The sequence below is a fragment of the Bacillus sp. FSL M7-0558 genome, from assembly GCF_038003245.1.
GTDB classification, from domain to species: domain Bacteria; phylum Bacillota; class Bacilli; order Bacillales; family Bacillaceae; genus Bacillus; species Bacillus pumilus.
Genome location: NZ_JBBOOU010000001.1, coordinates 346,029 through 461,371, shown reverse-complemented (window position 1 = coordinate 461,371; position 115,343 = coordinate 346,029). Strand labels below are relative to the sequence as shown.

Below are 115,343 nucleotides of genomic sequence, written 5' to 3'. Positions count from 1 at the left end.
GGTTCGCGGCGGGATGTCAGCGTCCCGTCTGATTGATAGGTCCGATCAGAAAATACTTCATGCGCCACTTGAAGACCCATTCTCTCACCTGCTATCGCAAGTTCACTGCCTGAAAGCCCGTATAATACAAGACTTGGATCGACATGATACACAGCCTTCGCAATCGATTCAGATAATTCAGTATTTTTAGCCGCCATGTTGTACAGGGCGCCGTGTGGCTTGACATGCTGCATCGTGCCGCCTTCTGCTTTGAGAAAGGCTGATAGAGCGCCAATTTGATAGACGACGAGATCATAGGCTTCCTCTGCTGAAATCGCCATTGGACGTCTGCCAAATCCGACTAAATCTTGCAGACCCGGATGCGCGCCAATTCGGACCCCTTTATCCAGTGCCATTCTGACGGTTTTTCTCATGACTGTTGGATCTCCTGCATGAAAACCACAAGCGATGTTGGCTGAGGTGACATATTCTAAAATTTGTTCATCCGAACCGATAGTATATTGACCAAAGCTTTCTCCCAAATCACAGTTGATATCTACTTGATACATAGGATCCCTCCTTGTTGTTCCGAATAACGGAACATAAAGTCCGAATATTCGAATTTATATTGATTATATCAATTTTGGATAGATTGCACATGACATTGTCAGAAAACATAACAATAGAACTAGGACATAAAAAAGCGAGAGGATATCGCCTCTCGCTTTTTCATCATGTTCTTTATTTAGACAGCACCCAATGCTGGATGGCTTTTGCTACACCGTGTTCTGTGTTAGGAGCTGTAATCCAATCAGCGGCTTCTTTTACCACTTCTTGCGCATTTCCCATCGCAATGCCTAATCCGGCTTCTTGGATCATGGCCATATCATTTAGGCTGTCGCCAAGCGACATGACATTGTCCATCGTACAGCCAATGCGTTCTGCTACCTTTGCAAGAGCTGCCGCTTTGTTAATGCCAGCTGCATTGACTTCGATATTGGTTGGACTTGAATTTGTAATCTCTAGATGACCATTTGTTTTCAGTGTATTGAGCACTTCCTCACGAACGTCATCGTCATGAATTTCAAAGCCGAATTTCAGCCATTCGTGGTCATGAATTCGTTCTGGGAATTCACCTCTCCACACCTTCTCCACAGTGGAAGCCCAGTAATCGGTTTCGTACCTATTTTTTAGATCCCACATCATTTGGACATGATCAGGATGCAATAGATCTCGTTCGATCAGCTGGAAGTTTGAATCCCAGATTTCACTTCCGTTTGCTGTCACAAGGTAAGAAGACAGCTTAAGCGGCTCAACCAGCTCTCGGCATGTCATCAGCGTCCGCCCTGTGCTAATCACCACATGGACCCCTTTTGCTTCAGCATCTTTAATGGCTTGTTTATTTTCCTCTGGAATGACATGTTCACTGTTTAACAGCGTGCCATCCATATCAATAGCAATCAATCGGATGTCTTTCTTATCAGTTTGTATGGACAAATTGAGTACCCCACTTTGTATCATTTTTTGTAACTATCTTTATTTTAATATAAAGAGGGAGATGGCACAAAGGGACGAGTTTGATCCCATAGAAAAAAGACCTTGTTACAGGTCTCTTCGCATTGGCTTAGCGTTCACATGCAATCCCGTCTTTATCACGGTCAAGTCGCTTATTTTTTTGGTAAAGTGCTTTTGACACATACGGCTTGTACTTTGTTTTGCCGCCTTTGTTTTTTGTGTTTTTGCTTTTCGCTACGCCGCCTTTATAGACTTTGTTCAGCGCTTTGCAGTTTTTGTAGGACTTGACTGTTTTTGCATCTGCAGTGTGGGTGTCGACTTGTGTAACGCTTAGTAAAAGACCTAAGGACAAGACAGCCACCATGATTTTTTTCAACATGTAGAATCCCCCTATTTTTTCTATTTTTACATTTTTATCATATGTCACCACTTTTTGTTTTTCAAGACTATCGAGCTAAATATATTGATTTTTTTGGAATAAAGCATGCTTTATATCCTATATGGTACACTGAGTGGGAAACCTTTCCGGTTTTGACACGTATATGAAGAGAGGAGTTTTTCACATGAAAATGAAATATACCATTCTATATGTAAACGATGTTGAGGCAAGTATTCATTTTTATCAACATGTACTTGGCTTTCCTATGAAACTTAGGGTTGAATCCTATGTTGAGTTTGACACGGGGGACGTGACATTATCGATTAACTCGCGTCAGGATGTCAAAGATGCACTTGGATTGCCTGTCCCTGAAGCAAATCAATCCTCGCAAACGTTTGAGATTGGATTTGTTGTGGATGATGTGGAACAAACCATTGCATCAATGAAGGAAAAAGGGGTTTCGATCATCAAAGAACCTGCAAAAAAACCATGGGGTCAAACCGTCGCTTATGTCGCTGATCCTGATGGTCATTTCATTGAAATATGTGATGCCGTCTCCTAATCCTGTTTAAAGGAGTGAACCAGTATGAGAAAAAAACATGCCTTTATCGCCGGTGTTTGCTCAATGATTGTGATTTGCAGTGCCGCTATTATTTTGCAGCACCATGAGTGGATAGGATGGGTCAGTGGTGGAATCTCTATTATCGGGATCATGATGTCTGGGCTTCTAATGGGGGCTTGGACAAGCGGAGATGAAACAAGAGCCGCCTATCATTCTGAAACGAAAGAACACCGCATGTGGCGTCTGGATACGGCCTTTCTCATGATGATCTTTGCACTTCCGCACATGGCAGTGTCGATCTTTTATTTTTTAATGTAACACTTGTTAAAAGGAGTTCGTCATATGGCTGTTTTTATTTTATTCGTTGTATTTGGCTTCCCTATTCTTTCTGTGCTGATTGGCATTTTTGGCACAATGCTTTTGAAGAATGTTTGGATGCCGACTTTGATTGTCCTGTTAGCCAGCGTCATTCTCATGTACACATACATTGGCGGGGATGAATCCTTTCTCATTTGGGTCATCATCTACACCGTCTTTACGTTGATCGCTGCATGGATGACAAAGCGGTTTCGGTTCAAGTAAAAAAGAACAGTTTGCACTGTTCTTTTTTTGATCATATATCGGCGCACCATAGCTCAATTTCAATTTTCAGCTCCGGCCATCCTAAAGCTGATACATAAGCAACCGTCATTGATGGGTAAGCTGTTTTGAAGATCGTATCCCACTGAGGATATAGATGATCCCAGTCGATTTCTTCTGTTGCCCATATATTGACCTTGATGACATGCTCTTCATTCAATCCTTCTGATTCAAGGATTTTTTTGATATTTTCAAACGTATTGGTTACCTGGTCGTTTAAACTTGATGGTACCTGTCCATCGATATCTGTTCCGACTTGACCCGATGTAACAAATAATCCCGCGCCCTTTGGTACTCTTGTGATATGACTATAGCTGCCAACGGGCTTCGGCATACTTTCTGGGTTTTTTCTTGTGATTTTTTCCATATGATTTCCCTCACTCACTTTGATTTTTCTGCTAGATTTCTCTTCATGTAGACAGACTTCACCAATTTCTATCTATCCTAAAAGAAAACAGCAGTGGAGTATCCATAGCCACAAGGTAAGAACATCAATATTTTCTTTTTCATGACCGGAACACTCCCTTTTGATTGCGTGAGCAAGGTTTTGATTATCTATATAGTACCTGAAACGAGACGTTCAGTCAAAATGGTTTATAGACGATAGCGCGCAATATCGTGATTCAATCGTATGCTTAGTTCATTGAGCCTTTCTGCTGCTTTTGCCACATTGGATATGGCTGTCACTTGTTCGTCTGTGGATGCGGTGATCTCTTCGATCGCAGCGGCATTTTCCTGAGAAATATGGGCTGCGCCTTGCATGGCTTTTGTGATGAGGTCGTTTTGCTCTAGTAATGCATTCAGCTCTTTTGCCATGGCGTCTGTTTCAACGATGGTTTGTGAAATCGACGTAGAGATGGCATTGAATTCATGTTCTGTTGCATGTACCGCGTCATCTAACTCAGCGAAACGATCCATTGTGTTTGACATCATGTCGGCTGTTGCCGTCGTTTCTTCTTTAATGCCTTGTACCATTTGCTGAATTTGCACAGCTGATTGTTTTGTCTGCTCTGCTAAATTCCGCACTTCACTCGCCACAACCGAGAAGCCCTTGCCGTGCTCTCCTGCGCGTGCTGCTTCTATGCTGGCATTCAGCGCAAGTAAATTCGTCTCATTTGAAATACTTTCAATCGTATCTGTAATTTTAGAGATATCCTGTACTTTTGTACTTAATTGCTCAATGCCTGCTCTAATGCCTTGAGACGCTTGAATGGATTGTTCATTTGATTGTTTTAATTGCTGAACAATTTGCTGGCCCTGCTGCGAAGATTGATTCGATTGGTCAGAGATTCGTTTAATTTGGTCACTTTGTTCTTTGACGTTCTCAATGGATTGATTGAACTGGGTCATTTGTTGATTCGCTACATCAAGGTCCGATGCCTGATGAAGTGTTCCAGTCGATATGTCACCAATCGCTCGGCCAATCTCTTCACTGCTAGCTGAGGTTTCTTCAGATATTGCTGATAAATCTGTCGCTGATTCGACGAGTTGACTGCTCGTCTCCTGTAGACCGCTTACAAGTGTCCGGAGTTCTCCTGACATATGATTAAAGCCTTTTGCCAGCTGTCCAATTTCATCTGTTGTTTCTTTTAAACTTGTGCGTTCAAGATTCCCCGCCGCAATTTCTTTTGAAGCAGCAGTGACTTGTTTGAGCAGTCTGACCTTTCTTCGAGCAGCTAAATAAAAGACGCCAAGACTGAGAAGAGCGACACCTGCTGTAATGAGCATGATATAGAGCTTCATCTGCTCTAATTCTTTATAAAATTCATCCTGAAAGACGGCAATGCCGATACTCCAATTCCAGGGCGTGAACTGGCTCATATAGGCAAGCTTTTGCTTTTCTTCCCCAGTGGCATCGTCCTTATCTAAATAGGTCACATAGTGTGCATCCTCGCCTTCTGATTTGGCTCCAGCGACCATTTTTTCACGATTGGTCGTGTTATCTGGAATGACGCCAATGTCATTGACAGGATGGACTTGAGAGGAATAATCTGCTCCATATGCGACAAGATAGCCTTTATTTTTATAGATAAAATCTGACTTTTGAAATTGGTACCCTTTCCCGTTGTCATTTTTTGGCCCGCTCAAGTAAATGCGGGCTTGTTCCTGTGCCTGATCGAGCGTCAGTTCTTTTTTCTCTACACGATCATTCAACTGTTCAAGTGTAGCCATTGCTCCGCTGACGATGTGCTTTAAATCTGCTTTCCCCGCATCAATTAAGACATGTTTCGCTAATAAATACCCCGTTGTCCCAACAAGTCCGCCGGTTAAGATCGTGATGACGATAATGGCAGACATTAATTGAAAAAAGACACTCCTTGACGCAAACATTTTCCTTTTCATATACAAATTCCCCCTTACTTCATATATCGACAAACGGGGTAAAGTATTAAAAAGTCATCAAAAAATCCCTTTCACTCGTTGGAAAGGGATTTTCTAATTATCGATCTGTTTCTTTAAGAATGGCTTGATAGAGAGCATCTGCTGGCGTGAGGCCACATACTTCTTCCAGCACACCTTCAATGCCTTTTTCTTTTCTTAATGCCTGCAAACGAACCGCTTCTTCGTCTTCGGCAAAGTCATAAGCGAGAGCTGCAGCAATGCCTTTGATTAAGTACACTGGCTGCTTGATCTTTTTCGCCGGACCGATTAAACGGTCATCTGCTCCTAGCTTTCTAAGAGGAGAGCGTGCGACGCGAGTGACTTCGTCGGAGATAAAAACATTTTCGAATCGTTTGATGATTTTTTGAATATACGCATCATGTTCTTCTTTTTCAAAGCCATATGTGTCGATTAAATAACTGCCCGTTTCGTGCAGTGCGCCTTCAACCACCTTGCGAATCTCTGGTGTATCGACGGCTTCTTTAATCGTTTGAACGCCTTGCTGATACCCGACATAAGCCGCTAGTGCATGTCCTGTATTGACAGTAAAGAGCTTGCGCTCAATATACGGCGTCAAATCTTGTACAAAGGTCGCTCCGTCAATTTGAGGAACGTCCCCAATAAAGCCAGTCTCATCAATGACCCATTCGAAAAATGGCTCGACTGATACTTTTAAAATGTCCTCATGGTGCTGAATCGGCACAATGCGGTCCACAGCAGCGTTTGGAAAACCAACTGTTTTTGATAACGCTTCTTGTTCCTCTTCTGTTAGATGAGAGAAAACGGCTTCTTTTAAATGAGAGCTGCCTCCAATCATATTTTCACATGCCACGATGTTGATGATATGGTCAGGCTTTTTCTGTTTCAATCCTTCAGCAATCGATGAAGCAATGATCTTCAAAACGGTTGGTCCAACAGCTGTTGTAATCAAATCGGCTGATGCCACCGCCTCTGTTAATGCCGCTGGGTCTTGTGCAGAATTGATCGCTGTCACTGGACCGACTACTTCTTGCTTCTGACCTGGTGCTGCGAGTTCAACCGTGTATTCTCCTCTTGCATTCAGCTCGTTGATGACCGCTTCATTTACATCAGTGAAGACAAGCTCAAAGCCTGATGTTTTTAACAAAGAACCGATAAACCCTCTGCCAATATTCCCTGCTCCAAAATGAAGTGCCTTCATGTTAGTTCACCTCGTTAAAGATGGCGATCAATTCATCCTGATCCTTTGCATGGATGATGCGTTCTACATTTTCCTCTTCTGAACAGACAATCGCAATTTGAGAAAGAATATCGAGATGTTCGTTGTTTTTACCTGCGATGCCAAAGACGACTTTGGCGATATTTCCTTCGCCGTATTCAACGCCACCTGGAATTTGAATGATGGAAATCCCAGAATGAAGGACAGCTGCTTTCGCATCCTCTGTTCCATGAGGAATCGCAATCCCGTTGCCCATAAATGTAGACGAGATATTTTCTCTTTCAAACATTTTGTCAACATAATCACTTGTGACATAGCCATTTGCCACTAGGACTTCGCCTGCTTTTTTAATGGCTTCTTCTTTCGATCCTGCTTGTTCGTTTAGAAATATATTGTCTTTTGATAGTACTTGTTTCATGAATGATCACACCTTTTTTTAGAATGGAAAATCAAGAAAACAACCAAAACGGGGAGTTCAATGAAGAAAAATTGAACTCAACCCGTTTCGCCATGTTATTTTTTCAATTTCTCAATTAGCTCATCGTATTTCGGGCTGTTTAAGAAATTATCAACTGAGATATGCACAGCGCCTGGCAATTTTGCCTTGGCTCTGTCTGTTAAATCTTTATGAGTGAAGACCACATCAGCATCATTTGGAATGTTGCTGATGGATGTGTTTGTCACATCAATATCAAGCTCTGCCTTTTTGACTTTATTCTTTAAGATGGATGCGCCCATCGCACTTGAGCCCATTCCTGCATCACAGGCAAAGATGATTTTGTTCACATCATCTGGATTGACATCACTTGGAGATGCTGCTTGCTCATTTGCTTCAGCGTCTTCTTTTTGTGCTGTAAGAGCAGAGGCGGCTGCGCTTTTCTTCCCTTTCATGTCCTGCATTTTTTCTGTTGCTGCTGTTAAGTCTTCGTCAACTGCTTTTGAAGCTTTTAAAATCACAGAAGCGACAAGGAATGAGACGACGGTAGCCACGACAACACCTGCTAGAACAGCAAGATGTCCGCCTTTTGGTGACATCAGCATGAGAGCGATAATACTTCCTGGTGACGGCACAGCCTTTAAGCCTGCATTTAACAGGGTAAAGGTCAGAACGCCGCTCGCTCCCCCTGCAATCACCGCCAAAATGAGCTTTGGTTTCATTAAGATGTACGGGAAGTAAATCTCATGAATTCCTCCTAAAAATTGAATGACAATCGCACCCGGTGCAGACTGCTTTGCATTCCCTCTTCCGAAGAACATGTATGCAAGTAGAACACCTAAACCTGGCCCTGGGTTTGTTTCAAGCAAGAACAGAACGGACTGCCCTGTCTTCGCCGCTTGCTCTACTCCTAAAGGACCTAAAATTCCTTGGTTAATCGCATTGTTTAAGAACAAGACTTTCGCTGGTTCAATGAAAATACTTGCCAGCGGAAGCAAATGTGCATTCACAATGATATCTACACCTGCCGCAAGGGCTTTATTTAGACCAAGTACCACTGGTCCGATGGCGTAGAAGGCAATCGCGACAAGAATGGCACCTAAAATCCCTGCCGTAAAGTTATTCACAAGCATTTCAAAGCCCGATTTGATTCGATCTTTGAAGAGCTGATCAATTTTCTTAATCAAGTAACCGCCAAGTGGTCCCATGATCATGGCACCTAAAAACATTGGAATGTCCGAACCGACAATGACCCCAATCGTCGCGGTTGCACCGAGTACCCCGCCTCGATGGTCGTATACGAGTTTACCGCCTGTGTAACCGATTAAGAGCGGCAGTAAGTAGTTGATCATTGGGCCAACAAGTGAAGCTAATTGTTCATTTGGCAAATAGCCACTCGGAATGAATAATGCCGTAATGAGTCCCCAAGCGATAAATGCTCCAATATTCGGCATAATCATGCCGCTTAAATAGCTTCCAAAGCGCTGTACTTTTACGCGGAATCCGCTTTTTTCCTGCATCTATGAAAACTCCTTTCTTCTTTCCCTTTATTTAGGGCTTTATAGGTCAAAAGATATAAGAACAAGTGTCAGTGAAGCCCTTAACCTTATCGTAAAACGCTTTCACTTTCCCTTCAATTGAAACTAAATGTCACTTTGTCACTTAGTGTGTGACAAAATTGAAATATGATGTGAATTCTCTGTCAGAGCATAGGACAAATAGAGTAAAAAAGTTGATGTGCCGTGGTTTTGACGCAAAATTCATTGGAATTTCACAACTTTCAAATCGTCACTTCTTGTTTCCTCTTCTTAAATCGAATAGGCTTATACATGATCAAACCTATTCAATCAAGAAATGTCTGCGCAGACATGACACAGAAAAAGTGAACCATCTTGCTGTTTGTTTCGTTTACCTTTTAGAGTGAGCGGCACAATAGGAGGAGCGGTTTTTTCTGTGACTCACAGTTTACTGCCGCTTTCTTTCTGATACATGAGACATTTTCATAGGTAGAAAGGCGGTTATACACTTGTTGAAACATAGTAAGTGGCTTCTGCTCCTTATCGTTACGTTTGCTTTTTTCATTCCAAAGGAAGCATTTGCCCATGCATACGTCGTCAGCTCGAATCCAGCAGCAAATGAAGAGCTGGAGAAGCAGCCTCCTTCGGTCTCTATCACATTTAGTGAAGGAATTGAAAGTGGATTTCATGCCATTAAGGTGCTAAATGCAAAAGGGGATCGTGTGGATCAAGGTGATACGGTCATCAAAGATCAAAAAATCATGGAAGCTGCTTTAAAAAAGGGTTTACCAAAGGGAATTTACACCATTCAATGGAATGCGGTATCAGCAGACGGGCACTCTGTCTCTGGCATGATCCCGTTTAGTATTGGCAAAGCGGATGGCGGTTTTGACCAATTAGATCAAGGTCAAACGAATGAATCCATCGATGTTGCCTCAACCATTGACAAAGCCTTTCTTTATACGTCGTTTAGCTTATTTCTCGGGACCATTTTGTTTGGACTGTTTTGGTTTAAAGCAGCCATTTCACCTGTATTAGCGAAACGAATGAAATGGCTTTTGACATTGTCACTGGTCATGATGGGCGGTGCACTCGTGTTCCAGCTGCCGATTCAAACAAAATCAGCAGCAGACGTGTCTTTTTGGGGAGCATTTCAGCCAGCGCTTTTACAAGAAACCATTGCATCGACTTCTGGCGGTAGTTTGTGGATGATGCTCATGGTGTCATTTGTGCTTCTAACCATTTGGAGCCTAGTTGCGATGAAAAAAGGGGATTTCACTTCTTTTCGGGTATGGTTGTTTCCACTGCTCCTATTCGCAGTACTTCTCTGGCTGAAGGCACAAATCGGACATCCAGCAGCAACGGATAATAAAATACTGACAACGTCACTTGATTTCATCCATCTCGTTTCTGCATCAATCTGGGTCGGTGGTTTAACAGCCATTGTGCTTTTATTGTTGAAGAAGCTGCCAAATGAAGATCAGCCGCTCATACGGAATACGTTAACAGCATTTCACCCTTGGGCACTGCTCTCTGTTGGACTCATTGTGTTTTCAGGATTTGTAAATGCGATCTTTATTTTGCAATCGTTTGATGCTCTTTTCGAATCAGCATACGGACGAACCTTTTTAATCAAGCTTGGCTTATTTATCTTGATGGGCCTTCTTGGGCTTGTCCATTACTTGATGCTAAGATGGGAAAAGAAACAGAAACAAAACGTTTCGTTACGAGCTGAGTGGATCATCGGAATCGCTATCTTGTTATTAACAGCTGTATTCACCAATATCCCGAGCCCTCCTCCGCCTGCACCTGAGCCGTTCTTCGGCGCAAACCAAGTGGAGCATCGTGACATTGTGTCCATGAGCATTACCCCTAATGCCCCGGGCAAAAACACATTCGAGGTCGCATTTACGAAGAAGGATGGACAAACGATTACTGATATTCAATCTGTGTCAGCCAAGATCCATAAAGTCACCTTATTCGGTGAAGAGAAACCGAGTGAATTTCAGCTGAAACGATTAAAAAATGGTCATTACTCTGCTGAAAACCTCTTGTTAAATGAAAAAGGTACTTGGAAAATTGACATCCATGCGTTAACTGGTTCTTTTGAAAATATTGATACCACATTTATTAGAAGAAACTAAAAGGAGTTCATACCATATGAAAAAATACGTTAAAGCTTTATTACCAATGCTTCTCGCTTCATTTTTATTGGCGATTCCTGTAAGTGCTCACGTCACAGTCAAACCTGATACGTCTGCGACAAATGCGTGGGAAACCTATACGTTAAAAGTTCCTTCTGAGAGTGACAGCCCAACGACTAAGGTTGTCTTGACAATACCTAAAGGCGTCGAATTCCAACAATATGAGCCAGTCTCTGGATGGAAAACGTCAACTGAAGAAAAAGATGGCAAGGTGACAAGAGTGACTTGGGAAGCAACCGGTAAAGGCGTGCTTGCCGGACAGTTCCAGCAATTCGTTTTTGTAGCGAAAAACCCTGAAAAAGCAGGGGAAGCTGCATGGGATGCGTATCAATATTATAAGGATGGAACGGTCGTTGAATGGACTGGCGATCAAGATGCTGATAAGCCGCATTCGATCACAAACATTGTCGCATCTAATACGGTAACGGATTCACATGGTCAAGAAAAACCAAAAGAAGAAAAGGCATCTGAAACAGCCTCCAATTCTTCTTCACCACTTGTGCTAGGGTTGTCCATTGCTGCTCTAGTCGTAGCACTGATTGCGCTTGTGCTTGCTTTTAGAAAGAAATAATTGATTCGTAAGCGATCGTTTTCACGGAAACGATCGCTTTGTTTCTTTCCGCCTTGCATGAACACGAGATGCAAGGCTTTGCCTGCAAGCTTGGACGATCAACCTCCATTTTCCCAACCTATTATTACCAATATAGGATTGAATAGGATGATGACGCATGCCATAATGAGACACATGACCACCTAGGAGGCTATAAGATGAACCATCTAATTATATTTGCTCATCCCCAGCAAAGCTTAAATCAAACCTTATTAGATCTTGTTGTCAGCACTCTTTTGAACAATGGTCATAAAGTGACTGTTCGTGATGTTTATGCTCTTGGTTTTTCACCAGAACTAAGCATCTTGGAAAAGGCTGCGATCAAACGGGGTGATGTCCCAATTGCCATTCAAACAGAGCAGAAGCTGATTCAGCAAGCAGATGTCCTAACGTTTATTTTCCCCATTTGGTGGACAGGCTTACCCGCTATGCTAAAGGGCTATGTAGAACGCGTTTTTTCTGAGGGCTTCGCTTATCAAATCAATGAGCATGGGGCTATTGAAAACCTGCTTCGGCACAAAAAAGGTGTCATTATCAACACGCACGATGCTCCAAGGACCTTTCTTGACTCTAACCGGATCGTTTCCGCTTCCCACCGAATGACATCAGATACAGAAGTCTTCAATTTTATTGGTGTTGAGCCTGTTGAACGACTTTTGTTCAGCAGCATGGAGCAGGCACCAGCAGATTACATCCACGACATTCTGAAAGAAACAAAAGAAACGGTGGAGCAGCTTTTTCCGCCGGCTGTTTAACATAAAAAAGACTGCCGAGATTCCTTATTCGGACAGTCTTTTTCACGTCTATTCGTCTAAACCAATGGATACATATTTGGTTTCTAAATAAGGTTCGATCCCTTCGATGCCGCCTTCACGGCCAATTCCGCTTTCTTTCATTCCTCCGAATGGTGCTTGAACAGCCGATGGGCCGCCATCATTCCAGCCAATAATCCCGTAATCAAGATTCTCTGAGATGTAGAGGCCGTTTCGATAATTTTCTGTAAAGAAATAAGCTGCAAGACCAAAAGGTGTATCGTTCGCTAATTCAATCGCTTCATCTAGCGTTTTGAACGTCGTAATCGGTGCCACTGGTCCAAAGGTTTCTTCATGCATGATGTTCATGGAAGGGTCCACATGTGTGAGAACCGTTGGCTGGACAAAATAATACGACTTGTCATCATCGAAATGCGTATCTCCGCCGACAAGGATTTTCGCCCCTTTATCGACTGCATCTTGAATTTGGCTGACAATTTTATCAAAGCCACGCTTGTTGATAATTGGGCCGATGGATGTGCCCTCTTCAAAGCCATTTCCCACTTTCAGCTTTTCGACCTCTTTGCTGAAGCCTTGAGCAAATGCTTCATGAATGTCTTCATGCACAATTAAGCGGTTGGCACAAACACAGGTTTGTCCTGCATTACGGAATTTAGATGCCGCTGCTTGTTTGACAGCTAGTTCAAGATTGGCATCTTTGTCTACGATGAGCGGGGCATGACCACCAAGCTCCATTGATACGTGCTTGACTGTACTTGCACTGTTTTTGATCAAATGCTTTCCGACTGGCGTTGAGCCTGTGAACGTGATTTTGCGAATCAATGGACTATCTGTGAATATTTCACCGACTTCTTTTCCATCTCCAACCACCCATTGCAGGGCATCCTCTGGAATTCCGGCTTCGTGGCCTAATTTCACAAGTTCAATAGCCGTCAGCGGCGTATCTTCGGCAGGCTTCACAATAAAGGTACAGCCCGCTGCAAGTGCTGGTGCTGCCTTTCTCGTGATCATGGCTGCTGGGAAATTCCACGGTGTAATGGCCGCAACAGGTCCAACTGGCTGCTTTGTGACAAAAAGGCGTTTGTTCGTCGTATGTGACGGAATGGTTCTGCCGTAGATTCGTTTGCCTTCCTCTGCGTACCATTCAATATATCCAGCCGCATAAACGATTTCGCCTAATGCTTCTTGATACGGCTTCCCGTTTTCTTCCGTGATGATTTTTGCGAGCCTTTCTTTATGTTCAATCATGAGATCAAACCACTTGCGAATGATATTGGCACGTTCATGCGCTGACGTTTTTGCCCATACTTTGAATGCTTGATGTGAGCGCGAAATGGCGTCTTCGATCTGTTCTTTTGTATGCTGAGCAACTGAAGCAATTTCTTCTCCTGTTGCAGGATTATACACTTTGAGTTCGTTTGTCATGCTCTACCGTCTCCTTCGTTCTTGGATTCATTACATATAGTATATACCCAATGAGTGCCCAACCTAAAAGCAATATCCATTCAGCTGGCCATGATAAGGAGGCCGGCATCCCTGGAAAATAAAATGAAAGAAAAAGGAGACTTAGCCCGATGGCTAAAACGCCTGTCGTTCGCCAATATTTAATGCGGTACGGACGCTCAAGCTCTGGTTCTACTTTGCGAAGTCTCATAAAAGCAATGGACACAATTAAGTACCCGACGATGATCCCGACACCGCCCGCATTGACAATCCATACGAGAGCAGGGCGCCCTAATAATGGAGCGAAAAAGGCCAAAGCACCAAGAAATAAAATGGCATTTGTCGGCGTTTTATACTTTGGATGAATATACGCAAACCATTTGGAAATCATGCCTCTTTCCGCCATCGCGTATAGAATACGGCTTGCACCGATAATAAAAGCATTCCAGCTCGTCACAATCCCTGCTACACCGCCAATGACAAGCACTGTCCCAAATGCTTGATGACCGAGAAGCTGCACCATGGCATCTGCTGTCGCCAATGAAGAGGCTTCAAGCTGTCCTTTTGATAGCCCCGCAGCTACCCCAAAGACAATAAGTAGGTAAAATACGACCGCACTCACGATGGAGATAATTAAAATTCTCCCAATGATTTTCTTTGGCGCATTAATCTCTGCTGCTACTTGCGGAATCACATCAAAACCAACGAATAAAAAAGGAATCATGACTAACACGGCCATAAGCCCGCCAACCCCGCCTTGAAACATTGGCTCAAGGTTTGCAAAATCTCCATTAAAAGTCGCGCCGCCTAAAAGGAGAAAGCCTGTCAAAATAATCGCTACTGTGAACACAGACTGAAAAATGGCTGCGGGCTTTGCCCCAATGTAATTCAGTGCTGTTAAAAACAGTGCACCGCCAGAACCAATCAATACCCATGTGAAATAAACGTCCCATCCCCCTATATTCCATAGGAAGCCAACATGCTGTGTTGGAATCACATAATCAATAACTGTCGGCAAGGCAACAGCCTCAAACGTAATGACGGACACATAACCAAACAATACGCCCCATGCTGAGACGAACGCTGATTTCATCCCAAATGCCCGCTGGACAAAGACGAGCCCTCCGCCTGTCTCTGGAATCGCAGACGAAAGCTCAGCATACGTCAGTCCAATAAAAATGACGAGAATACCGCCTATAACGAAGGCAATCACACTGCCTAAAAATCCAGCTGTTAAAATCCAATCTCCCGAAAGTACAACCCAGCCCCATCCAAGCATTGCACCAATGGATAAAAACAGTACGTCAGACTGCGACATGGTTTTTGCCATTTGTTGTTTTTGCATACAACCATCCCCCTTTGTTGTTTAGCGTGCTTTGAAGGCGTCCTCGATGATCCCTAGTCCTTCATGAAGCAGCTCATCTGTGATGACAAGTGGTGTTAAAAAGCGAATAATATTCCCATTAATCCCTGCCGTTAATAAGAGTAGTCCGTGCTTGTTTGCATAGACTGCAATCGCTGCGGCTGTTTTCTTATCTGGTGTACGCGTTGTTTGATCTTCCACAATTTCAATCGCCGCCATTGCCCCTAATCGGCGTACTTCCCCAATGAATGGATACGTTGTTCTCCAATCATTTGCTTTCTCCTCAATGACTTGTCCGATGTGCTCAGATCGTTGATTCAATTGTTCCGTTTCAATAATATCAAGAACCGCTAGTGCTGCCACGCAGCCTAATGGACTTCCTGCATATGTTCCCCCTAGCTCCCCTGGATCTGCCGCATCAAGCAGTTCTTTTCTGCCGACGACACCGCTCAGCGGCAGGCCAGCTGCAAGTGATTTTGACACCGTGATTAAGTCAGGCACCACATCAAAGTGCTCAATCGCAAAATATTTCCCTGTTCTCGCAAAGCCTGTTTGGATCTCATCTGCTACAAAGACAATCCCGTGTTGCTGACAGAATGAAGCGACATGCTGAACAAAACGCTTCGATGGTACAATGAATCCGCCCTCCCCTTGGACTGGCTCCATGACCACACACGCAACGGTTTCTGGTGCAACGGCAGCGACGAAGAATTGATTGAATTGATCAATGATGTACTCATCGTAGGCTGCATCGCTTAACCCTTCTGGCTTCTGATAGTAATACGGGTATGGCGCTTGATACACCTCTGACGCAAATGGTCCGAACCCAAATTTATATGGCTTGACCTTACTCGTCATGCTCATCGTCATATTCGTTCTGCCGTGGAAGCCTCTTGTAAACGAGACAACGGCCTGTCTTTTCGTATATTTACGTGCAATTTTCACCGCATTTTCAACGGCTTCTGCGCCTGAATTGAGAAAAATGGCTTTCTTGTCATGATCGCCTGGTGTGAGGCGGCATAGCTTTTCAGCTAATTCAATATACGATTCGTACATCATCACGTTGAATCCTGGGTGAATCAGACTGTCTGCCTGTGCTTTGACGGCTTCCACAACCTTTGGATGTGAATGCCCTACATTTAACGTACCGATAGCACCGGCAAAATCGATAAAACGTTTCCCATCGATATCGAACAGCTCGGCTCCCTTCCCTTTTGCTGCAAGATGACGGTTGCCATTACTCACGCCTCTTGCGACATATTGATCTCTTTTCCCCTGCCATTCCTCTGTTGAAAAACGGTTTGTTGTCGTTTGACTCATTGTCATCCATCCCCTTTATGTCTTTTTTATTATTCTGAATATTTTTTGGTATGATAGAAAGTACCAATATCATTTTTTTCATGGTACCAGAGAGGAAGGAATGACAAGATGCTGACAATTCAACTAGACCAAACAGGGGCAAACGGATTTATTTATCATCAAATTTATACAAAAATTAAAGGTGAAATTTTAAATCGAAACCTTCAGCCGCATGATCAATTACCTTCCAAACGAGAGTTAGCCGATACTTTAAATGTCAGCGTCAATTCAGTGAATGGCGCATATCAGCAGCTGCTTGCCGAGGGATATTTATATTCGGTTGAACGCAAAGGTTTTTTCGTGGAATCACTAGAAACGTTTCATGAATCAGGTCAGCTGAAACCCTCTACACTCCCAGCAGATTTAAAGGAAGAGCCGATTGCACGGGACGATTGGTATTCCTTTTCACATATCTCAGTCGATACCACTCATTTTCCCTTTAAAAGCTGGTTGAAAAGTGAACAAAAGGCGATCAGCCTCCACCAAGAAGCGTTTGGCGAGCTTCCGCATCCACAAGGTGTGTACGAGCTTCGGGAAACGATTGCCCGGTTAATCGGGCTGGCAAGAGGAGTCAAATGCTATCCAGAACAGCTCATTTTAAGTGCAGGCACGCAGTCGCTTATCCATTCGTTATCAAGTATTCTTCCAGCCGATCAAGTATACGGGTTAGAAAACCCTGGCTATCGCCGGCTCTATCAAATGCTAAAAAACAATCATCACCGAATTGAAACGATAGGCATTGATCAAAAAGGAGTGCGGATGAGTGACATTCAGAAGAAAGAGCCGAATGTGTTGATCATTACCCCTTCACATCAATTCCCAACAGGGGTGATTATGCCAATTTCCCGGCGGATTCAGCTCTTAAACTGGGCAGCCGATGAGCATGACCGTTATATCATTGAGGATGATTATGACAGTGAATTCAAGTATGGGACTGACAGCATTCCAGCACTGCAAAGTTTGGATCGATATGACAAAGTGATTTATATGGGAACCTTTTCAAAATCATTGCTGCCAGGCTTAAGGCTAAGTTACATGGTGCTCCCGCAGCATTTATTGAGACGTTATAAAGAAGAACAGCACTTCTTCATTCAAACAGCCAACCTTTTTACACAATACACCCTTCTTCATTTTATAAAGGATGGGGCGTATCAGCGACATATCAAAAAAATGAATGGTTTATATGAGGAAAAGCGGAAGCAACTCATTGAAGAGCTCGACACGGTGTTTGCTGACAACGTGCGGATTATTGGGGAAAATGCTGGACTTCATTTTATCGCAGAGTTCCGTTCAAACCGCACGCAGCATGAGATTTTACAGCGAGCCAAAGAAAGAAAGCTGAAAATGTATGGAATGGACCGTTTTACCCTTGATGAGCAATTACCGGGGCATCAGGAAGGATTTGTTCCGCTCGTCCTCGGCTTCTCTCATATGAGACCAGAGGATATTGAGCCGGCGGTAAAACGTCTGTATGAGGCGATTTATGGGAAATAAAACAGCCAGCTGCTCTTCATAGACAGCTGGCTTACCACCGTTCTTTATCTACAGCTAGAATGCATGATACGAGTCCAGGAAAAGCGGTCTCGATATCTTCTTTTCTTAAAGAATAGTAGCGGTGTTTCCCTTCAATCCTCACTTTCACGACGCCTGCCTCCCTCAGCACTTTGAAGTGATGGGAAAGCGTAGATTTGGCAATGTTCATTTCATATGTGCCGCATGTCCTCTCCCCCGTTTCCGCTAAACAGCGGACAATTTCTAAACGGACAGGATCAGCCAAAGCGTGCAGCACAGAAATCAGTCTCATGTCTTTTTGGGTTGGATGGTTTGGATTCGTCATACGTAAAATTTATCTTATTTTTTTCTCACAAACAATCTCATTTACAAGTAACGATACACATATTGGAACTTCAATTAATAATCTGTTTTTAATATTAATGTAAGGAACTCGAAAAAAATCCCCGAAATATTCTATTTCAACAGTACGGGTATTCATAATCGATAGATATTTGAAATAAAAATACTAAATACCCAAAAAAACACTTGAAATAAATTTTTTCCCTATTATTATAATATATAAGCACTATTTTCCACCCTTAATATTTTCTACAAATCTATAATAAGGAGTTAAATTATGAGAAAATTTATTTCAATATCACTTGCTATATTTTTAATATGCAGTATAGGATTTTCGACCGATGTTAGTGCATATAAAAAAGAAGGTTGGAAACTGCCTACTAGTACACAGAGTTATAAATGGGGAGCTAGCTTAAAGGCTGGAGTACATAAGCAAGGCTGGAGTAATGCCATTGGCAGTTGGAAAAGCGCAACTAAAAATAATGTTAAAATAAACCTCTTTTATCATTCTAGCTCAGTTCATTTTTTAACAAGGTGGACTGAAAAAGATTCAAAACTTTATGGGAAGATGATAATAACTACTAACAAAAAGGGTGTTGTTGTAAAATATCAAGGTTATTTAAACGATTATTCAGTAAAAAATTCAAATGTAGCAAAAAGTACAGCAGTTCACGAACTAGGACATGCTCTAGGGATAGCTCATACCACCGGAACTTCTATAATGAATTCCGAAAGAAATAGAAATAAAATGACCACTCCTCAAAAAGATGATATTAATGGAGTAAAGAATATTTATAAATAAAGAAATGCGAGGAAATTAAATGATTAAGTATAAAAAAATATTATTTATTTTTATCTCACTAATATTATTCGTTACAATTTACATGTATTATCCTATTCACTTACCTAAAGAAAATGAACTGGAATCAGACTCTAAAAAAAATACTATTTTACTTTCAAAAGATTTTAATGTTGCTGATGGTATTGAAGAGATGGTATTACAATCTGATGTTATAGTTGTAGGTCACTATCAGAAATTACTTAAAAGTTGGAACATGTCTGGTTCCTCTGAACCTTCCGAATTTACTGAAGGCCATCTTTATCAATTTAAAGTAGAAGATACCCTAAAAGGTAATAGTGAAAGTATCATCAAAATTAACCATCGCTATTCGGAAACTGTACCAATTGAAGTCACATCAGGAGATGAGATAATTTCCGATGAAGGAATTTTAATTAAGGATGCATCAAAAAAGCAAGTATATACTGTTACAAATAAAGATCCTTTGTATATTAAACCAGAATTAAACCAAAAATACATTGCCTTTTTACAAAAAGGAAACACTGGGAACTATTTCGGATCTCTTGAACCGTATCTTATTAAATTTAATGAAGAAGACATTGCTATTCTACAAAGTAACTTAACTGATCTTCAAAAAGAAAATCTCTCCTTCAATAAAAATTTAGGTGGACAAAATATTACAGTTACTAACGACATTCATCAACAAGTTATAGATAACATTTCAGGGGACAAGTTTGATTCGATAAAAGAAAAAATAATTGAAATAAGCCAAAATTAGAATACAATAATATTAAAAGGAGGTAGAAAATTGATTATCAAGAAAGTATTTACATTATTTATTTTTATTTCAATTATTTCGGTGTTAACTGCCTGTCAAACAGAAGAAAATCACGAAAAAGTAGTGTCAAAAAAGCAGACTGCTGCCGAAGTTTTAGCACTTGAAAAAGATGCTGATATTTTTCAGCTGAATGGAACAGTCTATAAAACTAATATCGATTGGGTAAACAAATTGACGTTAACGAAAAAGAAAAAAGTAGGGACAATTAAGAATACAGCAAATAGCTCTTTTAAAGACGGCACTGCATCTATCCTACAAAAAGGGACTGTGATTTTTTCAGTAAACGAAAGAGATGACATTTTGATAGCTGAAGTGGATGGACAAATAAAAAAATATTATGCTCTTACAGAAGGATGATTCGCTAATCTGAAATAAGAATATTGAACTCCAGAGACTACTCCATCATCGATATAATGATCATGGAAAGTAAGGGTGTTGAAACTCATTCGGGCGATTGATTATTAATTTTAATTGAATTCAGTCATTGTTATAAATTTCACTTGATGATTCATCTTCCAATTAATATAGTGTTTGTCGGAGAATAGTTATAAAACATTTCTAATTTTAAAAATGATCTAGAATATTACATTTAGGCATTATCAGAGAGCATCCTTACGGGACTTGCTCATGATAACGCCTTTTTTTCATTGCTGGACGCTATTATCACATACCTGTACTTATACTATTGTAAGAAAAATAACAATGAATGAAATTGATTTATATTGTATCAAGTGATATTTAAATTTTTCATAGATAACATTCTAGTGACTTCGAACAAAATGCACTGACACTCACTTTGGATATTAGTATTTGATAAGTTGACATCATAGCTGTATCTCCATTTATCTTAAGATATAAAGTGATTTTCTTGTCAAGAGTCATTTCGTTATGTAGGGTTAGCCATTATGCTCATCGGTACATTGCTAGCTACATCGGTACATTTCTTACCGATTTCTTTACAAATGTCAACAATGCTTGTTAGTGTGTTCATTATTTTATTTGGTACAGGTACGGCTTTACCAAACTGTTTAAGCTTAGCGCTCATTGACTTTCAAGACGTCATTGGTTCTGCTGGTGCGATATTTAGCTTAGGTTATTATTTAATCGTCAGCGCTATCATCTATGGGATGAGTGTGTTCCATAACGGAACAGTCTTTGCGATGCCACTATATTTTTTAGTACTAGGCATGGCTATGCTTTTAATAAGCTTGTCCTTACTTGTTCAAAAAGATGGAGGAAGAAAGTGGAGGTCATAGATTTACCAATAGAATTCGAGTTCAATGGGCAAACAAATTGAATTTACCCTAGTTTCATTGTTGAGAACACTTAGACCGTTTTGCCCTTGATGAGCAATTGCCGGAGCATCAGGCAGGTTTTGTTCCACTCGTCCTCGGATATGAAACGGCTGTATGAAGCCGTTTTCGGGAAATAAAACAGCCAGCTGCTCTTCACAGACAGCTGGCTTACCACCGCTCTTTATCTACGGCTAGAATGGATGACATGAGCCCAGGAAAAGCGGTCTCGATGTCTTGTTTTCTTAAAGAATAGTAGCGGTGTTTTCCGTCAATTCTCACTTTCACGATGCCTGCCTCCCTCAGCACTTTGAAGTGATGGGAAAGCGTAGATTTGGCAATGTTCATTTCATATGTGCCGCATGTCCTCTCCCCCGTTTCCGCTAAACAGCGGACAATTTCTAAACGGACAGGATCAGCCAAAGCGTGCAGCACAGAAATCAGTCTCATGTCTTCTTGGGTTGGATAGATTGGATTATTCATACGATAAATGTATCGTATTTTGTGCCAACATACAATTTTCTTACTCGCCTCATAAAGTAACGATACATCCTTCGCAAACGACTATGACCATATACAAGCTTTCTTGAAGGGAAGGACCTCATTTGACACGAAAGATATGGACTTACTTATGTATGATGTTACTCGCCATTTGCTTATGTGGATGCCAATCCGTCCGGTATGCCGAATCTAAACCACCTAGTGCAGAAGAGTTATTAGCTCTCGATGAACAGGCAGATTTATTTCAATGGGAAAAAACTGTCTATGAAGCAAATGTAGATTGGACCCATCAACTAACCGTCACTAAAGATCAGCAATTAGGTGTGATTCAGAAAACAGCTGCCGAACATTTTAATCACGGCACAGCTTCCCAGCTGAAAAAAGGGACAGCGATTTACTCTGTAAAGGAGCGAAAAGACCTTTTGATCGCTGAACTTAACGGACAGATCATCATATATGCCGCACATGCAGAAGGATAAAATACCTGTCATAAGATAGGTGTTTTTTAAGTTTCTTTTCTTGTCATAGGTCATTGGTTTTGTTATCATTGCAAAAGTGACCACTCGGTTTCCATTGTGACCATATGGTTTTGCCGATTCGGAAAGGACTTATGAAGATGAATGAAAAGCAAGAAGAGATTTTGCGGGTTTCGAAGAAATTATTTTCTCAAAAAGGCTATATGAGTGTCTCCATGCAGTCAATTGCCGATGCCTGTAAAATATCAAAAGCGTCTATTTATAAGCTGTTTGATTCAAAGGAAGCTCTTCTATTAGAACTGATTAAATACAATCAGTGCAAAATGAGAGAGATTTCTCAGATCATTCATTCAGAAACGACGCTGTCCAAAAAGGAAAAATTCACAAAGAAGATCAAGCTTGAGCTTGAAGAGTTTAAAGAGAATCATAAATTTTTGAATATGCTGTCCTTTGAAGCTTTTTCACAGCATTCGCCCATTGTGATTAAGCATTTACGTGAGACACGCTCCATTATCATGCAGCGGCACAGAGACATTATTTTAAGCACATATGGGGAATCTGTTGCGCCTTACGTCTGGGATCTTGTCATTGTCCTCAACGGATTAATGAGAGAATTCATTTTAATGCTGGCGATTGAGCGCAAGAACATCCAATTAGAAAATGCCGCCGAAATGATTATCGGCGTGATGGACCGTGTGTCGAAAAAGCCTTGCTCTATTGAGCCTGTGCTAACAGATCAGCTGATGGACTCTTATTTGCTTTCCACACAGGACGAATACGATGAAGAAAAGCTTGTCATCTCGTACTTAACGAAGATTAAACAAGAGCTTCACACACTGGTAAACGGGGAAGAAAAGGACGATTTCCTCTCTGCGTTTGAACTGCTAAGTGAAGAATTATCAAAGGACCAACCGAGAACCTTTTTAATCAGCTCACTACTCGATTATTTAGGCAAAAATAGCATTTTATCACAAAACGTGTCACAGCTGAAAAGCATCATCTTATAGATAAAGAAGGGATAACATGAACCAATCTACAACATCGTATAATCGATCTGTGATTGTGGGGATTTTCCTCGTTGGGGCATTCGTGGCGATTTTAAACCAAACGCTGCTCATACCAGCGATCCCACATATCATGGAGGAATTCAATATTGATGTCAGCAAAGGACAGTGGCTCACCACAGCCTTTATGCTGACAAACGGGATTCTCATTCCGATCACGGCTTTCTTAATCGAGAAATTTTCAAGCCGCTCTTTAGTTTTAACGGCGCTTAGCATCTTTACAGCCGGTACCATTCTTGCGTCATTTGCAACGAATTTCCCTGTATTACTTGCAGCGCGTATTGTGCAAGCAGCCGGCGCAGGGATTTTAATGCCGCTGATGCAAACGATCTTTTTAACCATTTTCCCGAAAGAAAAACGTGGTCAGGCAATGGGTATGGTCGGACTTGTCATTTCGTTTGCACCGGCTCTTGGACCAACACTTGGCGGCTGGATTGTTGATTCCTTCAGCTGGAAGTTCTTGTTCTATATTGTTCTGCCAATCGGTATCATTGATCTCATTCTTGCTTTCTTCTTAATGAAAAATGTCACGCAGCAAAGAGAGACACGAATTGATGTTTTATCAGTCATCTTGTCGTCCTTCGGTTTCGGCGGACTGCTTTACGGATTTTCTAGTGTTGGCACATATGGTTGGACGAGTGCCACTGTTCTCATTTCGTTGATTGTCGGCGCTGTGAGCTTGTTCTTCTTTATTCTGCGCCAGTCGAATTTGACAAGACCGATGCTTGAATTTGGTGTCTTTAAGTTTGCCATCTTTAGCTTAACGACCTTCCTTGGGATGCTTGTCTTTGCCTTATTGATTGGGACAGAGACGATTCTGCCGCTCTATACGCAGAATGTCAGAGGGTTGTCTGCTCTTGATACAGGACTGATCTTATTACCTGGTGCTCTCTTTATGGGGCTCCTCTCACCGATTATTGGACGGATTTTTGATAAAGTCGGCGGAAAAGGGCTGGCTTTAGGCGGGTTTACGATACTTACCGTGACGACCTTGCCATTTATGCTGCTCACCCTTGATTCATCGATCGCCCTCATTACGGTCGCTTACACGCTTCGTTTAATCGGAGTTGGGATGATCATGATGCCGCTGACAACAGCAGGTATCAACTCTTTACCGCCTCATTTGATCCCGCATGGGACAGCGATGAATAACACGATGAGACAAATGGGCGGTTCCATTGGGACGGCTGTGCTTGTCTCCATCATGAGCAGCTCTGCTGCAAATGCAGAATTAGCCAGCCCATTAAAATCAGCCGTTCATGGAATGAATACGTCATTCTTCATTTCTGGTCTGATTGCGGTCATTGGGCTTGTCCTCTCCTTTTTCTTAAAGGAAAAACGCAATAATAAAGTGATGAAGCAGGAGCTATCCTCCTCATCATCTTCTTCATAAGAAAAAGAGCTCGGCATATTGCCGGCTCTTTTTTCATATACTCACGCTATACCGTCCTCTCTGAAAATACATTTGTATTTCTAGTGAAGAAAAACCTTGATAATTTGAAGAAAAGAGTTGATAATAGGAACTATTCAATTTGTGAGAAAATTTTTACTATAGGAGATGTATGCATTGAAGGTCGTTAAATTTGGTGGCAGTTCACTTGCATCTGGCAAGCAGCTGCAAAAGGTATTTGACATTGTAACAGCAGATCCAGCTCGAAAAGCAGTCGTTGTTTCCGCACCAGGAAAACGGCATTCAACGGATACGAAGGTCACCGATCTATTAATTAGCTGTGGTGAGCAATATTTACGTTTAGGCGAAGCACACGATTTACAGGAAGCCGTCATCAAGCGGTATGCCTCGATTGCGGATGAACTCGGGTTAAGTCATAACGTGATTGACACCATCCGGCAAGATCTAGATACCCTCTTACAGGCAGATACGTCTCATCCTGAGCGATATCTTGATGCCATCAAAGCAAGCGGTGAAGACAATAACGCAAAACTCATTGCCGCCTATTTCCGCTATCAAGGTGTCGAAGCTCACTATGTGAATCCAAAGGAAGCTGGTTTATTTGTGAGCGATGAGCCTGGTCAAGCGCAAGTCCTTCCGGAGTCATATGATCATTTGTATAAATTAAGAGAGCGCTCTGGCATCATCATATTCCCTGGCTTTTTTGGCTTTAGTCTATCGGGAGACATTGTCACCTTTTCTCGCAGCGGCTCCGATATTACCGGTTCCATTTTGGCAAACGGTTTGAAGGCAGATGTGTATGAAAACTTTACAGATGTGGATGCTGTCTACGCTGTCAATCCAACGATCGTTCATGAGCCGAAGGAGATTACAGAGCTAACGTACCGGGAAATGCGCGAGCTGTCCTATGCTGGTTTTTCTGTGTTCCATGATGAAGCACTCATTCCGGCCTTCCGTGCAGGCATTCCTGTGCAGATTAAAAACACCAATAATCCCTCGGCAAAAGGCACAAAAATTGTGAACCAGCGGGATCATACAAATGGACCCGTTGTCGGAATCGCTTCAGACAGCGGATTTTGCAGCATTTATATTAGCAAATATTTGATGAACCGAGAAGTCGGATTTGGGCGTAAGGTGCTGCAAACGTTAGAGGAATATGGGCTTACGTATGAGCACGTCCCTTCTGGCATTGATGATATGAACATTATTTTAAGGCAGGATCAGCTGGAGGAGCAGCATATTGAACAAGAGCTACTCGATCGCTTAAAGCTCGTGCTTGATGCAGATGAGGTCGTGTTAGAGCCGAATCTCTCCCTCATTATGATTGTAGGAGAAGCGATGCGTCACAATGTTGGCACCACAGCAAGAGCAGCAAAGGCGCTGTCAAAAGCGAAGGTCAATATTGAAATGATCAATCAAGGATCTTCAGAGGTCAGCATGATGTTTGGCGTCAAAGCGGCTCAAGAAAAAGAAGCCGTTCAAGCGTTGTATGAGGAATTTTTCTCTATGTCTACCGTCCCTGTCTCTCTTTAATCAGCAGGCTGCCAGATCCCAGGATCGGCAGTCTTTTTGTTCTCACTCGATTCACATGGATTCGCGCATTAAAGTATATCTATTTCTCGTTTGATTTTGTATGATAGAGACAAACCAACTATTGTTCCGGCCTATGATCGGAGCTACAAGGAGTCCTAAAACAATGCCTCGTCAACAACTATTAAAACAGTTTCGCAATTTTCATGATGCTTCTACGAGTATTCTAAATATGATGAGTCAATTCACTGATGTGAATACACTGTTTATTGCTAAAAACGATCAAACCACCAATCAGATTGTCAAGGTGCTAAATCATGACGAGCAGCTTCTTGAAGAAGGAGAAGAAATTCCTTACGAGAAGACATTTTGCAAGTTGGCGGTTGATCATCAGGATACGCTTGTGATCCCTGATATATCATTGGATGATCGTTCTAAATACTTAGAAGTTACGAAACGTCTTCAAGGTGGATCATTCATCGGAGTGCCGATTGATTTTACAGATGGTACGAACTACGGAACGATTTGCGGGCTTGATCTAAGACCGCAGCAATTCACAGAAGAACATGTGCATATGTTTGAAACAATGGCTTCTCTATTAAGCTACGTCCTCGAACTAGACCGTGCCAACCGGCAGATTCAGCAATTATCTGTACCGATCGTCCCAGTTGTTGACGGTGTCGCTGTGCTTCCTCTACTTGGTGATATCGAGGAGACACGTGCTCAGCATATATTAGAAACCATTTTACAGGAAAGCTATAGGCTGTCGCTCTCTCATTTGGTCATTGATGTATCGGGAACAAAACGCCTGAATGAACAGAGCATTCAATATCTGGTCAGCTATGCACAAACGCTGAGACTTTTAGGGATTTCGGCTGTTTTAACAGGGATTAAACAAGACCTTGCTTTAAGTGCGATTCAATCGAATATTTCATTTAAAGACATCACCATTCGGAAAGACTTGCCGCAGGCACTTGCTCATATTGGCTTGACGTTTACCAAAATGGATTAAGAAATGATATATACAAAAAGGGCTAAAATGATGTTTATTTTAGCCCTTTTTCTTCTTTTTCAATCATGCCAACAGCTGCAAATAAGAAGAATCGTTTCCGTCTTCAATAACTTGTACAATCTTCTGTGCATGTGAATCGTCAGTGACACTGTTTAATTTTTGCATGATGTCTTCTTTCGATAATGCATGGCCTGGTGCGCCCCGCGGAATATCGACTCGTTCGCTAATGATGGTGCCATCAGATAAGGTAAGCTTCACAATCGTAAAGCGACCTTTTGGGACTGCGTCTGGATGGGGTTCTATCGTTTGATCATATCCTCTGCTCACCCGCTTCATCCATGTGCGCATGTGTGATGGAATGGATTTTTTCGTAAAGTGATCCAGCGTGAGCGTCTGTCCAAACACGGCAAGTGCGATCACGTATTCGGCACTGAATCGTCCTTCTTCTCCAGTCGAAGGTGCACGCTCAATAAGCGCTGCATCTCCGCCAGGCGGGAATAGGACCTCTACTTGTTTCACCTGCTCCGGTAAGAAAGGATGCTCTTTCATTAAGGATTGGATCGCATCGGCTGCATGATGCGCAGCTGAACAGAACGGGTATACTTTGAACCACAGCCCCGGCGAGACAATACGCCACGCTATACCATACCCCTCTAGTAAACGACTTTCCGCACGCTTCTGATCTCCATAGAGAGAAAAGAAACCAAGCGTGCCATCAAGAACCGTTTCATTCCCGCCGAAACCTGAACAAGCTAAATCCATAGACCAGACAGCTGTTTTAGCCGCTAAGCCGGCTTGTAATGGCTTCATATCAGAGCCGAACTGCTTTCGCATTCCGGCCGATTGCGCTCCAGCAAAGCCGATTGCCTTCATCAGCTCTTCCTGCGAGACTTGTTTTAAATACCCAATGGCACATACTGCCGCAATGGCTCCAAGGGTTCCGGTATTATGCCAGCCCCGTTCATAATGCGCCTTGCCGATGGATTCGCCAAGCCTCGCCATCACTTCAACACCGGTGATGTAGGCTGCTAAAAATCGATCGCCAAACCCTTTGCCGTCTGATAGCTGTGATAGCAATGCTGGGATGATCACCGCACTGGGATGCCCTCTCACATCTGAATGCACATCATCATAATCAAGGGCATGGATCAGGTAGCCGTTCAGCATCGCTGCGGATTGACGGCTGACCTTCTTCCCTTGTCCAATGACAGGAATTTGAGCTACTCCGCCTTCTTGTTCCACCAGTGCCATGAGCTTTTGAATTCCTTCATCCTCTTTCGCAGCAAGCGCTGCTGCCGCAGCATCTAACAGACCATTTCGAGCCATTTCTACCGCCCTCTGGTCTTGAAGTGGATGAGCAGACAGTACAACCTCTGCCAGTTGTTTTGTTAGTTCCATGATCGTGACTCCAATGCCCGAACAGCAAGCTCAGCAAAGAAGGCAGCGGCAACAGGAAGTGCGCCTTCATTTAATGTAAAGGCAGGGTGATGCCATTCCTCGGTACCGCTTGTCCCCATCCATACGAAAAAGCCTGGAATGTGTTCTTGATAAAGGGCAAAATCTTCTCCGCCCGGTGACTGCTCTGCCTGAACTACTGTGAGATCCAGTGCACTTGCCGTTTCTTCGACCACCTTTGTCAAACGATCGTCATTCAACACAGAAGGCAAATACGGATGCCATTTCACTTCACCTTTCGCCCCAAATCCCTCGGCAATCCCACTCACGATTTGTTTCATAAGCTCTGGAATCATCGCTCTTACTTCAGGCTCAAACGTCCGAACGGTTCCTTCCATCTCAACACGATCAGGAATCACATTCCATGAAGTACCACCTTGAATGCGTGTGATACTGACAACTGCATGATGCAATGAGCTGATGCGGCGGCTAACGATTTGCTGAAGAGCACTTGTGATCTGCCCGCTGATGGCAATCGGGTCCACCGTATGATTCGGAATACCTGCATGACCACCCGTTCCTTTAATATTTATTTCAAACCGGTCTACACTTGCCATCAACGCTTTTTCTCTAATGCCTATAGTGCCAACTGGCAGGTCAGGTTTGTTGTGCATACCAAAAATCGCATCCACTCCATCTAAAACGCCTGCCTCTATGACATGTTTCGCTCCTTGCGCGACTTCCTCAGCCGGCTGGAACAAAATGCGGACCGTTCCTTTTATCTCGTGTTTCCGTTCTTTTAATAAAAGAGCCGCTCCAAAGATAGAAGCTGTATGGAAATCATGTCCGCATGCATGCATTTTGCCCGGTACCTTTGAAGAAAATGGTTCGCCAGATGCTTCTTCAATCGGAAGTGCATCAATATCGGCTCTCAGGGCAATTGTTGGTCCCTCTTGTTCTCCTTTGATTTCACAGACAACACCTGTTTGAAGAGCTGGAAAATCGAGTACGGTGATCCCTTCTTCTTTTAACCAGCTGCGCAGTTTTTTAGTCGTTTCATGTTCTTCAAATGCCAGCTCTGGATGCTCATGAAGCGCTCGGCGAATGTTAATTAAACGTTTGTTTAATGCTTCATTTCCTATTGATTTCACTGATACTCACCCCTCTAAAGAGTAAAAAGCAGCTTATGCTTCTTCAGCCGCTGCTTCTTTTTGGATAAATCGTTTTGTCCGTTCATTCTTCGTTTCATCAAATAGCTCAGTTGGTGTGCCCTGTTCAATAATATGACCATCCGCCATGAAAATCACATGGTCTGCCACTTCTCTTGCAAACGCCATTTCATGTGTGACGATGATCATCGTTGTTTCTTGAATCGCAATGGATTTAATGACTTGAAGCACACCTGAGACAAGCTCTGGATCAAGTGCTGACGTTGGTTCATCGAGTAGAATCGCATGTGGATCAACCGCTAATGCGCGGGCAATCCCAATTCGCTGCTGCTGTCCGCCAGATAACGTGACTGGATAGCTGTCAGCCTTTTGCTCTAACCCTACCTGCTTCAGCAGCTTCATTCCAATCTCATTTGCCTGCTGCTTCGTCATTTTTTTCGTCACAAGCAGTGATTCTGTGATGTTTTGCAGTGCTGTCTTGTTTTTAAATAGATTATAGTTTTGAAACACCATGGCCGTTTGTTGACGCAGGTGATGGGCTTCTTTTCGTGTATATTTAGACGCATCGAGCTTCGCATCGCCAATTTCAATCGTGCCTTCATCTGGTATTTCTAATAAATTTAAGCAGCGCAGCAAGGTGGATTTACCGGAGCCAGAAGGTCCGATAATGGCCACAACCTGCCCTTTTTGCACATCGAGATTGATTCCGTCTAAGACGACAAGTTCGCCGAATGATTTCTTCAAATTGCTGAGCTTGATCATGTCCACACCTCCTTAATTCCGGTAAGGTTTGCTGATTTTTCGTTCAAATAGGTCTTGAAGGAAGCTATAAATGATGGTCATCACCCAATACACAATCCCTACGGCTAAATAGGTTTCAAAGTATTTATAGTTCGCCGATGCAATCATCTTCCCTTGTGCAAACATTTCTGCCACACCAATCGTAAAGGCAAGAGATGTTTCTTTTAAAAGACCGATAAAGGTATTCCCCGTCGCTGGAATCGCATTTCTAATTGCCTGCGGGAAAATAATTCTGACGTAAGACTGCCATCTTGTCATGCCGACAGATAGACAAGCTTCCAGTTGCCCTTCATCTACAGAATTAAGGGCCGCTCTGAAAATTTCTGCTAAGTATGCTGAGTTTTTAATACTTAATCCGATAATGACCGCTGTTAGGGCATCCATTGAGGTCATCGCAGGGAATAGCTGCGGAAGACCAAAATAAATGAGAAAGAGCTGAACCAAGGTTGGAACCGCTCTGAAAAAAGAAATATACAGCTTGGCAAATTGGTATAAAACAGGTATCCGGTTTTTCGTAATGAGCGCGAATACCACACCAATGATAATGGCAAATACCATGGAGACAATCGCCATGAAGATCGTTATCGGCAAGTATTGAATCAATGTCGGAAAAACCGTCACCATATACTGCCAATCAATTTTGTTCATGTCTGCTCTTCACCGCCGCTGTCTTTATTTTTTAATTGGCACTGTGACATCGTCTTTGAAATACTTCTCAGACAATTTCTTAAGTGTCCCGTCTTCTCTTAATTCTTTGATCGCTTTGTTAAATTCTTCTCTTAGCTTGTCATGCTTTTTATCTTTGGCAAATGGGTAGCCTACTTCTTCATACACAATTGGGTTGCCAACGATTTTGAGTGGCAGACCTGTTTTTTCAATTTGAGCAAGTAATACACTGCGTCCGTTGACATAAGCATCTACGCGGCCATTTGCCACTTCATTTAAGACACCGTCTTGCGTTTCATATGTTTTAATATTGATTTTTTTGTCCGGATCTTTGCTTTCTAAGTTTTTGGCGTGGTTAGAGCCAAGAACCGCCGCCACTGTTTTTCCTTTTAAATCATCAAGACCTTTGATGTCGTTGTTGTCCTTTTTCACGATGATTTGTGTTCCTGCATAAGCGTACGTATCAGTGAAATTAAACGTTTGTTTACGCTCATCTGTGACTGCGACTTGGTTTGACACTGTATCCAGCTTACCAGATGTCAGCTGTCCCATTAGTCCGCTGAATTCACTCAGCTGCCAGTCTAGTTTGTAGCCTAGTTTTTTTGCGATGGCTTCAGTTACTTCGACATCGAAGCCAACAAGCTTGCCATTGTCTTTATAGGCAAACGGATAGCTTTGTCCTGTGGCACCTACCTTTAATACTTTTTCATCTTTGCCTTCACCCTGATTGCCCCCGCCGCAAGCTGCTAAAACTGCCAGCATTGCTGCAAATAGAACGACTAGCCACTTTTTGTTTTTCATGTTCGTATACCCTTCTTTCCTTTTATGGTTGTGTGATATCTGATCTTAGTTGTTTTTTAAAATAAACCGTGATGTGCCCCTTGCCTAAATCCTTTTCTCCTGCTCTGACGTAGCCTTTGCGCTCATACATGTCTATGAGCCACGGATGCTTATCAGCTGTACCTAGAGATACGTATGGCACCTTCAAGGTATCCCTCAACACTTCGGTTTCCACCCATTCCAGCAAGACAGAGCCTGTCCCTTTTTTGGCGGATGGTTCTGAGGCAAACCACCAAATGTGAGGGACGCCGAACGGGCCTGGCTGTTCTCCCCAAGGCATACGGAGCGACAAGGTGGATAGAAGCTCTCCGTTTTCTTCCATCACATAGCAAAGATTCTTTTGTACATTTTTCTGAACGAGAGCAAAATCAGCATGTGCTGCTTGGAACTGGATGCCGAGCTCACGAATTGGCTCATAGGCTCTTGTTGTCAGTTCAAGCAGTGCCTCTATATCTGCCTCTATTGCCAGACGAAACGTGTATCCCAACGTTAGTCACCTCACCCTTATGTCGTGTAGCGATTTTTTGGCTCAGTTAATCCTAGATTTTCTCGTAAAGTTTGTCCTGTATATTCTGTTTTGAATAAGCCTCTTTCCTGAAGGATTGGGACGACGCGGTCTACGAACATATCCAGCCCTTCTGGCAATAACGGCGGCATGACGTTAAAGCCGTCTGCTGCTTCTTCATTGATCCATGTCTCCATCACATCTGCGAGCTGCTGCGGTGTACCAATGAAAATATTATGACCACGAGAGCCGGCAACCGATTGATAGAGCTGGCGAATGGTCAGGTGATCCTTTCTCGCCATATTCATCACGAGATCAAAACGGCTTTTTACCGCATTTGACGTGCTTGGATCAATCTCTGGAAGCGGTCCGTCTAAAGGATACTGAGACAGATCAATCCCGCCTAAGTAGTTTTGCAGAATGCTCAGCCCAATCTCAGGAACAATCAGCTCCTGTAATTCTTCATATTTCGCTTTGGCTTCTTCCTCTGTATCAGCAATAATCGGGAAGATGCCCGGCATGATGCTGACGTCCTCTCTAGCACGACCAGCAGCCTCTACTTTCTCCTTTAAGCTTTGATAAAATTCCTTCGCTTTTTTGAGATCGTTTTGTGCTGTGAAAATGAGTTCAGCTGTTTTTGCTGCAAGCTTTTGACCATCTTCGGATGATCCTGCTTGAATGATCACTGGCTGCCCTTGAGGCGTGCGTGATACATTGAGAGGACCTCGTACTGAGAAGAACTCTCCTTTATGCTGGAGCTCATGAAGCTTACTAGATTCAAAGAATTCTCCCGTTTCCTTGTTTCTGACAAGGGCGTCTTCCTCCCAAGAATCCCAAAGACCTTTCACGACCTCGACGAACTCTTCTGCTCGCTCGTATCGTTTATGGTGGGCTAAATGCTCTTCTCCGCTAAAGTTTTTCGCTGTTTCTTCAATAGAAGATGTGACCACATTCCATGCCGCTCTTCCGCCTGATAAATGATCAAGGGAGGCAAACTGTCTTGCAATATGGAAAGGCTCACTGTATGTAGTGGATGCTGTTGCTGCTAAACCAATTGATGAAGTAGACTCAGCAATGGACGAAAGCAGGGTAAGCGGTTCAAATCTCGTCAGTACATTCGGATGAGAGGTTTGGTTAATGGATAAGCTGTCGGCTAAAAAGAGTAAATCTAGCTTTCCTTCCTCTGCTTTTTTCGCTAATTGTTTAAAATAATCCAGGTTCATGGCTGCATCTGATACGGCATTCGGATGTCTCCAAGAGGCAACATGATGTCCAGTTCCTGCGATGAATACGCCTAGCTTGAGCTTCCTTTTCGGCTGTGACACTTGTTCTTCATCCTTTCTATATCCTGCTGTATCAAACTGAAGTCCTCGTAAGATACATTTTTCTGATTGAATTAATCGGTTTTATCAATAAAAAAAGGGCAAATGTTGCGAAAAATGAAAAATAATTATTACTATATGCCCTTTTTACAGGATTGTCAACCGCCTTCTGAACCTCCAAAATTAGGGATTCCACCCGTTTATCACGGTGTATCGATTTCAATATTCCCAATGAGCCGATCTGTAGTATGTGTCATCAATTGGCTGCGTTCCAGCATGTTATGGGCGATCACGGAATGAGTGGAAGATATGGTGCGGACGGCAATCGCTTTTTGAGGAGATAAATTAATGATGTTATTCCGCAGCACACGGGCTGAGGCGGCTTGATCGATAAAGATCGCCGTCGGCTGTCCGATCGAACGATTTAAATAAAAGCGGTTATCTCCGATTTGTGGTGAACCGTTCTTAATATACATCACGACATATAAAGATGATTCTTCAAAGGAATTGTCTTTGATTTCTAATGGACCCGTCGTGCTGCTGTATACGGCGTAGTTTTGGTAGTGCTTAAAGCGATTTTGCCAAATGAAAGCCTTTGCATTTCCAGTGACACTGATCGTATACGAAGACCCTAGCTCTGGGTGTCCTTCTTGAATAAAGAGATTGCCGTTAACTCCAGCTTCTCCTTCCTGCACCCAGATCCCTCTGCTGAAATCTTTAAATTGATTGTGCTGGATCAGGATATTCGTTCCTCTCACCATCGCTCCATCAATCACCGAGTAAATCGTATTGTTTGAAAAGACGACGCTATCCGACTGATAGATACGCAGCGCTGCGCTTCTTTGCCCTATATTCGTCCCCGATTCAATATGATTTCCTTCTATTAGAATACGGTTCGCCATATAAACGGACAAAGCCGCATCTTCAAATAGACTGATCTTATTCCCTGTAATGTGAACACTATCGCCCCTCACATCAATCCCTTTTTCAAATCCCTCAATCATATTGCCAATAATGATCACATTGTTTTCCGTTTGACCAAAAGAGACTCCTAAGCTCGTAATCCCAGCTTTTGTGACGCCTCCTCCTACTGCACGGATCAAATTGTTGGCAATGATGGTTTCGGTGGCAAAGCCATAGGAGATACTGCTGTCTGTGTGATTGCCTTCAATGATGACACCATAGCCGTTGAAGTTATAAATGGAGCTTGCGGCACCACCTCTTACAATGTTGTTTCGAATTTGAATATTCAGTGGTTCCTCCATATTAACCGCATTTTCTCCGTAGCCTTCAATATCAATGCCCATTCTCGGCTCGACTCCGTCAACTCCTGCTCTCTCCAGCAGGCAGTCCTCCACAATGACTCCATCACAGCCTGTAATCGAGATATTGTTTCGTCTTGAATCTGTGATGTGGCAGCCAGAAATGTGAATAGATGAAGCAGGCGAGTACGATTCAGCTTGTGATAATAAACCGTGGGGACTGACAATGATGCCGTCTCCCGTACAATTCTTGATTTGTACACGATTCACTTCCACATCAGAGGCCCCTTCAATACATATCCCAAAGCCCCATTCATGGGTTTTTCGTTCAGGGGGAAGCGACTTGTACACATGCTCATGGCGATCCCCTTCGATTCGCCCACCCCGGATGGTCACATGCTGAACCTTTCCTATATAAAAGGCCGCATACCCCCACGAATCATTTGGTTTCACCTTAATTACGGCATCCGGCGCCATCTCAATGGTCATATGACTTGGCACACGTATACCCGCACCCCGGAAAGGAAAAAATTGATCACCTCTGTACACAGCATCGATGACATACGTGCCGCTCGGCAGCCAGACATGGGAATACCCCTGTGCTTTCGTCCATTCTAAGCATTCATTAAGCCTCGCTGTACAGTCCGTTTTCCCATCCGCCACTACACCAAAATCTTGAACATTGACAACAGGTTTTTTTAGATCAGATTCATTCAATTCCCCCAATCTAAACCCCTCCTTTTCACACATGTCCTCTTGTCATCCTATGCATGTGTAAAAGGTTTGCTTGTACAATCCTTCAAATTTTAAATAAATTCTTCCAATATAACTTTCTGACCATTCTCACTTGAAAGAATTTTTCGTTTTTTGAGTCTTTACGCCTATTTAACTAACATTTTCCTGTTTTAGAATAGTTTTATATTGACACAAGAACTATACAAGAATATCATTTTTCTCATATCTCTTTTTTTAAGAAAGGATCTATGCCATGTCAACAATTGACCACGATAAAATTGTTAAAAGTGTTCCTCAAAAAGGTTTTTTTGGACATCCTAAAGGACTTTACACACTGTTTTTCACTGAATTTTGGGAGCGTTTCTCTTATTACGGCATGCGTGCACTGCTTATTTACTATATGTACACAGAGGTGACAAAGGGCGGTCTTGGTTTTGATCAGACGACAGCCAATTCGATCATGTCTGTCTACGGTGCGCTTGTCTATATGTCAGGCATTATTGGCGGATGGCTCGCCGACCGAGTATTCGGTTCGTCCAGTACGGTCTTTTATGGCGGGGTTTTCATTATGCTTGGACATGTCATTTTGGCTTTGCCAAGCGGTGCAACAGCGCTCTTTATTAGTATGGGGCTGATTATTATTGGGACAGGTCTTCTGAAGCCGAATGTTTCAAACATTGTTGGCGACTTGTATTCCAAAACAGACCCACGCAGGGATTCTGGCTTTAGTATTTTCTACATGGGGATCAACATGGGCGGTTTTATTGCCCCATTAATTGTCGGAACACTCGGTCAAAAAGTGAACTTCCACCTCGGATTCTCACTTGCTGCCGTTGGGATGCTTGTTGGTCTGATTACATTTGTGATCACGAAAAAACCGAATCTTGGTCTTGCCGGTACTTATGTAACAAATCCGTTATCAGCTACTGAACGCAAGAACTTCAAAATTTTCGGAACATTAATTGCCATTGTGCTCGCTGTTTTTGTCGTCATTGGCATTCAAACAGGCGCACTCACGATTAATCTATTCACTTGGTTTGTCAGTGTCCTTGGTGTGCTCATTCCGATTGTGTATTTCATCGTCATGTATTTCAGTAAAAAGACGAGCCCAGTGGAGCAATCCAGGGTTCTCGCTTATATTCCATTGTTCCTTGCTGCGGTGATGTTCTGGGCGATTCAAGAACAAGGCTCAAACATTTTAGCCACATATGCAGATCAACGAACAAACTTGAATTTCCTTGGGATGACACTTGCCTCTTCGTGGTTTCAATCATTGAACCCAATCTTTATTGTGCTGCTGTCTCCTGTGTTTGCTTGGTTGTGGATTAGACTTGGAAAGAAACAGCCGTCTACCCCGATTAAGTTCTCACTTGGCCTTCTGTTTGCAGGATTATCCTTTATCATCATGATCATTCCTGCCTACATGTCTGGTCCGAATACACTTGTGAGTCCATTATGGCTCGTTCTGAGCTTCTTCCTCGTCGTGATCGGAGAGCTCTGCTTATCACCTGTTGGGCTGTCAGCGACAACAAAGCTTGCACCTGCTGCCTTCTCAGCGCAAACAATGAGCCTTTGGTTCCTTTCAAATGCGATGGCACAGGCGATCAATGCCCAAGTGGTCAAACTGTTTGATAAAGTGCCAGAAACCGTCTATTTCGGTATCATTGGATTGCTCGCCATCGTTTTATGCGGTGTGATGCTGCTCTTAACACCAGTGATTAAGAAAGCGATGAAAGGTATTCATTAAATAAAAAAAGAAGCCTCCCCATTGGGTTGGCTTCTTTTTTCTAGTTTAAAACCGAATCTCATCATCTCCATGAATTTGCAGCTTAAGCGGTTCACTTTTCGCCTGATGCTTTTTCACATAGCGGTGATAGACGACATACCCAATGATCATGAGAGGGACGCCGACATATAACCCGATGCGCTGCTCCTGATCAAAGGCAAGGCTGATCAACACAATGGTGTTGAGAGTAATCGCAATAATCGGCAGAATTGGATAAAGAGGGGTTTTAAATTTTAAGTTTTCCAGCTTTCCGCCTGCTTTAAGATATCTTCTGCGGAAAAGCATTTGTGATAAGGTAATGGTGATCCAGCCAGTCTGGGCACTCATGCCGGCAATGGACACGATCCAGGCAAATACTGTTTTCTCTGCAAAGAACCCGGATAATAGCGAAATCCCTGTAAACAGGAACGTGAGCAGTAAGGCATTCATCGGAATACCGCGCTGATTCACGCGTCTAAATGCTTTTCCTGCCATTCCTTCTTTCGATAAGGAATAGAGCATTCTCGTCGATGCGTACAAGCCAGAGTTGGCAACAGATAATAAAGCGATGATAATGACAAAGTTCATGATATCTGCCGCAAAAGGAATGCCCGTTCTCTCAAATACAGTAACAAACGGACTTTGCAGCACACTCGCTTCCTTCCAAGGCACCATACCCGCTAAGACGAAAATAGATAGGACGAAAAAGACGAGTGTACGCCAAACAGTCTGATGAATTGAGCGAGGAACGGTTTTCTCAGGGTTTTCACTTTCTCCTGCCGCAATCCCGATCAGCTCTGTTCCTTGGAATGAAAAGTTCACGGTGATCATCGTGACCACAACGGCGAGCAATCCATTTGGAAACAGCCCATCACTCACAAAATGACTGAAGTAAGGGGCAGGTTCACCGCTCGTTGTTTCAATAAAACCAAACATCGCCGCTCCGCCTACACCTATAAAGAGTAAAATCGCAATAATCTTAATGGTTGAAAAGAAAAACTCCGACTCCCCGAACGCTTTCGCCGACCGGGCATTTAATAAGAAAAGACACAGTCCAAATACGAGACACCAAATCCACACATCCACTTGTGGAAGCCAGCGCCTCATCAGCTGTCCTGCTGATAAAAATTCTAGGGCGACCGTTGCTGCCCAGCCAAGCCAATAAATCCAGCCGACCGCAAAACCCGCTGCAGGGCTGACAAATTTCGTCGCATACGTATGAAACGACCCGGACACAGGAAGTGCAACCGACAGCTCTCCAAGACACAGCATGGTTAAATACATAATCAATCCGCCCACAATATAAGAAAGAACGGCTCCAACTGGCCCTGCTTGTCCAATCGTATACCCCGTTCCTAAGAAAAAGCCTGTCCCAATGACACCGCCAAGTGAAATCATAAATAAATGACGAGAGGTCATCGCCCTTTTCAATTGCTCGGGCTGATTTTGTCCAACATCCACAATGATGCCCTCCTTCTTCTAAGATGATAACTTATCAAAACATGTCTCCATGTGATTCATTCCATTTTCAAAACAACCTACTAATTATACATCTTTTATAATAAATATGCTTCCTTCTATGGTCACTGTCTCAAAGTCTTTATTTTAATAATGTTCGCACAAATAAAAGATGAAAGGCTTTGTAGACGTGAGAGGTTTGAAAGAAACGGGTTGCGGGCATAAAGTTGGTGAGATTCGCTCAAGCTAGTTTCAAATGCTTTACTTTTAGGTTGCTTCTCTGTAAGATCATATGTTGTAAATACCAACAAGAAAAGTGGGGAATAAAATGAAAAAAATGTTCTTTGCCATTATGTTAGGCGCTTGTGTTGCATTGATCACGGCATGTGGATCTGGTGCAAGCGACAACGCGAATAAACAATCTGGGTCTAAGGAATCAGGTGACCTTTGGAAATCCATTCAGGATAAAGGTGTTCTGACGATCGGAACAGAGGGAACTTATGCTCCTTTCACATTCCATGACAAAAAGACAGATAAATTAACTGGCTACGATGTAGAAGTCATCACAGAAGTAGCAAAACGTCTTGACTTAAAACCTGAATTCAAAGAAACACAATGGGACAGCATGTTTGCTGGACTGAATTCAAAACGTTTTGACGTGGTAGCGAACCAAGTTGGTAAAACTGGACGTGAAAATCAATACGAGTTCTCTGATAAATACACAACGTCTCAAGCCATTGTTGTGACAAAATCAGATAACAACGACATCAAGAAACTATCTGATGTAAAAGGCAAAAAAGCAGCACAATCATTAACAAGTAACTACAATAAACTAGCTACAGATGCTGGTGCTAAAATTGAAGGCGTTGAAGGTCTTGCACAATCGATTCAATTGATTCAGCAAGGACGTGCTGATCTGACGTTCAATGACAAGCTGGCTGTATTGAATTACTTGAAAACAAGCGGGAACAAAAACCTAAAAGTTGCATTTGAAACAGGAGATCCTCAAGAAACTTACTTTGCATTCAGAAAAGGCAGCGGCGAAGTCGTTGACAAAGTGAATGGCGCATTAAAAGAAATGAAAAAAGACGGTACACTTGCTAAGATTTCTAAGAAATGGTTTGGTGAAGATGTTACAAAGTAATACCCTAGGAGTCGTCATTCCTTGGGATCTTCTTCAGCAATCTTTTTGGCCAATGGTGATGCAGGGGATTTATTACACAATCCCCCTCGCCATCATTGCTTTTATTATTGGTATTTTTATCGCGCTTGTGACAGCACTTGCTAGAATGTCTAAAATCAAAGCCCTCAGATGGATTTTTTCCATCTATGTGTCGGCCGTTCGCGGAACGCCGCTTTTTGTGCAATTGTTTATTATTTTCTATTTCTTTCCGACATTTAATATCACACTGGATCCATATCCAAGTGCCATTATCGCTTTTTCATTAAACGTAGGTGCGTATGCATCGGAAATTATCCGTGCATCCGTCCTATCTGTTCCTAAAGGTCAATGGGAAGCTGGTTATTCAATCGGGATGACGCATCGTAAAACGCTCGTCCGCGTGATTTTACCGCAGGCTGTGCGTGTATCGATTCCACCGCTATCTAATTCATTCATTAGTTTGGTGAAGGATACATCTCTTGCCTCCCAAATCCTCGTAGCAGAGATGTTCCGTAAATCACAGGAAATTGCTGCGGCGAACTTGGATCAGATCTTGTTCATTTATATGGAGGCAGCCCTGATCTATTGGGTATTCTGCTTCATTCTATCGCTCGTTCAGCATCAAATTGAAAAACGACTTGATCGATATGTCGCAAGGTAAGGAGGGAACGACATGCTAACAGTCAAAGGTCTCAAGAAATCCTTTGGTGAAAATGAGATTTTAAAGTCAATAGATTTTACGATCAACAAAGGGCAGGTTGTCGCCATTCTTGGCCCATCAGGTTCAGGAAAAACAACGATGCTTCGCTGTTTAAATGCACTTGAAACACCAAATGGCGGCTCCTTTACCTTCGATGATTTCTCGATTGATTTTTCGAAAAAAAATAAGTCAGCTGATCTGCTGAAGCTTCGCCGGAAATCGGGAATGGTGTTTCAAGATTATCACCTGTTTCCACACCGCACCGTGCTTGAAAATGTGATGGAAGGTCCTGTCCAAGTACAGCGCCGTCCAAAGGAAATGGTTCGAAAAGAAGCCATCCAGCTCTTGCAAAAGGTCGGTCTGGAAGATAAAAAGGATCTGTATCCATTCCAGCTCTCAGGCGGTCAAAAGCAGCGTGTCGGGATTGCCCGTGCACTTGCCATTCAGCCAGAGCTCATGCTTTTTGATGAGCCCACCTCTGCACTTGACCCTGAGCTTGTCGGGGAAGTCTTAAAGGTCATGAAGGATTTAGCGAAAGAAGGCTGGACCATGGCAGTTGTCACACATGAAATCAAGTTTGCCCAAGAAGTAGCAGACGAAGTGATTTTTATTGATGGCGGCGTCATCGTCGAACAAGGTCCTCCCGAAGAAATTTTCAAACGACCAAAGGAAGAACGAACAAAACAATTCTTAAACCGGATTTTGAATCCAGTATGATGAAAAAAGGCTGTTCTCACGTGATGAGAACAGCCTTTTTTTATATTTCCTTTTGCAAGCGAAGCGCCAGTAAATCTTGCAGGAGCAGTCTCGCTCCCTCTGGACTGATAACCACTCCACCCGATAGCACTTTGTTGGAGCCTGTCACTTCCCCTGTGACGATACAAGGTTTATCCTGCCAATACGGCTTCATGACAATTTGGTCTTCTTCTCGATAAATCTCCATAAAATCGCGCGGATGAATTTTCAACCGTTTTCTTATATCTGTCGGAAGAACAATTCTTCCAAAGTTATCTATATATCTTACATAGTCTTGATTTAACAAATTGACCCCCTCCTGCATCTCTAGATATAGGCGATTCCCTTTTTATCAAGGAATGAAGCGCTCTAATCGGTTAGTGAAAGGATAAGTTGCAGGCTGATCCAGTGGCTAAACACGCTTCCCATATATGATATATCTGTTTGGTGCAGGACCAATGAAAGAAAAAGGATAACATGTGGTGAGGATAAGTTCTTCCTTTTCCTGTTGCAATGTAATAATACTTTGATCATCTTTTTTCACAATCTTTGTTTTCTCAATTTCATAGGTAAATCGTCCATATGAAAGCTCAATGACGAGTTGATCCCCTTTCACCAGTTCTCCTGTTCGTCTAAACACAGTATCACGATGCCCAGATAAAACGATTTGTCCTTGTTCATTAGGTAAATAGCTTTCGTGATAATGACCAACGCCCTTTGCTAAATCCTCCGCTTCTGTTCCTTCTACAATTGGTAACTCAGCATTTAACTTTGGAATGTGCAAGAGCCCAATGATTTCACCAGCCTTCGGGACAAAAGGGGAATCTGTTTGCCCCTTTTGCTGGATGGCTGCTTGTGCAGACTGGAAAGATTGATCTACTTGCCTTTGCCCATCAACGATCCTCATATATCCTATCATCACAAGACAAATACCTGCTGTGATCAATAGAGTTGAGATGATTTTTTGAAACATGGACAATTATTCGTTTCTTTTTCTTCTTTTCCATACAATAAGGGAGGCACCTATTAGCACAAGTGCAAATCCTGCTAGTAAAAGGTTGTACATCGCTGTTGCAGTGTTCGGAAGATGATGACCAGGTGTATCCGGTTCTGAATGAGAAGGCTGTTCTGGATTCCCTGGCACCTCTGGCACATGCGGCGGTTCTACCGTTGTGGAGTTTTCAGGTTTGTCTGGTTCGTCCACATTCTCACCCTTCACAACTGCGATATTTTGAATGGTTTTACCTTCATATCCTTTAGCGATCTTCGCTTCAAAAGTAATCGTATGCCAGTCCGTATCTTTGATATCGCCAAATTGACCGGTTACTGTGCCTTTTGTGTAGTCTCCGTTGTCGTCATCTTTTGCATCTGTGACACCTTGTGCATCTACTTTTAATGACCCTTCGACATACTCAAGACCTTCTGGCAGTTGATCTGCGATGACTAGATCTTTGATGACACTATCTTCTACACTATTTTTTGTTTTGATGGTGTAAAGAAGGGTGTCGCCTACTTGAACTTGTTTTTCATCTGTATTACCTTTTGCTTTTTGAGAGATCTCAGATGTTTTTTCTGATTCAAGCTTTGGATCCTTTGGATCAATTTTTGTTTCGGTTGACGGCTCATCTGGCGGTGTGTTTTCGCCTGTTACTTTCGCTGTGTTTTGAATACTTTTACCTGATTGGCCTTTAGCGATCTTCGCTTCAAAAGTAACCGTATGCCAGTCCGTGTCTTTGATATCGCCAAATTGACCGGTTACTGTGCCTTTTGTGTAGTCTCCGTTGTCGTCATCTTTTGCATCTGTGACGGCTTGGTCATCTACTTTTAATGACCCTTCGACGTATTCAATACCTTCTGGCAGTTGATCTGTGATGACTAGATCTTTGATGACACTGTCTTCTACACTATTTTTTGCTTTGATGGTATAAAGAAGGGTGTCGCCTACTTGAACTTGTTTTTCATCTTTATTCCCTTCTGCTTTTTGAGAAATCTTAGATGTTTTTTCTGATTCAAGCTTTGGATCCTTTGGATCAATTTTTGTTTCGGTTGACGGCTCATCTGGTGGTGTGTTTTCGCCTGTTACTTTCGCTGTGTTTTGAATGCTTTTACCTGATTGGCCTTTAGCAACCTTCGCTTCAAAAGTAATCGTATGCCAGTCCGTGTCTTTGATATCGCCAAATTGACCAGTTACTGTGCCTTTTGTGTAGTCTCCGTTGTCGTCATCTTTTGCATCTGTGACGGCTTGATCATCTACTTTTAATGATCCTTCGACGTATTCAAGACCTTCTGGCAGTTGATCTGCGATGACTAAATTTTTAACGATGCTGTCTTCTTCAAGATTCTTTGTTTTGATCGTATAAAGAAGGGTATCTCCTACCTGAGGTGTCTTTTCATCTGTGTTACCTTCAGCTTTTTTCTGAATGCTTGCATCCTTTTCTGATGCTAGTTTTGGTTCACGAGGGTAAATTTCTGTTTTCGTTGTTGGATCATCTGGCGGCGTGTTTTCACCTGTTACTTCGGCTGTGTTTTGAATGTCTTGACCAGCCTGTCCCTTTTCAACTGTCACTTCAAACGTCACAGTGTGCCAGTCCGTGTCCTTCACATCGCCAAAATACCCCGTGACCTTTCCATCTGTGTAGTCACCGCTATCGTCATCTTTCACATCTGTGACGGATTCTCCATCAATCTCAAGAGAACCAGCGACATACTTCAGCCCTTTTGGCAATTGATCTGAGATCACTAGATTTTCAACAAGACTGTCTTCTATCGTGTTCTTTGTTTTAATCGTATAAAGAAGGGTGTCCCCTACTTCTGGATGTTTCTCATCTTTGTTACCTTCTGCTTTTTTCTGCAAAACCGCTGATTTTTCTGATTCAAGCTTTGGATCACGCGGATAGATTTCTGTTTTTGTTGTTGGATCGTCTGGTGGTGTATTTTCACCTGTGACACTCGCTGTATTTTGAATGTCTTTACCAGACTGTCCTTTTTGAATCGTGACCTCAAACGTCACGGTATGCCAATCTGTATCCTTAATGTCACCGAATTGTCCTGATACGGTTCTGTTTGTGACATCCCCATTGTCTTGATCTTGCTCATCTGTCACCGCTTGTCCGTCTACTTCAAGTGAATTTGGCACATATGCTAATCCTTCTGGCAGTTCATCTGAGATCACTAAGTTTTTAACGAGACTGTCTTCTATCGTATTCTTTGTTTTAATCGTATAAAGAAGGGTATCACCGACCTCTGGATGCTTCTCATCTGTATTACCATCTGCTTTTTTCTGCAGGACGGCTGATTTTTCAGAAGTCAACTTCGGGTCACGAGGATAGATTTCTACATTCGTTGTCGGCTCGTCTGGCGGTGTGTTGCCGGTTGTGACACTCGCTGTATTTTGAATGTCTTTGCCTGCCTGACCTTTTTCAACTGTGACTTCAAATGTCACGGTATGCCATTTCGCATCTTTCACTTCACCGAACGTTCCAGTGACAGTTCCACCTGTCATATCACCGTTGTCATCATCTTTTACATCTGTAACTGGATTCCCATCTATCTGAAGAGAATTTGGTACATAAGATAATCCTTGAGGTAACTTGTCAGAAATCACAAGGTCTTCAATCACACTATCTTCAACAGCGTTACGGGCTTGAATGGTATACAGTAATGTGTCGCCTACTTCTGGGTGCTTCTCATCTGTATTACCATCTGCTTTTTTCTGTAAGACCGCTGATTTTTCTGATTCAAGCTTTGGATCACGAGGATAAATTTCTATGTTTGTTGTTGGTTTGTCTGGCGGTGTGTTTTCCCCTTTGACATTGGCTGTATTTTGAATATCTTTGCCAGCTTGACCTTTTGCTACTTTCGCTTCAAATGTCACGGTGTGCCAATCGGTGTCTTTCACATCACCTATTTGACCTGTAACAGTACCGTTTGTAAAATCACCTTTGTCTTGGTCTTTTGCATCTGTTACGCCTGCGCCATCCACCTTAAGTGAGCCTGGCACATAGGCTAAGCTGCTCGGAAGGTTATCTGATATGGTCAGATTTTTAAGAATACCGTATTGCACCGTATTTTTTGCTCTAATTGTATAAAGCAAAGTGTCGCCTACTTCTGGATTCTTTTCATCTGTGTTGCCTTCTGCTTTTTTCTGTAAGGCAACAGATTTTTCTGATTCAAGGTTAGGAGGATATGGATCAAATTCGGGCTTCACCCTTGAAGCTAAGTCGTAAGATAATGAATCACCTGCAGTGCCCATATATGTTGTACTTAATGTTTTCGCATCAAGTGTGAAAAGAGTAGAATGACCGATAGAGTCATCTTTTCCTGATTGTAATAGCATTTGTCCATTTGGCAAAAAGCTAATTCCTCGTACTCCTCCCTCAATAGGTTTACCATCTGCATTTGTGATTGGAATCACTCGAATTACTTCAGCTGTTTCAGGATTCATTTGCGCAATGGACCCACTGGTATTAGATGCGAACCAAAGATAGCCATCCTTATCGACTACAAGGTCTCCGCCAATGTCTCCGCCAATGCCAGGGCCAACGTCATAACCGGCAATTTTCTTGGCCGTTTTTTGACCAGTTGCTAAGTCGTACGTTGCAAGGTAGGGTTCTCCACCAACCGCATACGAATGAATATATTTACCGTTATAAACAACGGCATTTGGCGCTCTTCCGCCTAAAACACCTACACGCTCTGCTTGTCCAGTGGTCGCATTTATTTTATAAAGAACTGGCTCTCCACTTGCTGTCGTAGTTGCATACACTGTGTTTTCTTGATCATTCACAGCAACACCGTTCACTACAGACGAATTAATTCCCTTCACCTGTACACTAGCCTTTACGTTTGTTGGGTTTTGCCCATCAAGCTGATAAAGAACTAACTTACCATTTCCAATCATGTAGGAATCTGTGTTATTGACAACCACCGTCCCAGCGGCTTTCGTAACAGGTGGTGAGACTGTTAATAAATTTCCAGCAATCAACACCAATATAAGAAATAATTGACTCGTTCTTTTTAATATATTCATTTTTTGACATCCCCTTTTCCCTGCTTTAATCATAATGGTATGTACCAGTTCACCTCCCACACTTTGGTAAAGAATATCAGTAAGATTTCAAAAGCCTCAACAGGACTAAATGACTATTTTCGACAAAAATAGACATTTTGAACTAAATACCTCCCGATGATTGATTTGCTTATGTTTTTCCAATAAAATAACCTTTTTCCATCCCGAAATTCCTCATCTATCTATTTTCCAAACAGGTCTTATAATGTGAATTACATACAATCCTTTCTATTTAAAGATAAATATTCTTTAATTGGGTGATGCTTATTTTTTTGTCAGTATATATTGAATTTTTTTCATTTTATCTTAAAAAAAGGGAATGATTGGTTCACTTTGTTAAAAAAAACAAGTCGAAAGTCTTGCTCTTGTTTTGACCTTTTACGATGCGAAAAATTCTTTTTATAAGTAAGCGATTACAATTGAGCAAAGCCATTTAAAGGGGCGTGGGAGTATGTTACGATTGAATTCGAGTGTTTAAGAAAGAAGGGAAAGCTTTTGAAGCGGGAACATCTTTTACGTTGGTTTTTTTATTTTGTTGGATTGATCGTACTAGCTTTTGGACTATCGCTGACAGTGAAAGGAAAGATTCTAGGCATTGGTCCTTGGGACGCTTTCCACTACGGACTGTTTCAGCACTTTGGACTCACGATTGGACAGTGGTCCATCATTATTGGTGCACTCATTGTGACACTAACATCTGTTTTTACGAAATCATTTCCAAAGATCGGCGCATTACTGAACATGGTGCTGATTGGTATGTTTATAGATTTCTTTAATGCGGTATTGCCTGCACCACATGGGTATTTACCCGCTTTATATGTGTTTATTACGGGCGTTGTGGTTTCAGGTTATGGTGTTGGCATTTATGTCTCAGCGAATCTTGGCGCCGGGCCAAGGGATTCATTAATGCTGCTCATCTCAGCGAAAACAGGATTGAACGTGCAGTGGGTGCGAAATGGCATTGAGCTAACAGTGCTTTTATTTGCATGGATGCTCGGCGGGCCGATTGGCGTTGGCACGATTCTGACGGCTATTTTTACAGGTCTCGTCCTTCGATTCTCCTTACCGCAATCGACACGGCTCCTGCATCTGCTTATTACAAAAACAGCAGAGAAACCTGTTCAGACGCTTATCCGATAAGAACAAGCCATTCTACAAAAAGAATGGCTTTTCTTGTGTCAAAATAAATAAACAGATTTTTCTTATATTCATAAGAGGAAATCAACCCAACCCTTCCACTTCCTGTCATTTTGAGCTTTCGCTGAAAAGGAGGTCTGTTTCCCTTTTGTACGGCGCTCTCCAATGGTACAATCAATGTAAAAAATTAGAGGTTCATTATGAAGATTTTCGCTATCCAATTACAGCATTTAGATGACATCCATGCACGAAAACAAATCGATCAATTGAAACCCTTTGTTTCAGCTGAAAAACGTGCTGCGGCTGAGCGCTTTCGCTTTTTGGTCGATGCAAGAAGGACCTTGTTAGGTGAGGTTCTGGTTCGTCAGATGATCCATGATATGTACGATCTGCCTTTTGATGAGATCGTTTTTGAAACAGAGGGCAATGGCAAGCCTGTCGTCCGGCACATTCCTTCTTTTCATTTTAATCTTTCTCACTCTGGTGATTGGGTCGTATGCGCAATAGATGATGCACCTGTAGGTATTGATATTGAGGAGATCAAACCGATTGATCTAGCGATTGCTAAACGATTTTTTTCAGCAGATGAGTATGAGGATTTACTTTCACAACCGGCAGAACGGCAGGAAGCCTACTTCTTTCATTTATGGTCAATGAAGGAGGCCTTTATCAAGCTGACTGGAAAGGGATTATCTTATGGTCTTTCGTCCTTTACAGCCCGCCTGTCAGAGGATGGACAGGCGACGCTTGCATTACCTGATCATGAAGCGCCCTGCTTTGTTCAAACATACTCACTTGATCCTACCTACCAAATGGCGGTGTGTACACGAAAGCCTTCTGCGGCTGAACGTGTTGAGATACTCTCTTGTAGTGATGTACTGTCTCGTCTTTAATATCGCCCAATTTGCTGAAATGCTGTCTTTATCAAATCGACTCCACGTGTGATTTGCTCTTCTTTCACATGCCAAATGTTCAACTGAAGAATGGGGTCTTTTTGATAAGTCGACAGATAATGGCGGTCGATTGACTGAATGGAAACAGATGCCTTTTTCAACTGCTGAATGAGCTGGTTCATCGGAATTGACCGATCGAAACGTACATGTGTATGAGTAGCTGGCTCCTCTTCTCCCAGTTGATAAGCGATTTGATCGCTTTTCAGGCATGTCACTAGTTGTTTGGATCGGTTGCGATAGGTCGCCCGCATTCTGTCTCGATGCCGTTCAAACATCCCGCTTTTTAAATATATTTCTAAGGCTGCCTGTGACAGCATGGAGCTGTCGATGTCAATGAGCCGTTTGTGTTCGCTAAAAGGTCTAATCAGTTCCTCAGGTAAGACGACCGCTCCTGTTCGAAGTCCTGGAAAGATGATTTTGGAGAAGCTTTTTAAATAAATGACCTTCCCCGCCTGATCGTACGAATAGATCGGGTCTCTTTTTGCGTCGAATTCTAAATCGGCTATGTAATCATCTTCAACGATATAGACGTCATATGTCTCGGCAAGAGCTGCAATCGCTCTTTTCTCCTGCTTTGACAAGCTCGTTCCAAGCGGGTTTTGAAACCTTGGCATCGTATAGAAAAAACGAATCTCCTCTTCTCGAAAGATACGCTCCAATTCTTGAAGATCAATCCCCTTTTCCGTCCGCTGAATCCCCCGTACAGGCAGTTGATTTTTTTCTAAATATTGAAGGTATAGATGATAGCCTGGCTGTTCGACTAATATGGTCTGTTTGCCATTCGGAAAAGGGATGGTGCTTAAAATGGATAACGCCAGCTGAATACCAGAAGTCATAACGATCTGTTCTGGATTTGCAAACACTTGATAATCCATTAATCGCTTAGAAATGACTGGCAGCAGCGAGGGTAATCCGTTGGATGTGCCGTATATAAACAAGTCATTTTGATACAAATCGATGGCTTGGTTGATGCAGTGCTGGAAATCAACATATGGAAACACGACGGGATCAGGTGCAGATGAAGCAAAATCAATCCATGTGCTATCCTGTTTCCCCGCTGACTGCTTTGTTTTCACGACATAATAGCCGCTTCTTTCTACAGAATACAGCAGATGTTCACGTTCTAATGTGTCTAGTGCTTTGATGACAGTGCTTTTACTCACTGCATATTGAGCCGCCAAATGGCGAATGGAGGGGATCTTCATGCCTGCATGGTATTCACCAGACGTCATCTTCTCTTTTAAGCTGAGAACAAGCTGATCATATTTCCTCACACCACTTCCTCCTTGTACCGGTACAGATATCATGTTCTCTTATTGTACACCTTAGATGATCCGATTACGATAGAAGAACAGAACCGGTCAATTCAACTGAAGCATGCATGCTCGTATAAGGAGTCAAATTGTGGACATTTCAAAACAAAAAGCGTATGCTGCCGCGATAGGCTACGCCACGATCATTGGTTTTTCATTTTTGTTTGTCAAAATTGCATTAGAATCAGCAAACCCGATTGATTTATTAGCACACCGCTTTACAGTTTCTTTTGCAGCCGCACTATCGCTTTATCCATTTTTACGAAAGAAGATCCGCCTCTCCATTCAATGGCGTGATCTTCTCTACATCGTACCGTTTTCCTTGCTTTATCCTGTGTTGTTTTTTGCTTTTCAAGTATGGGGGCTGATGTATACCTCTTCGTCAGAGGCTGGTATTATTCAGGCAACGATCCCCATTCTGACGATGGTGTTTGCCGCGTGGTTTTTAAAGGAACGCGCGACATGGATCCAAGTGCTGTTTACCATTCTTTCTGTGTGCGGGGTGATGCTTCTCTTTGTCATGAAGGGAATTGATGTGAAGCATTCACACATGATCGGCTATGGACTGATATTACTTTCAGCCTTATCCTCCAGTGCATACAGTGTATTTGCCCGAGTGATTACACGGCGCTTCCATGTGATTGAACTCACTTTCGTGATGACATTCTTTGGATTTGTCTTCTTCAATGCCGCTGCGCTCATCCAGCATTCAGCAAACGGGACAATGCCGCAATTTTTCAGCCCATTTACACAACCATCCTTTGTATGGTCAATGCTCTTTTTAGGCATTCTTTCATCACTTCTCACGGCATATTTATCAAACTATGCCCTTTCTCAGCTTGAAGCGGCAAAGGTCAGCATCTTTAACAATTTATCTGCGTTTATTACAGTTGCCGCTGGGGTTCTCATTTTACATGAAACAATCGATTGGTATCATCTCATCGGAGGTGTGCTGGTCATTGGCGGAGTGATTGGCGGGAATGTGGTGAAAAAGCGGAATTCATAAGAAAAAGCGGTCCCTTTAAGGAGGACCGCTTTCTTTTAAAGTTTCATTAATTGTTGTTTGCTTGCAACGTCAATCACATGTCTCATCTGTTCTGCGAAGGGCTCGAGGTGTGTGTTGATATACATGTGCCCTCCTTCGAAATTGGTGCGTTCGATGGTTTTTGCCCATGGCAGCCAGCCATTTGCATCTTTCATGCATTTTTCATCTTTTGTTCCATTGAATAAATAAACGGGTGTTTCGATGATGGATTGATCTTTGTGCTGGAAGGTTTCCAGCGCCTGATAGTCTGCACGTAAGGACGGCGTAAAGTAATCCATCATTGGTTTGTTCTCTAATAATTCCTTTGGAATCCCGCCCATTTCGGCAATATGCTGAACAAATGCTTCATTCGATAAATGGGTCAGGATCTGTCGTTTTGTTTGCGGCGGCTGAATAGCCGAGATCACGACTGCTGCAGGATCGATTCCTTCCTTTTCTAGCAGCTGAGCCAGTCTATACACAACAAGTCCTCCCATGGAATGTCCGAACAGGATAAACGGGCGGTTCAAGTTGCCCGAGAGCCCTTCTTTGTATAGCTCAGCCAATCGGTCAATGCTCGTTTCGAGCGGCATGAGATTGGTTCCATGACCTGGGGGCTCTGCTGCTGTTACTTCGGCAGTGCCTTTTAGCTGTTCAAAAAGCGGGCGGTACGAGGCGGAATAACCGCCTGCAAAAGGAAAACAAATAAGTTGAATAAGGTCTGATTTTTTTTCAAAGGTTTTAAATAAATGGTTCATATGTTCTTACCCCTTTATCATCGTTTGAAGAATCCGTGCCAGTTCATCTGCCTGCGGCCTTTTCATCATGGTGACATGGTCTCCTTTGATGTGATAATACGAGCATGATCCTTTCGTATAAGCCTCCCAGTCTGAGAACTTCTTCTGAAAATCAATGGCGTGATCACTGCTTTGTACAATATAAAACGGCACATCGAATGGTTCTTTTTCTAATTCAATGGCTTGTGACATGATTGTATTATGCGTTTGCATTTGCAAATATTTATCTAAATACTGATCATTCATAAATTGATGAACCACTTCATCCTTTTCTGCCTCTTTGAGTATTTTTTGCTTCACTTCTTGGAAGCTCAGCCCTTGTAATGCTTCTGGCTGGATGCCGACAAGATTCCCCATTCCAAGGACAAGCGCAAGCATTTTCACTTCTTCTTCGTTCATATCCGCATGGAGCGCCTGATCTGCCTCATCTCTTAACACAGGGACGGTATCTAAAATGATGAGTCCTTTCGGCGCTTTTCCTGCATGGCAGAGCCGCTGATTCATTCCGTAGGCAAGGTGCCCGCCCATTGAATGCCCTGCTAGATAGTCAACACCAGGTCGATAGAAGGTCTCAATGGCTTCAACAAATATGGACACAAGCTCTGTGTAATGGAGGAATTGCGGTTCTTCATCCTCATATAAGCCAGGAGACTGCAAGGCGTACACAGCGCCTTGATGTGTCATCAGCTTAGCCACATCGATATAGCCCATCACCGTTCCACCGGCAGGCGGTGCAAAGAAAATCCTCGGTACGGCTGGATCGCCTTTTTTCAGCTCAATCACGTAGTCCTTTGGAGACCTTTCGACGTGCTCTCCGGCCTCTGGCATTGCGTCCACATGTGCGGCTAGCTGAGCCGGCGCTGGATGCATGAAAATCCATTTTGGATCCACACGAATCCCCTGTTCTTTTAATTTGGCAACAGCTTGGATACTCATAATTGAATCGCCGCCTAAATCAAAAAATGAGTCATGTATGCCTACTTGTTTGACACCAAGCACGTCCTTGAAAGCTGTGACAATCAACTGCTGTGTTTCGGTGACTGGTTTGTCATCCCCTTGAGAAAGAGAGATCGTTTCTGCTGGGTCTGGCAGTGCTTTTTGATCAACCTTTCCGTTTGTTGTAACTGGCATTTCGTCCATTACAATAAAGTAACTTGGAATCATGTAGCCTGGCAGGCTTTCCTGTAAAAATGCTTTCCAGCCTGAAACAGGATTCTCTCCGTCTGTGACAAGGTAGGCCGCCAGCCGTTTTGAGCTGCCATACGTTTTGGCGATGACTGTACATTCTTTTACTTGTGGATGCTTGAGGAGAGCTGTCTCTATTTCTCCACATTCAATCCGGTAGCCTCTAATTTTCACGAGGTTGTCTTTTCGGCCGAGATATTCAATGGTGCCATCTGAACGCCATGTACCTAGATCACCTGAACGATACAGCCTGTCTCCCCCTAGTTCAGGGAATGGATTGTCTATAAACCGTTCATGCGTCCGCTCTGGATCATGAAGGTAGCCTTTTGCCAGCCCTGTGCCGCCGATGTAAATTTCTCCTTTGACGCCTGCTGGCACTGGGTTGAGCGCATCATCTAGTATGACAACAGTTGAATTCGATACTGGGACACCAATCGGAACTGACCTTGCTTCCTCTGGCATGTGCATGACTTGATGTGTTGTGGCTAAGGTCGTGTTTTCTGTTGGGCCGTAAGCATTGATGAGTACACCCTCCATATGTGGCAGTGCCTTTCGTGCATGCTCACTGGACATCGCTTCTCCGCCAACGAGTAATGTGCGGTAGCCTGCTACACTTTTTGGATCGTGCTCCACCAGCCGATTGAATAAAGCGGTTGGCAGACAGTTGGCTGTCACTTGATGCACTTTGATCAGCCGTGATAATTCATCCATATTCAGTGCGGCATATTTCGGAATCAGAATGAGCTGACCGCCATTCAGCAGCATGCCCCACAACTCAAATGTAAAGGCATCAAAAGCATAGTTTGAGAGCTGAAGCATCTTATCATCTGGACCTAGTTTTATATAGTTTGTTTTTCGAACCAGACGGACAACTCCTGCATGGGGGAGCATGACGCCTTTTGGTGTACCTGTTGAGCCTGATGTGTAGTTGACATAGGCTAACTGGTCTTCTCCAATGATTGATTGTTCTCTTTGATACACTGCATCTGTTACTGGTAATGGCTTGTCCATCTCAATCTTTGTACCTGTAAAGTCTACTAGACGCTCTATTAAATGAGACTGAGTGATGATCACATCACTTTGCGTATCGCGAACAATGAGGCGGATTCGCGCATCTGGATATTCTGGTGACATTGGAACATATGCAGCACCAGATTTGACAATGCCTAGCACTGAGACAATCATGTCAAAGGAACGATCAAAAAGCATCGGTACAAGTGAACCTGGTCCAACTCCTTTTGATTGCAAGTAAGCAGCAAGCTGTGTTGCCTTCTCATCCAACTCTTGATACGTCATGTGCTCTTCCAAATAAGACAAGGCAATGCGGTGCGGATCACGCTGCACCTGTTCTTCAAACAGCTCTTGAATGGTGCGCTTTGGATATGGCGTAGCCGTTTGGTTTTTCCCTATGATCATCGCAGCCTGTTCCGCTTTGTCCATTAAGCAATAATCAGAAAATGTACGTTCAGGCTGAGATGTCATACCATCTAGCAGATGAAGATAATAATTCATATAACGATGAATGGTCTCTTGATCAAATAAATCTGTATTGTATTCCACTTGGATCGACAGCTGATCCCCCTGTTCAAATACATGTAAGGTGAGATCAAATTTAGACACTGTATGATGAACCATCACATGTTCACTTGTCAGCCCTTTGAGATTGACATGGAGCGAATCTGTTACATAACCCATCGCCACTTGGAAAATAGGCGATCGACTTAAATCTCTATCTAATGAAAGATCATCGACAAGCTTATCAAATGGATAACGCTGATGCTCGAAGGCTTTTAATGTCATCTCCTTCACGTTTTCCATGACATCAGCAAACGTATCTGCTGTGGAGATATCCTGTCTCAGTGCGAGTGTATTCACAAACATTCCAACAAGCTTCTCTGATTGCTTGGCACCTCGCCCTGCGATCGGCGAACCAATGATGATATCTGTCTGTCCTGACAGCTTGTGAAGCAGGACGTAGTACGCTGACAGCATCGTCATGAACAGCGTTGTGCCCTGCTGCTTGGACAAAGCCTGCAAACGGCGGATAAGCGTATCTTCCAAGACGATTTGCTCTGTAGCGCCGTTAAATGTTTGAACTGGCGGGCGAGGACGGTCAAACGGCAGCTCTAACACCGGAAGATCACCTTGTAAATGATCGAGCCAATAGGCTTGGTCTACTTGATGATGCATTACTTGCTCATTTTCCCAATGGACATAATCTGTCCATTCGATTTCTAGCGCTGGGAGCTGCGGCGCTTCATCTGCAAGCAGCCCGTCATATGCCACTTCTAATTCCTGAATGAGCAGACTGAGCGACCATGCATCTGAAATGATATGGTGCTGCGCGCAAAGAAGATAAAATTCTTCATTGCCCATATCCACAATCGTCCACTGCGCAAGAGGCCCTCTTTCTAAATCATAAATGCGGTTCGCTTCTTGCTGAATAAGCTGCTTGAGTCTTCTCGTTCTTGTTTTTTCATTAAATAATGAGAAGTTCGCAACTGTGACAGATGGTGGAAGGTCTTCACGTATCAGTTGAACCGGCTTGCCGCCAAGCGATTGAAAAGTTGCGCGTAGTGCTTCATGACGTTTCGTTAAGAGACCAATCGCTTTTGTTAACGCTTGAATGTGCAATTGTCCTGTCAGCTTCCAAGCACCTAATATATTGTAATGATGGCTCTTTTCCAATGTGGATAAGAACCAAATACGCTTCTGAGCATGTGACAGCTCATAGCTTGTTCGCTTTTCCAGCTTTGGAATATTGGCTTCCTGAACAGCAGGTGCCTCTTTGATGTCATCAACCATTTGCGCCAAATGTGCCAGATGCTTGCTTTCAAATAATATTTTTAAAGGCGCCTTGATTGAAAACTCATGATTGATCCGAGAAATGGTTTGAGTCGCCTTTAATGAATGTCCGCCAAGGTCAAAGAATTGATCCTCTTTGTACACACGATCAACGTCTAAAATGTCCTCCCATATGGCAGCAAGCATTTGCTCTGTTTTCGTTTCTGGCAATTGTTTTTCAAGGGGTTGTCCATTTTTGTGATGATTCAGCTTAACGGCTTCATGATCAATAGAGCCATCTAGTTTTTTCGGTATTTCCTGTACTTGCTGAATATCCCAGTCACCTTTTGTTCCGCCTGCGATATCTTCCACATGCACTTCTTTGCCAGGCTGAACTGTGTAAAAAAGCTTTTTCTCAAAAGTCGGTATTGGCGCTGGCTGAAGATACGCTGCGATTTCTGGATTGGCTCCATCTAGTCCGATAAATAGATGCGCTTCATTCAGCCGAGCACCTAGACATAATGAATGGAGACCTTGCTTCTTTCCAATCAATTGAAATCCCTTGCGGACGGTAAGGGCTGCGCCGGTATGTCCCTTAGACAAACCGAGATTATCCCACATACTAAAGTTTAAAGAGATCGCCCGTCTTCCTTCTTGAAAGGTGAGCGTGTGCGCAAGCCCATCTAAAAAGCTGTTGGCCGCAGAGTAAGCCCCGAATGTTGTACCGCCAAAAAAGCCATTTACTGATCCAAAAAAGACGAGTGGTACTGCCGGATCATGCTTGAAGGCTTCCTGCAGGACAAACGCTCCGTCTGCTTTCCCTGACAGTTCCTTTGTAAAATCCTCTTCTGACGTATGCGCCAATGTATACTTATCTGTATGCTGAAAATGCTCTGATACATTGCCTGCACCGGCTAAATGCAGCACACCCCGGATGGTTTGACCAAAATGTTTTTCTGCTTTGTAAATCGCCCGCTCCACGTCAGCTAAATCGGTCACATCCGCTTGTACATAGATAACGTCACCGAGACTTTTTAGCTGTAAGAACGCTTCTTTCTTTTCCAAGCTGTCTTCCAAAGAAGTCCTTCCAATCAATACAAGCTTTAGGCCAAATTGGAACATCTGCTTAGACAGTTCAAATCCAATACCGCCGAGTCCTCCGGTCAGCAAATAAAGTCCTTCATATTCTAAAAATCCTTCTGTTTGAGGTGCGTTCATCATATCGACTTTTTCCAGCTTTGGTACGAGCCTGTGCCCTTTTCGGTATGCCACCTCTGCTTTTATATGAATCGCCGACAGCTCATCAGCAATGTGCTTTGCATCCTGCTCCACTTGCTCCGCTTCAATATCAATATGGGACACCTCTGCTCCTTCCCATTCTTGCGGGAGGGTTTTTAATAAACCAACGAGCGACGTTTTCTCCACATGAAGATCGTCTTCAGGGCTTACAAATTGACCACCCTTTGTCACCACAACAAGCCGGACAGGCTCTTTGTTTTCTTGCCTCCATGCTTGATACAAGTACAAAATCGATTGATTGGACCTCGCATGCATTTCTGTGAACTGCGCAGGCTCAACAATGGCTTCTTTGTCTGCCACATTCCACAAATGGAGTATGCACCCTGTCTTTAATTCATCTGCTTCAAGTGCTGCAACGAGCCTGACATAATCCCCCTTGATTCTCGGGTTCATCTGGTACATCCCTTTGGAGAGACGCAAAAATTCATGTCCTTTTTTCACAGAAACATAGGGCTGATTTCTTTTTTCAAAATGGGCGTAAAGTGATTGGTAAAGCCCTTTTTCATCCTCGAAAACGAGTACATGATCAGCAGCAGGCTGAGACGGACCAATATGCTCCTTTACCCAAGTGCGTTTGAAAAACCAATCTGGCAGTGTTTGTTCATTTTCAGAAGCAAGGTCCAGTGCCCTTTCAATGTCACGGAATATCCCTTCTTTTAGCGCCGCGCCTAACTGAGCACGTTGGATCTTTCCACTTTCTGTTTTCGGAAATTGGTCTTTTTTCACTGGAATGATGTGATCGGGCTCTATGCCAATTTTACGAATGATGGCCTCTCTAATCTGCTGAATCATCGTGATTTGTTCCTCTAGCGAATCCTTTTGTGTGACAAAGAAGACGGCAAGCGTGTCGTTGCTTGATTCGGGATTGTAGATGCCGTACGCAGCGGCAAAGGTGACTTCCACCCCGTCCACCTCTTCCACAACTGCTTCAATTTCGTAATTCAAATAGTTGGCTCCATTGATGACAATGATATCCTTTTCCCGGCCTGTTAGAACAAGACGCCCTTCGTGGATAAGTCCTAAATCCCCCGTGTGAAACCAGCCATTTTCCGCAAATACCTCTTGATTGGCTTCCTCATTTTGATGATAGCCCATCATAATCGTCGGACTCTTCACCTGCAAGCGCCCGACCTGATCTTCTGGCAGCACATGATGATGCTCGTCTACAATCCGAATCCATACAGACGGAATCGGTGCACCGACTTCGGTAAACGTCATTTTGTGCGGATGATCTTGCGCCACGTATTGAATTTCACCTGTTAACGAAGTCTGATCAATCGTCAGCTGTCCATCCTGATCACCATGCCGCATGAATTTCTTTGATTGAACAATGGCTGAGGATGTTTCAGACATGCCGTACGCCGGCACCATCGCATGACGGCTTAATCCGTGCTGGCCCATCATATGCATGAAGCGCTGCGTCACTTTTGGCACAACCGCTTCGGCTGCATTCATGATATAAGTCAGTGTGGAGAGATCCCAGCTCCCCTTGCGAATGTCGTCCTCATATTCATTCATCATCGCAAAAGCAAAATTCGGTGCCCATGTCCTTGTGACGCCGTATGTTTCTACCCAATCCAGCCACACCATCGGCCGCTCGATAAATTGATCGATGGATGGACTAATCTGCTGGCAGCCAAAGTAGACGTCATGCACATGAAACATGACAATGCCTCCTACATGATCAAGCGGCATCCAGTTTAGCGACACATCCTCATGCGTAAAGCCATTTGTCTGCTCAAAAGAGATGATTCGAGATAAAATACTTTGATGGTTGTGACGAATACACTTTGGCACACCCGTACTACCTGAAGAGAGCAGCTGAAGCACAGGCTCATCTGGCTCTGGCTCATAATGCTGTTCATCAGGTTCACACGAGAGCAATGTTTCGATTGTTAAAATAGGTATGTCTTTTGCCTCAAATGACTCACGCAGCCCAGCAATGTCCTCAGCACTTGCTTCATTCGTCATAATAAACGGTTCATTTTGCAGCCGAAACACGCCTTTCAGCTTGTTCACAGCTTGATTCGTTTCATCATAAACAGGCGGTACAGAAACCGGAGTCGGAATGATACCACCGAGAATACAGCCCCAAAACGCAGTGATGAAATCTTGATGATCTTTCAATTGTAGTAACACTTGATCGCCGTTTGTCAGGCCTGCTTTCCTTAAACCAGACAGAACCCGTTCTGCGTTTGTGAGTAACTCAGGATAGGATTGGGTCAACGTGCACCCGCCTTCTTTGATGTAGGTCACCCCGCGGTCAGGTGACATAAAGGCTGATCGAATCAACACCTCTGTCAGTGTGACAGGTGTGCCTGGTTTTTTGATGACATCCCCGCCATACACAAGTGCAGGCGGCTTTTCATGACAAGATGCTTGCTTTGTTTCGCCCTCTTCATCCTTCGAGATCGATTCGTTCCCTTGCGCACGCTGCCGATTAGGAAACAGATCATCTAGGTGATAAGGCGTTTGTTTTTCTGTCTGACTTTCAATGAGAGCAGCCGCTTCCTCTACTCCATCTATAGCTTTCGTACGATCTTCTATCTTTCTCAAACTCTCTTCATCAATGATGTCAATCGAAAGCAGTGCTTCTGTATCGACCGCTCCACTTTCTGTCCTTGGCAAGGAAGGCAATAAGACGAGAGCGGCTGGCACTTCATCAGGGTGAAGCGCGCCTGTCATTAGATCCTCTCTTGCTAGCGAAGGGTCCTTCGCCTGTGCAAATAGCACAAGCGAGAGGCTACCTTCTTCATTTTTCTTCGGGATGAATGCACATTCCTTTAACGGAAAATGAAGCATCACGACCTGTTCTAATGCTTTGAGATCGATTCGTTTTCCGTTGATTCTGACGATATGATTTGCTGCATGTCCTTTTCTTCTACTCATTAACATCGTTCTTCTCCTCCTACACCCAATCCAAAATCTGAATCTTGTTTTTTTCAGTCCAAACGCCGACATCCCCTGTCGGATAGAGGTATTCGCCAGTTTGATGTTTGAATGGATGCGGAATTTTATGCGTCTCCATCCAATCGGCAAGCTCTCCACAAAGTGCCTTGATATCCTTTGCACCGATAAAAATATCTCCAGGAAATCCTACCGGCATGAGCTGATGCTCTTCGCTCAGAACATAGATTTCCGTCTCACACGAAGGATCATGAATAACTGAATAGACCTCTTCTTGATCTGGGTACAGCACGCTGACTTGTGCATTTTTCGCCCAATCGGTGATCATCCGCTCTTTTTCTTTATTTGTCACGATCGTGAAGGAAGAGAGTGGTGTCTCCACTTGTTCTGTCATGGCTTCAAGTGTATGGACCAGCTGCTGCATCAGCGATTGTATTTGTTTTTCTTTATATTGATTGAAGCGGTATGTGACCCGAAGCTCCAGCGTATCTCCCGGGACAGCCACAAGGGTCAGGTCATAGTTGGTTTCTTCATGACTAGCTATGTCTAAGATCCGTACACCATACGGCTCTACAGATTCAATCGGGTAGTTTTCAAACACGACAATGCTGTTAAACAATGATTCTCCATTCGAAATTTGGGTCATCTGCTGAATATCTGGGAGTACGGTATACTCGAATTCTCGCATGTGAAAAACCGTTTCCTGCGTCTGCGTAAGCAGTTCGGCAATGGTCCTGTCTGGTGTGATCGGCAAACGAAGCGGCAAGGTGTTAATAAAGAGCCCTGTCATGCTTTCAACCTCTGGTAAGTCCGCCGGCCGGCCAGATACTGTGACACCGAACACGACATCCTCTGAGCCTGAATGAAGGTGCAAGAGCAGACCCCATGCCGCCTGAATCAGTGTGCTCATCGTGACCTTCTGTGTCCCTGTCATTTTCTCCAGCTTCTGCTGCATTTCAGGCGTCAGTTTGATACTAATTTGATCAATACCTGCTCCTTCATCCGAAGCTTGCTCTCCGTTTCCTGGAAGTGGTGTGGCTTCCTCTACTCCTGACATATAATGTTTCCAGAACTCTTGTGCCTTCTCTTGATCCTGCTTTTGCAGCCACTCAATAAAATCTTTGTATGGACGCACAGCAGGAAGGTTCATCTCTCGTTCATCCACAAGCGAGCGATACATTGAAAAGGATTCCTCAATCAAGCCGAACAGGCTCCAGCCATCAATTAAAATATGATGAAAGCTAAAAACAAACGTGCAAGTTTTCTCGTCACGATGGAACAAAGCGATACGAATGAGCGGTTCAGCCGTATTTTCCAAATCAAAATCCTTTGAACGATCGGATTGTAAATAACGCTCAATAGTTTTCTTCTGATCCATTTCACTCAGGTGGCGCACATCGTGCTGAGTGAGGTGAATGCTTCCTTCTGATTGAATCAATTGGACAGGCTCCTTTAGCCCCTCCCAAGCAAATCTTGTCCGTAAAATCGAATGACGTTCCACAAGCAGATTCCATGCTTTTTCATAGGCTTCGCCGTCCGTTAAGCCTTCGAGTGTCATATGCACCTGACCAAAATACGCCTGTGATGCTTGATCTAACAGTGCATGAAACAGCATCCCTTGCTGCATCGGAGATAATGGATACACATCTACCACATTGTCTGGAAGCTCATCTATTTGCTTTTGCGTCAGCTGGACCATTGGAAAATCAGATGGCGTAAAGCCGCCTTTTGCCTCTACACAATGCGTCAAAATGCCCTCCATTTTTTCTTTAAATCGTTCAGGTAACTGACGCACCTCTTCCTCCTGAAGCAGTTCACGATTGATCATAAAATTCATCTGAAGCTGACCACTGACAACGTATCCGTACACATCGATCAAATGCTGTCTTTCTGCTTTTGGGTCATGTACATGTCCATTTCGTTCATCTGCTATATACAGATTTGCCTCACCATCTATTTGATCTAATTGTCCAAGGTAATTAAAGCTCACCTGCGGCGCTGCCGTTTTAAGTAAACGTGATGCGGTCATGTATTGAAGTAAGCCATAGCCGATCCCCTTTTGCGGCACAGCTCTTAAGGTTTCTTTGACATCTTTAATTTGTCTCTCAACATCGGTTTGAATAAAAGGAATAAAAATAGGATAAGAGCTTGTAAACCAGCCGACTGTCCGTGACAAATCCATCTGTTCAAATAAATCCTCGCGTCCATGCCCTTCTAACGTAATCAGTAGTGGCTTTCCAACAGCTTGCGCAAGTGCTGACAGGAGTAAATCGTTGACCTCTGTTCGGTACGCTTGTGATGCGTGCCTTAGTAAAATGTCTGTTTGATCCTTCGTCAATTGAACAGTCAGGATCTCTGCATGTTCTTCTATATTGAAAAGCGCAGGTGGTTGAAAAGGCGAACCTTCTTCCTCTTGATTCATGATCTTTTCCCAAAAAGGAACCTGCTCTTGTAATTGATCGGTTTGTGCATATTCATAGAGTGCCTCTGCCCACTGTTGATAGGAAGCGGTTTTCTTTGCAAGCGTGATCTCCTGCCCTGCCGCAGCCTGCTTTAACCCATTTAATACATCTTCCTGTATGATGCGCCACGATATTCCATCCATCACAAGATGGTGGGCTGCGATAAAGAGTTCAGACGTACGATCACTTGTCTGAAAAAGAATGGCTTTGATCACTTCTCCCCGCTCTAATGACAATGTTCCTTGACGAGCGCTTGTCTCCATGCGGATTTGCTCTAGTGCTTCCTCGTGAGAAACATCCGTCAAATCAAAGAAAGTGACACAAGGAATGATGCCAGGCGCACGAACGGTTTGAATCCATGTACCGTCTGCTGCTTTTGTATAAATAGCTCTCAGCATATCGTGATGATCGACAAGCTTTGAAAGAACTTGTGTTAACTGCTCGGGTTGTATCGATTGCTTGAATTCAATATGCGCTGATAGATTCCAATAATCTTGGTTTGTCATCGATTGTTCAAGGAACCAAGATTGGATTGGAAGCAGACGAACATTTCCTGTAACAGGTGATTGATCATAGGACACAGATACATCTGCTTTTTTCATAGCGCGTGCCAGCTGTGAAATGGTCTGTTTTTCAAATACATCTCTCGGCTGTATGATGTAGCCTTCCTGTGCTAGGCGTGCCACCATTTGTATGACAATAATAGAATCTCCGCCAAGCTCAAAGTAGTTATCATGAACACCGATTGAAGGAGTGCCAAGAAGCTGAGTCCACACCTTTTCCAGCACCCGTTCTCCCTCACTGAGTGCCTGATCTGCTGGTTTGTCTGCTTCTTCCTGTCTCCACACTGGCGGCGGGAGATGCTTTTGATCTACCTTGCCGTTTGGCGTGAGCGGCAGTTCCTCGAGCTCTATGAATAGGCTCGGTACCATATAATCTGGCAGTCTATCTTTTAACTTGCGTCGAAGGTCTTGCTGAGTCCATTCACCTTTTTGGACAAAGTAACCGATCAGGCGCTTATGACCACTCTCGTGCTGATGCGGAATAACCGCACATTCTACGATGTCTTCAACACTCAGCATAGCGGCTTCAATTTCTCCGCATTCGACGCGATGTCCGCGTATTTTCACTTGATGATCCATTCTTCCAAGGCAGTCGATGATGCCATTTGGGAGCCAGCGGCCCATATCACCTGTTTTATATAAACGCTCTCCTTTATGGAAAGGATGCGGGATAAATGATTGCGATGTTTTTTCTTCATCTCCAAGGTAGCCGAGTGCCAGCCCTGTTCCGCCAACGTAGATTTCTCCAATGACACCCTGCGGAACCGGCTGCAGCTGGTCGTCTAATACATAGGCTTGTGAATAAGCAATTGGCTGACCGATAGGAACGGTCGTCTGCCCTTCGTCTAATGAACGAATGTGATGCACACAGGAGAACGTCGTATTCTCAGTTGGTCCATAGCCGTTTAAAAGCCCTTCCGGTAAATACGGCAGTGCCTTGCGGATATGAGCAGCTGAGAGCGCATCACCACCGACCAATAATGCATCGAATCCAGATAAAGCTTCTGGATGTTCTTCTGTCAATCGGTTGAACAGCGGCACCGTCAGAAATCCTGTTGTGATCTTGTATGATGTCAGTGTATCAGCCAGTGTATCCATTGATAAAACTGTATTTCGATCGGTCAGGATCAGTCTTCCCCCGTTTAGCAGGGCTCCCCATATTTCATACGTAAAGGCATCAAAGGAGAAGCTAGCGATTTGTAAAATACGTGTATGTTCATCAAGGGTGACATAATCTGTTTCACACACAAGCCGGATGACTGCTTGATGCGGGATCAATACCCCTTTTGGCTGTCCAGTTGATCCTGAGGTGTAATTGATATAAGCGAGTCCATCAGGTTTTAAGGCAGCAGGTATGAGTTCTGCTTCTGATAAAAATTCTTCATATCCTTCATCAAGACAAATGAGTTCGGTTTGACTGATGGACACCTTTTTCAGCCATTTATTTTTTGTCAGTAACAGCTGAATACCTGTATCCCTCAGCATATAATCAATGCGGGCATCTGGATATTCAGGATCAATTGGCACATAGGCGCCTCCTGCTTTCACAATCGCCAGCACCCCAAGAATCATTTCAGGCGACCTGTCGATGAGCAGCCCTACTGGTTCATGCGGCGTCACACCTCGCTGCTGCAGAGAAGCCGCAAGCCGGTCGACTTTCTCTTGTAACACACGATACGTCCACTGCTCTTCCCCGAATTCGAGAGCGATGGCATCGGGTGACTTTCTCACCTGCGCTTCAAACCGTTCAGTGATGAGAAGCGGGCCTGCAGGCTGATCTGTTTTGCCGCTCCATTCATAGAGCAGCTGATGCTTCTCTTTTTCTGGCAGGTAATTCATTAGTCTAATCGGCTGTGCTGGATTTTCACAAATACGCTCAAGCAGCTGCTCGTAGTACCGAAGGAACCGGTCCATCGTATCGTCAGAAAATAAGTCCACATCATACTCCAGTTTTAGTTGAAGACCCTCCGCTCCTTCAAAAACAAACAGGGATAGATCGAATTTGGCGGTATCGTTATCTTCAATGGCTAAAACAGATGTCGCCTCCCCCATCGGAGAAGCCTCAAGAGGAAGATTTTGCAAAACGAACATGACCTGAAACAGCGGCTGTTTGCCAGCCTCACGTACAATATTCAGCTCATCTACGACCATCTCAAACGGCACATCCTGATGCGCATAAGCGCCCATTGTTGTTTCTTTCACCCGTTCTAATAGGTCAGTGAAAGCAGGATTCCCGCTATGATCGATCCGAAGTGCCAGCGTATTGACGAAAAATCCGATGAGATGCTCCATCTCCGTCCGATTTCTCCCAGCAATGACTGACCCAATCACAAACTCATCCTGTGAAGACAAACGGTGCAGCAAGGTAGAAAAGGCAGTCAGTAACGTCATATAAAGGGTGCTGTCTGTTTTTTTAGAAAGAGCTGCCAGCTGCTCAGACAGCGACTGCGACAGGTGGTATTTTTCCGTTTTTCCCTTGTAGGATTGAACGGCTGGCCGCGGGTAGTCATACGGCAAAACCAAATCTTCTACAGGGACAGCAAATTGCTCCTTCCAATAGGAAACCTGCTTTTGGAGCGTCTCTCCAGTCAAATACTCCTTCTGCCATAGGGCGTAATCCGCATATTGTATTGGCAGCGGCGAAAGATCAGGCTCTCTCTTGTCAATCATCGCTGTATACCATTCAGACAGCTCTCTTGCGGCAATCCCAACAGACCAGCCATCTGACACAATGTGGTGAATGGACATTAGCAGCAAATGATCTGTGTCCGACAACCGAATCAGTTTTACCCGAAAGAGCGGATCATGCTCTAAGCGGAAAGCTGTGCTTGCCTCTCTTTTTGCCCACTCAGCCGCTTTTTGTTCTTTTTCTTCCTGTGACGTCAGATCTGATAGATCCACCACTTCAAGCTCTTGAAGGGTCATATGCTCATGGATGATCTGCACCGGTTCATCGCCGCTCATGGTAAAGGAAGTTCTAAGCGCCTCATGCCTTTGCACCATTTGCTGAAGACTGCGCCGAAGCACCTTCACATCTAAAGATCCATTCATCCGAAAGGAAATTGTATTATTGTAAAATGGCAGATCAGGCTGTAATTGATAGAGAAACCACTGTCTTTGCTGGGCATAGGACATCGGAATCTTCTGGCCCTTTGCCATTTTCCGCACCTGTACCGCTTCATCCACTTTTGCATGCGAATCGATCCATGCCGCTAATTCCCCAAGTCTCGTATGCTCAAAAAGAACAGCGAGAGGCACATCAAACCCCATTTTTTGTCTCACCGCAGACAGCATTTGCGTTGCCTTGAGCGAATGACCCCCGAGTAGAAAGAAATGATCACCACAGCTGACATTTGAGACATCAAGCAGCTCGGACCAAATGCTTGCCAAAAGTTTCTCCGTCTCCGTTTGAGGCGCTCTGTCCTCGGCTTCCTGTCCACTATCCTCAATGAGTGCTTTGAAATGCGCTTCATCCGGCATGCCATCCTCTGATTCTTTCCAATATTCCTCAGGAAATAGATGGACGGAATATTCACCAGATAGATGAGACTGCAAAGACGTATAAATGGACTGATACAGCCGTTCTTCAATGGTTTTTGTTTTGTCGGTTTTGAAAAAGACATACACGGCTTTCTCTGTTCGGCTCTTCGCATGAAGCATCTCTTGAATGTCCTGCTTCGACCGATCTAATCCCATATAAATGAGAGGTGCATCTGTCATCAAACATGCCAGCATCGTCTGCAAGCCCGCCCGCTTCGGAATCGGAAGATAGCCTCTTTCTTTTAACATGCCTTTGATCATCGAACCCTCGCTCATGCCGATCTCATCCCACATGCTAAAGCTAAAGCAGTACGGCTTCACGGTAGATGTCAGCCTCTGATAATGAGCAAATTGTTCAACGAACTCATTGGCAGCGCAATAAGCGCCTACGGTCATCCCGCCCTTTAACGTTCGAGCTGATGAGCTAGAAAGAAATAAGACATTATGCCGTTTAGAAGCCGCTTCATGAAGCGCAATCGTGCCATATACCTTTGCTTCGTACATCGCATGTAAGGACGCAGACGTCATGTCCGCAAGCAGCTCTTCTTGAATGATGCCAGCGAAATGAATCACACCATGCAGCCTTTTTCCATGAGCCACCTCTTGTCTCGAGATAAGGGCTTCAAGGGCTTTTGCATTCGTCAAGTCCACTTCTTCATAATGAACAGTGCCGCCGCGTTTTTCCGCTTGTTTCTCAAGTGAGGTCAATACGTCTTGCTGCTCCGCACTTAAAGCTTCTCGTGCCTTTCTTCCAAGCAGCACAAGATGCGCGTGATAGGATGTTAGAAGATGTTCACTTAGCATCCGTCCTATTCCGCCAAGCCCGCCTGTCATCACGTAAAGCCCCGATGATTCAAATGGCGGTTTTTTCCTCTTTTGCTCTCTTTCCAGATGAAGCGGCGCTATAAGAGGAATATAACGAACACCTTCACGATAAGCAGCGACATGCTGACTTGTGCCATGGATGAGCTCTGTCATGATCGCCGATACATGAGAATGACCAACCGATTCTGTGAGAGAAAAATCAAGACATCGCACCTTGATAAACGGCCATTCATGCTGAACAGCTGTCATCAATCCCGCTGTTGTTGCTTTTTCCACATGATGTACTTTGTCTTCTGGCAAATTCATCGCATGAGCGGAGACAAAGGTCATCTCTACAGATTCCTCATAGGCGGCGATCGCTTTTGTTACATACAATGCACTCATGCTGCCAGCTTTCTGTGCTTCCTTCGCTATTTCCGCCTGTAATGTGTCTTTCTTGTTTGTGTAGTTCCAAAGGTGAATGATTTGTTTCACCGAAACGCCATACGAACGGAGCGTCTCAAAGAGTTGTTCGTAGTCTGACGGCCGATTCGGGTGGATGATGAAGTGAGTGGGTGTGAGTTGTGTGAATGCTTGACCCGGTTCAACCGTGATATAGGTTTGTTCATGGTTTGAGAGGAATTTCAATTGATCTGCCAGCCCTAACTCATCTGCAAAGATCACCATGTCCCCTTCTGTTTGCTTTTCCGTTTCATGAAGCGGAGCGGGTGTCCACTTCTTTTGATAACTCCAATCAGGCAAGGTGTGTTCATTTTCAAGTCTGATGTCCAGTTCCTTGATGATTTCGTCAAATTCACCTTCCTGCCACCTTGTCTTGAGCTGTGCCCTTTCTATTTTTCCAGAGCTTGTTTTCGGAAAGGCATGCTTCTGGACAGGAATAATCCTTGATGCATAAAGACCCATTTTTGTCGCAATATGGGTTTTAATGTGCTGGCTAGCCCTCATGATATAAGCAGGCTCATACAGCTTCGGTGTAAAAAAGAGAATCAGTTCATCGGATGCAGATGCCTCCATCCGAACGGAGCAAGCTGCCACAAAGCTTGTTTCTACGCCGGGTACTTCCTCTGCCATGGCTTCAATTTCATAGTTGTGATAATTTTTCCCGTTGATGATGATCATGTCTTTTTCTCTGCCAGTTAATGTCAGCCTTCCTTCATGCAGAAAACCTAAATCACCCGTGTGGAACCAGCCCTCTGTTTGAAAAACCTCTTGATTCGCTTCGTCATTCTTGTAATAGCCCTTCATTGTCGTCGGCCCTTTGATTTGCACGCTGCCGATATGATCTTCGGGAAGAAGCTCATGCTCATGGTTGACGATACGAATCGTGATACCCGGAATCGGTTTCCCGAGCTCTGTAAAGCTGACGGTTCCAGTTTCGCGTGCCTCTGCTGGTCTTAGCTGCTCTGTCAGCGATGTTTCCTCAAAGGTCAGTACCCCGCTGTTTTCATCTCCCCGCTCAATCGCAAAAGAGAAGACCACGGCTGATGAGATTTCTGACATGCCGAAAGCTGGTCTGATGACGTCTCCTTTTAAGCCGTGCGGAGCGAGCAGGTGTAAAAACCGGTGAATCGTCTTCGGTACGACTGCTTCTGCCCCATTGATCATACAAGTCATAGCAGAAAGATCCCACGATCCCGAAGAGATTTCTTTCTCATAATCATTGATCATCGCAAATGCGAAGTTAGGTGCCCATGTCTTCGTTGCACGATAGCGGTCTATCCAGTCAAGCCAGCGCAGCGGCTGAGCGATGAAGTCATCTGTTCTTGCTCGAATTTGCTCACAGCCTGTGTACACATTGACAAGATGGAACATGACAATGCCGCCAATATGATCTAATGGCATCCAGTCTAACGAGACATCCTCTTGTGTAAACCCATTGGCTGCCACTGTTCCTTTGACATTCGCCAGCACACTTCTATGAGAATGCTCTACGCATTTAGGCATCCCCGTACTTCCAGACGTTAAGATAAAAAAGACGGAATCATCGGGCGTGACTGGGTGTGCTTCTAGATCTCTTTCTAAAGTAAGCATTGGTTCAACGGCTGCCACACGTAATTGATCTGTATGCCACAGTAAAGCCAAGCCTTGCACCTCATCAATCAGCGAGTCATCCGTGAGAATGAGCGGATGCTCCAGCAGGTCCCAAGCGTGATGAAGCTTCTTCACTGAGGCATTCATTTCCCGATAGGTCGGGGCTGCCGACACAAGTGTTGGGACAAATCCGCCTAACACACATGCCCAAAAAGCCGTGACCATCGCATGATTCGATGAAAATTGAAAGAACACAGGATCTCCTGGCTCAAGCCCTAGTGCCCTTAAACCCGTCAACACCCGCTCGGCATCCTCCTTTAACTGCGCGTAGGATTGCGTGAGCTCGTTTTCACTATTGATGATATAAGTCAGCCCATTTGTTGTTTTGGCTGCCTCAGTTAGAGCGTCCTGCAAGGTTTGAGCTCCTGCACGAACATCTATATCCCCTCCATAGGAAATGGCTGGGGGCATGTCCGCTAAAGCAGGTGAAGCCATTTGCGTTTGTATCCATTCAGCTGCGGCCTCCTGCTCCATGTGTTGGTCTAGAAATAAATGAGAGAGGTGATATGGCCGTGGTCGAATGGTTTTTTCACGAGAAAAAACAGCGAAGCGTTCGATTTCGTTGGTTTGTAAAATGGTTTTCTGTACATCTTGTAAAATCGTATCCATTGATTCATGTACATTCGATTGGTTAATGGTTGATGGTTTCATATGAGTTCCTTCCCTTTTTTGTCAGGCAGGGCTGCCAGTGTGCACCCCTGCCTCATCTAAAGTTTACAAGACTGTTTCTCTATTTTTATGATGGACTATTTCTTTAATTAGCTGTGCATTTCGGGCGGCACATTCTTTGTTTTTGAACATGTCGGCGTGCTGACCATAGCCTTGAAATTGTCGATAAGCGCCGGTCGTTGCAGTTTCCCAATGTTCCATCCATTCTGGTATCGCAATGTGCTCTTCGGATTGGATAAAGTCAATGTTTGCTTGTATCTCTCCTTGGTTCACCCCCTTAACAAAAGTTTCATAGTAAGCCCTCGTTTTTTGAGCAAGCGCGTCTTGAATGAGCTCCGCTTGGGCAAGTTCACTTTGCTTCGACTGATGGACGATCGCTGCAATATCGTCATCAATGGATCGTCCTTCTAAATCACTTTCTCCTATTTTCTTATAGGAATCGATCATGATGACTTTTTCGACGGTCCGCCCTGCTTGTTCGAGCGATTGAACAAGCTCAAAGGCTAGGTAGCACCCGCCAGAGTAACCCATCAAAGTCAGCGGTCCTTCAGGCTGAAGGTGCTGGATATGTTGAACGTATTGCGTGATTCGGTGATCAGCTTCAATAAAGTCAAAGGCGATCAAACGAACACCATCGAGCGTTTTTGCGGCTTCCTGATAGATAAAGCCATAGCCTGGTAATGGGGGTAGAGCAAGGACTGTTGGCGTTTGAGATTCATTGAATACAAGATAGCCGGATGCTTCCTGATCCTGCTGTTGAATATAACGGCTGATTGCTTCAATGGTAGGCGTCTCAAACAGCAAGTGAATAGGCACCTGAACATCGAATTCCTTCGACATCTTGGATAAAAGCGACATCGCTTTTAATGAATGCCCGCCAAGCTCAAAGAAATGGTCATCTGTGCTGATATCTTCTCGTTCAAGCACTTCCCGCCACATCACAAGTAGCTTTTGTTCTACCTCATTTACCGGAAGCTTCACATGACGGTTTCCTTGAGGCAACGCTGGCTTTGGCAGCTGACGTTTATCAACCTTTCCATTTGGCGTAAGTGGTATTTTCTCAAGTCTGATCAGGTCATGAGGCTGCATGTAAGCCGGAAGTTTTTCCTTCAGCCCTGATTTGATCACATCCAGTTTATCCTTCCACTCCTCCTCACACGTCATATAGGCGAGCAGCCTTGTATGCTGCGTGTTATGCTGATCAGCTATAAGAGCCGCTTGTTTTACACCTGGATGCATGAGAAGGTGGGCTTCAATTTCTGACAGCTCAATTCGGTGACCGCGAATTTTCACCTGATCATCCACTCTGCCTGCATACTCAATCAAACCGTCCGTTCGAAAATAAGCCAAGTCTCCTGTACGATACAGCCTTTCTCCCGTAGCGAATGGATGCGCGATAAAGGCTTGTTTTGTCAGATCAGGACGATTCAAATACCCCTTCGCAAGCCCTTTGCCGCTCAGACAAAGCTCTCCGACCATTCCAATCGGCTGAAGCTGCCTGTGCTGACTCAATATATACGCACCCGTCTGGTTGAGCGGCTTTCCGATTGGAATCGAACGGGCTTCCATCGGCAGAGCCTCATCGACTGGATAATAAGTGGCGAATACTGTTGATTCGGTTGGGCCATAGACATTGATGAGTCTGCCTTTCCCCATGACAGCAAAGGCTTTCCTCACATGCTGTACCGATGCCCGCTCTCCTCCGAATAGCACCTTGCGCACACTACGCATCCAGTCGGTTTCTTCATCAACAAGGAGATTAAATAATGCCGTTGGAACAAACATGACAGAAATGTTTTCCCTTTTAATCAATCCCGTCAGCTCGCCCATGTTTAAAATGGTCTCTTTGTTCGGCAAGACAAGCTTCGCTCCGTTTAAAAGTGCGCCATACACATCAAATGTAAAGCCATCAAATACGCTGTTGGATAATGACAGCAGTGTATCTGTTTCTGAAATGGTTAAGTAGTTTGTATTTTTGACCACCCGGGCAATATTGGAATGGGTCGTCATGATGCCTTTTGGCTGACCTGTTGTACCAGACGTATACATGATGTAAGCCGTATCGTGTAAGCCTGCTTCAAGCGGCAGATTCTCTGAGCTCATCAGTGAAATTTCTTGATCATCTGCAAACAGATACTTTCCATCAAACGCAAGTCCCTTCACTTGACCGATAAAGGATGAGTGAGTCAGTAGATGCGTTGCCCCGCTGTCTTTAAGCATGTATTGAATGCGGCTTTCTGGATAATCGGGATCAATTGGCACATAGATTGCACCTGCTTTTAAGACAGCAAGTAGACTGACAATCAGTTCAGGCGTGCGGCCCGCTAAAATGGCGATGACCGTTTGATGCGTGACCCCATTTTTTTGCAAATGTCTTGCCAATCGGTTAGCTTGTTCATTCAGCTCCGCATATGTCATCGTGTGCTCACCTGCTGATAATGCGACCGCATTCGGTTGTTTGCGGACATTATGCTCAAACCATTTCGACAAATATAGCTGGTCATGCTCAAGCTCGGGCGCATTCCATTCCTCAAGAATCAGCTGCTTTTCCTGTTTCGTGACAAGTGTAAGTGTATGAACCGATTGATCAGGATGCTTGATCGCCTCGCTCATCAATAAACTCAGCTGCTCCTTTAACCGTTGAACAAATTGAGGATCAAATGCTTTTTTGTTAAAGGCCAGCTTCAATTGCAATTGTTCTCCTGGTGATGCCAGCAAATTGAGATCATAGTTCGATTTTTCATACACATTCATGTTTTCCACAGTAAATCCTAACCGCGCCTCTTGCTCGTCCTTCTTTGCGGCTGGGACATTTTCAAACACGACAATATGATCAATGAGTGGCTGATGACCTGTCTTTGCCTGAATATCATAAATCGGAATATATTGATGCGGCTCGGCTGCAAGAGACTGCTGCTGCGTTTCTGACAGAAGAGAACGGAATGTCATATCATCTGTCAGCTGAATTCTTCTTGGGATGACATTGATGAACAAGCCAACCATTCTGTCAACACCAGCTAAATCTGCCGGACGTCCCGACACAACCGTGCCAAACAGCACATCATTTGACCGCTGATATCTGCTCAGCAGAATTGACCAGACCGATTGCAGCACACTGCTTAACGTCGCATTTTGCTGGAACGCTAACTCTGATAAAGCAGCCGTTTCTGCCTTACTCATCGACCATTCCAATTCGCCTAATTCATGTTCATTCGTTTGCTTTCTCTGTTCTTTAAAGGTAGATTGCCCATCAAACCCGGCTAATGATTGCTGCCAATATTGAAGTGATGCTTGTTTATCTTGTTTTTCAAGCCATTGAATATATTCTTTGTACGGTTTAACCGGTTCCAGTTTGTAAGGGATGTCATGTAAAAGGGCATGATAAATCGCAAATAACTCCTGCACCACAAGCCCAAAGCACCAGCCATCAAGAAGGATATGATGATAGCTCCATATCCAGCGATAGCTGGCAGGGCCCGTTTGGAAAACTGTTGCCCGCATGAGAGCATCCTTCGAAAGGTCAAATCCTCTCAGACGATCCTGTTGTTTAAATGTCTCAAGACGTACAAGCTGTTCGTCTTCAGAAAGATTCTGCATGTCCACCACATCAAGCGTAAAAGGACGTTTCTTCAGCACAACTTGGACAGGGCGCTTCACTTTTTCGTGGAGAAATACGGTACGAAAAATATCGTACCGCTCCACGATGACATTCATGCTTTTCTCAAGTAAGTCATGACGCAGTGTTCCCTTTACGTTCATATCCATTTGCTCTACATAAAAGCCCTTTTCTTGGTGATGGAGGGTATGAAACAGCATGCCTTCTTGCATCGGTGACAAATAATACATGTCTTGAACTTGATCCCTTTTAAATGAACTCATCTATTTCATCCTCCCTTCCCGTTTTTATGTCTGATCTCATGTTGTTAGGTCAATTTCTCCTCAAGCATGTCAAATATATCGTCCATTTCATCCATTTCAAGGTCACCAGCAGAGAAATCACTTGGCGTAAATTCTCGTTCGTGCTGTGCTAAACAATGAGTCATGATGGATTGGATTTTTTCTTTTAGCAATGCCACGAACTGCTGTATCGTCTGTTCTTCATATTCATCTGTACAATAGGAACACGACAACATGAATCGATTGTGTTGAACAAGACCACTGAGATTCAGCTTATAGACAGCTTCTGAATCATGGCTTGCTTGTCGTCCCATATCATAGGCGGACGGTCCAAAGAGTTCAGTCGTCACTTCTTGATCAATCTGCCCCAGATAGTTCAAGCTGATTTCAGGTTGTACATGCTGTCCTGACGATTCAGTGGCTGTGAGGTATTTTAAAATCCCGTAGCCGATCCCTTTATTCGGGACACGCCGCAGCATCTCTTTCGTTCCTTTAATAGCCTCAGCTACGGTCTGATCCGGCTTTGCTTTCAGTACGACTGGGTACATACTCGTAAACCATCCAACCGTGCGGGAGACATCCAGCCCTGATAAAATATCCTCTCTTCCATGACCTTCAAGCTGCACATGTACATGGGATTCACCTGTCCACTCCTGAACGGCAAGACCGAGCGCACATAGAAGAATATCGTTCATTTCCGTTGTGTACGGTAGATGAATGTCTGTTAAAAGATGCTCGGTTTCAGACTCTGAAAGCTGCATCTGTACTGCTTTTGTTTGAGCAACTTTTCTTTTCATTACTTCATGATCAACAGGTAAAGTGGTCATTGGCGTCCTGTCAATCTCATTCCAGTACTCACTTTGGCTTTTTAACGGCTTGGACTGTGCGTATCGTTCGATCGCCTCTGCCCATTCTTTAAAGGAGTGGGTTTTAGGCGGTAGGACGAGCGTTTGTCCTTGGGCTGCCTGTTGATAAAGAGACATAAAGTCCTCTAGTAAAATTCGGCATGAGACCCCATCAATCACAAGATGGTGTGTCACGATAAGTAAGTGATCGCCATCTTTTGCACGGAAACAGATCACTTTCATGAGCGGACCTGTTTCGAGGTTCAGCTGACGCTGATACTCGTTGGCATAGGTGGAAATGGCTTTTTTCACGTCGTGCTCTTTAGAGACATCATGAGAAATAACCGCAATCGGTTCAGTGAGCTCCCGCTGATTGTATTGCAGGATGCCGCCATCCTCTTGCCTGTATACCATGCGCAGTGCATCATGATGTGAAAGTAATTTCTGCATCACTTGTTCTGTCATCAAAAGGTCAAATCCATTTGGCGCATGAAGCATCATCGAGAGATTCCAATGATGCTGGTCAGTGAATGTTCGTTCAAAGAACCAGCGTTGAATTGGAGTCAACATGACTTCCCCTTCAACCGATGATTGGTCGGCTGACAGTTGATCAGCTTCTTCGATATATGGACGGAGCTCGGCAATGGTTGGGTACTGGAATAGTAGTTTCATATCGAGCTTCCAGCCCGCTTGTGTGAGTCTGCTTGCCATTTGAATGCCTTTAATCGAGTCTCCGCCAAGGAAGAAGAAGTGATCGTGAATGCCGACTTGGCTGACGCCAAGCACGTCTTCCCAAATGCCGCATAGTAGTGTTTCGACTTCGTCTCTTGGGGCTTCGTATGCTGTTTGGTTCGCTTCCATATCAGGTGCTGGCAATGCTTTCAGATCGACCTTGCCATTTGCCGTCATCGGCAGTTGGTCAAGCTTAATGATCCATGAAGGCACCATATAGTCTGGCAACGTTCGTTTTAGACTTTCTTTTAGGTCGGTCGTTTCTTCATCTGTGATGACGTAAGCGGCAAGGGCATCCTGTTCGCTGGCATCTTTCACCGTTGTCACAACTGCTTCTTTGACTTCTGCCAGCGCAAGGAGCTGCGCCTCAATTTCTGACAGCTCAATCCGGAAGCCGCGGATGTTGACCTGATGGTCTTTTCTGCCGAGATAGATTAGCTCGCCATCCTCTGTCCATTTCACTAAGTCGCCTGTCAGGTACATACGCTCACCTGGATAAAATGGATCTGGGACAAAGCTTTTCTCTGTTTCCTCTGGAAGATTCCAGTACCCTCTTGCCAGTCCTTTTCCTGCGATCACAAGCTCACCCGGTACGCCTGGCGGCGAGAGGTCATATAACGAACCCATAATGTAAAAACGGGTATTGGCAATCGCTGTTCCGATCGGAAGCGTGCCTTGATCTGGATCGATGATCCCGCTTGTCGCCACGACGGTGTTTTCTGTCGGACCGTAGTTATTCACGAGTTGATATGGAACTGGTTTTACCTGTTTCAGCTTGTCTCCTCCTGTTAGTAAGTAACGCAAGGAGTGATTGTCCATCGACATAAACTGCTCGCATAGCTGAGTTGGCAGGAATGCAATGGTGATATTTTCGTCATTGAAATACGCATTGAGCTTGATCATATCGAGACGAATCGCTTCATCAATGATGTGCAGCTCTGCGCCGGCGATCCATGTCGGGAACATTTCCCAAATGGAAGCGTCAAAGCCAAAGCCGGCATATTTGGCGGTTCGGTCCGCGTTTGTCACTTGGAAGGCATCATTGTGCCAGAACGCAAGATTGACAAGAGAATGGTGCTCAACCATGACACCCTTCGGCTGTCCTGTCGTTCCAGATGTGTAAATCATATAGGCGAGATCTGTTGGTTTGACATGAACCTGAATTTCTTGCGCTTCGCCTTCTACGATATCTTCTATCAACAGGACATGACCTGCAAAGGAAGTTGGTGCAGTTAATCCTTTTTGCATGAGAAGCACCTCTGCCCCGCAGTCTTCCAGCATATAGGCAATACGCTGATCCGGATAATCCGCATCAATTGGAACGAATGCCGCACCTGCCTTGAGAACGCCAAGGACAGCTGCCGTCATGTCAAGGGACGGACGAGTGAGAATGCCGACGCGGTCACCTCGTTTTATACCGTTTGAAATGAGCCTTGAAGCGACTGTATTTGCCCGATTGTTCAGTTCCTCATACGTCCAGCTCGTTCCGCGGAAGGTCGCCGCTTTTTGATGAGGTGTCTGGTATGCCTTAGCCTCAATCAGTGCATGAACCGTTTGATCTGACGGTACATGTAGCACAGGGCCTGACCATTCATTGATCAGCTCTTGTTTTTCCTCTTCATTTAAAATCGAAAGCGATGAAATTGGTTCATTTAGCTTCGCCAGCATCTCGTCTATGATTTGTTCATAATATCGACTCCAACGCTGAATGGTCTTCTTTTTAAACAGCGCCGTTGCATATTCAAAGCGTAAGCCCACTTTGTTCTTTTCTTCGAATATACCGAGCGTTACATCAAATTTTGCATGAACTGTCTCTTGCTGTTTTTGCGAAAGCTTGAGTCCATTTAGTTTCGGTAACGTCATATCACGGTCATCCGTTGTCAGCATGACACTAAACAATGGGTTGCGGCTAGTGTCTTTCGGAAGATCTAACTGTGCTACCAATTCCTCAAACGGAAATTCTTGATGTTCATAGGCTGATAGACTTCGATCTTTCATTTTTTCAAGCAATTGTGCTGTGGTTTCCTCGAGCTGCACTTCATGTCGAAGAGCCAGTGTATTCACAAACATGCCTGGAACCCGTTCGATTGAAGCATGTGTACGTCCTGCTGTGACAGCGCCTATGACGATATCTGTCTGCCCAGTTAATTTGGAAAGGAAAATAGCAAATGCCGTTTGCATGACCATGTTCATGCTTACACCTTTTTCAGCCATGAGTGCTTTAATGGTCTGCACCTTCTCAGGAGATAACCATCTATCGACTCGGTCTCCTTCAAATGACTGGACATGAGGGCGCGGAAAATCAAGTGGCAGTGCCAAATCTTCAGGTGGCTCTGCGTATTGCTCCAGCCAATATTGACGCTGTTCCTGGAGCAGCGCTTGCTGCTTTTCTTCCTGCTGCCACACCGCATAATCCTTGTAGTGCAGCTGAACTGGCGGTAACGTCTTTTTCTCATACAGCTCTGCCAATTCTTGAATGAGCAGACTGCGTGTGACACCATCTGCGATGATATGGTGCATATCCATCATGAACACATATTTTTCTTCAGAAAACTTCGCCACCTTTGCCCTCATTAATGGTGCTTGATGTAATGAGAATGGGGTGATGAATGCGTCTATGACAGGTTGCTCATGACCTTTCTCTACTTCAACAACCTCTAACGTAAACGGCACTCGGCGATACACTTTTTGAACGGGTACGCCGTCAATTTCTACAAAGGCTGTCCGCAATGATTCATGTCGTTCGATCAAGGCTTGCAGCGCTTCTTCTAGCTGCTTTACATCTAGACTGCCTTCCATCATCAATACGGCAGGCATATGGTAAGTCACTGCTTCTGGATGCAGCTGCTGCAACACATACATCCGCTTTTGAGCAGAAGAGACAGGATAGAAATCTTGCTTCTCCGCCGGCTGAATGGATGTCATGTCCGAGGAACCCACTTCTTCTAAATAAGCTGCCATAGCGCGTATCGTTGGCTTTTCAAAAAGGACTTTGAGCGGCACATGCTTGTTCAGCTTGGCTTGCATTTTTGAAATGAGCACCATGCCTTTGAGGGAATGACCTCCCAATTCAAAGAAGTGATCATGCACACCTATTTGTTCAACCGCAAGTACTTCTGACCAAATATCGCAAAGCGTCTGCTCAAGTGCCGTGTCTGGTGCTACATGGACCGCGCGCTTCATATGCACCTCGTGCGGAAGCGGCAGAGACTTCGCATCTACCTTTCCGTTTTGCGCGAGCGGGATGTGGTCGACTTTGACAAAGTACGTTGGGATCATATAATCCGGCAGTGTCTCCGCAAGCTTTTCTCTAAACGTCAGTGTTCCAATCGGTTCAGGCGACGTGTAATAAAGTGCAAGCTCTGGTAAACGGGACATATGAAGTACTTTGACATACACCTCTTGAATGGATAATCGTGCACGTGCGGCATGCTCAATTTCCTGCTTCTCAATACGATAGCCGCGGATTTTCACCTGATCATCTATTCTTCCGAGAAATTCAATGTCTCCATTTGCCTGCTGTCTGACCAAATCTCCTGTACGATACATCCGCTCTTCAGAAAAATACGGATTTTCTAGAAAACGCTCTGCCGTTAATTCAGGCTGATTCAAATACCCTCTCGATACGCCTTCCCCTGATATATAAAGCTCTCCAGGTGCGCCATAAGGGACGAGGCGCTGCTGACGATTAAGTACGAGCGCTCTTGTATGAGCAATTGGCTGCCCGATCACAGAGCGATCCTTGAGTGTGCCTAGCTCTTGCTTTGTGATCAGCTTGGTCACAGTTCCAATGGTTGTCTCTGTCGGGCCGTAGTGGTTCATCACAGCCACACATGGATGCTGCTCCATAAATGTCTCAACGTCCTCAGAGACAATCGGTTCTCCTCCAAGTATGACAAGGCGTAAAGCGTTAAATGCATGATCCTTCGAATCTGCCATCATATGAAATAAGGATGGTGTCATTTTGATATAAGTCAGCTCTTGTTCATCAATTAAACGCATGAGTCGTACCGGGTCTGTATACACATCTTCACGAGGCACATACAGGGTTCCTCCTGCCTTTAAGACAGGGAAAATGCTTGTGTAACCAAGATCATATGCATAAGAAGAAAGAAGTGCCGTCCGATCGCATTCTTGCAATGTCACCTCATTTGTCAGCCAGTTAACGTAGTGTGATAGATTACGATGCGTGAGCTGAACACCCTTCGGTTTTCCTGTTGTCCCAGATGTGTAAATCACATACGAAAGTTGATTGGCTGATGCTTCCGGTAAATCTAACATGCGGCTTTGAAGTACTGCTTTTTCAACCTGCACGACCTGAATCGACTTGTGATGTTGATAGGACCCTGCAAGAGACTCATTTGTTACGATCACTTGTGCACCTGAATCTTCTAACGTGTAATTGATACGTTCCGCAGGGAAGGCCGGATCAATTGGCACAAATGCACCTCCTGCTTTCATCACACCAAGCATTGAAACGATGACATAGACAGAGCGATCAAGAATCAGCGCTACAGTCTTTTCTTCCTCGACGCCGCGTATCTTCAGTTCACTGCCAAGCGCATTTGACATGTCTTCCAGCTCGCCGTAAGTGAGCTTCCGTTGATCATCCATCACCGCAATGGCATCTGGTGTTTCCTTTGCCTGACGTGAAAATTGGACGTGGAAAGGCTCATGATGATTTGTTTGCACTTCGTCTTTTTTCTCCAACCGCTCTATTTGCTCATGCTGTTCAAGAATAGGGAGCAAGCCGATCTGTTCCTCCGGGTGTTGGACCGCTTCATGAATAATCGCCAGAAGATGCGTTCCGAATCTGCGGACCGTCTCTTCTTTAAATAACGCCGCTGCATAGTCAAAGCTCAGCTTTAATGCTCCCTCTCGTTCAAATGCTTCTAGAGACAAATCAAATTTGACTGAGTGATGCTGTATGGCATAAGGCGAAATGTGCAGGTCGCCGAGCTTTAGCGCGGGAACCTCCATGTTCTGCATGTTAAATGACACGCTAAAGAGCGGGCTTCGGGTTGTATCACGATCTAACGGAAGACGTGCAATTAACTCTTCAAGCGGATAGCTTTGATGAGCAAAAGCATCAACACTCGTTTCTTTTATTTCTTCAAGCAGCTGTAAAAATGTTTTCGTTTGCTCTGGTTTTCCGCGCATCGCAACGGTGTTGATAAACATCCCTGGCATGTCCTGTATATCAGGATGTGTCCGTCCTGCAACAGGGGAACCAACGATGATATCTTCCTGACCGCTATAGGTGGCAAGCAGCACCTGAAAAGCAGATAACAAGAACATGTACATGGTCGTATCTGTTTTCTGAAGCAGGTCATGAATCCGCTGAGTCGTCGCTTGATCACAGCCAAACATGAATCGTTCTCCTGAAAAATCACGTTCCGCTGGACGCGAATAATCCGTTGGCAGCTCTAATACTGGCAAGTCTCCTTCGAATTGCTTCAGCCAATAGGCTTCATGCTCCTTCTGTTTCTCCGTCTCTTCTTCACTTAACTGCCAGACAGCGTAATCTTTATAATGAATGGTTCTTTCTGCAAGAGCTTCGCCATCATAGGCCTTCGCCAAATCTTGTATGAACGTCTTCATGGAGCTGCCATCTGTAATGAGATGATGTGCTTCCAAGACGAGAAGATGACGGTTTTCACTGACCTTCAACAACTGGGCTCGTAATAAAGGCGCAGCTGTTAAATCAAATGGTGATTGATGTTCAGAAAGAAATGCCTCCGCCTCTTCTTCCTTGATATCATGAACAGGAAGGTCAAATCCCGTCCATTCATTCACTCTTTGAACAATATCTTCTCCATTCATATGAAAACTCGTTCTTAGGATTTCGTGCGTTTGGATCAACTGATCGAACGCCGATTTGAGCCGCTGATATTCGAGCGTTCCTTCAAGCGTTAAGACGATTGGAATATGATAATTCGTGCTGTTTGGTTCAAGTGTCTGCAAAATGTATAAACGGCGCTGAGCTGGTGATACCGGATACTCGTCCGCCTGCTCTGCTGGTAAAATCGGATGCCCCATTTCTTCTTGACCATCCTGATCGATATATGCCGCTAATGAACGAATCGTCGGCTTCTCAAAAATCACTTGAATCGGCATTTCCTTTTGAAGCACCTCTTGAATCTTCGCAGACATCATCATCGCTTTAAGAGAGTGCCCGCCAGCCATGAAGAAATGTTCATCTACTCCTACCGTTTTTACAAGAAGCTCCTCCCAAATTTGAGCGAGTGCCTTTTCTGTCTCTGTCTCAGGCTGAATGATTTCCTTTTTCTCCTGATACGCTTCGTCCGGGTCCGGCTTTGGTAAAGCTTTTCGATCTACCTTGCCGTTCGATGTGAGCATAAAAGCATCCAGCTTCATCACATGGTGCGGCACCATATAAGCTGGGAGCTCTTGATTAAATAAATCTCGCACTTCTTCTTCTGTCATTGTCCCTGTGAAGTAAGCAGTGATTTCCTTTTCATCTGAGGAAAACGAATGGACAAGCACAACCGCATCATCTATGCCCGCTTTTTGCTGAAGCACTGATTCAATTTCACCAAGCTCAATACGGAAGCCTCGAATTTTCACCTGATCATCTGTCCGGCCGAGGAATTCGATTTGGCCATCCGCGCCATACCGAGCCAAATCCCCTGTTCGATACAAACGGCCTGACGGCTTAAAAGGATTTGCCATGAATACTTGATTGGTCAAATCTGGACGATGGAGATACCCTCTTGCGACACCATCCCCGCCAACATACAGCTCTCCTGGCGCTCCAATTGGCTGCAATCGTTGATCATCATCTAAAATATAAGCCGACGAATGGTTAATCGGCTGGCCAATTGGAATTGGACCCGTTTCATCTCCTCTTACTTCGTAAATGGTCGAGATGGTTGTATTTTCTGTTGGACCATAGGCATTCAGCAAAACAAGTGCTGGATGATGCTGTTTCACAAGCTCCGCACTCTTCACATTGATCACGTCACCGCCTGTAATTAATGTGGTTAATCCTTTGAACATTTGTGGCCGCTGCTGAGCGAGCTGATTAAATAATCCAGTCGTTAAAAAGAGCGTCGTGATCTGATGTGTTTGGATAAATTGTTCAAATCGATGAATATCCAATAAAGTATCGCGGTCAACAGGATACAGCGTCGCCCCACCCAGCAGCGTGGTAAAGATTTCAAAGGTAATGGCGTCAAAGCTGACGGCCCCTGTATGAGCCATACGATCCGACTTATTCAAGCCTAATTTCTCCTGAGAGCAAGCCAATCTCACAATATGCTGATGCTCAACTTGAACCCCTTTTGGCTGTCCAGTTGATCCCGATGTATACATGATATACGCCAAGTGAGATGGAGACGTCCTGACTGATACATCCATGTGTGATTGATGAGGCTTACTCGTCACATGTACAGCCTTGATCTGTTCATCAACTGGCGGCTGACTATCAGCATGAAGCAAAATGGATGCGCCACTGTCCTCAAGCATAAATCGGATTCTTTCTTCAGGCTGCGAAGGATCAATCGGCACATAAGCTGCCCCTGCGTGCAGAACTGCTAAAATGGCAATCACCGCATCAGCTGATCGGTTCATATACACTGCAACAGCATCTCCTGGCTGTACGCCTTTCTCAATAAGACTGCCAGCTAAACGACTGATTTCTTGTCCGAGCTCCTCGTACGTGAATGTTTGATCGCCTTCAACTAATGCCAGATGGTCAGGCTGCGCCTTCACACGTTCATTGAGCAGCTCAGGAATAGACAGATGCTTCGGATAATCTCGCTCCGTCTGATTCCACGCTTTGATCTGCTGCTTCTCCTCTTCCGTGATACACGTCACGTCCTGAAGGCGTACTTCAGGGTTTTGGATGATTTGCTTCATGAGATTGGTTAGATGTTTCGATATGTTTTCAATGATCTTTTCTTCAAAAGCTATGGCGTTGTATTTGATTTTCAATGTCCATGTTTCACCTGGATACACAAGGATATTTAGGTCGAAATTCGTTTGTTCAAATCCGTCCTTTACATCAATGGAAAAACCAAGACGTGCAGACATGGTGTCACCAGACAGCTCCTGATCTAAAGGATAGTTCTCAAACCCAACCAAATGATCAAAAAGCTGCCCTCCAGCAGCTGTCTTCTGCTGAATGTCATAAAGCGGCATAAAATCATAGTTTTCCGCTTCCAGTGCGTGCTGCTGAACCTTTTGAAACAGCTGTTTAAACGTCTGTTTCTGATCCAATGTCACTCGAACGGGTATCGTATTGATAAACAGCCCTGCCATGCGCTCAATTCCAGATACACTTGGAGGTCTGCCCGATACAACGGTGCCGAATGTGACGTCATCAGCTGCATGATAGGTGCCTAAAAGAACAGACCAGACAGCCTGAAACAGGTTCGGGGCTGTCACTTGGCATTGTCTTGCTACATTTTGAATGGCTTGTACCGTTTGAGCATCCCATGTAAACGTCCATTCCTGATGGTCGTATTGTCCGTTCGCTTCTTTTTGCTGCAGCAGCCCTTGATGCTGAACCGCTCCATCTAGACGCTCCTGCCAATAGCTTTCCGCTTCTTGTTTATTTTGCTTTCCAAGCCACTGGATATAATCTGCATAAGGCTTACCCTGTGAGCGATCCGGCGTTCGACCGTTCCGAAAAGATTCATAGTAATGAAACAGTTTTTTCATTAAAACACCCATGGACCAACCATCCATGATGATGTGATGGTTGCTCCAAATTAGATGCCAATTTGTTTCATTTAGTTGAAAAACAGCGACCTTCAATAACAGACCATTTGTTAAATGAAATCCTTGCTTTCTCACTTGTTTTTTATATTGATCCAATACCTTTTGCTGCTCTTGATGATTCAGATGTGATAGATCCTCTCGATACACATCGAGATGACGTTCAGCAAGTACAACCTGACGAGGCTTTTGTAATTGTTGATAAACAAAGGCTGTACGGAGAATGTCATATGTCCGTATGAGCTCATTGAGACTTTTTTCAAAAAGAGCGTGATCAAATTCTCCGCTTATTCCAAGCTCAAGCTGTGTGAAATAAGAGGAGGAATTAGGGTCTAGCATGGCATGATACAGCATGCCCTCCTGCATGGGTGTTAAAGGATATACCTTTTGAATCTTCTGCTTGCTCATATGTCCACCTCTTCGTTTGCTTAAAATATATCCATTAGCTTTTCAAGTTCATCCATCGTGAGATCTTCATCCCCTACATCACTAGGTGTCATCTGGGTTTCCTCCTGTGATACGCAATGTGAGATCAGCGCCTTCACATTCTTTTCAAGAAGGTCCTTGAATTGTTCCATCGTACGTTCTTCAAATTCAAGATGATGATAAGAAATCGTCACATGGAGCATGGCTTGTTCGACGAAACCAACAATATCAATTGCATGAGGTTTCTCTGATTCAGGACTCAGCGATTGTCCTGGATGCCACGTTGAGCGGCTTAACTCACCGCTGATCTGTTCATCAAACTGACCAAGATAGTTAAAGCTGATATGTGGCGCGAGCTCAAATGAGATATCGTCCTTCATCTTGTCAGGGGTTAAATATTTTAATATGCCATAGCCGACTCCCTTGTTCGGGATGTGCCTGAGTTCCTCTTTTAAATGCTTGATCTGATAAGAAAGATCGTCTGCATGCGACATATCCAGTAACACAGGATACATACTTGTAAACCAGCCAATCGTCCGTGATACATTGACCGCAGGGAGGATGTTCTCTCTTCCGTGTCCTTCAAGATGAATAAAGTGTCTGTCTTCACCAGTCCACTCTTTCATGGACAATCCGAGTGCTGTCAGCAAAATATCATTGATGTCTGTTTGATATGCTTCATGTACATCTGTCAGCAGACTGCGCGTTTCCTCCTCAGACAATGTAAAACGAATGGTCTGTGTATGAAGCATCCGCTGATCCTCCGTCACATGATCCTTTTGAAGCGGTGTAACAGAATGCGCAAGTACCTTTTTCCAATAAGCTCTTTCCGACAGCAACTCATCTGACATCGCGTATTCCGTCAGCTTCTGGGCATATTCTTGGAAAGAGTGTGTTTTTTCAGGAAGTGTCAGGATTTCCCCGCGCTTCGACTGTTCATAAAGAGCCATAAAATCTTCAAGGAAAATACGCCATGACACACCATCGATGACAAGATGATGTACAGCGAGCAGTAAATGATCCCCTTGATCCGTTCGGAAAATGGCTGGCTTTACTAAAGGTCCTTCCGCTAGCGATATACTCGCCTGCACTTCATTTGCCAGGTTTTCTACCTGCTGGATTTGCTGCGACAGTTCCCCTTGTACTTCTACCACATCAACAGCCACCAAATTTTCTTCGATTTTTCGATGACGCTGGATTACGCGTCCTTCTTCAAACGGATACACCATTCGCAAGGCATCATGATGGATCATGAGCTGCTCCAACACTTGCTGAACGATGGTTTCATCCAAGCCATTTGGCGCTTGGAGCATAACCGATTGGTTCCAATGGTGCTGATTCGTAAAGTTCCGTTCAAAGAACCAGCGCTGAATTGGTGTGAAAATAACTTCTCCTTCGACAGGTGATTGGTCGGCTGTCAGTTGATCAGCTTCTTCGATATATGGGCGCAGCTCCGCAATCGTTGGATACTGGAATAATAGCTTCATATCAAGCTTCCAGCCCGCTTGTGTGAGTCTGCTTGCCATTTGAATGCCTTTAATCGAGTCTCCGCCAAGGAAGAAGAAGTGATCGTGAATGCCGACTTGGCTGACGCCAAGCACGTCTTCCCAAATGCCGCATAGTAGTGTTTCGACTTCGTCTCTTGGGGCTTCGTATGCTGTTTGGTTCGCTTCCATATCAGGTGCTGGCAATGCTTTCAGATCGACCTTGCCATTTGCCGTCATCGGCAGTTGGTCAAGCTTAATGATCCATGAAGGCACCATATAGTCTGGCAACGTTCGTTTTAGACTTTCTTTTAGGTCGGTCGTTTCTTCATCTGTGATGACGTAAGCGGCAAGCGCATCCTGTTCGCTGGCATCTTTCACCGTTGTCACAACTGCTTCTTTGACTTCTGCCAGCGCAAGGAGCTGCGCCTCAATTTCTGACAGCTCAATTCGGAAGCCGCGGATGTTGACCTGATGGTCTTTTCTGCCGAGATAGATTAGCTCGCCATCCTCTGTCCATTTCACTAAATCGCCTGTCAGGTACATGCGCTCACCTAAATAAAATGGATCTGGGACAAATCGTTTGTTGGTTTCCTCTGGAAGATTCCAGTACCCTCTTGCCAGTCCTTTTCCTGCGATCACAAGCTCACCCGGTACGCCTGGCGGCGAGAGGTCATATAACGAACCCATAATGTAAAAACGGGTATTGGCAATCGCTGTTCCGATCGGAAGCGTGCCTTGATCTGGATCGATGATCCCGCTTGTCGCCACGACGGTGTTTTCTGTCGGACCGTAGTTATTCACGAGTTGATATGGAACAGGCTTTACCTGTTTCAGCTTGTCTCCGCCTGTTAGTAAGTAACGCAAGGAGTGATTGTCCATCGACATAAACTGCTCGCATAGCTGAGTTGGCAGGAATGCAATGGTGATATTTTCGTCATTGAAATACGCATTGAGCTTGATCATATCGAGACGAATCGCTTCATCAATGATGTGCAGCTCTGCGCCGGCGATCCATGTCGGGAACATTTCCCAAATGGAAGCGTCAAAGCCAAAGCCGGCATATTTGGCGGTTCGGTCCGCGTTTGTCACTTGGAAGGCATCATTGTGCCAGAACGCAAGATTGACAAGAGAATGGTGCTCAACCATGACACCCTTCGGCTGTCCTGTCGTTCCAGATGTGTAAATCATATAGGCGAGATCTGTTGGTTTGACATGAACCTGAATTTCTTGCGCTTCGCCTTCTACGATATCTTCTATCAACAGGACATGACCTGCAAAGGAAGTTGGTGCAGTTAATCCTTTTTGCATGAGAAGCACCTCTGCCCCGCAGTCTTCCAGCATATAGGCAATACGCTGATCCGGATAATCCGCATCAATTGGAACGAATGCCGCACCTGCCTTGAGAACGCCAAGGACAGCTGCCGTCATATCAAGCGATGGGCGAGTCAGAATACCGACACGATCTCCTCGTTTTATGCCCCTTGAGATAAGTCTTGAAGCGACTGTATTCGCCCGATTGTTCAGCTCTTCATACGTCCAGCTCGTTCCGCAGAAGGTCGCCGCTTTTTGATGAGGTGCTTCAAATGCCTTAGCCTCGATCAGTTCATGAACCGTTTGATCTGACGGAACGTCTAGGACAGGACCTGACCATTCGTTGAGCATTTTTTGCTGCTGCTTCGGTGATAATAGCTGCATTTGATCTAGCGATTGATCTGGCGCTGATACCATTTGTTCCAATAAATGAAGGAAAAACTCCTTCCACTTTTCAATCGACGACTGTTGAAAGATAGAAGAATTAAAATCGAACACAAGCTCAATGTGATCAGCCGATTCGTTTCCAGTTAAGGTCAAATCGAATTTGGCGATATTCTCTTCGAATGGCTCCGGAACAATATGAAGTCCATCCATCGTTAAATTACGGATATCCGCATTTTCCATCGAGAACACCACATCAAAGATTGGATGACGGCTAGTGTCTCGAACCGCTTGTACTCGGTCTACCAATTCTTCAAATGGGTACAACTGATGCTCATTTGCCTCTAACACAAGCTGATGAACATTTGACGCAAATTCTGCGGCTGTCAGATGTCCTGCTGGCTTTGTTCTAAGTGCCAGCGTGTTCACAAACATACCAATGACAGATTGAATATCAGGATGAGTTCTGCCTACAATCGGCGAACCGATGATGATATCTTCTTGTCTCGAAAGCTTGCTTAAAAGGGTACTGTAGCAAGTGAGCAGCACTGTATACGTCGTACTGTTGAGTGCTCTGACCAGCTCATCCAATTTCGCTTTAAGCGGCCCATTGATTGTAAATGAGACACGATCTCCTGCGAATGTTTGCACTTTTGGTCTTGGCAAATCTTCTGGGAGTGCCAGTACAGGCAGTTCTCCTTCTAATTGCTCCAGCCAAAACGCCTCTTCAGCTCTTTTTTGTGCAGCAAACGTCTCGCTTTTTGACCAAACCGCATAATCCTTATATTGAACAGGTAATTCCTCTAGCTTGTCTCCTCGATACAAGGCTGAAAGCTCTTCAATTAAAATGCCCACAGATGCACCATCTGAAATGATATGATGCATATCAATCAGTAAATAATGGACATTTACGGAAGCAGAAACTAGACCTACTCTGAGTAGAGGCGCCTTTTCTATATCAAAAGGACGGATAAAATCATTCATCAATTCCTGTATGTCTCTTCCGTTCCCTTCGATTGTCTCAATGTCTACGGAGATGTTTGGTTCAATCCGTTGAACAGGTTCATTCTGAACAAAATCAAAGCTCGTTCGGAATGCTTCATGACGATGGACAAGCTGTTCAATCGCTTTTTTAAATCGTTTTTCATCAAAAGCACCTTCTAGCTTTAAAGCAGCCGGCATATGATAGCTTTGCTCCGCATCGGTCATTTTCTCCAATACAAACAGTCTTTTCTGAGCAGATGTCACTGGATAATAGGCCGCTTCTTCTGCGATCTCCACTCGCTTGATCTCCGTTTGATCCGCTTGATCAACCGCCAAGGCAAACGCCTCTAATGTTGGTGATTCAAATAAAGACTTCAAAGTGAGCTCCACATGCATCTCTTCATACAGCTTGTTCAGCATTTTCATGCCGCGTAGCGAATGGCCGCCGCATTCAAAGAAATGATCGTACCTGCCGATTCGCGGCACTTCAAGAACTTCCTCCCAAATCTGCGCTACGTGATGCTCTGTTTCGGTTTGAGGAGGGAAATACTCATTTATCCCCTGCTCACTTAGGTCAGGCACCGGCAACGCCCGCCTATCTACCTTGCCGTTATTCGTCAGCGGAAGCTCGTCTAATTGCATGAAGAATGACGGCATCATATACACAGGCAGTTCACGTCCTGCTTGCTCGCGCAAATCAGTTAATGAGACGGATCCTTCGGCTGTAAAATACGCACATAATGTGTCATTTGGGACTGCAATGACGACAGCTTCCTTTAATTGCGGATGGCGCAGCAGCTGATGCTCAATTTCTCCAAGTTCAATACGCTGACCACGAATCTTCACTTGATGATCGATTCGTCCAATGAATTCAATCTCTCCATTTGACAGCCAGCGGGCAAGATCACCCGTTTTATACATGACCTCACCAGGGCGGAAAGGATTTTCCACGAATTTTCCACTTGTGAGTTTTGGCTGCCCATAATATCCTTTGACCAGTCCATCACCAGCGACACATAGCTCTCCTGCTACACCTGGCGGTTGCAGCTGTCCAAATTCATCTACAATATAAACAGCCGTTTGACTCACTGGCTTTCCGATTGGAATGGATAACGCCTGCTCCTCAATGTGATTCACTGGATAATACGTAGTGAAAATCGTACTTTCAGAAGGACCGTACATATGAACAAGCTTGCCTTCCCCTACCGTTTCAAGTGCAGTCATGACATGAGGTACGGAAGCACGTTCTCCGCCAAATAGAACTTTTCTGACGTTCTTTAGGCTGTCTTTTTTCATATCGATAAGTAAGTGAAAAAGAGCTGTCGTGATCATTAAAATACTGACTTTCTCCTTCTCAATCGCTCCAGAAAGCTCATTCATGTTTAAGATATGATCCTTTGGCAGAACAATCAGTTTCGCACCGTTTAATAAAGCACCAAACACATCGAACATAAAAGCATCAAATACATAGTTTGATAGGCTCATCACCGTGTCTTCATGATGAATGGCAAGATAATTTGATTGCTTCACTGTTCTCAAAATGTTCCGGTGTGTCACCATATTTCCTTTAGGTTTTCCAGTTGTACCAGATGTATAGGTCAAATTCGCCAAATCCTCTGGCAATACCCGAATGTCTATATTGCTGTCTGATTGCTGAACAATTCCACGATCTTCTGTTTCGATGATGGTTCCCTCGAAAGAAGCAAGCACCGAACGATGGCGCAGCACTTGATGTGTCAGTAAGAATTGCGCACCGCTGTCTGTTAAAAAGTGCTTCACGCGTTCATCAGGGAAATCAGGATCAATTGGTACATAGACGCCGCCCGCCTTAAGTACAGCTAGAACAGAGAGTACCATCTCATTAGACCGTTCAAAGAATAAGGCTGCTTTCATCCCTCTTTCAAACCCATGTTCACGTAAATAATGAGCCAGCTGATTCACACGGTCATTTAGTTCTTGGTAAGAAAGAATCACACCTTCACATTGGAGGGCAGACTTATGACCGTGCGCCTGCACCTGTGCTTCAAACTGCGTCACAATGGTTTCTTCTGACGGATAAGGCGTCGGTAACGGATTCCACAGATTCAGTTGAGCTTCTGCTTCTTGTTCAGACAGTAATCGATAAGATCGAATTGCCTCCTCCGGCGCTTGAACCATCTGCTTCAGCAAATACATATAATGATGAAGCATCTGCTCGGCTGTACTTCGTTTAAATAGCGCCGTACTGTAATCGAGGACAAAGGATAACCCTTGATCTGACTCCATCGCTTGCAGCGTTAAATCAAACTTTGCAATATGGAAATTGGTTTCTTCGATTTCAACTTGCATTTCTCCTATATGCTGGGCTGATTCATGATCTGGCATGAGTGTAAAAACGGTATCGAATAATGGATGACGGCTAAAATCCCTTGGCACATTCAGTTTTTCAAGCAGTCGTTCAAATGGATATTGCTGATGCTCAAATGCATGCATCGTCTTTTCCTTCACTTGCTCGATCAACTGCGACATGGTTTCATTCGGATCAACCTCGGACCGCAAAGCAAGTGTCTGGACAAACATGCCAATCATGTCATCCAAGTCTGCATGCACACGCCCCGCCGCCGGTGTTCCAACCACGAATTCCTTTTGACCCGTGTACTTCGCAAGCAATGTATAGTAAGCAGAAAGCAGAACCGTATACAGTGTCGTATGGTGTTTTGCCGCTAGCTCCTGTAATTGCCGCTTTAACGTTTCATTGATTTCTTTGATCACACGATCCCCTGCAAACGACTGGACCGCTGGGCGCTGATAATCGGTCAGCAGCTGTAAAGCAGGAAGATCACCCGAAAATTCCTGCAGCCAGAATGCTTCTTCTTTTTGAAAATCTTGTTGTTCTTGCCAAACAGCATAGTCCTGATATTGAAGCTTCAATGGGTCTTTGACCGATCCCTCGTAAGCATCTGACAGCTCACGCAGCATCAAATCAATCGAAAGACCATCTGAAATCAGGTGATGCATATCGAAAAAGAGCAGGTGCTCCTGATCATCTAATGACTTCAGGCCAATGCGAAGAAGTGGTGCACACCCAAGGTCAAAGGGTCTGACAAATTGCTGCATATTTTCTTCCATCGTACCGCCTGTTAGCTGCTCTATTTGAAAAGGCACGGATGGCGCTACCCGTTGACGCGGAACACCTTTCAACGTATGAAAAGACGTACGCAGCATATCATGACGTGTGATGAGTTTTTCAAAGGCTTCCGTCAGCTTCTCTTGATGCAGCGTTCCTTTTAACCTCACAACAGCTGGCATATGGTATGCAGTGCTTTGCTCTAATTGACTCACCATATAAACGCGCTGCTGTGGAGGTGACAATGGGTAATGGTCTAAGGCAGGTGCTTTAGGTATCACCGTTTCAGAAGATGTTTCCGCTTGCTCAATGTAGGCAGCCAAAGCGGCAATGGTCTGCTGTTCAAATAAAACGGACAGCGGCACCTCCACCTGAAAATCTCGCTGCACATGTGTGAGTACAGTCATTGCTTTCAGTGAATGCCCCCCTCGTTCGAAGAAGGAATCATATATACCAATCTTCTCTTGACCAAGAATTTCTTCCCACAAACGTACAAGCTTCGTTTCGAGACCGTTTCTAGGCGCAGCATAAACAGCTTGAACGGCTTTATCTCCTTTTAGGGCAGCAAGTGCACGACGATCAACTTTGCCGCTGACTGTGAGTGGAAATGCATCGAGCTCTTTGAAATAGAGCGGCATCATGTAAGCTGGTAGCTGATGTTTGATAGCGGCTTGAAGTATGTCAACTGACACATTTTCATGACGAGCTTGATAGTAAGCACTTAACGCCTTTTCCCCGTCCGCTTCTTCGACAACAAGTACGACAGCTTGATCCACTCCATCTACCTGCTCCATCACTGCTTCAATTTCGCCTGTTTCTATGCGGTAACCCCTTATTTTCACTTGATCATCCATTCTGCCAAGATAATCAATTGTGCCATCCGGAAGCCATCTGACTAGATCCCCTGTTCGATACATCCGCTCATCTGGAGAAAATGGATCTGCCGTAAATACTTTCTCCGTCAATTCAGGCTGATTCACATAGCCTCGTCCAACACCTATCCCTGCAACGCACAGTTCTCCAGCAGCCCCCTGTACCTGTAATTGATCATGGTCATTTAAAATGTAAAGACGGTGATGACCGAGCGGCTTTCCGATTGACACATAACGCTGCTGTTCAGAGGATTCGCGCAGCTCACTTAGTTCTAGGCGATGAACCGCCGCATCGACACACGTCTCAGTCGGACCATACACATTCCACAAAGTAAAATCAGGCTCACTCATCCGAACCGCTTCGATAAGAGAATATGCTGCTTTCGCAGGCAATGCTTCTCCCCCAACTAACATATGCCTCAAGGACAGCACATCTAATTCCGCTGCAAGTAAAAGCTGCACATGCGCCGGTGTTCCGTCTGCTGCTTCAATTTGATGTTTTTTATAATAAGCCGCTAATTGAACACCATTTCTCGTTGTTTCTCGCGGGATGATATGAAGCGTATGCCCAAATAATAGCGCAGCAAAGATTTGTTTCACCGATGCATCAAAATGGAATGGTGCAAGAAGCGCCATTTGAAGCTCACTCGCCTCTTCATAAATCTCATGATGCAAGGCATGGACCAAATGATGCAGCTGAAGATGCTCAATCATGACGCCCTTCGGCTTTCCAGTCGTCCCCGATGTATAAATCATATAAGCCAAATCCTCTGGTACCGACTGATCTACAAGCTGAGGCAGCAGTTCATCATCTAATGCGATTTGCTGCTGCACGACCATTATTTCCGAGAGGGCACGGTATGTTGAAACGAACGATTCCTCTGTTAACACAATGGAAGCACCAGAATCCTCCACAATATATTGAATACGCTCCTCAGGTAATGCCGGATCAATCGGTACATACGCCCCGCCAGCCTTTAATATGCCGAAGATCGACACCATAGCCTCTGCCTTCCGATCCATTAAGACAGCAACAGGCACATCACGCGAGACACCTTTCATTTGTAAAAAACGCGCCAGCTTTTCTGCCTTTTGAAACAGTTCTCCATAAGTAAATGCTCCATTTTCTGCTACAACAGCTGTTCGCTTTGCATACTTATTGGCTGTCTCATCAAACAGATGGTGAACCGGCTTTTCAGCTGGCTTTTCAAAAGGTTTTCTCTCAGATAATTGAAGCAGTTCCTTTTGTTCATCTGGTGGAAGTAAAGGGAGTTTCCCGATCAGCTGGTCAGGCTGGGAGACTGCCGCTTCTAGTATGATTAAGAATCGATCAAACATCTTACTGATTTCTTCTTCGGTGAATACATCTGTACAGTAGTCCAAATCAATGGTCAATGTATCTGTATCCCAGCGGTCCTTTACATGAATGGAAATATCATTCATTCCGCTCCCGCTAAAGATCGGTTCAGTAATGAAAGACAGATTCTCTTTTTTCTGCCACTGCATGACCTGGTATTCTAAAGAAATATCAAAAAGGCGTCCTGTAAACCCTTCTCTTTCTCGCAAATCATTCATAAGAAGATTGTAAGGGTACTTTTGGTGACGCAAGATCTTCATTTGATCCGCCATGACCTGTTTGACGAAATCAAGAAATGTTTGCGACCCCTGAACAGATGCACGCATCGGAATCGTGGAAACAAACATACCAATCATCTTTTTTTCTTTGGCGTTTGTTCGGTTGCCCATAAAGGTTCCAAGAACAACATCCCCCATGCCGCTAAAACGATGTAAATATACATAAACAGTGGACATAAACATCGAGAGCATACTGACTTTCTGCTCCTCACAAAACGCACGAAGTTTCTCCTTCAAAGAATCTGGAATATCCCCTGAAAATCGCTCCGCATGTAAACTCATCTCGTATCCCTTATGCGGTTTTAATGAAGCGAAATCTGGAATATTGGCAAATTGCTCATTCCAAAAAGCTTGGTCTTTTTGAAATCGTTTAGAAGTTTCATAGCTTTGCTCACTCATGATGTGGTCAACGAAGGAAATCTCCTCAACCGGTGAGATGTCTACCCCCTGCAGCATGTCCTGGTATAAGTCGATGATGCGATTTCCCATTAAGATAATGGAGATGCCATCCGCCACAATATGATGTGCTTTACAAAACAGCCAGCACTCTTGATCACTGATTTGAAAGACCGTAAATTCAATCAAGGGACTGTCAATCAACGGCATCGGCTCACGGATTTGCTCATTCGCCCAAGCCCTCACTTTTTCTTCACTCCAGCCCTTTTCCATGCGAATCGGCTGTTCTTCATAAGGCTTGATATATTGAACAGGCTCCTCCTGCTCATGTCGATACACCAGCCTCAACCGAAGGGAGTCAGTTTGGCGAATGTACGCTTGAAGCACGTCAACGACCAAAGATGGATCTAAACCTGATACCGATCTCAATCTGGCGAATCCACCCAAATTAGAAATACTTGTACCTGGATAAAATCTTTCCGTGTAGAATACTCGCTTTTGCGCATGTGTTAAGGGGTAATATACTGTATTCATTTTCATCCTCCGCCTCTTCTATGTTTTCTCCACCAATGTGACACCCAGCACCCTCTATATCAAAAGAACCAAGTCTATTTCATTAAAATAGACAGAATACGGAAAGAAGCCCACCCCGAATAAAACGGAGGGACTCCCATTTTGATTCGGTAACCTGGCGACCTTAGTAAAAAAGCAACATTTACCTTAGGACATGGCTTTGCGTCTCTACGTTTCCATAGATTTGCCTTTTTCTTCTTTTCTTTTTAAATATTTTCTATATTACGTCCACTTTATATGAAATTATTGTTTTTTTCACCGAAAAATGGGTGTAAAGATTCATGCGTTATGCCGAATGAATCACATAATAATTTACGATATTTACCGAAAATAACTAATAATAGTTGCGTTCAACCGAAAATAATCGGCTAAATACCGCAAAAATTTCATGTTTTCCCTTAAATTTTGCAAATATGACCGAAAATGTAGGATAGAGGTCTCCTTCCACCCTCCACAATTTCTTAAATCTTAAGAACTATATTCCCTAAAAAATTGAAAATATTTACCGTAAAAACAACACAAAAAGAGCTGCCATTTCAAATGACAGCTCCCTTGTTTCTTCATTATATTTACATCACCTTAGACAGGCCAATTGTTTTTTCAATAATGAGCAACGCAATGATAGAAATGATAATAAATATGACAGATATCGCATTGACACTCGGATCAAAGGTTTGCTCAATGTAATTAAACGTCCTGACGGGAATCGTAATCGTTTGGGGAGAGGAAACGAACAAACTGATCGATATTTCCCCAAATGACGTCACGGCAGAAAATACCCCACCTGCAATAATTCCTGGCTTTATCAAAGGCAGCGTCACTCGAAAGAATGTGCGAATGGGTCCTGCGCCAAGATTCATTGAAGCTAGCTCAAGCCGCGGATCCAAATTCGAGACACTGACACCTACTGTTCGAACCACATAGGGAAAGCCAATGATGACATGACCTATGACAAGCGCCCACAAAGATCCCGTAAACCCCATAGCCGTAAACAAATAGAGCATGGCAATCCCTAACACTACTTGAGGAATCATAAGAGGTGACAAAATGAAGGCTTGAATCGCCTCTTTTCCCTTAAAGGAAAGCCTTGCTAAAGCATACGAAGCCATCGTGCCTAAAAGAACCGTGAGAGGCGTTACGATGAATAGCAAAATCAAACTGATACGCAGAGACTCCATCCATTCTGGATTCGACACGACCTCTTGAAACCAACGAACAGAGAACGAAGTCGGCGGAAATTCAGGAAAGGCATTTGGACTAAAAGCAGATAGGACAATGACAAGAACAGGTATGGTCAAAAAGAGATAAACCAATGACCCAGCAGTCCAAATCAGGATGGAAAGCAAGCGATCACCTAATGATTTTTTACGCATGCATCCTCGCCTCCCAGCGCTTCAATAGATAGCTTAATAAACTGACCACCACAAGCACACAAACCAATAACGTAAAGGACATCGCTGCAGCAAGAGGCAAGTTATACACCTGCATGACCTGCTGATAAATAGACAGCGGTAGCAGCGGCTGCATTCTTCCGCCGACTAAGAGCGGAGTGATATAGCTCCCAGCCGCCAGCGAAAAGACAATAATAGCCCCAGTCACCATCCCTGGAATGGTCAATGGAAAGGTCACATGAAAGAAGGTTCGAATTCGTCCAGCTCCTAGACTCATAGAAGCCGATCGTAAATGACGATCCATATCAGTTAAGCTCGTCGCAATAGGCAGCACTGCAAAAGGCAGCATGACCTGGACATAAGCAATAATCACCGCATTCATATTCCACAGCATAGAGAGCGGCTTCTCAATCACATGTAAATCTAATAACATGCCATTGATCAGACCATTTTGTGAAAGAAGGACAATCCATGCAAATGTCCGAATCACAACGCTTGTCAAAAGCGGCGAGACAAGTAAGATATAGAAAAATGCCCGCAGACGCGGATGAGGTGCCTTGACGAGCACGTATGCTGCAGGGTATGCCATCAATAAACAAATCACCGTTGTCTGTAAGGCTACCCACACTGTACTTCCAATCGCCTTCACATACGCATCTGTCGTGAACACATGAATATATTGAGAAAAGCTATACGTTTGTAATGTGTTCATCATTGAATCCACATCACGAAAACTGAGCACGAACATCATCACAAGCGGCGCTAGAAGAAATACAACAAGAAACAAACACGCCGGCAGCAGCATGAACCAATAAAATCGCTGATTCTTTTTCTTGATACGCATCACGTATGCACCTTCGAATCTAGGAAAACGATATCTTCAGGCTGCCAATTGATATGAATAGCTTCTCCAGCTTTCGGCAGCTCTGGAAATGCTGCATCAGAAGCATGAACAATCATTTCACCGCTATCGAGCCCCACCACCAAACGTAATGAGTGACCAATATAACTGACATCAGTCAGCACACCTGATACATGGTTGGACTGAATGTCTTCCCGCTCAGAAGATATGTTGATTCTTTCCGGACGGAGCATGAGTAAATGCTTCTCCTTCTTCTCTTGGTGTGCCGCTGCCTTTAATTGAACTTCCTGCCCGTTTGACTGGATTAAATGAGGAACGATAAAAGCAGCTTTCGCTTCATCATAGACCGCCTCAAATAGGTTCACTTGTCCGATAAATTCAGCAACAAATCGATTGTTCGGCTGGCGGTACACCTCTAAAGGCGTCCCAATCTGCTGGATTTTCCCCTCTCCTAAAATCCCAACCCGATCAGAAAGACTTAATGCTTCCTCTTGATCATGGGTCACGAGAATGGTGGTAATTCCGACATTCCTTTGAATATTTCGAAGCTCTGTCTGCATATTTTTTCTTAGTTTTGCATCTAGGTTGCTGAGCGGTTCATCAAGAAGAAGAACAGATGGCTGAATCGCAAGCGCCCTTGCAATCGCTACCCGCTGCTGCTGTCCACCACTTAATTGATGCGGCATACGTTTCGCAAACGCTTCTAATTGCACAAGAGACAAACTCTCCATTACCTTCTCTTTAATTTCTGCCTTCTTTTTCTTTTGAACCTTTAACCCATACGCCACATTATCAAATACAGTCAGATGCGGAAAGAGTGCATAGCTTTGAAAAACCATACCCGTTTTTCTTTGATAAGGCGGTAAATTCGTCACATTCTGATCACCAACATAGACGACACCTTTTGTTGGCTCTAAAAAACCGCCAATGATGTTTAATAACGTTGATTTCCCGCAGCCACTAGGACCAAGAAGGGAGAAAAACTCTCCCTCATTCACCGTAAGACTGACATCGTTAAGAGCAATCTGCTCGCCGAAATGCTGGCTAATATGTTCTAAATGGATTCCACTCATACGATCACCTATTTTCCTCCGCCTAATACTTCGTTCCATCGATTTGTCCAATTGCCCAGCTCCGAAGTTGCTGTTTCGTAATCTACCCAAGTCAGCTTGCTATAATAATTCTCTCCAACCTTGACCTTCCCCTTAATCTTGTCACCGTATTTCACATCAGAATTCGACATACCATAATAAGATACTGCCGAGAAAGCCTCTTGAGCTTCTTTTCCACTTAAATAGTTTAATAGTTTGTAAGCCGCTTCTTCATGCTGACTTCCCTTCGTTAAAGCCCAGCTCGCAACTGCTGCAACAGCGCCTTCTTTCGGGTATGAGAAACCAATATTCATTCCTTCTTCTTCAAGTGCAAATGCTCGTCCATCCCAATATGGAACTGCTGCGACGTCACCACGTTCTAACAAGGTTTGAATAGACCCTGGATTGTCTGGAAAAGCAGCTACATGCCCTTTTAATTGCGAAAGGCTTTTAAAGGCTTTATCAATATCCTTAGGATTTGATTCTGTCCCCCCTTGAGCATGGACAAGCGCAGAGAAAAATTGCAGCCCGGCTGAATAAGTCGGGGATGAAATCGCTACCTTCCCTTTTAGCTGACTGCTCCATAGGTCTGTCCAGCTGTTTGGTTCCTGCTTTACGAGGTCTTTTCGATAAGCAATTCCAAGCTGACCCATACTAAAGCCTGCTGCATATTGTTTTCCATCAACAGTGAGCTTCTTTTGAACAGAACGGTAAAGTTTTTTGACATTCGGTGCTTGATCTTCATCGATAGGCGCAAGAACGTTTGCTGCAATGCCTCTTTGAATCGTATCAGGCTGTAAAATAAGCAGGTCATACGGTGGATTTTTACCATTTGACGCTTTTAATTTTGTAAACCATTCAGAATCCGCACCAGAGACGGTTTGGACTTTAATTCCCGTATCTTTTTCAAACTTTTCGAGGATCGGTTTGATATTCTTTTCCCAATCGCCTCCGTATACGCCAACGATTACAGTCTGCTGCTGTTTACCTTGATCCTGTCCATTCCCACCACAAGCTGTCAGCAGTAGAATCATTGATAGAGCACCTGCAAAAATAGTGATTAATCTTCTTTTCATGATTCATTTCCCCCTTTTTGTCCATCCATATGACGAAGTGCTTGAATAATATCTTTCTTTGTTAACGGCTCATTTCTATGACTGAAATATTGATGAACTGCATGTTTATAATGTGTACGTTCATTGGCTGGGTAGGAACGCAGCCGCACAGCAAGCTCGCTGCTGGCTTCATCCGTCCATACTTTCTCATAAGCTTCTCTGTGTTCTCCAACATCCCACATGGTATTAGCAGGATGATTACCCTTTTCACGAAGCTGATTCGTTTGCTCCTCATCAATCTTCCATTCATTTTGGTCTACATACACTTTAACGCCATATTGCTGCAGCGCTCTTTCTTCACTTAATAAACCTGCTTCCACTTCATGAAGGACTTTTTCTTTCTCTCTTGCAAATGGATTTCCCCAGCCGCCTCCACTTGGTGATATCAATTGCACAATTTCGCCTTTTTCAAGACGTAGAACATCTATTTTCGGCTGGTCTTGTTTTTCACCTTTTGTTGTGACTAGTTTGACCTCACCGATAGCTCCCGCGCGGCCGCCCATTAGCCCCCAAGGCTGAAACTTCATCCGTTCCATCCCTCGTGCGGTCACCATGGATTCAGGCTTGATCATTTCGAATTCCAAACCAATCGCATGTCCGCCTCTGTTTTCTCCTGCTCCGCCTGTGTTTGGCAAAAGCTCATATCGGTGAACATGAATATCAATATGCTGTTCTAAGCTCTCAATGGGTGTATTTTTCAAAAAGCCAGACGAATGATCAATACCATCTACTCCATCCGTTCCATTTTGAGCACCGCCGCCTCCGCCTAATGGTTCGACAACAGACATTTTCCTGCCACCTGTTTGATTATCAGGAACGGAGAGAACAACAATTGCAGATTGACCTGCACCTGCTGCCGGCACCGCTTCAGGTAACAGCTTACCAATGGCGCCTAGTACGACATTGTACAGCCTCATCGTAATTGAATGCCGAATACCAACAGAAGCCGGGTATTCTGGATGCACTAACGTCCCTTTAGGTGAAATCACTTCAATCGGATATGTGATTCCGCCATTAATCGGTATAAAGGGATCTTTACTAATAATGTAATTAATCAATCCTTGATATAGGAAGGAATGCTTCTGACCATTGGTGACAAGGTTAAAAGCTGTTTTCACTTGCGGGTCACACTCAGAAAAATCAAGTGTCAGCCGCTTTCCTTTCACCGTTAACTTGATTTTCAACCGGATCGGCACATCCGAGATCATATCATCATCTAAATAATCAGCGAATTCACTCGTTCCGTCCGGAATGGCTTCAATGACCTTTCCTGCACGAACCTCAGATTGTTTCAGGAGGTCCATCATTCCTTGTTTCACTTCATTTATTCCAAATTTCCCGATCATTTCTTTTAACCGAATTTCTGCTGTATTTACTGCAGCAATCATTGCATTGATATCCCCATCATTTAAATGACTGGCTCGGCTGTTGGCTCTTAAAAAAGTACGAACGACCTGATTCTCTTTTCCGCCTTCATAAATTTTCACTGGCGGTATTCTTAATCCTTCTTGATGAACATCTGTCGCTGTCGGTGAAATACTTGAGGGCACAAGTCCGCCCACATCACTTACATGAACAAAAGACCAAGCATAGCTGACAATTTCACCATCTACGAAAATCGGCTTAATGATATGGACATCTGGCAGGTGAGTTGCTAAACCATCTGTCGTATAAGGGTCATTTGTGATGATAATATCTCCTGGCTGCATCGGTCCGCTCTCTTCAATCGCCTTTTTAAGACTCAGCCCTAAAAAGATCGTGACACCCACTGTCTTCGGATAAACAAAGAAATCTCCAGAAGGCGTGGCTAACGCTGTCGCAAAGTCAGCTGATTCTTTGACGAAAGTCGTAAAAGACGTCCGCTCAATGACATGTCCCATGCCAGATGCAATTGCATTAAAATAACTACGCATCATCTCAAGCTTTGCTGGATCAGTTCTCATGTAAAGCCGCCTCCCTTGAAATCACCAAGTTCCCTGATTGATCAATGCTGCCTGCCCAATTTGGCAGAATCAATATTGTCGTATCATCCTGCTCAATGATGGCAGGTCCATTAATGACAGAGCCTACTGACAAAGTATCTCTGTAATAAATAGCTGCTTCATATTCTTTTTCTTCCATAAAGATTCGCCTAAATTCATGTGGCTTCAAAGATTGTCCGCTGCTTTCATGAACAGTTGTGAAAGGCAGCGGCGGCGTCTCGCCTATGACTCGAACTCGTAAATGAGTAAACTCGATGTTCGCCTGATCATCTCTATGACCATATTGACGCTGATGTAGTTTGTGAAAGGCTTCAATGAGTTGATGGATATCTTGTTCTTGCTTCAGCCATTCAGCTGATAATGGTAATTCAATCTCAAAGGCTTGTCCTTGATAACGTGCATCTGCCAATAATAGTATGGATGTCTGTTTAATATGCTGAATGTTCTGCTGACTGAACCAATCAGTCGCTTTTCGAGAAAGCATCTCATAATCTTTTTTTAGTTGATCTATCGAGTAGTCTTGTAAACATATTTTCTTCGACAGTACCGCATCATGAATAAAGTCAGCGTTCAGGGCACCTAATGCACATAATGTTCCTGGACTTGGAGGAACGACCACGTTTTTCGCATGAATTTCTCGCGCAAGGAAATTCGCTACAACCGGTCCTGCTCCGCCAAACGCTAGTAAACTAAAATCTCTTGGGTCAAACCCTTGCTGCTCCATGACATTGCTTAATTCTGTGTACATATTGGCGACAGCTACTTGAATCAGCTGGTCAGCCGCTTCTTCTACCGTTTTGTTGAGCTGGTCAGCAATTGGCTGAAAGGCCTTTTCCGCCGCGGACAGCTGTAGTTGTAAATGTCCTCCGGCAAAACGCTCTTGATTGAGATAACCACATATGAGGAACGCGTCAGTTAAGGCGGCTTTCATTCCCTTTCCATACGAAGCTGGTCCCGGCTGTGAGCCAACTGATTCTGGTCCTGCTTTGAGAAGCCCGCCCTGATCAATCCATGCAACAGAACCCCCGCCTGCCCCTATTGAATACATCGCAACAGATGGAAGAATGATCGGAAAACCTGAAAGCTGATTTGACTGAGCCATTGTAGGCTGTCCATTTTGAATAATGGAGATATCTGCACTCGTCCCCCCCACATCAAACGTGATCAGATTGGATTCGTTTGCAGCGGCTGCAATTCTTGCCGCACCAATGACACCAGCTGCCGGACCAGAAAAAAGTGTTTTAACAGGTGAAGTTGCTGCACTTTCTGCATCCATTAAACCACCATTTGATTGTGTAATGTATGGAGAAATTGGTACACCTTCTTCTTTCAAACGGCTTTTCAATGTTTGTAAATACTGTTTCACCTTTGGTTGGATATACAAATTGACAACAGACATCACAGTACGCTCGTATTCTCTCATTTGGGGCCATAATTCAGATGAAGTAAGGACTTCTAATTGCGGATAATGGTGTTTGATATAGGCTTTTGCCTGTAATTCATGAACTGGATTTTGATAGCTATGTAAAAAGGAAATGACAATACCTGCTAGCCCTTTAGACATGACCTGCTGGACAGCCTGATCTAATTGCTGCAGATGGAGAGGTTTTTTGATCGTACCATCGTGTATCAACCTTTCAGAGATTGGATATACATGCTTTCGTGGTATCAATGGTTCTGGCAAACGAGAATTGAAGTCATAAGGAATGGGTAATCGTAAACGCTGTAGTGACAATATGTCTTGAAAGCCTTCCGTCACAAAAAGGGCCAAATCTGCTCCTTTTCTCTGCAATAATGTATTAAGACCTATTGTCATGCCATGTACGAGATATTGGATTTTAGCTAAATCAACACCTCTGTCTTTTAGAAGTTTTAGCCCATTGATAATTCCCTGAGCTGGGTCGTCAGTCACTGTGGGTGTTTTGAGTTCAGTTAGCGCCCCTGTTGCTTCATTCATCAGCGATAAGTCAGTAAATGTTCCGCCTATGTCTATGCCAAGCCGATAAGAGACATCCGCCATTTGTACTTCCCTCCTACAATGTAAATAGAACGATATTTTGATAAATTACGACATTTTTTGATATTTGACTCCATATTATTAAAGCATATCGGTCTAGTCAATTTTATTTTTTTAAAATTTCTGTGTGTTAAATTCTTGAAATTAGCCCAAAAAGCAGTGATAAAGCCATTTTGATAAAGCATAATCTTTTTATGAACTGAAAAATTAAAATTTTTATGAATTTTTACAAATGTGAAAAGCAAGAAAACGGATAAAAACCGTTTTTCGAACTTTAAAAGGCGTTTTTTCAAAACCAGGAGAAATTGGTAAGTAATTCTGCTATACTTCTGTTTACAAAATACGCAAACAAGAAAGAGAGCTAGCATCTATGAAACTTCTTAAAATCATTCTCTTGCTTTTACTGATCGTCGTTGGTGTAGCAACAGGCTATATTCAGCTGGAGCAAAGTAAACAAGAGACGACGAATTCATCTTATGACAAGACCATTCACTTCCCATCAGAACGTTACCCTGAAACCGCGAAGCACATAGAAGAGGCAATTGATGAAGGGCATTCATCCGTATGCACGATTGACCGTAAACATAGCGATGAACAAAGAGAACAATCACTTCATGGCATCCCAACAAAGCGCGGGTATGATCGGGACGAATGGCCGATGGCGATGTGTAAGGAAGGAGGAACAGGAGCTTCAGTCAAATATATTAGTCCTTCAGATAATAGAGGAGCCGGCTCATGGGTCGGTCATCAATTATCGGATGATCCTGACGGCACAAGAATACAATTTATCATCGATTAACGCCATTTCCCATTTCTATCTAAAAAAATTTCCTCGCAACTGCATTCAGGTATTTCAAACATTTTTTTCATGCCGATAATCCTTAAGGAGGTTTATCCTACCTTATACCTAAAGGAGTCAAAAAGCATGAAGAAAAAGGAAAAACTGAGGCTTGGTGCCAAAATTTTGCTGATCTTTTTAAGTGTCATCATCATCTTTTCAGCAATTGTTGGTTATGTGGTGAATCGCGAAATGACAGAAAACATCAAGCACATGGCCACTGAAAAAGCAAAAGGTGATTTAAAGCTAGGCTATGCCTACCTAGATGAAAAAGTAGCAGGCTCGTGGCAGATAAAAGATGGAAAGCTTTACAAAGGGAATACCCAAATCAATGATCATGATACATTGGTCGACCATTTAGCAGAATACACTGATGATACCGTCACAATTTTCCAAGGAAATACCCGTGTCGCAACAAATGTCATGTTAAACGGAAAACGAGCTGTCGGTACACAAGTTTCACCAGAAGTGAAGGCCACTGTATTAGATAAAGGTGAAAACTATTACGGCACAGCAAATGTTGCAGGGAAAGACTATCAAACGGCTTATATGCCGATCAAAAATGATGCAGGCGAAACGATCGGTATTTTTTATACTGGCGCCAACCAAAGCATGATTTCACAAATGCTTCAGTCATTCTACATTCAATTTTTCATAGTTCTGTTGTTAAGCCTAATCGTTGCTGTGATCATTATTTCTATTTTCACAAAGCGGATTCAAACCCGTCTCAAGCGTATGGCTTCTGCCATTAAAAGTGCAGGTGAAGGAAATTTAACCATCAATGTGACAGATACAGCAGGCGACGAACTGTCTGATCTGGCTGATCATTTCAATAAAATGCGGGAAAAACTAAATCACACCATTCTTAATGTGATGAACACGTCTGAATTAGTGGCAACTTCATCTGAACAGCTGTCAGCTAGTGCAGAAGAAACAAGTGCAGCATCCGAAAAAATCACCCATAGTATTCAAGAAGTTGCTCAATCATCAGAAGAACAGTCAGCTCAAATGACAACAAGTGAGCACACGATGATTCAAGTATCTAACGAGTTGGCAAACATCACGGAAAATGCGGGACAAATGGCTTCAAGAAGTCAATTTGCACAAGAAATCGCCCTAAAAGGTGTACAGAATATTGGGGAAGTAAACTCACAAATGACATCTATTGCAAAATCAATAGAGGAAAATGGGACAGCCATTCAAGCATTAGAAACACGTTCGGCTGAAATCGATCATATTTCCCATGTTATTACAGACATCGCTAACCAGACCAACCTGCTTGCTCTTAACGCAGCAATTGAAGCAGCACGAGCAGGCGAGCATGGGAAAGGATTTGCAGTTGTCGCAGACGAAGTAAGAAAGCTCGCTGAAGAATCTCAATCATCATCAAATATGATTTCCCATCTCATTTCTGAAATCCAAAAAGAGATGACTCATTCAACTAATGCGATTAAACGAGTAAGAGAGGAAGCGGCTCAAGGGACTGTACTTATTTCTCATACAGAAGAATCATTTATTGATATTCAGCAGTCAATGAGAGAAATGGCAGATGGTATCAAGCATTTATCTAGTGCATCACAAAAAATCGTAGCTTATACAAACGATGCGAAACGATCCTTTGCCACTATTACAGAAGGGGTTAAACTAACAAGTGAACATTCACAGCAAGTAGCTGGTTTAACAGAAGAACAATTTGCCGCAATGGAAGAAGTAACTGCTTCATCAGAAGCTCTTGCCCATTTAGCAGGAGATTTAAAAGCAATGGTTTCACAATTTCACATCTAGATTCCTCATATAGAAGCGCAAGACGGCGACAATCGTCTTGCTGCCTAACATTCTCTTCAAGAATCACTCTTTCAACCATTCACATTCCAACGAAAATCTATGTATAAAGGAGTTTTTTAAATGAATAACTTAAACCAAGCCTATTCCCTATCTATCTCCTATCACCAAATCACCGTATACACCGGAAGCAAAACACCACCTGTGATTGACTGGTCAGATGATGACATTCTTCAAGGTTTCGCCATAGGAGATCACGGTGTATCCTTTGAAGGGGTCAACAACGGAAATGCATCTGTTACCGTAACTTTAAATAGCAATATGCCCCCAGCTTCGGCTGATAGAACGGTCACAGTGCCTTTTACGCATGCAAACGATCAAGTTTATATCACAAGCGTCATGGCTCAGGTGCTGTCTTTCCCTATTCCAAAGGGAGACTATCAGCTCACCTGCTATACTTCTCAGCAGGCTGATCAAGACCTTTATCATATGAATTTCCAAACGGTGTAGGTCACGACTGATCGTACAAATCAAGCCAATTTTCCGCAAAGTCTACTGATTCTCTCACCGGTAATAAATATGAACTGGCAAGCCCGATTTGACCGTGATGATGAGTGCCTCCTGATAGAAGAAAGTCACGGCCGATCTGCTCAAATAGTTCTTCTCTTGTGATAATATCTTGGTATTCTTTCCATACCCTCCATCCATTTTCTAAGATGGGAGCTCCTCTTGTCATGAGGTCTTGCTGAGGGATGCGATATTCAGCCAGATGGAAAGCTGTCAGACTTTCAAAAGACGTACCAATCAGCAGCACCTGAGCCTGAACATCATACATGCGGGCTAGAGGCGAATGTTCTCCTAATCCAAAAGAAAGTGCGTGGTGTTTCAGAAGCTCATGTTTCTTTTTCCCCCAGGCCGTGAATGAAAAATGAGGATGATTGCTTCTCGCCACGCCCGGGTATTTCCAAAACGTTTCCGCTACCTTTCCCATTGCTGTTGGCATCGAGTAAGCTGGATCAAATGCAGGCATCGTGTCTTTGATTGATTTCCACCATGAAAAAGGAACAGGCGGATCGATCCAATCAGCGGGCTCAGAAAGCTCTAACGTTTGTGCCGGCATGATTAGTGTCCCCTCTTCTGTTAAGGTTTCCATCAATGCTTGTATGAGGGCAACAGCGCCTCCGTTTACCCATCCAATAGATGATAAAGATGAGTGAACACATAAAATCATGCCTTTTTTCACACCAAGTTGAACCAAGTCTGCTTTGATTTTTTCCTTTGTCACCGGTCCAGCTTGATTTTCGATTAATTTTTTCATCGTTTCCTTATCCTCCTGCGTCTCTTTTCTTACTGCTGAATGAGACGCTTAACCGCAATAGACAGTTTATAATTTGCGTAATTTGTCAGCTCCGTTAAAAACAGATCCAGTTCATCATGACTGGAGAAATGACCTTCAGCCATATAACAGCCCTCACCACTTATTTTAAATAAATTCTTGATCTCTTCCTGTCGGTCGAGAAAGGACAGAAGCGGTTCGTGATGATGACTGCGAGTATAGAGCTGCATAAATGTTTGAATGGTCTTTTGCGTCCGCCAGTCAATCGAAATGGTATATGCTTCAATCACACCCTCTTCTTCAAGCCTTAACACACGATTTGCAACAGCTTGACCCGTTAAATGAACTTTTTCACCTAGCGCTTTCATAGTTAATCGGCTGTTTTTTGAAAGCTCTTTTAATATATCCAAATCGGTTTGGTCTAACATAGGCTCACCTCTTTCAAAAATCAAGTCCTTCTGATAAAAGACTTTCACAACCCTCTGTCACATGGAACTCTTTTAATATACTGTAAACTTAAGCAGAAAAAAAGGAGGCCTTTTCATGAAAATCACACTCATTCGGAATGCTACTTTCTACCTTGAATATGGTCAGGCAACTTTCTTCATTGATCCCTTTTTAGCAGCAAAAGGAACATATCCACCGTTTCCTCATACAGCCAATCAACATTTGAACAATCCGATTGTTGATTTGCCTGTAAACATTGACATAGACAACATGCTACACCCAGATGCTGTCTTACTCACTCATTTGCACGTGGATCACTTTGATGACGAGGCGAAACAAAAATTAGACCAAGACCAACCCATTTATACGCAATCGGATAATGACAAAAAAGAAGTTGAAGAGGCTGGTTTCCAGCATGTCACATGCATTGAAGATGAAATAGACATTTATGGTGTTCATATTCAGCGGACAGGTGGACAGCATGGGACAGGAGAAATTGCAAAGCGGATGGGACAGGTCAGCGGTTTTGTTTTCTCTCACCCTGATGAACCTACCCTTTACATTGCAGGTGATACCATTTGGTGTGATGAGCCGAAGGAGGTTATCAATACTTGCAAGCCAGATGTCATTGTGGTCAATAGCGGAGCTGCTCAATTTTTAGAAGGCGATCCGATTACGATGACGAAGGAAGACATTTTAGACGTTCACCGTTCTCACCCAACTGCACAAATTGTCGCTACTCACCTTGAGGCAGTGAATCATTGCTTACTAACAAGAGCCTCTTTACAAGCTTACATTCAGGATCATCAAGCAGCACAAGCCATTTTTGTCCCTAAAGATGGTGAAAGTCTCTCCTTTTGAATAGATTGATAAACAATAAAAAACCGGCACCTCGCTGCCGGTTTCATCCTTATGGTCAATGGTGCTGTGGTTTTTTCAGCAATGGCACAAATCCGTTGTTTTTCAAATGATTGTAATGCTCATCCATCCGTTTCGTAATATGTGTACCTTGTTCCTTTGTTAACACACCATATTGGACGTACTTCTCAATCACTTCTTTTCGTTTAGAAAGAATTTGCTGCTCAAGCGTTTCAATTTGTTTTTGTTGTTCTGTCGTTAGTTTTACTTGATGCGTTACTGGACGCTTTTCCATTTGGGGTGTTTCTCCATGAGCTGTTTCCATATAAAAACCAGACAACAGCATCATCGATAATATGATCAATCCACTTATTCTTTTCATCATTTTATTCCCTCCTTTATTCGCATTTATTTTGTGCACACTTTCCTTTTTTATACATATTCCATCACACAAATTGCACATAATATTCTTACTTTTTCGCTTTTCTTCTGAAAACGTTGTCCTAACAGAAAAAGCGTGCTATGTTTTGTTTTGTATAAAAAATAGAGGAGGATTCTTAAATGAGTCGTTTTTATCATAGAAAATCGATCTGGGTAATGCTTGTTGTGTCTGCTTTCATATTAGTCTTGTCTGCTTGCAGTCAATCAGGCTCTTCTCAGTCTGGAGATTCAAAGTGGGATGAGATTCAAAAGAAAGGGAAAATCGTGGTTGCTACTTCAGGCACCCTTTATCCAACGTCATATCATGATACCGCTAATGGCAAGGATCAATTGACTGGTTATGAAGTGGAAGTGGTCAAAGAAGCATTTAAACGCCTTGATGTGAAAGTAGAATTTAAAGAAATGGGCTATGATGGCATGCTGAGCGCCATTAATTCTGGTCAAGTGGATGCCGCTGCAAATGACATTGACATCACAGATGACAGAAAAGATAAGTTCGCCTTTTCAACTCCTTATAAATATTCTTATGGCACGGCGATCGTAAGAAAAGATGATTTGTCTGGCATTAAAACGTTAAAAGATTTAAAAGGAAAGAAAGCAGCTGGTGCTGCCACAACGATTTACATGGATGTCGCTCGCAAGTACGGTGCGAAGGAAGTCATTTATGATAATGCGACAAACGAGCAATACTTAAAGGATGTCGCTAACGGTCGTACAGATGTCATTCTAAATGATTATTACTTGCAGACACTAGCTCTAGCTGCATTCCCGAAATTAAATATTACGATTCACCCTGACTTAAAATACATGCCAAACGAACAAGGTTTTGTGATGAAGAAAGACAACACAGAGCTTCAAAAAGAATTAAATCGTGTCTTAAAAGAAATGAAAAAAGACGGAACCATGAAAAAGATTTCCGAAAAATTCTTTAATCATGCAGACGTCTCAAAGAAAATAAATGCTGATGTCGAAGATGTCGACATTTCTAAATAAGGAGCCGCAAGCGTGGGAGATATTCATTTAGAATATATATTTAATCCTGCACTGGCAAAGGCGTCATTTCCATTTGTCATGAAAGGCATCTGGCTGACGCTGCTCATTTCCTTTGTGAGCATGTTTTTTGGCACCATTCTTGGCTTTTTTATTGCGCTTGCCAGAATGGCGAATACGTGGATGCTTTGGCTGCCTGCACGGCTGTATATCTCATTCATGCGTGGCGTGCCCATTCTGGTGATTTTGTTTATTCTTTATTTTGGATTTCCTTATATCGGCATTGAGTTTACAGCGGTCACTGCTGCCATTATTGGATTCAGCTTCAATAGCGCTGCCTATATTGCAGAAATCAATCGGGCGGCCCTCTCATCTGTTCCAAGTGGACAGGTGGAAGCTGCCAAATCACTAGGTCTCAGCTATTGGCAAACGATGCGCGGTGTCATTTTGCCTCAATCCGTCCGCATCGCACTGCCACCATTGACCAATGTCATGCTCGATTTAATCAAAGCCTCCTCACTGGCTGCGATGATTACTGTACCCGAGCTTTTCCAGCAAGCAAAGATCGTAGGTGGGCGCGAATTCGATTATATGACCATGTATATTTTGGTCGCCCTCATTTACTGGGGCATTTGCAGCGTAGTCTCATTGCTTCAGGACTTTTTAGAAAAACACTATGCAAAATATCTGTAACAAAAAAGAGCAGATCCAATCGACCTGCTCTTTTTTAGATTCAGCTTTAATGTATTAGCCATAACCACGCATATAACCCCAGTAAAGTAAGGATCAAGGTTGGGATGGTAAGGATGATTCCGGCTTTCATGTATGCACCCCAAGAGATATGGACGCCTTTTTTCTTAAGAACATGAAGCCACAGCAATGTCGCCAATGAGCCGATAGGGGTCATTTTCGGACCAAGGTTGGAGCCGATGACATTGGCATAAATCAGTCCGTCTCTCATGACGCCTGCTGTATCTGTATGACCGATTGCTATCGCATCAATCAATACGGTAGGCAGATTGTTCATGACAGAGGACAGCACTGCGGCAAGCACGCCCATAAACATCGTTCCCGCAAGCAAGCCATGCGATGCTCCTTGTTCGATCCATGCCGCCAATATTTCTGTGAGACCGACATTCTTCAGTCCATATACGACGACATACATGCCGATTGAGAAAAAGACAATGGACCACGGTGCTTCTTTTACGACACGTTTTGTCGCCACTTGCGGACTTCTTCTTGCCAGCCACAAGAAGACAAGGGCAATACCGCCCACAATGATGGAGACCGGAACCCCAATGAGTTCCCCTGCAAAATAACCGACAAGCAAACAGCCAAGCACATACCAAGACAAGCGGAACATGCGGATATCCCGGATCGCTGATGCCGGTTCCTTCGCCTGTGATACATCGTATGTTTTTGGGATAAGCTTTCGGTAAAACACATAAAGCACTAGCATGCTTGCTCCAAGCGACACAAGGTTTGGCACGAACATGTTTGCTGTATATTCTAGAAACCCAATATGAAAATAGTCGGCTGATACGATATTGACCAAGTTACTAATAACAAATGGCAAGGAGGTTGTATCTGCAATAAAGCCGCTCGCCATCACAAAAGGCAGGATCATCCGCTCATCCAGCTTTAACGCTCTCACTACAGACAAGACGATCGGGGTCAAAATCAGTGCCGCTCCATCATTCGCAAAAAAAGCAGCCACGACAGCGCCGAGCAATGTTAAATAAATAAACATGCGGACACCGTTCCCTTTTGCGGCTTTTGCCATATGCAGTGCAGCCCATTCGAAAAACCCAATTTCATCTAAAATTAACGAAATAATAATGATGCCAATAAACGCAAATGTTGCGTTCCATACTATCTGCGTCACTTCCCACACATCGCCCAGATGAACGACACCAAAGGCAAGTGCAAGAATGGCGCCTCCACATGCTGACCATCCAATGGTTAAACGTCCTGGCTGCCAAATGACAAGGACGAGGGTCAGGATGAAAATCAAAATGGCCAAGGTGACTGCTCCCAAAGGTGGCCCCCCTTTCATAAAATCCTTATCTATCATACAACGAAACACAGCCGTTGTATGCCATTTTCACATGAAAACCCGCAGGTGATCCCGGGCACCTGCGGATTCGATGACTATTGATCTTTTTTCATCAGCATTAATTCAATAAATAACTCACATCGCTGGCTGAAGTGACTTAAATCGATTGAGGTCATATCAAAGATTTGTTTCATTCGATAATTTAATGTATTTTGATGAATAAACAACTGCTCTGCGGCTGGCTTTAGCTTGCAGTTATTCAATAAGTAGACTTCAAGCGTTTTTAAAAATGAGGTTTGGCTGTCACGGTCTTTTTCCTTCAAACGTAATAAATCTGGATTGAAGTCATTTTTCTTTTTTTGATGACTGTAAATTGAGTCTAAGAACCGGAAAACCCCCAGATTCTCGTAATCATATGGAATCAGCTCTTGTCCCCCCACAATTTTCACAGCCTTCACGACCTCTATCGCTTCAAATCGACTTGTGCTCATTTTCATGACATCTCGATATTCTCTTCCCATTCCAATATACAATGGAGAAGGATGGGCATGCGCTTTCGATTGCAGGTGAGCGATGACGTCAGCCGCAGTGGCTTTCGGTGAGTGCCGGTCTGACAAGCTGCCCAATATCACGACAATGTCGGCTTGAACGGAGTATACGTGATTCACCTTGTCTTCTAGCTGCAAATACGTCCGAATGACGTCCTTTACATCTTCTGCCGTCTCACTTTTGTTATCGGCAGCGTGTACGACCATGACAGTAAATACCGCTGGCAGCGGGATGCTTAAATTCTCAGCCTCCCACTTCAGTTCTTCTTCTGTATAAAAATGATCATCCATGACCTTTTTGAAAAATTCTTCAATCTTGCCTTCCTTTTTTTCCAGCTGTTTCTTATTCTTATAAATCACTTTTCCCACTTGAAAGGAAGCTTCATGCAAAAATTGCAGCTCCTCCTGCGTGAGAGAATCCTCAATGTCCTGCACCCAAATAAAGCCCACAACCTCTTGTTTGTGCTTGGCGCTCACAGCCACCCGCCGATTAAACCCGAGCTCGTCATGACCGCTCACATAAAAAGGCTTTGACTCCTTGTGAAGCCGCTCGATGACCCCTGTTTTCTTTAACCAATCGACTACAGACCCCGGACATTCCTTTGAGAAAATCGTTTGCTGATTGACTGGGTCAAACTGCTGAATGCTGTAAGAATTATAGGCAAGGAGCTGACACTCTGTGCTTTCTAAAATGACTGGTTTTTTTAAATACCCGCTAATAAATGCAATTAATTTATCGACATCAAAAAATGTATGAAGCTTTTCTAATATCTCTTCCATCCCGATTGCTCCCTGATTAAGTAATACATTTATCATACTTCTTTCCGGACAGATTTGCATAGAAACAAGTCGTAGACAAGCAAAAAAAGCATGAACCCGTGTGCACAGGTTCATGCTTTTCCAACTTAAAACATTTCACTAATCGTTTTTGCCTGCATGTGTAGAGCTAGGTAATCTGGACCGCCTGCTTTTGAATCGGTTCCTGACATTTTGAATCCGCCGAATGGGTGGTATCCCACGATGGCTCCTGTGCAATTACGGTTAAAGTAGAGGTTCCCTACGTGGAACTCCTGCTTCGCACGGTTGATATGATCACGATTATTGGTAATGACAGCACCTGTCAAACCATATTCCGTGTTGTTGGCTACTTCAAGTGCCTCATCAAAGCTAGATACTTTCGAGAAGGCCAAGACAGGTCCAAAGATTTCTTCTTGCATCAAGCGAGATGTTGGCTCAAGATCTGCAAAAATGGTTGGATGAATGAAATATCCTTCCGAATCATCACTCGTTCCGCCAGTGACTAAGCGGCCTTCCTGTTTGCCAACCTCGATATAATCCGTGATCTTGTCAAAGGACGCTTGATCAATGACAGGTCCCATGTAGACATCCGCAGAAAGAGGATTCGCTGTTGTTTTCGTTTCTGTGATTTCCTTCACTCGCTCGATCACTTGGTCATACAGCTTCTCGTGGACGACTGCCCGAGATCCAGCTGAACATTTCTGACCTGAAAAACCGAAGGCTGATGTGAAAATGGCATTAGCCGCTAATTCGACGTCTGCATCCTCATCTACAACCACTGTATCCTTACCACCCATTTCAGCAATGACACGCTTTAAATGCTGCTGACCTGGCTGTACTTTTGCCGCACGTTCAAAGATACGTGTCCCTACTTCTCTTGAGCCAGTGAATGTAATCAGGCTTGTTTTCGGGTGATCGACTAAGTAATCTCCAACTTCAGCTCCGCTTCCTGGTACAAAGTTCACCACACCCTTTGGAAGACCTGCTTGCTCAAGCTCTTCCACAAAACGTGCGGCAATGACAGGAGTTGCACTTGCAGGTTTTAAGACAACTGTGTTCCCTGTAACGATTGGTGCTACTGTTGTTCCTGCCATAATGGCAAACAAGAAGTTCCACGGCGGAATGACGAGCGT

General features: G+C 43.8%; 73 protein-coding genes, 2 pseudogenes and 1 riboswitch (2 of these 76 cut by a window edge). Of the genes and pseudogenes, 29 read left to right on the top strand and 46 right to left on the bottom strand.

Annotated features, from left to right (window positions below; all coding sequences use genetic code 11):
- The 3 genes from MHB79_RS02215 to MHB79_RS02205 all read right to left on the bottom strand — a co-directional run.
- On the bottom strand, window positions 1-548 hold the 5' portion of the coding sequence (locus MHB79_RS02215) for a LamB/YcsF family protein (protein ID WP_003214363.1). It extends 211 nt beyond the left edge of the window; the window shows 548 of its 759 coding nt (coding positions 1-548); its start codon is at window positions 546-548; the stop codon falls past the left edge of the window.
- Window positions 549-720: 172 nt separating this feature from the next.
- Window positions 721-1,500 carry a Cof-type HAD-IIB family hydrolase gene (locus MHB79_RS02210; protein ID WP_445661247.1) on the bottom strand — a complete coding sequence of 260 codons (780 nt, stop codon included), beginning with the start codon at window positions 1,498-1,500 and terminating at the stop codon, window positions 721-723.
- A gap of 103 nt (window positions 1,501-1,603) precedes the next feature.
- Window positions 1,604-1,873: an excalibur calcium-binding domain-containing protein gene (locus tag MHB79_RS02205; protein WP_003214076.1), complete on the bottom strand. Its 270-nt coding sequence runs from the start codon at window positions 1,871-1,873 to the stop codon at window positions 1,604-1,606.
- 184 nt (window positions 1,874-2,057) lie between these two features.
- Between MHB79_RS02205 and MHB79_RS02200 the strand changes: the two genes are divergently transcribed.
- Genes MHB79_RS02200 through MHB79_RS02190 form a run of 3 tightly spaced genes read left to right on the top strand, consistent with a single transcriptional unit; the run spans window position 2,058 to window position 3,017 of the window.
- Entirely contained in the window at window positions 2,058-2,435 is a 378-nt protein-coding gene (locus MHB79_RS02200; RefSeq protein ID WP_003214168.1) for a VOC family protein, read from the top strand.
- A 24-nt stretch (window positions 2,436-2,459) separates the two neighbouring features.
- Window positions 2,460-2,753: a DUF5316 domain-containing protein gene (locus MHB79_RS02195; RefSeq protein ID WP_137055614.1), complete on the top strand. Its 294-nt coding sequence runs from the start codon at window positions 2,460-2,462 to the stop codon at window positions 2,751-2,753.
- A gap of 24 nt (window positions 2,754-2,777) precedes the next feature.
- Complete coding sequence (locus MHB79_RS02190; protein WP_003214096.1) at window positions 2,778-3,017, top strand: DUF2651 family protein; 240 nt, start codon at window positions 2,778-2,780, stop codon at window positions 3,015-3,017.
- Between the two features lie 31 nt (window positions 3,018-3,048).
- Here MHB79_RS02190 and MHB79_RS02185 read toward each other — a convergent pair whose 3' ends face one another.
- From MHB79_RS02185 to MHB79_RS02165, 5 genes are all read right to left on the bottom strand, one after another.
- A complete protein-coding gene (locus MHB79_RS02185; protein WP_034664057.1) occupies window positions 3,049-3,441 on the bottom strand; it encodes a RidA family protein in 393 nt (130 codons plus the stop codon).
- Between the two features lie 227 nt (window positions 3,442-3,668).
- Window positions 3,669-5,417, bottom strand: a complete 1,749-nt coding sequence (locus MHB79_RS02180; protein WP_251191116.1) for a methyl-accepting chemotaxis protein — start codon at window positions 5,415-5,417, stop codon at window positions 3,669-3,671.
- A gap of 97 nt (window positions 5,418-5,514) precedes the next feature.
- A complete protein-coding gene (locus MHB79_RS02175; RefSeq protein ID WP_335364928.1) occupies window positions 5,515-6,636 on the bottom strand; it encodes a mannitol-1-phosphate 5-dehydrogenase in 1,122 nt (373 codons plus the stop codon).
- A 1-nt stretch (window position 6,637) separates the two neighbouring features.
- Window positions 6,638-7,072 carry a PTS sugar transporter subunit IIA gene (locus tag MHB79_RS02170; protein WP_335364929.1) on the bottom strand — a complete coding sequence of 145 codons (435 nt, stop codon included), beginning with the start codon at window positions 7,070-7,072 and terminating at the stop codon, window positions 6,638-6,640.
- Window positions 7,073-7,167: 95 nt separating this feature from the next.
- Window positions 7,168-8,610 (bottom strand): PTS mannitol transporter subunit IICB, encoded by a 1,443-nt coding sequence (locus tag MHB79_RS02165; RefSeq protein WP_003213904.1) that lies wholly within the window; start codon window positions 8,608-8,610, stop codon window positions 7,168-7,170.
- Window positions 8,611-9,116: 506 nt separating this feature from the next.
- On the opposite strand from MHB79_RS02165, the gene MHB79_RS02160 reads away from it, so the two are divergent.
- The 3 genes from MHB79_RS02160 (at window position 9,117) to MHB79_RS02150 (ending at window position 12,176) form a co-directional block, all read left to right on the top strand.
- Window positions 9,117-10,751: a copper resistance CopC/CopD family protein gene (locus MHB79_RS02160; protein ID WP_137055610.1), complete on the top strand. Its 1,635-nt coding sequence runs from the start codon at window positions 9,117-9,119 to the stop codon at window positions 10,749-10,751.
- A 16-nt stretch (window positions 10,752-10,767) separates the two neighbouring features.
- Window positions 10,768-11,382, top strand: coding sequence for a YcnI family copper-binding membrane protein (locus MHB79_RS02155; protein WP_003214390.1), 615 nt, complete (start codon window positions 10,768-10,770; stop codon window positions 11,380-11,382).
- Between the two features lie 197 nt (window positions 11,383-11,579).
- A complete protein-coding gene (locus MHB79_RS02150) occupies window positions 11,580-12,176 on the top strand; it encodes an NAD(P)H-dependent oxidoreductase (RefSeq protein ID WP_137055609.1) in 597 nt (198 codons plus the stop codon).
- A gap of 48 nt (window positions 12,177-12,224) precedes the next feature.
- Here MHB79_RS02150 and MHB79_RS02145 read toward each other — a convergent pair whose 3' ends face one another.
- Genes MHB79_RS02145 through gabT form a run of 3 tightly spaced genes read right to left on the bottom strand, consistent with a single transcriptional unit; the run spans window position 12,225 to window position 16,320 of the window.
- A complete protein-coding gene (locus MHB79_RS02145) occupies window positions 12,225-13,619 on the bottom strand; it encodes an NAD-dependent succinate-semialdehyde dehydrogenase (protein ID WP_340988825.1) in 1,395 nt (464 codons plus the stop codon).
- Window positions 13,594-14,982: an APC family permease gene (locus tag MHB79_RS02140; RefSeq protein ID WP_044140510.1), complete on the bottom strand. Its 1,389-nt coding sequence runs from the start codon at window positions 14,980-14,982 to the stop codon at window positions 13,594-13,596. Before MHB79_RS02140 ends, MHB79_RS02145 begins: the two co-directional genes overlap by 26 nt.
- A 21-nt stretch (window positions 14,983-15,003) precedes the next feature.
- The gene (gene gabT / locus MHB79_RS02135) at window positions 15,004-16,320 is read right to left on the bottom strand and encodes a 4-aminobutyrate--2-oxoglutarate transaminase (protein ID WP_340988823.1); all 1,317 of its coding nucleotides are present in this window, start codon (window positions 16,318-16,320) and stop codon (window positions 15,004-15,006) included.
- A gap of 108 nt (window positions 16,321-16,428) precedes the next feature.
- Between gabT and gabR the strand changes: the two genes are divergently transcribed.
- Window positions 16,429-17,853 carry a MocR-like transcriptional regulator GabR gene (gene gabR, locus MHB79_RS02130; RefSeq protein WP_335364933.1) on the top strand — a complete coding sequence of 475 codons (1,425 nt, stop codon included), beginning with the start codon at window positions 16,429-16,431 and terminating at the stop codon, window positions 17,851-17,853.
- A 31-nt stretch (window positions 17,854-17,884) separates the two neighbouring features.
- On the opposite strand, the gene MHB79_RS02125 is transcribed toward gabR, so the two are convergent.
- Entirely contained in the window at window positions 17,885-18,196 is a 312-nt protein-coding gene (locus MHB79_RS02125) for an ArsR/SmtB family transcription factor (RefSeq protein ID WP_340988821.1), read from the bottom strand.
- Window positions 18,197-18,490: 294 nt separating this feature from the next.
- Here MHB79_RS02125 and MHB79_RS02120 point away from each other — a divergent pair, with 294 nt between their 5' ends.
- The 4 genes from MHB79_RS02120 (at window position 18,491) to MHB79_RS02105 (ending at window position 21,106) form a co-directional block, all read left to right on the top strand.
- Window positions 18,491-19,015: a matrixin family metalloprotease gene (locus MHB79_RS02120; protein WP_340988819.1), complete on the top strand. Its 525-nt coding sequence runs from the start codon at window positions 18,491-18,493 to the stop codon at window positions 19,013-19,015.
- Window positions 19,016-19,034: 19 nt separating this feature from the next.
- Window positions 19,035-19,790, top strand: coding sequence for a hypothetical protein (locus MHB79_RS02115; protein WP_050945502.1), 756 nt, complete (start codon window positions 19,035-19,037; stop codon window positions 19,788-19,790).
- A gap of 30 nt (window positions 19,791-19,820) precedes the next feature.
- The gene (locus MHB79_RS02110) at window positions 19,821-20,207 is read left to right on the top strand and encodes a hypothetical protein (protein WP_253621854.1); all 387 of its coding nucleotides are present in this window, start codon (window positions 19,821-19,823) and stop codon (window positions 20,205-20,207) included.
- Between the two features lie 548 nt (window positions 20,208-20,755).
- The gene (locus MHB79_RS02105) at window positions 20,756-21,106 is read left to right on the top strand and encodes a hypothetical protein (RefSeq protein ID WP_310026016.1); all 351 of its coding nucleotides are present in this window, start codon (window positions 20,756-20,758) and stop codon (window positions 21,104-21,106) included.
- Between the two features lie 207 nt (window positions 21,107-21,313).
- On the opposite strand, the gene MHB79_RS02100 is transcribed toward MHB79_RS02105, so the two are convergent.
- On the bottom strand, window positions 21,314-21,625 hold the full coding sequence (locus MHB79_RS02100) for an ArsR/SmtB family transcription factor (protein WP_050945500.1): 312 nt from the start codon (window positions 21,623-21,625) through the stop codon (window positions 21,314-21,316).
- Window positions 21,626-21,747: 122 nt separating this feature from the next.
- Here MHB79_RS02100 and MHB79_RS02095 point away from each other — a divergent pair, with 122 nt between their 5' ends.
- The 5 genes from MHB79_RS02095 to MHB79_RS02075 all read left to right on the top strand — a co-directional run bounded on the left by MHB79_RS02095 (window position 21,748) and on the right by MHB79_RS02075 (window position 27,136).
- Complete coding sequence (locus MHB79_RS02095) at window positions 21,748-22,122, top strand: hypothetical protein (RefSeq protein ID WP_050945499.1); 375 nt, start codon at window positions 21,748-21,750, stop codon at window positions 22,120-22,122.
- A gap of 137 nt (window positions 22,123-22,259) precedes the next feature.
- Complete coding sequence (locus MHB79_RS02090) at window positions 22,260-23,126, top strand: TetR/AcrR family transcriptional regulator (protein WP_226804653.1); 867 nt, start codon at window positions 22,260-22,262, stop codon at window positions 23,124-23,126.
- A 16-nt stretch (window positions 23,127-23,142) separates the two neighbouring features.
- Window positions 23,143-24,576: an MDR family MFS transporter gene (locus MHB79_RS02085; protein WP_050945497.1), complete on the top strand. Its 1,434-nt coding sequence runs from the start codon at window positions 23,143-23,145 to the stop codon at window positions 24,574-24,576.
- Window positions 24,577-24,750: 174 nt separating this feature from the next.
- Complete coding sequence (locus MHB79_RS02080) at window positions 24,751-26,127, top strand: aspartate kinase (RefSeq protein ID WP_137055602.1); 1,377 nt, start codon at window positions 24,751-24,753, stop codon at window positions 26,125-26,127.
- Window positions 26,128-26,290: 163 nt separating this feature from the next.
- Complete coding sequence (locus MHB79_RS02075; protein WP_003213998.1) at window positions 26,291-27,136, top strand: GAF domain-containing protein; 846 nt, start codon at window positions 26,291-26,293, stop codon at window positions 27,134-27,136.
- 63 nt (window positions 27,137-27,199) lie between these two features.
- Here MHB79_RS02075 and MHB79_RS02070 read toward each other — a convergent pair whose 3' ends face one another.
- The 8 genes from MHB79_RS02070 to MHB79_RS02035 form a co-directional block, all read right to left on the bottom strand.
- Window positions 27,200-28,534: an MmgE/PrpD family protein gene (locus MHB79_RS02070; protein WP_340988817.1), complete on the bottom strand. Its 1,335-nt coding sequence runs from the start codon at window positions 28,532-28,534 to the stop codon at window positions 27,200-27,202.
- A complete protein-coding gene (locus MHB79_RS02065; protein ID WP_050945494.1) occupies window positions 28,525-29,682 on the bottom strand; it encodes an amidohydrolase in 1,158 nt (385 codons plus the stop codon). The genes MHB79_RS02070 and MHB79_RS02065 overlap by 10 nt, the downstream gene beginning before the upstream one ends.
- A gap of 33 nt (window positions 29,683-29,715) precedes the next feature.
- The gene (locus tag MHB79_RS02060) at window positions 29,716-30,462 is read right to left on the bottom strand and encodes an amino acid ABC transporter ATP-binding protein (RefSeq protein ID WP_003214010.1); all 747 of its coding nucleotides are present in this window, start codon (window positions 30,460-30,462) and stop codon (window positions 29,716-29,718) included.
- Window positions 30,463-30,474: 12 nt separating this feature from the next.
- A complete protein-coding gene (locus MHB79_RS02055) occupies window positions 30,475-31,149 on the bottom strand; it encodes an amino acid ABC transporter permease (protein WP_003214174.1) in 675 nt (224 codons plus the stop codon).
- A 24-nt stretch (window positions 31,150-31,173) separates the two neighbouring features.
- Window positions 31,174-31,968, bottom strand: coding sequence for an amino acid ABC transporter substrate-binding protein (locus tag MHB79_RS02050; protein WP_003213947.1), 795 nt, complete (start codon window positions 31,966-31,968; stop codon window positions 31,174-31,176).
- Between the two features lie 22 nt (window positions 31,969-31,990).
- Window positions 31,991-32,494: a GNAT family N-acetyltransferase gene (locus tag MHB79_RS02045; RefSeq protein ID WP_340988813.1), complete on the bottom strand. Its 504-nt coding sequence runs from the start codon at window positions 32,492-32,494 to the stop codon at window positions 31,991-31,993.
- A gap of 17 nt (window positions 32,495-32,511) precedes the next feature.
- The gene (locus tag MHB79_RS02040) at window positions 32,512-33,837 is read right to left on the bottom strand and encodes an LLM class flavin-dependent oxidoreductase (protein WP_226804649.1); all 1,326 of its coding nucleotides are present in this window, start codon (window positions 33,835-33,837) and stop codon (window positions 32,512-32,514) included.
- Between the two features lie 200 nt (window positions 33,838-34,037).
- Window positions 34,038-35,822 (bottom strand): right-handed parallel beta-helix repeat-containing protein, encoded by a 1,785-nt coding sequence (locus tag MHB79_RS02035; protein WP_226804648.1) that lies wholly within the window; start codon window positions 35,820-35,822, stop codon window positions 34,038-34,040.
- Between the two features lie 262 nt (window positions 35,823-36,084).
- On the opposite strand from MHB79_RS02035, the gene MHB79_RS02030 reads away from it, so the two are divergent.
- Window positions 36,085-37,578: a peptide MFS transporter gene (locus MHB79_RS02030; RefSeq protein WP_044140493.1), complete on the top strand. Its 1,494-nt coding sequence runs from the start codon at window positions 36,085-36,087 to the stop codon at window positions 37,576-37,578.
- A gap of 45 nt (window positions 37,579-37,623) precedes the next feature.
- On the opposite strand, the gene MHB79_RS02025 is transcribed toward MHB79_RS02030, so the two are convergent.
- The gene (locus tag MHB79_RS02025) at window positions 37,624-39,057 is read right to left on the bottom strand and encodes an amino acid permease (protein WP_445661246.1); all 1,434 of its coding nucleotides are present in this window, start codon (window positions 39,055-39,057) and stop codon (window positions 37,624-37,626) included.
- Window positions 39,058-39,382: 325 nt separating this feature from the next.
- On the opposite strand from MHB79_RS02025, the gene tcyA reads away from it, so the two are divergent.
- From tcyA to MHB79_RS02010, 3 genes are read left to right on the top strand one after another with little or no spacing between them, the layout of a single operon-like run.
- On the top strand, window positions 39,383-40,198 hold the full coding sequence (gene tcyA, locus MHB79_RS02020; RefSeq protein WP_003213831.1) for a cystine ABC transporter substrate-binding lipoprotein TcyA: 816 nt from the start codon (window positions 39,383-39,385) through the stop codon (window positions 40,196-40,198).
- The gene (locus tag MHB79_RS02015; RefSeq protein WP_012008905.1) at window positions 40,185-40,877 is read left to right on the top strand and encodes an amino acid ABC transporter permease; all 693 of its coding nucleotides are present in this window, start codon (window positions 40,185-40,187) and stop codon (window positions 40,875-40,877) included. Before tcyA ends, MHB79_RS02015 begins: the two co-directional genes overlap by 14 nt.
- Before the next feature lie 12 nt (window positions 40,878-40,889).
- Window positions 40,890-41,633, top strand: a complete 744-nt coding sequence (locus tag MHB79_RS02010) for an amino acid ABC transporter ATP-binding protein (protein ID WP_050945488.1) — start codon at window positions 40,890-40,892, stop codon at window positions 41,631-41,633.
- Between the two features lie 40 nt (window positions 41,634-41,673).
- Here the strand turns inward: MHB79_RS02010 and MHB79_RS02005 are convergent, their stop codons facing one another.
- The 3 genes from MHB79_RS02005 to MHB79_RS01995 form a co-directional block, all read right to left on the bottom strand.
- Window positions 41,674-41,958 carry an AbrB/MazE/SpoVT family DNA-binding domain-containing protein gene (locus MHB79_RS02005; RefSeq protein WP_050945487.1) on the bottom strand — a complete coding sequence of 95 codons (285 nt, stop codon included), beginning with the start codon at window positions 41,956-41,958 and terminating at the stop codon, window positions 41,674-41,676.
- Window positions 41,959-42,063: 105 nt separating this feature from the next.
- Window positions 42,064-42,624: a class D sortase gene (locus tag MHB79_RS02000; RefSeq protein ID WP_212046401.1), complete on the bottom strand. Its 561-nt coding sequence runs from the start codon at window positions 42,622-42,624 to the stop codon at window positions 42,064-42,066.
- Between the two features lie 6 nt (window positions 42,625-42,630).
- The gene (locus MHB79_RS01995) at window positions 42,631-46,680 is read right to left on the bottom strand and encodes an isopeptide-forming domain-containing fimbrial protein (RefSeq protein ID WP_340988811.1); all 4,050 of its coding nucleotides are present in this window, start codon (window positions 46,678-46,680) and stop codon (window positions 42,631-42,633) included.
- A gap of 534 nt (window positions 46,681-47,214) precedes the next feature.
- On the opposite strand from MHB79_RS01995, the gene MHB79_RS01990 reads away from it, so the two are divergent.
- Both MHB79_RS01990 and MHB79_RS01985 read left to right on the top strand, forming a co-directional pair.
- Window positions 47,215-47,859 (top strand): YczE/YyaS/YitT family protein, encoded by a 645-nt coding sequence (locus MHB79_RS01990; protein ID WP_282061411.1) that lies wholly within the window; start codon window positions 47,215-47,217, stop codon window positions 47,857-47,859.
- Window positions 47,860-48,056: 197 nt separating this feature from the next.
- Window positions 48,057-48,749: a 4'-phosphopantetheinyl transferase family protein gene (locus MHB79_RS01985; RefSeq protein ID WP_050945484.1), complete on the top strand. Its 693-nt coding sequence runs from the start codon at window positions 48,057-48,059 to the stop codon at window positions 48,747-48,749.
- On the opposite strand, the gene MHB79_RS01980 is transcribed toward MHB79_RS01985, so the two are convergent.
- The gene (locus tag MHB79_RS01980) at window positions 48,746-50,083 is read right to left on the bottom strand and encodes an aminotransferase-like domain-containing protein (protein WP_322000192.1); all 1,338 of its coding nucleotides are present in this window, start codon (window positions 50,081-50,083) and stop codon (window positions 48,746-48,748) included. The two genes, MHB79_RS01985 and MHB79_RS01980, sit on opposite strands and share 4 nt — an antisense overlap.
- 127 nt (window positions 50,084-50,210) lie before the next feature.
- On the opposite strand from MHB79_RS01980, the gene MHB79_RS01975 reads away from it, so the two are divergent.
- Window positions 50,211-51,128: a DMT family transporter gene (locus MHB79_RS01975; RefSeq protein ID WP_445661261.1), complete on the top strand. Its 918-nt coding sequence runs from the start codon at window positions 50,211-50,213 to the stop codon at window positions 51,126-51,128.
- 35 nt (window positions 51,129-51,163) lie between these two features.
- On the opposite strand, the gene MHB79_RS01970 is transcribed toward MHB79_RS01975, so the two are convergent.
- The 14 genes and pseudogenes from MHB79_RS01970 to MHB79_RS01915 form a co-directional block, all read right to left on the bottom strand.
- Window positions 51,164-51,904 (bottom strand): thioesterase II family protein, encoded by a 741-nt coding sequence (locus tag MHB79_RS01970; protein ID WP_050945481.1) that lies wholly within the window; start codon window positions 51,902-51,904, stop codon window positions 51,164-51,166.
- Window positions 51,905-51,910: 6 nt separating this feature from the next.
- Window positions 51,911-60,106: an amino acid adenylation domain-containing protein gene (locus MHB79_RS01965; RefSeq protein ID WP_340988806.1), complete on the bottom strand. Its 8,196-nt coding sequence runs from the start codon at window positions 60,104-60,106 to the stop codon at window positions 51,911-51,913.
- Between the two features lie 13 nt (window positions 60,107-60,119).
- Complete coding sequence (locus MHB79_RS01960; RefSeq protein ID WP_340988805.1) at window positions 60,120-70,250, bottom strand: non-ribosomal peptide synthetase; 10,131 nt, start codon at window positions 70,248-70,250, stop codon at window positions 60,120-60,122.
- A 63-nt stretch (window positions 70,251-70,313) separates the two neighbouring features.
- On the bottom strand, window positions 70,314-74,147 hold the full coding sequence (locus MHB79_RS01955; RefSeq protein ID WP_340988804.1) for a non-ribosomal peptide synthetase: 3,834 nt from the start codon (window positions 74,145-74,147) through the stop codon (window positions 70,314-70,316).
- 44 nt (window positions 74,148-74,191) lie between these two features.
- On the bottom strand, window positions 74,192-82,102 hold the full coding sequence (locus MHB79_RS01950; protein ID WP_445661260.1) for an amino acid adenylation domain-containing protein: 7,911 nt from the start codon (window positions 82,100-82,102) through the stop codon (window positions 74,192-74,194).
- Window positions 82,103-82,123: 21 nt separating this feature from the next.
- Window positions 82,124-83,428 (bottom strand): annotated as a pseudogene (locus MHB79_RS18995) (amino acid adenylation domain-containing protein); the annotation flags it as partial.
- A 129-nt stretch (window positions 83,429-83,557) separates the two neighbouring features.
- Window positions 83,558-84,892 (bottom strand): annotated as a pseudogene (locus tag MHB79_RS18990) (condensation domain-containing protein); the annotation flags it as partial.
- 20 nt (window positions 84,893-84,912) lie between these two features.
- Window positions 84,913-95,619 (bottom strand): non-ribosomal peptide synthetase, encoded by a 10,707-nt coding sequence (locus MHB79_RS01945; protein WP_340988800.1) that lies wholly within the window; start codon window positions 95,617-95,619, stop codon window positions 84,913-84,915.
- 145 nt (window positions 95,620-95,764) lie between these two features.
- A riboswitch (cyclic di-GMP riboswitch) is annotated at window positions 95,765-95,857 on the bottom strand.
- A 370-nt stretch (window positions 95,858-96,227) separates the two neighbouring features.
- Window positions 96,228-97,031, bottom strand: a complete 804-nt coding sequence (locus MHB79_RS01940) for an ABC transporter permease (protein WP_253621867.1) — start codon at window positions 97,029-97,031, stop codon at window positions 96,228-96,230.
- Window positions 97,024-97,893, bottom strand: coding sequence for an ABC transporter permease (locus MHB79_RS01935; protein WP_340988797.1), 870 nt, complete (start codon window positions 97,891-97,893; stop codon window positions 97,024-97,026). Before MHB79_RS01935 ends, MHB79_RS01940 begins: the two co-directional genes overlap by 8 nt.
- Window positions 97,893-98,984: an ABC transporter ATP-binding protein gene (locus MHB79_RS01930; RefSeq protein WP_137055262.1), complete on the bottom strand. Its 1,092-nt coding sequence runs from the start codon at window positions 98,982-98,984 to the stop codon at window positions 97,893-97,895. Before MHB79_RS01930 ends, MHB79_RS01935 begins: the two co-directional genes overlap by 1 nt.
- Window positions 98,985-98,992: 8 nt before the next feature.
- A complete protein-coding gene (locus MHB79_RS01925) occupies window positions 98,993-100,078 on the bottom strand; it encodes an ABC transporter substrate-binding protein (protein ID WP_050943226.1) in 1,086 nt (361 codons plus the stop codon).
- Window positions 100,075-102,060: a hydantoinase B/oxoprolinase family protein gene (locus MHB79_RS01920; RefSeq protein WP_340988794.1), complete on the bottom strand. Its 1,986-nt coding sequence runs from the start codon at window positions 102,058-102,060 to the stop codon at window positions 100,075-100,077. The genes MHB79_RS01925 and MHB79_RS01920 overlap by 4 nt, the downstream gene beginning before the upstream one ends.
- Complete coding sequence (locus tag MHB79_RS01915; RefSeq protein WP_050943229.1) at window positions 102,050-104,119, bottom strand: hydantoinase/oxoprolinase family protein; 2,070 nt, start codon at window positions 104,117-104,119, stop codon at window positions 102,050-102,052. The genes MHB79_RS01920 and MHB79_RS01915 overlap by 11 nt, the downstream gene beginning before the upstream one ends.
- Before the next feature lie 367 nt (window positions 104,120-104,486).
- Here MHB79_RS01915 and MHB79_RS01910 point away from each other — a divergent pair, with 367 nt between their 5' ends.
- The 3 genes from MHB79_RS01910 to MHB79_RS01900 all read left to right on the top strand — a co-directional run bounded on the left by MHB79_RS01910 (window position 104,487) and on the right by MHB79_RS01900 (window position 107,246).
- Window positions 104,487-104,915 (top strand): NucA/NucB deoxyribonuclease domain-containing protein, encoded by a 429-nt coding sequence (locus tag MHB79_RS01910; protein WP_003214307.1) that lies wholly within the window; start codon window positions 104,487-104,489, stop codon window positions 104,913-104,915.
- Between the two features lie 126 nt (window positions 104,916-105,041).
- Window positions 105,042-106,739: a methyl-accepting chemotaxis protein gene (locus MHB79_RS01905; RefSeq protein WP_340988792.1), complete on the top strand. Its 1,698-nt coding sequence runs from the start codon at window positions 105,042-105,044 to the stop codon at window positions 106,737-106,739.
- 120 nt (window positions 106,740-106,859) lie between these two features.
- Window positions 106,860-107,246, top strand: a complete 387-nt coding sequence (locus MHB79_RS01900; protein ID WP_335365116.1) for a competence protein ComJ — start codon at window positions 106,860-106,862, stop codon at window positions 107,244-107,246.
- 1 nt (window position 107,247) lies between these two features.
- On the opposite strand, the gene MHB79_RS01895 is transcribed toward MHB79_RS01900, so the two are convergent.
- On the bottom strand, window positions 107,248-108,054 hold the full coding sequence (locus tag MHB79_RS01895; protein WP_340988789.1) for an aminoglycoside N(3)-acetyltransferase: 807 nt from the start codon (window positions 108,052-108,054) through the stop codon (window positions 107,248-107,250).
- A 29-nt stretch (window positions 108,055-108,083) separates the two neighbouring features.
- On the bottom strand, window positions 108,084-108,500 hold the full coding sequence (locus MHB79_RS01890; protein ID WP_226804635.1) for an Lrp/AsnC family transcriptional regulator: 417 nt from the start codon (window positions 108,498-108,500) through the stop codon (window positions 108,084-108,086).
- A gap of 115 nt (window positions 108,501-108,615) precedes the next feature.
- Here MHB79_RS01890 and MHB79_RS01885 point away from each other — a divergent pair, with 115 nt between their 5' ends.
- On the top strand, window positions 108,616-109,380 hold the full coding sequence (locus tag MHB79_RS01885) for an MBL fold metallo-hydrolase (protein ID WP_340988787.1): 765 nt from the start codon (window positions 108,616-108,618) through the stop codon (window positions 109,378-109,380).
- 55 nt (window positions 109,381-109,435) lie between these two features.
- Here the strand turns inward: MHB79_RS01885 and MHB79_RS01880 are convergent, their stop codons facing one another.
- Window positions 109,436-109,759, bottom strand: a complete 324-nt coding sequence (locus MHB79_RS01880) for a YckD family protein (protein ID WP_106029719.1) — start codon at window positions 109,757-109,759, stop codon at window positions 109,436-109,438.
- A 179-nt stretch (window positions 109,760-109,938) separates the two neighbouring features.
- Here MHB79_RS01880 and MHB79_RS01875 point away from each other — a divergent pair, with 179 nt between their 5' ends.
- Window positions 109,939-110,811: a transporter substrate-binding domain-containing protein gene (locus tag MHB79_RS01875; RefSeq protein WP_050943239.1), complete on the top strand. Its 873-nt coding sequence runs from the start codon at window positions 109,939-109,941 to the stop codon at window positions 110,809-110,811.
- A 12-nt stretch (window positions 110,812-110,823) separates the two neighbouring features.
- On the top strand, window positions 110,824-111,501 hold the full coding sequence (locus tag MHB79_RS01870) for an amino acid ABC transporter permease (protein WP_003214368.1): 678 nt from the start codon (window positions 110,824-110,826) through the stop codon (window positions 111,499-111,501).
- A 46-nt stretch (window positions 111,502-111,547) separates the two neighbouring features.
- Here the strand turns inward: MHB79_RS01870 and MHB79_RS01865 are convergent, their stop codons facing one another.
- The 3 genes from MHB79_RS01865 to pruA form a co-directional block, all read right to left on the bottom strand.
- Window positions 111,548-112,846 (bottom strand): arsenic transporter, encoded by a 1,299-nt coding sequence (locus tag MHB79_RS01865; RefSeq protein ID WP_065098769.1) that lies wholly within the window; start codon window positions 112,844-112,846, stop codon window positions 111,548-111,550.
- 113 nt (window positions 112,847-112,959) lie between these two features.
- The gene (locus MHB79_RS01860) at window positions 112,960-114,192 is read right to left on the bottom strand and encodes a PucR family transcriptional regulator (RefSeq protein ID WP_003214110.1); all 1,233 of its coding nucleotides are present in this window, start codon (window positions 114,190-114,192) and stop codon (window positions 112,960-112,962) included.
- Between the two features lie 125 nt (window positions 114,193-114,317).
- Window positions 114,318-115,343, bottom strand: the 3' portion of a protein-coding gene (gene pruA, locus MHB79_RS01855; protein WP_137055252.1) for an L-glutamate gamma-semialdehyde dehydrogenase. 522 nt of this gene lie beyond the right edge of the window; only the last 1,026 of its 1,548 coding nucleotides appear in the window; the start codon falls outside the window, past its right edge; the stop codon is at window positions 114,318-114,320.

Bases quoted from the DNA above. Each gene is read 5' to 3' on its own strand.
- MHB79_RS02090 (WP_226804653.1), top strand. From the start codon at position 22,260: ATGAATGAAAAGCAAGAAGAGATTTTGCGGGTTTCGAAGAAATTATTT.
- gabT (WP_340988823.1), bottom strand. From the start codon at position 16,320: ATGAGTCAAACGACAACAAACCGTTTTTCAACAGAGGAATGGCAGGGG.
- MHB79_RS02085 (WP_050945497.1), top strand. From the start codon at position 23,143: ATGAACCAATCTACAACATCGTATAATCGATCTGTGATTGTGGGGATT.
- MHB79_RS01970 (WP_050945481.1), bottom strand. From the start codon at position 51,904: ATGAACCATTTATTTAAAACCTTTGAAAAAAAATCAGACCTTATTCAA.
- MHB79_RS01940 (WP_253621867.1), bottom strand. From the start codon at position 97,031: ATGCGTAAAAAATCATTAGGTGATCGCTTGCTTTCCATCCTGATTTGG.
- MHB79_RS02195 (WP_137055614.1), top strand. From the start codon at position 2,460: ATGAGAAAAAAACATGCCTTTATCGCCGGTGTTTGCTCAATGATTGTG.
- MHB79_RS01905 (WP_340988792.1), top strand. From the start codon at position 105,042: ATGAAGAAAAAGGAAAAACTGAGGCTTGGTGCCAAAATTTTGCTGATC.
- MHB79_RS01955 (WP_340988804.1), bottom strand. From the start codon at position 74,147: ATGAGTTCATTTAAAAGGGATCAAGTTCAAGACATGTATTATTTGTCA.
- MHB79_RS01925 (WP_050943226.1), bottom strand. From the start codon at position 100,078: ATGAAAAGAAGATTAATCACTATTTTTGCAGGTGCTCTATCAATGATT.
- MHB79_RS02170 (WP_335364929.1), bottom strand. From the start codon at position 7,072: ATGAAACAAGTACTATCAAAAGACAATATATTTCTAAACGAACAAGCA.
- MHB79_RS02070 (WP_340988817.1), bottom strand. From the start codon at position 28,534: ATGGAACTAACAAAACAACTGGCAGAGGTTGTACTGTCTGCTCATCCA.
- MHB79_RS01860 (WP_003214110.1), bottom strand. From the start codon at position 114,192: ATGGAAGAGATATTAGAAAAGCTTCATACATTTTTTGATGTCGATAAA.
- MHB79_RS02015 (WP_012008905.1), top strand. From the start codon at position 40,185: ATGTTACAAAGTAATACCCTAGGAGTCGTCATTCCTTGGGATCTTCTT.
- MHB79_RS02030 (WP_044140493.1), top strand. From the start codon at position 36,085: ATGTCAACAATTGACCACGATAAAATTGTTAAAAGTGTTCCTCAAAAA.
- MHB79_RS01950 (WP_445661260.1), bottom strand. From the start codon at position 82,102: ATGCTCACATCGAACGGCAAGGTAGATCGAAAAGCTTTACCAAAGCCG.
- MHB79_RS02190 (WP_003214096.1), top strand. From the start codon at position 2,778: ATGGCTGTTTTTATTTTATTCGTTGTATTTGGCTTCCCTATTCTTTCT.
- MHB79_RS02200 (WP_003214168.1), top strand. From the start codon at position 2,058: ATGAAAATGAAATATACCATTCTATATGTAAACGATGTTGAGGCAAGT.
- MHB79_RS02105 (WP_310026016.1), top strand. From the start codon at position 20,756: ATGCTCATCGGTACATTGCTAGCTACATCGGTACATTTCTTACCGATT.
- gabR (WP_335364933.1), top strand. From the start codon at position 16,429: ATGCTGACAATTCAACTAGACCAAACAGGGGCAAACGGATTTATTTAT.
- MHB79_RS02210 (WP_445661247.1), bottom strand. From the start codon at position 1,500: ATGATACAAAGTGGGGTACTCAATTTGTCCATACAAACTGATAAGAAA.
- MHB79_RS02165 (WP_003213904.1), bottom strand. From the start codon at position 8,610: ATGCAGGAAAAAAGCGGATTCCGCGTAAAAGTACAGCGCTTTGGAAGC.
- MHB79_RS01910 (WP_003214307.1), top strand. From the start codon at position 104,487: ATGAAACTTCTTAAAATCATTCTCTTGCTTTTACTGATCGTCGTTGGT.
- MHB79_RS02075 (WP_003213998.1), top strand. From the start codon at position 26,291: ATGCCTCGTCAACAACTATTAAAACAGTTTCGCAATTTTCATGATGCT.
- MHB79_RS01995 (WP_340988811.1), bottom strand. From the start codon at position 46,680: ATGAATATATTAAAAAGAACGAGTCAATTATTTCTTATATTGGTGTTG.
- MHB79_RS02055 (WP_003214174.1), bottom strand. From the start codon at position 31,149: ATGAACAAAATTGATTGGCAGTATATGGTGACGGTTTTTCCGACATTG.
- MHB79_RS02120 (WP_340988819.1), top strand. From the start codon at position 18,491: ATGAGAAAATTTATTTCAATATCACTTGCTATATTTTTAATATGCAGT.
- MHB79_RS01985 (WP_050945484.1), top strand. From the start codon at position 48,057: ATGAAGATTTTCGCTATCCAATTACAGCATTTAGATGACATCCATGCA.
- MHB79_RS01885 (WP_340988787.1), top strand. From the start codon at position 108,616: ATGAAAATCACACTCATTCGGAATGCTACTTTCTACCTTGAATATGGT.
- MHB79_RS02150 (WP_137055609.1), top strand. From the start codon at position 11,580: ATGAACCATCTAATTATATTTGCTCATCCCCAGCAAAGCTTAAATCAA.
- MHB79_RS01900 (WP_335365116.1), top strand. From the start codon at position 106,860: ATGAATAACTTAAACCAAGCCTATTCCCTATCTATCTCCTATCACCAA.
- MHB79_RS02140 (WP_044140510.1), bottom strand. From the start codon at position 14,982: ATGCAAAAACAACAAATGGCAAAAACCATGTCGCAGTCTGACGTACTG.
- MHB79_RS01945 (WP_340988800.1), bottom strand. From the start codon at position 95,619: ATGAATACAGTATATTACCCCTTAACACATGCGCAAAAGCGAGTATTC.
- MHB79_RS02000 (WP_212046401.1), bottom strand. From the start codon at position 42,624: ATGTTTCAAAAAATCATCTCAACTCTATTGATCACAGCAGGTATTTGT.
- MHB79_RS02175 (WP_335364928.1), bottom strand. From the start codon at position 6,636: ATGAAGGCACTTCATTTTGGAGCAGGGAATATTGGCAGAGGGTTTATC.
- MHB79_RS01915 (WP_050943229.1), bottom strand. From the start codon at position 104,119: ATGGCGGATGTCTCTTATCGGCTTGGCATAGACATAGGCGGAACATTT.
- MHB79_RS01930 (WP_137055262.1), bottom strand. From the start codon at position 98,984: ATGAGTGGAATCCATTTAGAACATATTAGCCAGCATTTCGGCGAGCAG.
- MHB79_RS01960 (WP_340988805.1), bottom strand. From the start codon at position 70,250: ATGAAACCATCAACCATTAACCAATCGAATGTACATGAATCAATGGAT.
- MHB79_RS02180 (WP_251191116.1), bottom strand. From the start codon at position 5,417: ATGAAAAGGAAAATGTTTGCGTCAAGGAGTGTCTTTTTTCAATTAATG.
- MHB79_RS01875 (WP_050943239.1), top strand. From the start codon at position 109,939: ATGAGTCGTTTTTATCATAGAAAATCGATCTGGGTAATGCTTGTTGTG.
- MHB79_RS02060 (WP_003214010.1), bottom strand. From the start codon at position 30,462: ATGATCAAGCTCAGCAATTTGAAGAAATCATTCGGCGAACTTGTCGTC.
- MHB79_RS01880 (WP_106029719.1), bottom strand. From the start codon at position 109,759: ATGAAAAGAATAAGTGGATTGATCATATTATCGATGATGCTGTTGTCT.
- tcyA (WP_003213831.1), top strand. From the start codon at position 39,383: ATGAAAAAAATGTTCTTTGCCATTATGTTAGGCGCTTGTGTTGCATTG.
- MHB79_RS01935 (WP_340988797.1), bottom strand. From the start codon at position 97,893: ATGCGTATCAAGAAAAAGAATCAGCGATTTTATTGGTTCATGCTGCTG.
- MHB79_RS02050 (WP_003213947.1), bottom strand. From the start codon at position 31,968: ATGAAAAACAAAAAGTGGCTAGTCGTTCTATTTGCAGCAATGCTGGCA.
- MHB79_RS02100 (WP_050945500.1), bottom strand. From the start codon at position 21,625: ATGAATAATCCAATCTATCCAACCCAAGAAGACATGAGACTGATTTCT.
- MHB79_RS02185 (WP_034664057.1), bottom strand. From the start codon at position 3,441: ATGGAAAAAATCACAAGAAAAAACCCAGAAAGTATGCCGAAGCCCGTT.
- MHB79_RS02010 (WP_050945488.1), top strand. From the start codon at position 40,890: ATGCTAACAGTCAAAGGTCTCAAGAAATCCTTTGGTGAAAATGAGATT.
- MHB79_RS01920 (WP_340988794.1), bottom strand. From the start codon at position 102,060: ATGAGAACTGATCCAGCAAAGCTTGAGATGATGCGTAGTTATTTTAAT.
- MHB79_RS01890 (WP_226804635.1), bottom strand. From the start codon at position 108,500: ATGTTAGACCAAACCGATTTGGATATATTAAAAGAGCTTTCAAAAAAC.
- MHB79_RS02155 (WP_003214390.1), top strand. From the start codon at position 10,768: ATGAAAAAATACGTTAAAGCTTTATTACCAATGCTTCTCGCTTCATTT.
- MHB79_RS02125 (WP_340988821.1), bottom strand. From the start codon at position 18,196: ATGACGAATCCAAACCATCCAACCCAAAAAGACATGAGACTGATTTCT.
- MHB79_RS02115 (WP_050945502.1), top strand. From the start codon at position 19,035: ATGATTAAGTATAAAAAAATATTATTTATTTTTATCTCACTAATATTA.
- MHB79_RS01895 (WP_340988789.1), bottom strand. From the start codon at position 108,054: ATGAAAAAATTAATCGAAAATCAAGCTGGACCGGTGACAAAGGAAAAA.
- MHB79_RS02145 (WP_340988825.1), bottom strand. From the start codon at position 13,619: ATGACAAACGAACTCAAAGTGTATAATCCTGCAACAGGAGAAGAAATT.
- MHB79_RS02205 (WP_003214076.1), bottom strand. From the start codon at position 1,873: ATGTTGAAAAAAATCATGGTGGCTGTCTTGTCCTTAGGTCTTTTACTA.
- MHB79_RS01965 (WP_340988806.1), bottom strand. From the start codon at position 60,106: ATGTTAATGAGTAGAAGAAAAGGACATGCAGCAAATCATATCGTCAGA.